The organism is Stenotrophomonas sp. FR010, from assembly GCF_047520755.2.
Lineage (GTDB): Bacteria > Pseudomonadota > Gammaproteobacteria > Xanthomonadales > Xanthomonadaceae > Stenotrophomonas > Stenotrophomonas sepilia.
The window spans coordinates 57672-171312 of sequence record NZ_JAXBQT020000009.1 but is presented as its reverse complement, the minus strand read 5'-3'; the positions used below and the strand labels follow the sequence as shown (position 1 = coordinate 171312).

At 67.3% G+C, this 113641-nt stretch carries 93 protein-coding genes, 1 other RNA gene, 1 pseudogene and 2 riboswitches (1 of these 97 running past the window's edge); of the genes and pseudogenes, 33 read left to right on the top strand and 62 right to left on the bottom strand.

Annotated elements, in window-relative coordinates; translation table 11 throughout:
- Window positions 1-211 precede the first annotated feature (211 nt).
- From ACM0PK_RS10695 to ACM0PK_RS10685, 3 genes are all read right to left on the bottom strand, one after another.
- Entirely contained in the window at window positions 212-1483 is a 1272-nt protein-coding gene (locus tag ACM0PK_RS10695; protein ID WP_005415333.1) for a sensor histidine kinase, read from the bottom strand.
- Window positions 1484-1636: 153 nt separating this feature from the next.
- Window positions 1637-2350, bottom strand: a complete 714-nt coding sequence (locus ACM0PK_RS10690; protein ID WP_002811889.1) for a response regulator transcription factor — start codon at window positions 2348-2350, stop codon at window positions 1637-1639.
- Window positions 2351-2437: 87 nt separating this feature from the next.
- On the bottom strand, window positions 2438-3082 hold the full coding sequence (locus ACM0PK_RS10685) for an arylesterase (protein ID WP_134972583.1): 645 nt from the start codon (window positions 3080-3082) through the stop codon (window positions 2438-2440).
- Window positions 3083-3157: 75 nt separating this feature from the next.
- Here ACM0PK_RS10685 and ACM0PK_RS10680 point away from each other — a divergent pair, with 75 nt between their 5' ends.
- Both ACM0PK_RS10680 and ACM0PK_RS10675 read left to right on the top strand, forming a co-directional pair.
- Window positions 3158-3805, top strand: a complete 648-nt coding sequence (locus ACM0PK_RS10680) for an ABC transporter ATP-binding protein (RefSeq protein ID WP_005415330.1) — start codon at window positions 3158-3160, stop codon at window positions 3803-3805.
- The gene (locus ACM0PK_RS10675) at window positions 3802-6315 is read left to right on the top strand and encodes an ABC transporter permease (protein WP_414608011.1); all 2514 of its coding nucleotides are present in this window, start codon (window positions 3802-3804) and stop codon (window positions 6313-6315) included. The genes ACM0PK_RS10680 and ACM0PK_RS10675 overlap by 4 nt, the downstream gene beginning before the upstream one ends.
- Window positions 6316-6393: 78 nt before the next feature.
- On the opposite strand, the gene ACM0PK_RS10670 is transcribed toward ACM0PK_RS10675, so the two are convergent.
- From ACM0PK_RS10670 to ACM0PK_RS10640, 7 genes are all read right to left on the bottom strand, one after another.
- Window positions 6394-6810 carry a hypothetical protein gene (locus tag ACM0PK_RS10670; protein ID WP_141239400.1) on the bottom strand — a complete coding sequence of 139 codons (417 nt, stop codon included), beginning with the start codon at window positions 6808-6810 and terminating at the stop codon, window positions 6394-6396.
- Window positions 6804-7334, bottom strand: coding sequence for a hypothetical protein (locus ACM0PK_RS10665; protein WP_021203454.1), 531 nt, complete (start codon window positions 7332-7334; stop codon window positions 6804-6806). The genes ACM0PK_RS10670 and ACM0PK_RS10665 overlap by 7 nt, the downstream gene beginning before the upstream one ends.
- Window positions 7335-7608: 274 nt before the next feature.
- Window positions 7609-8538 carry a DUF6607 family protein gene (locus tag ACM0PK_RS10660; protein ID WP_005415326.1) on the bottom strand — a complete coding sequence of 310 codons (930 nt, stop codon included), beginning with the start codon at window positions 8536-8538 and terminating at the stop codon, window positions 7609-7611.
- A 72-nt stretch (window positions 8539-8610) separates the two neighbouring features.
- Window positions 8611-9210 carry a ChuX/HutX family heme-like substrate-binding protein gene (locus ACM0PK_RS10655; RefSeq protein WP_065178741.1) on the bottom strand — a complete coding sequence of 200 codons (600 nt, stop codon included), beginning with the start codon at window positions 9208-9210 and terminating at the stop codon, window positions 8611-8613.
- A 4-nt stretch (window positions 9211-9214) separates the two neighbouring features.
- Window positions 9215-11407 carry a TonB-dependent hemoglobin/transferrin/lactoferrin family receptor gene (locus ACM0PK_RS10650; RefSeq protein ID WP_414608012.1) on the bottom strand — a complete coding sequence of 731 codons (2193 nt, stop codon included), beginning with the start codon at window positions 11405-11407 and terminating at the stop codon, window positions 9215-9217.
- A 153-nt stretch (window positions 11408-11560) separates the two neighbouring features.
- Entirely contained in the window at window positions 11561-11755 is a 195-nt protein-coding gene (gene hemP, locus ACM0PK_RS10645; protein WP_134972417.1) for a hemin uptake protein HemP, read from the bottom strand.
- Window positions 11756-12042: 287 nt separating this feature from the next.
- Window positions 12043-13014: an aldo/keto reductase gene (locus ACM0PK_RS10640; RefSeq protein ID WP_414608013.1), complete on the bottom strand. Its 972-nt coding sequence runs from the start codon at window positions 13012-13014 to the stop codon at window positions 12043-12045.
- A gap of 193 nt (window positions 13015-13207) precedes the next feature.
- On the opposite strand from ACM0PK_RS10640, the gene ACM0PK_RS10635 reads away from it, so the two are divergent.
- From ACM0PK_RS10635 to ACM0PK_RS10615, 5 genes are all read left to right on the top strand, one after another.
- Window positions 13208-14506, top strand: a complete 1299-nt coding sequence (locus ACM0PK_RS10635; RefSeq protein WP_072167869.1) for a NupC/NupG family nucleoside CNT transporter — start codon at window positions 13208-13210, stop codon at window positions 14504-14506.
- A gap of 25 nt (window positions 14507-14531) precedes the next feature.
- Window positions 14532-15497 carry a ribokinase gene (locus tag ACM0PK_RS10630; protein WP_010481872.1) on the top strand — a complete coding sequence of 322 codons (966 nt, stop codon included), beginning with the start codon at window positions 14532-14534 and terminating at the stop codon, window positions 15495-15497.
- A 149-nt stretch (window positions 15498-15646) separates the two neighbouring features.
- Entirely contained in the window at window positions 15647-16078 is a 432-nt protein-coding gene (locus ACM0PK_RS10625) for a hypothetical protein (RefSeq protein WP_134972418.1), read from the top strand.
- Between the two features lie 147 nt (window positions 16079-16225).
- The gene (gene dusB / locus ACM0PK_RS10620) at window positions 16226-17221 is read left to right on the top strand and encodes a tRNA dihydrouridine synthase DusB (RefSeq protein ID WP_111200860.1); all 996 of its coding nucleotides are present in this window, start codon (window positions 16226-16228) and stop codon (window positions 17219-17221) included.
- Window positions 17222-17284: 63 nt separating this feature from the next.
- Window positions 17285-18112 (top strand): class I SAM-dependent methyltransferase, encoded by an 828-nt coding sequence (locus tag ACM0PK_RS10615; protein ID WP_005408109.1) that lies wholly within the window; start codon window positions 17285-17287, stop codon window positions 18110-18112.
- A 444-nt stretch (window positions 18113-18556) separates the two neighbouring features.
- On the opposite strand, the gene ACM0PK_RS10610 is transcribed toward ACM0PK_RS10615, so the two are convergent.
- From ACM0PK_RS10610 to olsF, 3 genes are all read right to left on the bottom strand, one after another.
- Window positions 18557-19603, bottom strand: coding sequence for a metal-dependent hydrolase (locus ACM0PK_RS10610; protein ID WP_111200849.1), 1047 nt, complete (start codon window positions 19601-19603; stop codon window positions 18557-18559).
- Window positions 19604-19722: 119 nt separating this feature from the next.
- Window positions 19723-20523: a UDP-2,3-diacylglucosamine diphosphatase gene (locus tag ACM0PK_RS10605; RefSeq protein WP_134972419.1), complete on the bottom strand. Its 801-nt coding sequence runs from the start codon at window positions 20521-20523 to the stop codon at window positions 19723-19725.
- Window positions 20520-22235, bottom strand: coding sequence for a bifunctional ornithine lipid synthase OlsF (gene olsF / locus ACM0PK_RS10600; RefSeq protein WP_414607656.1), 1716 nt, complete (start codon window positions 22233-22235; stop codon window positions 20520-20522). The genes ACM0PK_RS10605 and olsF overlap by 4 nt, the downstream gene beginning before the upstream one ends.
- Before the next feature lie 335 nt (window positions 22236-22570).
- Between olsF and metK the strand changes: the two genes are divergently transcribed.
- Both metK and ACM0PK_RS10590 read left to right on the top strand, forming a co-directional pair.
- Window positions 22571-23782 carry a methionine adenosyltransferase gene (gene metK / locus ACM0PK_RS10595; RefSeq protein WP_005408103.1) on the top strand — a complete coding sequence of 404 codons (1212 nt, stop codon included), beginning with the start codon at window positions 22571-22573 and terminating at the stop codon, window positions 23780-23782.
- Window positions 23783-23970: 188 nt separating this feature from the next.
- Window positions 23971-24477: an acyl-CoA thioesterase gene (locus ACM0PK_RS10590; protein ID WP_005415314.1), complete on the top strand. Its 507-nt coding sequence runs from the start codon at window positions 23971-23973 to the stop codon at window positions 24475-24477.
- Between the two features lie 119 nt (window positions 24478-24596).
- Here ACM0PK_RS10590 and ppc read toward each other — a convergent pair whose 3' ends face one another.
- Together ppc and ACM0PK_RS10580 are read right to left on the bottom strand one after the other, a co-directional pair.
- Entirely contained in the window at window positions 24597-27308 is a 2712-nt protein-coding gene (ppc, locus tag ACM0PK_RS10585; protein ID WP_414607657.1) for a phosphoenolpyruvate carboxylase, read from the bottom strand.
- Window positions 27309-27545: 237 nt separating this feature from the next.
- Window positions 27546-30062 carry a S9 family peptidase gene (locus ACM0PK_RS10580; RefSeq protein WP_414607658.1) on the bottom strand — a complete coding sequence of 839 codons (2517 nt, stop codon included), beginning with the start codon at window positions 30060-30062 and terminating at the stop codon, window positions 27546-27548.
- Window positions 30063-30182: 120 nt separating this feature from the next.
- A riboswitch (S-adenosyl-L-homocysteine riboswitch) is annotated at window positions 30183-30266 on the top strand.
- A gap of 36 nt (window positions 30267-30302) precedes the next feature.
- Between ACM0PK_RS10580 and ahcY the strand changes: the two genes are divergently transcribed.
- From ahcY to ACM0PK_RS10565, 3 genes are all read left to right on the top strand, one after another.
- On the top strand, window positions 30303-31748 hold the full coding sequence (ahcY, locus tag ACM0PK_RS10575; protein WP_072167863.1) for an adenosylhomocysteinase: 1446 nt from the start codon (window positions 30303-30305) through the stop codon (window positions 31746-31748).
- A gap of 292 nt (window positions 31749-32040) precedes the next feature.
- Window positions 32041-32796, top strand: coding sequence for a lysozyme inhibitor LprI family protein (locus ACM0PK_RS10570; RefSeq protein ID WP_271162497.1), 756 nt, complete (start codon window positions 32041-32043; stop codon window positions 32794-32796).
- A gap of 49 nt (window positions 32797-32845) precedes the next feature.
- A complete protein-coding gene (locus ACM0PK_RS10565) occupies window positions 32846-34207 on the top strand; it encodes a peptidoglycan-binding domain-containing protein (protein WP_271162496.1) in 1362 nt (453 codons plus the stop codon).
- Window positions 34208-34268: 61 nt separating this feature from the next.
- On the opposite strand, the gene ACM0PK_RS10560 is transcribed toward ACM0PK_RS10565, so the two are convergent.
- The gene (locus ACM0PK_RS10560) at window positions 34269-35111 is read right to left on the bottom strand and encodes a tetratricopeptide repeat protein (RefSeq protein ID WP_414607659.1); all 843 of its coding nucleotides are present in this window, start codon (window positions 35109-35111) and stop codon (window positions 34269-34271) included.
- Window positions 35112-35207: 96 nt separating this feature from the next.
- Here ACM0PK_RS10560 and ybaK point away from each other — a divergent pair, with 96 nt between their 5' ends.
- Both ybaK and ACM0PK_RS10550 read left to right on the top strand, forming a co-directional pair.
- A complete protein-coding gene (gene ybaK, locus ACM0PK_RS10555; protein ID WP_134971300.1) occupies window positions 35208-35681 on the top strand; it encodes a Cys-tRNA(Pro) deacylase in 474 nt (157 codons plus the stop codon).
- Entirely contained in the window at window positions 35681-36172 is a 492-nt protein-coding gene (locus ACM0PK_RS10550; RefSeq protein WP_072167859.1) for a hypothetical protein, read from the top strand. Before ybaK ends, ACM0PK_RS10550 begins: the two co-directional genes overlap by 1 nt.
- Before the next feature lie 41 nt (window positions 36173-36213).
- Here the strand turns inward: ACM0PK_RS10550 and ACM0PK_RS10545 are convergent, their stop codons facing one another.
- Window positions 36214-36771 carry a DUF3228 family protein gene (locus ACM0PK_RS10545; protein WP_414607660.1) on the bottom strand — a complete coding sequence of 186 codons (558 nt, stop codon included), beginning with the start codon at window positions 36769-36771 and terminating at the stop codon, window positions 36214-36216.
- Window positions 36772-36921: 150 nt separating this feature from the next.
- On the opposite strand from ACM0PK_RS10545, the gene metF reads away from it, so the two are divergent.
- The gene (gene metF / locus ACM0PK_RS10540; RefSeq protein WP_180885310.1) at window positions 36922-37749 is read left to right on the top strand and encodes a methylenetetrahydrofolate reductase [NAD(P)H]; all 828 of its coding nucleotides are present in this window, start codon (window positions 36922-36924) and stop codon (window positions 37747-37749) included.
- A 40-nt stretch (window positions 37750-37789) separates the two neighbouring features.
- The gene (locus tag ACM0PK_RS10535; RefSeq protein WP_134971296.1) at window positions 37790-38374 is read left to right on the top strand and encodes a DUF4124 domain-containing protein; all 585 of its coding nucleotides are present in this window, start codon (window positions 37790-37792) and stop codon (window positions 38372-38374) included.
- A gap of 102 nt (window positions 38375-38476) precedes the next feature.
- Here the strand turns inward: ACM0PK_RS10535 and ACM0PK_RS10530 are convergent, their stop codons facing one another.
- From ACM0PK_RS10530 to ACM0PK_RS10520, 3 genes are all read right to left on the bottom strand, one after another.
- Window positions 38477-39430, bottom strand: a complete 954-nt coding sequence (locus tag ACM0PK_RS10530) for a Nudix family hydrolase (RefSeq protein ID WP_134971294.1) — start codon at window positions 39428-39430, stop codon at window positions 38477-38479.
- Between the two features lie 101 nt (window positions 39431-39531).
- On the bottom strand, window positions 39532-42264 hold the full coding sequence (gene secA / locus ACM0PK_RS10525) for a preprotein translocase subunit SecA (RefSeq protein WP_414607661.1): 2733 nt from the start codon (window positions 42262-42264) through the stop codon (window positions 39532-39534).
- 317 nt (window positions 42265-42581) lie between these two features.
- Complete coding sequence (locus tag ACM0PK_RS10520) at window positions 42582-43538, bottom strand: M23 family metallopeptidase (RefSeq protein WP_033834438.1); 957 nt, start codon at window positions 43536-43538, stop codon at window positions 42582-42584.
- A 12-nt stretch (window positions 43539-43550) separates the two neighbouring features.
- Between ACM0PK_RS10520 and ACM0PK_RS10515 the strand changes: the two genes are divergently transcribed.
- Window positions 43551-44000, top strand: a complete 450-nt coding sequence (locus tag ACM0PK_RS10515) for a DciA family protein (protein ID WP_049413132.1) — start codon at window positions 43551-43553, stop codon at window positions 43998-44000.
- 281 nt (window positions 44001-44281) lie between these two features.
- Here the strand turns inward: ACM0PK_RS10515 and lpxC are convergent, their stop codons facing one another.
- From lpxC to mraZ, 15 genes and pseudogenes are all read right to left on the bottom strand, one after another.
- Window positions 44282-45193, bottom strand: coding sequence for a UDP-3-O-acyl-N-acetylglucosamine deacetylase (gene lpxC / locus ACM0PK_RS10510; RefSeq protein ID WP_008267619.1), 912 nt, complete (start codon window positions 45191-45193; stop codon window positions 44282-44284).
- Between the two features lie 205 nt (window positions 45194-45398).
- Complete coding sequence (ftsZ, locus tag ACM0PK_RS10505) at window positions 45399-46634, bottom strand: cell division protein FtsZ (RefSeq protein WP_414607662.1); 1236 nt, start codon at window positions 46632-46634, stop codon at window positions 45399-45401.
- A gap of 169 nt (window positions 46635-46803) precedes the next feature.
- A complete protein-coding gene (gene ftsA, locus ACM0PK_RS10500; protein ID WP_005408083.1) occupies window positions 46804-48039 on the bottom strand; it encodes a cell division protein FtsA in 1236 nt (411 codons plus the stop codon).
- 68 nt (window positions 48040-48107) lie between these two features.
- Window positions 48108-48785: pseudogene (locus tag ACM0PK_RS10495) on the bottom strand (cell division protein FtsQ/DivIB); the annotation flags it as partial.
- Entirely contained in the window at window positions 48782-49744 is a 963-nt protein-coding gene (locus tag ACM0PK_RS10490) for a D-alanine--D-alanine ligase (RefSeq protein WP_414607663.1), read from the bottom strand. The pseudogene ACM0PK_RS10495 and the gene ACM0PK_RS10490, both read right to left, overlap by 4 nt.
- Window positions 49741-51177, bottom strand: a complete 1437-nt coding sequence (gene murC / locus ACM0PK_RS10485) for a UDP-N-acetylmuramate--L-alanine ligase (RefSeq protein WP_061478391.1) — start codon at window positions 51175-51177, stop codon at window positions 49741-49743. The genes ACM0PK_RS10490 and murC overlap by 4 nt, the downstream gene beginning before the upstream one ends.
- A gap of 40 nt (window positions 51178-51217) precedes the next feature.
- Window positions 51218-52306, bottom strand: a complete 1089-nt coding sequence (murG, locus tag ACM0PK_RS10480; RefSeq protein ID WP_005415293.1) for an undecaprenyldiphospho-muramoylpentapeptide beta-N-acetylglucosaminyltransferase — start codon at window positions 52304-52306, stop codon at window positions 51218-51220.
- Window positions 52303-53622 carry a putative lipid II flippase FtsW gene (gene ftsW / locus ACM0PK_RS10475; RefSeq protein ID WP_188218676.1) on the bottom strand — a complete coding sequence of 440 codons (1320 nt, stop codon included), beginning with the start codon at window positions 53620-53622 and terminating at the stop codon, window positions 52303-52305. Before ftsW ends, murG begins: the two co-directional genes overlap by 4 nt.
- Before the next feature lies 1 nt (window position 53623).
- On the bottom strand, window positions 53624-54709 hold the full coding sequence (mraY, locus tag ACM0PK_RS10470) for a phospho-N-acetylmuramoyl-pentapeptide-transferase (RefSeq protein ID WP_061478394.1): 1086 nt from the start codon (window positions 54707-54709) through the stop codon (window positions 53624-53626).
- Window positions 54699-56093 carry a UDP-N-acetylmuramoyl-tripeptide--D-alanyl-D-alanine ligase gene (locus tag ACM0PK_RS10465; protein WP_134972539.1) on the bottom strand — a complete coding sequence of 465 codons (1395 nt, stop codon included), beginning with the start codon at window positions 56091-56093 and terminating at the stop codon, window positions 54699-54701. Before ACM0PK_RS10465 ends, mraY begins: the two co-directional genes overlap by 11 nt.
- Window positions 56090-57598 (bottom strand): UDP-N-acetylmuramoyl-L-alanyl-D-glutamate--2,6-diaminopimelate ligase, encoded by a 1509-nt coding sequence (locus ACM0PK_RS10460; RefSeq protein WP_180885318.1) that lies wholly within the window; start codon window positions 57596-57598, stop codon window positions 56090-56092. The genes ACM0PK_RS10465 and ACM0PK_RS10460 overlap by 4 nt, the downstream gene beginning before the upstream one ends.
- Entirely contained in the window at window positions 57595-59439 is a 1845-nt protein-coding gene (locus ACM0PK_RS10455) for a peptidoglycan D,D-transpeptidase FtsI family protein (protein ID WP_069139504.1), read from the bottom strand. Before ACM0PK_RS10455 ends, ACM0PK_RS10460 begins: the two co-directional genes overlap by 4 nt.
- Window positions 59436-59699 (bottom strand): cell division protein FtsL, encoded by a 264-nt coding sequence (gene ftsL / locus ACM0PK_RS10450; protein ID WP_005415286.1) that lies wholly within the window; start codon window positions 59697-59699, stop codon window positions 59436-59438. Before ftsL ends, ACM0PK_RS10455 begins: the two co-directional genes overlap by 4 nt.
- Entirely contained in the window at window positions 59696-60664 is a 969-nt protein-coding gene (gene rsmH / locus ACM0PK_RS10445; RefSeq protein ID WP_049468237.1) for a 16S rRNA (cytosine(1402)-N(4))-methyltransferase RsmH, read from the bottom strand. Before rsmH ends, ftsL begins: the two co-directional genes overlap by 4 nt.
- Before the next feature lie 14 nt (window positions 60665-60678).
- Entirely contained in the window at window positions 60679-61125 is a 447-nt protein-coding gene (gene mraZ, locus ACM0PK_RS10440) for a division/cell wall cluster transcriptional repressor MraZ (RefSeq protein WP_004143635.1), read from the bottom strand.
- Between the two features lie 324 nt (window positions 61126-61449).
- On the opposite strand from mraZ, the gene ACM0PK_RS10435 reads away from it, so the two are divergent.
- Together ACM0PK_RS10435 and ACM0PK_RS10430 are read left to right on the top strand one after the other, a co-directional pair.
- Window positions 61450-62238, top strand: a complete 789-nt coding sequence (locus ACM0PK_RS10435; protein ID WP_423170904.1) for an NRDE family protein — start codon at window positions 61450-61452, stop codon at window positions 62236-62238.
- A 354-nt stretch (window positions 62239-62592) separates the two neighbouring features.
- Complete coding sequence (locus ACM0PK_RS10430; RefSeq protein WP_134972848.1) at window positions 62593-63072, top strand: DM13 domain-containing protein; 480 nt, start codon at window positions 62593-62595, stop codon at window positions 63070-63072.
- 127 nt (window positions 63073-63199) lie between these two features.
- On the opposite strand, the gene rnpB is transcribed toward ACM0PK_RS10430, so the two are convergent.
- Window positions 63200-63551, bottom strand: an RNA gene (gene rnpB / locus ACM0PK_RS10425) — RNase P RNA component class A.
- 155 nt (window positions 63552-63706) lie between these two features.
- Window positions 63707-64525, bottom strand: a complete 819-nt coding sequence (gene rsmI, locus ACM0PK_RS10420; protein ID WP_134972847.1) for a 16S rRNA (cytidine(1402)-2'-O)-methyltransferase — start codon at window positions 64523-64525, stop codon at window positions 63707-63709.
- An 81-nt stretch (window positions 64526-64606) separates the two neighbouring features.
- Here rsmI and ACM0PK_RS10415 point away from each other — a divergent pair, with 81 nt between their 5' ends.
- From ACM0PK_RS10415 to ACM0PK_RS10400, 4 genes are all read left to right on the top strand, one after another.
- Window positions 64607-66328: a penicillin-binding protein activator gene (locus ACM0PK_RS10415; RefSeq protein ID WP_188218669.1), complete on the top strand. Its 1722-nt coding sequence runs from the start codon at window positions 64607-64609 to the stop codon at window positions 66326-66328.
- A complete protein-coding gene (locus tag ACM0PK_RS10410; protein ID WP_180885329.1) occupies window positions 66318-66686 on the top strand; it encodes a YraN family protein in 369 nt (122 codons plus the stop codon). Before ACM0PK_RS10415 ends, ACM0PK_RS10410 begins: the two co-directional genes overlap by 11 nt.
- A gap of 85 nt (window positions 66687-66771) precedes the next feature.
- A complete protein-coding gene (locus ACM0PK_RS10405; protein ID WP_134972523.1) occupies window positions 66772-67353 on the top strand; it encodes a metal-dependent hydrolase in 582 nt (193 codons plus the stop codon).
- Entirely contained in the window at window positions 67350-68735 is a 1386-nt protein-coding gene (locus tag ACM0PK_RS10400) for an FAD-binding oxidoreductase (RefSeq protein ID WP_134972522.1), read from the top strand. The genes ACM0PK_RS10405 and ACM0PK_RS10400 overlap by 4 nt, the downstream gene beginning before the upstream one ends.
- Window positions 68736-68963: 228 nt before the next feature.
- Here ACM0PK_RS10400 and ACM0PK_RS10395 read toward each other — a convergent pair whose 3' ends face one another.
- The gene (locus tag ACM0PK_RS10395) at window positions 68964-70985 is read right to left on the bottom strand and encodes an acyltransferase family protein (protein ID WP_414607664.1); all 2022 of its coding nucleotides are present in this window, start codon (window positions 70983-70985) and stop codon (window positions 68964-68966) included.
- 194 nt (window positions 70986-71179) lie between these two features.
- Complete coding sequence (locus ACM0PK_RS10390; protein WP_180885337.1) at window positions 71180-74416, bottom strand: autotransporter family protein; 3237 nt, start codon at window positions 74414-74416, stop codon at window positions 71180-71182.
- A gap of 350 nt (window positions 74417-74766) precedes the next feature.
- Here ACM0PK_RS10390 and ACM0PK_RS10385 point away from each other — a divergent pair, with 350 nt between their 5' ends.
- The 3 genes from ACM0PK_RS10385 to ACM0PK_RS10375 all read left to right on the top strand — a co-directional run bounded on the left by ACM0PK_RS10385 (window position 74767) and on the right by ACM0PK_RS10375 (window position 78544).
- Window positions 74767-77151, top strand: coding sequence for an autotransporter family protein (locus ACM0PK_RS10385; RefSeq protein ID WP_414607665.1), 2385 nt, complete (start codon window positions 74767-74769; stop codon window positions 77149-77151).
- Between the two features lie 482 nt (window positions 77152-77633).
- On the top strand, window positions 77634-78044 hold the full coding sequence (locus ACM0PK_RS10380; RefSeq protein WP_134972013.1) for a hypothetical protein: 411 nt from the start codon (window positions 77634-77636) through the stop codon (window positions 78042-78044).
- Window positions 78045-78172: 128 nt separating this feature from the next.
- Window positions 78173-78544 (top strand): DUF805 domain-containing protein, encoded by a 372-nt coding sequence (locus ACM0PK_RS10375; RefSeq protein ID WP_134972011.1) that lies wholly within the window; start codon window positions 78173-78175, stop codon window positions 78542-78544.
- 192 nt (window positions 78545-78736) lie between these two features.
- Here ACM0PK_RS10375 and thiL read toward each other — a convergent pair whose 3' ends face one another.
- From thiL to ACM0PK_RS10350, 5 genes are all read right to left on the bottom strand, one after another.
- Entirely contained in the window at window positions 78737-79699 is a 963-nt protein-coding gene (thiL, locus tag ACM0PK_RS10370; protein ID WP_414607666.1) for a thiamine-phosphate kinase, read from the bottom strand.
- A 120-nt stretch (window positions 79700-79819) separates the two neighbouring features.
- Window positions 79820-80299 carry a transcription antitermination factor NusB gene (nusB, locus tag ACM0PK_RS10365; RefSeq protein WP_005415268.1) on the bottom strand — a complete coding sequence of 160 codons (480 nt, stop codon included), beginning with the start codon at window positions 80297-80299 and terminating at the stop codon, window positions 79820-79822.
- Complete coding sequence (gene ribH / locus ACM0PK_RS10360; RefSeq protein ID WP_005415267.1) at window positions 80296-80763, bottom strand: 6,7-dimethyl-8-ribityllumazine synthase; 468 nt, start codon at window positions 80761-80763, stop codon at window positions 80296-80298. Before ribH ends, nusB begins: the two co-directional genes overlap by 4 nt.
- A 136-nt stretch (window positions 80764-80899) precedes the next feature.
- On the bottom strand, window positions 80900-82000 hold the full coding sequence (gene ribB / locus ACM0PK_RS10355) for a 3,4-dihydroxy-2-butanone-4-phosphate synthase (protein WP_414607514.1): 1101 nt from the start codon (window positions 81998-82000) through the stop codon (window positions 80900-80902).
- Entirely contained in the window at window positions 81997-82623 is a 627-nt protein-coding gene (locus ACM0PK_RS10350) for a riboflavin synthase (RefSeq protein ID WP_414607515.1), read from the bottom strand. The genes ribB and ACM0PK_RS10350 overlap by 4 nt, the downstream gene beginning before the upstream one ends.
- A gap of 74 nt (window positions 82624-82697) precedes the next feature.
- Window positions 82698-82843: riboswitch (FMN riboswitch) on the bottom strand.
- Window positions 82844-83144: 301 nt separating this feature from the next.
- Here ACM0PK_RS10350 and ACM0PK_RS10345 point away from each other — a divergent pair.
- The 3 genes from ACM0PK_RS10345 (at window position 83145) to ACM0PK_RS10335 (ending at window position 85289) form a co-directional block, all read left to right on the top strand.
- Window positions 83145-83765, top strand: a complete 621-nt coding sequence (locus ACM0PK_RS10345) for a hypothetical protein (protein ID WP_134972006.1) — start codon at window positions 83145-83147, stop codon at window positions 83763-83765.
- A gap of 150 nt (window positions 83766-83915) precedes the next feature.
- Entirely contained in the window at window positions 83916-84800 is an 885-nt protein-coding gene (locus tag ACM0PK_RS10340) for a hypothetical protein (RefSeq protein ID WP_134972004.1), read from the top strand.
- A 114-nt stretch (window positions 84801-84914) separates the two neighbouring features.
- On the top strand, window positions 84915-85289 hold the full coding sequence (locus ACM0PK_RS10335) for a hypothetical protein (RefSeq protein ID WP_180885646.1): 375 nt from the start codon (window positions 84915-84917) through the stop codon (window positions 85287-85289).
- Window positions 85290-85323: 34 nt separating this feature from the next.
- On the opposite strand, the gene ribD is transcribed toward ACM0PK_RS10335, so the two are convergent.
- The 6 genes from ribD to ACM0PK_RS10305 all read right to left on the bottom strand — a co-directional run bounded on the left by ribD (window position 85324) and on the right by ACM0PK_RS10305 (window position 90093).
- On the bottom strand, window positions 85324-86409 hold the full coding sequence (gene ribD / locus ACM0PK_RS10330) for a bifunctional diaminohydroxyphosphoribosylaminopyrimidine deaminase/5-amino-6-(5-phosphoribosylamino)uracil reductase RibD (RefSeq protein ID WP_134972002.1): 1086 nt from the start codon (window positions 86407-86409) through the stop codon (window positions 85324-85326).
- A 136-nt stretch (window positions 86410-86545) separates the two neighbouring features.
- Window positions 86546-87067, bottom strand: a complete 522-nt coding sequence (nrdR, locus tag ACM0PK_RS10325; protein WP_005415256.1) for a transcriptional regulator NrdR — start codon at window positions 87065-87067, stop codon at window positions 86546-86548.
- A gap of 144 nt (window positions 87068-87211) precedes the next feature.
- Window positions 87212-87661, bottom strand: a complete 450-nt coding sequence (locus tag ACM0PK_RS10320; RefSeq protein WP_414607516.1) for a hypothetical protein — start codon at window positions 87659-87661, stop codon at window positions 87212-87214.
- Window positions 87662-87688: 27 nt separating this feature from the next.
- Window positions 87689-88108, bottom strand: coding sequence for a hypothetical protein (locus ACM0PK_RS10315; RefSeq protein ID WP_072167831.1), 420 nt, complete (start codon window positions 88106-88108; stop codon window positions 87689-87691).
- A 66-nt stretch (window positions 88109-88174) separates the two neighbouring features.
- Window positions 88175-89428 (bottom strand): serine hydroxymethyltransferase, encoded by a 1254-nt coding sequence (gene glyA, locus ACM0PK_RS10310; RefSeq protein WP_057494411.1) that lies wholly within the window; start codon window positions 89426-89428, stop codon window positions 88175-88177.
- Window positions 89429-89613: 185 nt separating this feature from the next.
- Window positions 89614-90093 (bottom strand): RcnB family protein, encoded by a 480-nt coding sequence (locus ACM0PK_RS10305; RefSeq protein ID WP_414607517.1) that lies wholly within the window; start codon window positions 90091-90093, stop codon window positions 89614-89616.
- A gap of 252 nt (window positions 90094-90345) precedes the next feature.
- Here ACM0PK_RS10305 and ettA point away from each other — a divergent pair, with 252 nt between their 5' ends.
- From ettA to ACM0PK_RS10290, 3 genes are all read left to right on the top strand, one after another.
- On the top strand, window positions 90346-92010 hold the full coding sequence (gene ettA / locus ACM0PK_RS10300) for an energy-dependent translational throttle protein EttA (RefSeq protein ID WP_005415249.1): 1665 nt from the start codon (window positions 90346-90348) through the stop codon (window positions 92008-92010).
- A 183-nt stretch (window positions 92011-92193) separates the two neighbouring features.
- Window positions 92194-93510: an NCS2 family permease gene (locus ACM0PK_RS10295; RefSeq protein ID WP_070488733.1), complete on the top strand. Its 1317-nt coding sequence runs from the start codon at window positions 92194-92196 to the stop codon at window positions 93508-93510.
- Window positions 93511-93593: 83 nt separating this feature from the next.
- The gene (locus ACM0PK_RS10290; RefSeq protein ID WP_180885650.1) at window positions 93594-94598 is read left to right on the top strand and encodes a DUF4434 domain-containing protein; all 1005 of its coding nucleotides are present in this window, start codon (window positions 93594-93596) and stop codon (window positions 94596-94598) included.
- Here ACM0PK_RS10290 and ACM0PK_RS10285 read toward each other — a convergent pair.
- From ACM0PK_RS10285 to ACM0PK_RS10250, 8 genes are all read right to left on the bottom strand, one after another.
- Complete coding sequence (locus ACM0PK_RS10285; protein ID WP_414607518.1) at window positions 94592-97426, bottom strand: NfrA family protein; 2835 nt, start codon at window positions 97424-97426, stop codon at window positions 94592-94594. The genes ACM0PK_RS10290 and ACM0PK_RS10285 overlap by 7 nt on opposite strands.
- On the bottom strand, window positions 97423-99570 hold the full coding sequence (locus ACM0PK_RS10280; RefSeq protein ID WP_111177889.1) for a glycosyl transferase family protein: 2148 nt from the start codon (window positions 99568-99570) through the stop codon (window positions 97423-97425). Before ACM0PK_RS10280 ends, ACM0PK_RS10285 begins: the two co-directional genes overlap by 4 nt.
- A gap of 6 nt (window positions 99571-99576) precedes the next feature.
- Entirely contained in the window at window positions 99577-101778 is a 2202-nt protein-coding gene (locus ACM0PK_RS10275) for a hypothetical protein (RefSeq protein WP_414607519.1), read from the bottom strand.
- A complete protein-coding gene (wecB, locus tag ACM0PK_RS10270; RefSeq protein ID WP_134972085.1) occupies window positions 101775-102959 on the bottom strand; it encodes a non-hydrolyzing UDP-N-acetylglucosamine 2-epimerase in 1185 nt (394 codons plus the stop codon). Before wecB ends, ACM0PK_RS10275 begins: the two co-directional genes overlap by 4 nt.
- Before the next feature lie 266 nt (window positions 102960-103225).
- Window positions 103226-104260, bottom strand: a complete 1035-nt coding sequence (locus tag ACM0PK_RS10265) for a fimbrial protein (RefSeq protein ID WP_061478426.1) — start codon at window positions 104258-104260, stop codon at window positions 103226-103228.
- A complete protein-coding gene (locus tag ACM0PK_RS10260; protein WP_134972089.1) occupies window positions 104251-106815 on the bottom strand; it encodes a fimbria/pilus outer membrane usher protein in 2565 nt (854 codons plus the stop codon). Before ACM0PK_RS10260 ends, ACM0PK_RS10265 begins: the two co-directional genes overlap by 10 nt.
- A 92-nt stretch (window positions 106816-106907) precedes the next feature.
- Window positions 106908-107636 (bottom strand): fimbrial biogenesis chaperone, encoded by a 729-nt coding sequence (locus ACM0PK_RS10255; protein WP_005415239.1) that lies wholly within the window; start codon window positions 107634-107636, stop codon window positions 106908-106910.
- A gap of 85 nt (window positions 107637-107721) precedes the next feature.
- Complete coding sequence (locus ACM0PK_RS10250; RefSeq protein ID WP_005415238.1) at window positions 107722-108261, bottom strand: fimbrial protein; 540 nt, start codon at window positions 108259-108261, stop codon at window positions 107722-107724.
- 459 nt (window positions 108262-108720) lie between these two features.
- Between ACM0PK_RS10250 and ACM0PK_RS10245 the strand changes: the two genes are divergently transcribed.
- Complete coding sequence (locus ACM0PK_RS10245; protein ID WP_134972086.1) at window positions 108721-109086, top strand: fimbrial protein; 366 nt, start codon at window positions 108721-108723, stop codon at window positions 109084-109086.
- Between the two features lie 10 nt (window positions 109087-109096).
- Here ACM0PK_RS10245 and pncB read toward each other — a convergent pair whose 3' ends face one another.
- From pncB to gspD, 4 genes are all read right to left on the bottom strand, one after another.
- Window positions 109097-110275, bottom strand: a complete 1179-nt coding sequence (pncB, locus tag ACM0PK_RS10240) for a nicotinate phosphoribosyltransferase (protein ID WP_005415236.1) — start codon at window positions 110273-110275, stop codon at window positions 109097-109099.
- Between the two features lie 108 nt (window positions 110276-110383).
- Window positions 110384-111223, bottom strand: a complete 840-nt coding sequence (locus tag ACM0PK_RS10235; protein ID WP_134972087.1) for a glycosyltransferase family 2 protein — start codon at window positions 111221-111223, stop codon at window positions 110384-110386.
- Window positions 111220-112071: a glycosyltransferase family 2 protein gene (locus ACM0PK_RS10230; protein WP_065179817.1), complete on the bottom strand. Its 852-nt coding sequence runs from the start codon at window positions 112069-112071 to the stop codon at window positions 111220-111222. The genes ACM0PK_RS10235 and ACM0PK_RS10230 overlap by 4 nt, the downstream gene beginning before the upstream one ends.
- A gap of 682 nt (window positions 112072-112753) precedes the next feature.
- A protein-coding gene (gene gspD / locus ACM0PK_RS10225) for a type II secretion system secretin GspD (protein ID WP_414607520.1) crosses the window boundary here: on the bottom strand, window positions 112754-113641 show its end. The gene runs 1314 nt beyond the window's last position; 888 of the gene's 2202 nt are visible here — the last part of the coding sequence; the start codon falls outside the window, past its right edge; its stop codon occupies window positions 112754-112756.

Genomic DNA, 113641 nt, shown 5'->3' with positions numbered 1-113641 from the left:
GATGGCGCCATCGAGCCCCCAGGGGTGAGGGCGCTTTGCTTGCGAAGCACTGCTTCGCAAGCGCCCGAACGCACAGCCGCCAGCGGCTGGGCCGGTCTGGGGGTTTACGGCGTGTCCTGCAAACCCACACCGCCCCGCCATTCCACGGAATGCCCGCTTTTGATGTTGATGTTGCCTCGGCGGGTGCCGGGCGCAGCCCGGCAAAATCCCTCTACCGGAAGATCACCGTGGCCTCGGTGCCCTTGCCCGGCTCGCTGGCCAGGCTGACCTTCCAGCCGAAGCGGTCGCACAGCCGGCGCACGATCGACAGGCCCAGGCCGGTGCCCTGCGGACGGCTCGGCTCGGCGCGGTAGAACGGTTCAAACGCGCGCGACAGCGCCTCGGCGGACATGCCGATGCCGGTATCGCGCACCACCACCCGGTCATTGAGCACGTGCACGTCGATACGCCCTTCGTCGGTGTAGCTGCAGGCATTGCGCACCAGGTTGCTGACCACCACCTGCAGCACCCGCGGCGGTGCGTGCAGCTGTACCGGGCCTTCGCCGTGCAGGTGCACCGATACGGGCCGGTTGCCCAGCAGCTCGTTGGCGTTGTCCACCTCGTAGCGGACGATGTCGTTGACGTCGAACAGCTCGATCTGCGGTTCGACATCGGCCTCGCGGGCCAGGATCAGGAACGCATCGATCACCGCCTCCATGTCACGGCCTGCACGCTGGATGCGCTGCAGGCTGCGGCGCAGGCGCGGCTGCAGGGTTTCATCGCCAAGGGCCATGTCGCTGGCCACGCGGATGACGGTCAACGGCGTGCGCAGCTCATGGCTGGCATCACGGGTGAAGTTGCGCTCGCGCGCCACGTGCGCGCTGACCCGGTTGGCCAGCGAATGCAGTGCGGCCGCCAGCTGGCGGGTCTCGCCCTGCATGTCCGCCGGCAGCTTGTTCGGCTCCAGATCGGCCGCTTCGGGGTGGCCCGGGTCCCAGCGCGAGACGCGCCGCGCCAGCCAGTTCACCGGCGACACCAGTCGCTTGGAGGCACGGTAGGTGACCCAGCTGGCGCCATACACCGCCAACAGGGTCAGCAGCACCGGCACGATGCCGAACCAGAACGCCAGCATCTCCGCGCGCGAGCGCAGGAACACCAGGTACAGGCGACCGGCAGGGCGCACGTCGACCAGCACCAGCTGGTCGTCCTGGGGCAGCTCGTGGAAGCCAGGCTCCAGGGTGCGCAGGTTGGCCGGCAATGACAGTGCCGACTGCCCGCTTTCCAGCAGGTAGCCGCGGATGTTGTGGGTGTTGGGCGGCGGCTGCACCGGCGACGCCTCGTGCAGCGTCCAGTAATAGGCCGCTTCCTCGCGCAGGGCGGCGCCGACCAGGCTGTGCTTGATCACCAGCGAGACCAGCCAGGCACCGAGCAGGATGCCCAGGCTGGCCAGGACTGCCTGCAGGATGAAGGCGATACGGATCTTGCGCGGCAGGCCGTGCGGCATTGCGGGGTCCCGGTCAGAGCGCTGCGATTATAGGCAGCGCGCTGCGCCGTAGTCGTGCACGGACGCTGACCGGCGGCAGCGCCGGCCGGTCATCCGTGCCCGGTGCGGGGTCGTTGCCCGGCCGGGCCTGATGCTGCACAGGCCGGGCCCCGATCAGGCCATCGGCTGGGCAATATCGGCAATGCGATAGCCGGCGCTCTGCACGGTGTGCAGCAGCGGACGGTCGAACGGCTTGTCGATGATCTTGCGCAGGTTGTACAGATGGCTGCGCAGGGTGTCCGAATCCGGCAGGCCATTGCCCCAGATCTCGCGTTCGATCTCCTGGCGGGTGACCACGCGCGGCGATTCGCGCATCAGGATGGTCAGCAGGCGCAGGCCGATCGGCGACAGCTGCAGCTCGGTACCGGCACGGGTAGCCCGCATGCTGACCGGATCGAGCACCAGGTCGGCGACCTTCAGCACCTCCGAACCGACCTGGCGGCGTTCGCGACGGATCAGCGCGCGCAGGCGGGCTTCCAGCTCCTGGATCGCGAACGGCTTGGTCAGGTAGTCATCGGCACCGAACCCGAGGCCGGTGAGCTTGTCGTCCAGCGTGTCGCGTGCCGTGAGCATCAGCACCGGCGTGGACTTGCGCGCATCGTTGCGCAGGCGACGGCACACTTCGATGCCATCCAGGCGCGGCAACATGAGATCGAGCACCACGACGTCATAGCTGTTCTCCGCCGCGAGGCGGTAGCCATCCAGGCCGTCCTGTGCATAGTCGACTTCGAAGCCGCGACCTTCCAGGTATTCCCCGATCATCTCGGAGATGTTGCGGTTGTCTTCGACCACCAGCACCAAGCCGGAGGTCTCCTTCGTCTGACGCATGTGATTCCCTCTAACTTCAGCTTTGTGAAACATGCCGGATCGACGGTGGACGCGATGTGAAGTTCCGTCAAGAGGTACACAAACGGTTCAGAGCAGCGGCCTGAGCAGCGGCCAGACGTTGTCCAGCACCTTCGGCTGCGCCTGCGCAGTGGGGTGCAGGCCGTCGCCCTGCATCATGCCCGGCTGCAGGGCCACGCCCTCCAGCAGGAACGGCAGCAGCGGCACCTTGTACTGCGTGGCCAGCGCCTTGTAGGCCGCGGCCAAGCGCTGGCGGTAGGCCGGTCCGTAGTTGGGCGGCACGTCGATGCCCAGCAGCAGCACCTTGGCACCGGCCTTCTGGCTGGCCTGCACCATTTTTTCCAGGTTGCCCTGCACCTGCGCCGGGGTCAGCCCGCGCAGCGCGTCATTGCCGCCCAGCGCGATCACCACCACGGTCGGCTTCTCCCTGGCCAGCAGGCCCGGCAGGCGGGTCAGCGCGCCGGCGGTGGTTTCCCCGCTCATGCTGGCGTTGACGATGCGCGCCGGGGTTTTCGACTGCTGCCTGACCCGCTGTTGCAGCAAGCTGACCCAGCCGGCGTCGGCAGGGATATTGTGGGCGGCACTGAGGCTGTCGCCGAGCACCAGCACGGTGCCGGCCGGACCTTTGGCACAGGCCAGCCCCGGCAACAGCAGGAACCCTAGCAGCAGCACCATCATCGCGCCGGCTCGCCGGCTCCATCCCGTCTTGCACATTGGAGTCTCCTCATCGACAGCCTGTCCCCCCGCAGCGCGCCCGTCGCCATCGCCGTCGACCAGGTCGGCAAATCCGTGCAGGGCCCGGAGGGTGAAGTCCACATACTGGACAACATCACCCTGACCGTCCATGAAGGCACCAGCGCGGCCATCGTCGGCGCATCCGGTTCGGGCAAGACCACCCTGCTCGGCCTGCTGGCCGGGCTGGACCTGCCCAGTCGGGGCCGCATTGCGCTGTCGGGCCAGGACCTGGGCGACCTCGATGAAGAGGCGCGGGCCCAGCTGCGCGCGCGCGAGGTTGGCTTCGTGTTCCAGAGCTTCCACCTGCTGCCGGCGCTGACCGCCGCCGAGAACGTCGCGTTGCCACTGGAACTCGCCGGGCGCGAGGATCGCACGCGGGTCGATGAAGTGCTGGCGCAGGTCGGCCTCTCCCATCGCGCCCGCCACTACCCGCGCCAGCTGTCCGGTGGCGAGCAGCAGCGCGTGGCACTGGCGCGTGCCTTCGTCACCCGGCCGCGCATCCTGTTCGCCGACGAACCGACGGGATCGCTGGACCATGCCACCGGCCAGCACGTCAGCGATCTGCTGTTCGAACTCAACGCCGGCAGCGGCACTACCCTGGTACTGGTCACCCACGACATGCGCCTGGCGCAGCGTTGCCAGTACATCCATCGTATCGACGACGGCCGCCTGCTGCCGGTTGAGCGCGGAGCCCAGGCATGAACCTGCTGCGGCACGCGTGGCGCGCGCTGCGTCGCGAGGCGCTGGCCGGCGACCTGCTCACCGTGTTCGCCGCACTGGTGCTGGGCGTGGCGGTGATGACCGCGGTGGGCACGCTGGTGAACCGGGTCAACCTGGCGCTGACCGGCAGCGCGGCGGAAATGCTCGGTGGCGATCTCGGCATCGCCGGGCGTGATGACCCGCCGCAGGCATTCGCCGACGAGGCACAACGGCGTGGACTGGCCTACACCCGCATCGCCAGCTTCGGCAGCGTGCTGTTCCATGGCGAGGCCAGCCAGATGGCGAGCATCAAGGCGGTGCAGGCGGGCTATCCACTGCGCGGCACGCTGCGGGTACGGGCCACGCCCGGCGGTACGTTGATCACCGATGCCGGCATGCCGCCCAAGGGCCAGGCCTATGCCGACCCACGCCTGCTGCAGGGGCTCGGGCTGAAGGCCGGCGATGATCTCGAGTTCGGCGCCGGCACGCTGCGCATCGCCGGCATCATCGAGGCCGAGCCGGACACCGGTGGCGACCTGCTGACGCTGTCCCCCACCCTGCTGGTCAACCGCGCCGATGTGGAAGGCACGGGACTGCTTGGCCCCGGCAGCCGCATCAACTACCGGCTGATGTTTGCAGGACCGCCCGGGCTGGTCGCGTCCCTGCGTGAGTGGCTGCTGCCACAGGTGAAGGGCCTGCGCCTGCTGAGCGTGGATGACACCCAGCGCGGCGTGCGCCAGGCCTTCGACCTGGCCGGGCGCTTCCTCGGCCTGAGCGCGCTGCTGGCGGTACTGCTGGCCGGCGTGGCCACGGCGCTGGCGGCCAACCGCTTCGCCCTGCGCCGCATCGACCAGGTGGCGATCCTGCGCTGCCTGGGTGCGCGCCAGCGCGACATCCTGCTGGGCCTGGCACTGCAACTGCTGATGCTGGCGGTGCCGGCCTGTGCGCTCGGCATCGGCCTGGGCATGGCCGCGCAGGAAGGCCTGGTGCAGGTACTGGGCAGCCTGGTGCCGCAGCGCCTGCCGTTGCCCGAGGCGATGCCTGCGCTGACCGGCGCCGGCATCGGCCTGCTGCTGCTGTTCGGCTTCGGCCTGCCGCCACTGCTGCGCCTGCGTGGGGTGCCGCCGATGCGGGTGCTCAACCGTTCCTTCGCTGCCCTGCCGCCGGCGTCACTGCTGGCCTATGTGGCGGCGCTGGCGGCCAGCCTGCTGCTGGCGGTACAAGTCACCGGCGACCTGAAGCTGGCGTTGTGGGTGCTGGGCGGCCTGGCCACGCTGGCACTGGCCGCCGGCGTGGTCGGCTTCGTGCTGCTGCAGCTGCTGCGCGGCCTGCAGCATCGCCTGCATGGCCACTGGCGACTGGGCCTGGCCGCACTGACCCGGCGCCGCCTGCTGGCGGTGATGCAGCTGGTCGGGCTGTCGCTGTCGCTGTGCGCGTTGCTGCTGCTGGCAGTCACCGGCCCCGGCCTGCTGCAGCAGTGGCGCGAACGCCTGCCTGCGGATACGCCGAACTACTTCCTGATCAACATCCAGCCAGAACAGCGCGACAGTGTGCTGGCCGCATTGCGTGGACTGGGCGCCGGCGACGCCAGCATCGAACCGATGGCGACCGGCCGCCTGATCGCGATCAACGGCAAGCCGCCGCTGCGCGTAGACCGCGAGCCAGGACAGGACGGGCAACCGGCCCAGGGCGGCCAGCGCGATGACGATGACGAGAACCGGCCACTGAATTTCAGCTGGCGCAGCACCTTCCCGCCGGCCAATACGCTGGTCAATGGCACCTTCTGGAAAGCCGACAGCACCGCGCCGGAAGCTTCGGTGGAAATCGGCTGGGCCAAGCGTTACGGCGTGTACCCGGGCGATCGCATCACCATTGCAGTGGGCGAGCAGGAACGCGAGTTCACCGTCACCAGCGTGCGCAAGGCCGACTGGAACACCTTCCGGCCGAACTTCTTCGTGTTGCTGAACCCGAATGCGGTGGGCGACACCCCGCACAACCTGCTGTCGGCCTTCCATCTGCCGGCCGGCAAAGCGGCGGGCCTGGGCGAACTGGTACGCGCGCAGCCGAACCTGTCGCTGCTGGACGTGGATGCGGTGATTTCGCAGGTGCGCGATGTGATGGAGCGCGTGGCGCAGGCGGTGCAGCTGGTGATGGTGTTCAGCCTGCTGGCTGGTGTGCTGGTGCTGCTGGCCGCGCTGCAGGCCACCGCCGGCGAGCGTCGCTACGACAGCGCGGTACTACGCACCCTGGGTGCGACCCGGCGCCAACTGCGCGGCGCGGTACTGGTGGAGTTCGGCGCGCTGGGCACGCTGGCGGCGATGCTGGCAGTGGGCGCGGCCGCTGCGATCGGCGTGGCGGTCTCGCAGAAGGTGTTCGAGCTGCCATTGCTGCCGCCGTGGCCAGGGCTGCTGATCGGCGGCGTAGTCGGCATCGGTTTGAGCCTGCTGGCGGGCTGGTGGGGCACGCGGGCGATCCTGCATACGCCGCCGGCATTGGCGCTGCGCGAGGCCTGAGGCGACCGTGACACGCTGCGGGTGGGGCCGGCTGTACGCTGCGCGCCCCACCTAAGCGCATCCACACATGGCGTGGGTCTACTGACGAGTGGCCGGGATGACGGACGCCTGTTGCTGCGCCCAGGCCACGGTCGCGCTCATCGCGCGCTGCACGCCCAGAAGCGTTATGAACAGGCAGAGCTCGTCCTTCTCCTCATTATCCCCTACCCGCTTACGGACTTCGCTGTATTCAGGCGGGCTGTCGAAAATGACGACCCGGATGATGTTGCCGCTGGGCAGGTGCTTGGCGGAGAAGATCGGGTTGGCACCGCGATCCTTAGTGCCATCGACGAAGAACGTGTTGTAGTGCGGGCTGCGGAAGTCTTCAATGCGCAGGCTTGCCGCGTTGATTCCCGTCATGAAGTGGTCGTGGATATGCTGTTCAAGACGATCGTAGACCTGCGGATCAGACAGATAGGTATCGAACATCTGGCGTTCTGGAACGACCATCAGCAAGCCTCATTTCCATGCATTGGAATCGCAAAGACACGAACAACTTCGTAACCGGGAGGGCCATCAGTGCGGCTTTCGCAGAAGCGAAAACCCGCGAGCAGGCCAGCATCTTCGACAACGGAGCGCACGGCGTCGATTTCCGTCGAGGTGTTGCTGCCACTTTCGTGCCAGCGCCGGGCTCCAAATGCGACCCCCTCCGAACCTGGATAGTAGAAAACGTTGGGGAGCAGCACGCCCTCTTCCGCATACAGCTCGAAATCCGTGAAGCTCAATGCCAGAAACATCTTCGCTCCGGCTGGATCGCGTGCGCTGCCGGCAATACGAACGGTCGCCAGAACATGCATGCAGAGACTGAACAGATAAGCCGATGTCCATCGAGGCCCAAGACGCGCGAGCAGCCCGTCTATCCGCTGGGTTCGCGAAACAAGTGCGGCTTCCTCGAAGTCATCGATTTCGAGAAAGAAGCTGTCGATATCATCGCAGGCTTCGCCGGACAACATTTGACTGCACAAGGCGGAAAGCTTCATCTGCGGCGACGTTCAATGACTGCGTGGGCGGCCACCCTACCCCATGCGCAGAAGCCGGAAAGCGGACTCGGACAAAATCCAGCGAAATGCGTCATGTTTATGCGCACAAGGCACCAATCCGTTCGGCGACGCGCGCAGACACCGAATCGCATCACCACCGAAAGCGTGCCGAGCAAGCTCGGCACCTACCAAGAGCACATGGACGGCCCGACAGAGCCACGCCGTGAGTGGATGCGGTTGTGGAGTCGAGCACAGCTCGACTCCACACGTGGCCTCAGTTCGGCGCCTTTTCCACGTACTTGGCGAAGACCTCGTCGATCTGCGCGTCCTTCACCTGTTTGCCGGACTGGATCTCTTCGGCCTGGGTGAACAGCGGGATGATCATCGCCATGCCATCGAGCTTGGTCTTCAGGTGCACGCCCGGGGCCTGGCCGAGGAAGCCGTCCCAGCGCTGGCGCACTTTGGCCCAGTAGCCGGCGGTGGCCTTCCAGTAGGCGCGGGCCGGGGTGAAGTCGACCTCGGTTGTCTTGACGTAGTCGTTGAAGCCGAACTCGCGGGCGATCTCCACCTGGCTGCCGTCGGCGTTGCGCTGCACCTTGGTGTTGAACTGCTCGTGGGTCCAGCCATTGGGCGTGAGCGTGTGGCGGTTGACCACGGCCAGCGCGTTGTAGTCGCTGCGCTTTGTGTATTCACGACGCGGCAGCGGGCGCCAGCTCAGGTCGCTGGTCCAGCTCGGCACATTGTTGGTGTACGTCCATTTGCCGGTGCCACAGTAGCGCGGTGCATCGCTCACTTCATACACGCACTGGGTCCAGGCGCCCTGGTTCACCGCTGCGGGTATGCGGCGTACCTGCCAGGTCTGGTCGGCGCTGAACTCGAAACGGCTGGGCGCTTCGTAGACCCAGTCCTGGCGCCAGTGCTTGGTGATGTGGCCGCTCTTCTCATCGAGCAACAGGTGCTGCAGCACGATGCGCTGCGGGGTGTCCTCGACCACGATGACCACTTCGCTGCCGCCGCTGCGCATCGCCGGCGCACGCTCGTAGCCGGGCTTGAGCAGCACGGTCTCGTCGAACGCGAAGTCGACGGTGTACTCGCCCTGCATGGCGAGGATGCTGTCGTGGTCGCGGGCGATGTCGGAGGGCTGCGCGCTGGCCACGCCGCTGGCAGCGAGCAACAGCATGACGCTGGCTGTCTGGAACTTCATCGGGTCTTCCTTCGGGGTTGCAGGTTCGTTGAGAGGCCTTCCAGGGCCGGCGGGCGTTCCATCAGGAAAGGATCACAGGCGGATCAGCGGCAGGTCGCCGGGAATACGGGGTGTCGGCCGGCGCGCGGCGTCGGCGCAGCAGCAATCGTCGATCGCCAGCTCGCCTTCGGCACCTTCCAACCGAGCGATGCGACGCGCGGTGGCCGCGCCCAGCGAGGACAGGGTCGACAGGCTGGCTGCCAGCGTGCGGCCCTCGTCCGCGGCATGCAGGCGCAGCGTGCACAGGCGCCAGCGCTGGCCACCAAGATGGCCGGCCAGGCGCCGCCACAGGCGTTCGCCGACACTGCCATCTCTGTCGTGCTCCGGGCCCGGCGGCAGCGCCGCGACCAGCCGGTCCCAGGCCAGGAAATCGCTGTCGGGCAGCAGGTACAGGCGCCACACGCAGCGGCCGCGGGTATCAAGGAAACACAGGCTTTCGCGTATGCCCTCGCTGTCCACGCCCTGGCAGGCGTGCACGCGCACCGCCTGGCGCCAGCCACCCAGCTCGTTGCCGTCGGCGTGGTACAGGCACAACACGGTGCCGAGCGTGGCCAGCTGTGCCGGGGTCGGCCAGGCCGCGCTGCCCTGCACGGCGATAGCGTCATTCCTGCGTGCGGACAAGGCGCGGCTCATGAGGTCACCAGGAAACGGCAAGGCTGGCGGAAAGGGTGCGGCCCGGGCTGGTGTAGCGATCCAGCACGCGGCTGGTCGCAGACAGCGTCGAACCCACGTTGGACCAATCGATGTAGCGCTTGTCGCCTAGGTTGAACACGCCGACGTTGAAGGTCGCGCCCGGGGCGAAGTTCCAGTGCGCCATCAGGTCGGCCACGCCGTAGCCGGCCGGGCGGTACACCGTCGCTGCAGTGACGCGGTCCTTGCGCTTGACGAAGGTACCGGCCAGTTCGACGCCCCAGGCGTCGGTGTCGTACATCAGGCCGACGGTGCCGCGCAGCGGGTCGACCGAATCCAGCGGAGTGTCCTCGGTCTTGTTGTCGCCGCGCGACCAGGCCACCGAGCTGCGCAGCGCCCAGCCCTGCAGCGCCGGGTTGATCTGGCCGAAGTCAACGCCAGCCTTCAGTTCGGCACCGTAGATGCGCGCATCGGCGATGTTGCGCGACTGGAACACCATCAGGCCCTGGGCGTTGGTGCCGACCAGCGACTGCGACTCGATGAAATCCTTGTACTCGTTGTAGTAGCCGCTGACGCTGACGTAGGCGGCCGGTGACAGGAAGCGCAGGCCCAGCTCCATGCCATCACTGGTTTCCGGCTTCAGGTCCGGATTGGGGATGGCGGTGTAACCGAAGGCGAAGTTGGTGAAGCCCAGGTTGACGTCGTTGTACGGCGGCGAGCGGAAACCATGCGAGTAGCCGGCGAACAGCGACCATTCGTCGGTGAAGCGATAGACCACGCCCAGCTTCGGCGAGACGCTGGTCTTGGTCAGCCTGGCCACCGCAACGCCGGGATTGTCGTCGGCGAAGATGCTGTCCACTTCCGGCTTCAGCTCGTAGCGATCCACGCGCACGCCCGGCACCAGCGACAGCTTGCCGCCGGCCATGCGCATTTCGTCCTGCGCGTACAGGCCCAGCTCGGTGGTCTTGCTGATCGGGAAATCGCGTACCGGGAAGGCGTCGGGCAGGATGGTGGTGCTGGTCTGGCCATTGGCCAGAACCTGATAGCCGTCGCGCTTCTGGCGGATCTCGGTACGCGCACCTTCGAAGCCGTAGGTCAGCGCGTGTTCGACACTGCCGGTGCTGAACGCCTTGTTGAATTGTGCCTGCAGGCCGTACACGCGCTGGTCGAAGTTGAACTCGCGGTGGCGGCGGCTGCGGTTGGCGCGGTCTTCGTCGGTGATCTGGTGGGTCTCGCTGTGCTGGGTATACAGCTGCCAATGCAGGTTGTCGGCGAAGCCCTTGTCCAGCGCATCCATTTCATGGGCGAACGACACGCGGGTGCGGTTCTGCGTGTCGCGCGCCTTCATGCCGGTGGTGGTGGTGCGGTCGATCGAGGACAGCACGTTGGTATCGGTGTTGTCTTCGTTGCCTTCCACGGTCAGGCGGAAGCGCTGGTCCTCGCTCGGTGCATAGACCAGCTTGGCCAGGCCACTGCGACCGTCGCGGTCCTGCGGGTTGGGCGCGGTACGGGTGTTGTCGAGGCTGCGCACATCGCCCTTGTTGCCGGTTTCCTGGCCCTGGCGATGGTTGATGTTGATCATGCCGCTCCAGTGTTCGCCGCCGAACGCGCCGGTCACGCCGCCGAGCAGGCCCTTCCACTCACCGTCGTAGCCGAACTTCAGGCCGACGTAGCTGTCCTTGCCATCCTTCAGGTAGTCGGCCGGATCCTTGGTGACGAAGGCCACTACACCCCCGAGCGCGTCGGAACCGTACAGCGAACTGGCCGGGCCACGCACGATCTCCACGCGCTTGAGCGTGTCCAGATCGGTGAAGTTGCGGTTGGCGTTGGAGAACGAGCCGATGTTGAAGCTGGTGGGCATGGCGATGCCATCGGTCTGCACGCGCACGCGGTTGCCGTCCAGGCCACGGATGCGGATGCTGCCAAGGCCGAAGCGCGCGGCGCTGCGGCTGACCGACAGGCCCGGCTCGTAGCGCAGCAGATCCTTGATGTCCTGCACCAGGTGCCGGTCCATCTGCTCGCGGTCGATGACATCGACGGTGGCCGCCACGTCACTCACTGCCCGCTCGGTGCGGGTGGCGGTGACCTGCACGCGGTCGAAGTCGCGCGCATCGGGCGCGGCGGTGGCCGCGGCGGCAGCATGGGCGGACAGCGGGAGGGCCATCCAGACGGCGAGGCAAAGGGCGGTAGGGCGGGTCATCGGGTTCGTTCGGTCAGGCAGGGGAACCCCCGGTTACCGGCACACCCGGGAGGTGCACGCGGTAGACCGAGGGGGAGAGAGCGGGCGCGGACGGGTCGCCCACCCCGCCGGCGCTGCCGGCAGGAGGGAGGGAGGCGGGCGACCAGGCCGCGGTTACTTGGTCAGGATCAGCTTGTCGTTGCTGGTGTGCCGCAGGCGGTAGAAGCGGTCGCCGTGCTGGATCAGGATTTCACGACGGCCCTTGAGCAGGGCTTCGCTGTCGATCACCTCTTCCGGCGGAACGACACGGACCGGGCGATCGCGGAGGGTCAGCGTTTCGGCGCGCAGCAGTACAGGTTGAGCATTCATGAGCATCTGGACTCGTGCGAGGGACGATTCAAATGATAATGATTCTCAGTTGACAATCAACAACCATTCTCAATTTGATTGATGGGATTAATGATCGAATTCGAAAATTCAATAGGTGTCATCAATCAAAAGATGGCGCGGCGCTTTTGTAGAGTCGAGCCATGCTCGACTGCTCCTGGTACCGTCGCCTGGAAACGCACGCGCTGCGCGCGGAGTCGAGCATGGCTCGACTCTACAAAGACCTGGTCAATCTGAAGTCCAGCATGGCTCGACTCTACAAAGGGCTGTCAGCCGAAGGCGGCTTCGATCTCGGCCCAGCCGGCCGCATCCACCTGCTCCAGCACGTCCAGTGCCTGCAGGTTCTGCAGCAGCTGCTCCACCCGGCTGGCGCCGAGGATCACGCTGGAGACGTTCGGATTGCGCAGGCACCAGGCAATCGCCAGCGTGGCCGGGGCGTGGCCCAGCTCACGCGCTGCTTCGCTGAAGCGGCGCACCTGGGCCAGGCGGGCCTCGGAGTCGTCACCCAGCACCAGCGCCTGCAGCCATTCCATGCCCTCGCGGCCCAGCCGCGCATCGGCCGGAATGCCCTGGTCGTACTTGCCGGTCAGCAGGCCCGAGGCCAGCGGCGAGAAGATGGTGGTGCCCAGGCCGGCACCGGCATACAGCGGCGCATACTCGACCTCGACGCGTTCGCGGTGCAGCAGGTTGTACTGCGGCTGCTCCATCGACGGGCCCTGCAGGTTGCGTGCTTCGGCGATGTCCAGCGCCTGCTGGATCTGCACCGCCGACCACTCCGAGGTCCCCCAGTAGAGGATCTTGCCCTGCCGCACCAGGGTATCCATGGCATGCACGGTCTCGGCGATCGGCGCGTCCGGATCCGGGCGATGGCAGTAATAAAGGTCCAGGTAGTCCACCCGCAGGCGCTTGAGCGCGGCATGGCAGGCGTCGGTCACATGCTTGCGCGACAGGCCGCGCTGGGTCGGCCGTGGGTCCCTGGCGCTGCCGAAGAACACCTTGCTGGAGACACAGATGCCGTCGCGCGGCAGGCGCAGGTCGGCGATCACATCGCCCATCACCTGTTCGGCGCGGCCGTTGGCATAGCCCTCGGCGTTGTCGAAGAAGTTGACGCCGTGGTCCCAGGCGGCAGCCACCAGGTTGCGGGCCTCGTCGCGTGGGATCTGGTCACCGAAGGTCACCCAGGCGCCGAAGGACAGGGCGGAAATCGGCAGGCCGGTGGAGCCCAGGCGGCGGTATTGCATGCGAATCTCCTGCTGCGGGCCCGCATCCGGGCCGGGATCGAGCCCCATTCTACCTGCCGCCGCCGGCCGCAAGCCCTTGCCGTTGCTGGCCTGATCGGTACCGATGGGCGCGCGCACGCTGCTTTTTCTTGCCCCGGCCCCTGCCCTGCACTAGGCTTCCCGTTTTTCGCGACGCCCCAGGGGAGTCACTCACATGGTCGAAGGTTTGGGCAGGATCGGCTTCGGCCTGTTCGGGTTGGCGGTGCTGATCGGCATCACCTGGTTGTTTTCCAACAACAAGCGTGCGGTTGACTGGAAGCTGGTTGCCACCGGTATCACCCTGCAGATCGCCTTCGCGGCGCTGGTGATCCTGGTGCCGGGCGGGCGCGACGTGTTCGATGCGCTGGGCAAGGGCTTCGTCAAGGTCCTGAGCTTCGTCAACGAGGGTTCGGGCTTCATCTTCGGCTCGTTGATGGACACCAAGAACTACGGTTTCATTTTCGCCTTCCAGGTGCTGCCGACCATCATCTTCTTCTCGGCGCTGATGGGGGTCATGTACCACCTCAACGTCATGCAGGCGATCGTGCGCGTGATGGCCTGGTCGATCACCAAGGTGATGCGCGTGTCCGGCGCGGAAACCACCAGCGTCTGCGCCAGCGTCTTCATCGGCCAGACCGAGGCGCCGCTGACCGTGCGCCCGTACATCGCCAGGATGACCCAGTCCGAGCTGCTGACCATGATGATCGGCGGCATGGCCCACATCGCCGGCGGCGTGCTGGCGGCCTACGTGGGCATGCTCGGCGGTGGCGACCCGGTGCAGCAGGCCTTCTACGCCAAGCACCTGCTGGCGGCGAGCATCATGGCCGCACCGGCCACCCTGGTCGTGGCCAAGCTGCTGATTCCGGAAACCGGCACCCCGCTGACCCGCGGCACGGTGAAGATGGAAGTCGAGAAGACCTCCAGCAACATCATCGACGCGGCCGCTGCCGGTGCCGGTGACGGCCTGAAGCTGGCGCTGAACATCGGCGCGATGCTGCTGGCCTTCATCGCCCTGATCGCGCTGCTGAATGCCCCGCTGACCTGGATCGGCGATGTGACCGGCCTGGCCGCTGCCATCGGCAAGCCGACCAACCTGTCGACCATCTTCGGTTACGTGCTGGCCCCGATTGCCTGGGTGATCGGTACCCCGTGGGCTGATGCCACCACCGTCGGTTCGCTGATCGGCCAGAAGGTCGTGATCAACGAGTTCGTGGCCTACACCGAGCTGTCGCAGATCGTGAACGGCCAGGTGGCGGGCGTGAGCCTGTCCGACGAAGGTCGCCTGATCGCCACCTACGCGCTGTGCGGCTTTGCCAACTTCAGCTCGATCGCGATCCAGATTGGCGGCATCGGCGGCCTGGCGCCGGAACGTCGCCACGATCTGGCCAAGTTCGGCCTGCGCGCGGTGTTGGGCGGTACCATTGCCACCTTCATGACGGCGACCATCGCCGGCGTGCTGACGCACTTCAGTTGAACCCCTGGTTGAGAAAAGATTTCCTATGAGCAGCAGTGTCGTTGTCGTCGGTTCCTTCAATGTCGATCACGTGTGGCGGTGCGAGTCGCTGCCGGCACCGGGTGCGACCATTGCCGGCCGCTACAGCACCGGCCCCGGTGGCAAGGGCTTCAACCAGGCGGTCGCGGCCTGCCGCGCCGGCGCCGACACGCACTTCGTGTGCGCGCTGGGCGATGACGCCGGTGGCGCCACCGCGCGCGAACTGGCCGCGCAGGATGGCTTCGGCCTGATTGCCGAAGCCAGCAGCGAGCCGACCGGCACTGCGGGCATCTATGTGGACGCGCGCGGCCGTAACACCATCGTGATCGGCCCGGGCGCCAACGCCGCGCTCAGCACCGACTTCCTGCAACAGCAGCAGGCATTGCTGACCGGCGCCAAGGTGGTGCTGGTACAGCTGGAATCGCCGGTGCAGACCATCGAAGCGGCACTGGCCACGGCCCGCGAAGCCGGTGTCACCACCGTGCTCAACACCGCACCGGCCGACGCGCCCTCGACCATCGGCCTGCTCAAGCTGGCCGATGTGATCACCCCGAACGAGACCGAGTTCGCCGCCCTGCTCGGCCGCCATGTCGGTGAGCGCGTGGATGCCAACGATGTCGCCGCGCTGGATGGCGCCAGCCTGCATGCGCTGTGCCGCAAGCTGGTCGGCAACGGTACCGTGGTGGTGACCCTGGGTTCGGTGGGCGTGTTCGTCTCGCATGCCGACGAGAACCTGCGCGGCGATACCCAGCCGTACTACCGCGTCGGCGCCGAGCAGGTGCAGGCCATCGACACCACCGGTGCCGGTGATGCCTTCAACGGTGCGCTGGCCGCGTCGCTGGCGCAGGTGGCCGACGCCCCGTTCGCCCGCCACGTGCGCTTTGCCAACCAGTTCGCCGGTCGCTCGACCGAGAAGGAAGGCGCTGCAGCGGCGATGCCGCGCTTCACCCCGGCCGACGCCGAAGCCAAGTAATTCCACGCCACGCGTGGATGACGAGGTCCGGGTGCACAGGCACCTGGGCCCTTCTTTTGCCCATTACCCGGTCCCTGCGACTGCCTGTCGCATTGTCCACATCCTGCCCCTCGCCCACCATCCGCGCAGCTTCCTTGCACGGGCAGGACATGGACGGATTCCCCTGGTTGCTGGTCGCGGCCGCAGGCAGTGCCGCCGCGGCGCTGCTGCATATCGGCTGCATCGCCTTCGGCGCCGCGTGGTACAGATACTTCGGTGCCGGCCAGCGCGTGGTCCGGCTCGCGCATGCGGGGCACTGGTGGCCACCGCTGATGACCGCCGGCATCACTGCCGTGCTGGTGGCCTGGACCCTGTACGCACTGGCCGCCGCGGGCTGGCATTCGCCACTGCCGGCCAGTCGCCTGGTCCTGCCCGCCATCGCTGCCTTGCTGCTGCTGCGCGCCGCAATGGGCTTCGGCCTGGCGCTGTTCCGGCCGGGGTACAACGGCCGGCGCTTCTGGGTGGTCAGTTCGCTGGTCTGCCTGGGCCTGGGGCTGGCCTTCGCCCTGGGTACCCGCCAGGCCTGGCAAAGCCTGGGTTAGCCGCCCACCATCGCCCGCCCCTGGGGGCGACGGAAGCAACCGTCAAGCATCTGCTGATGCCGGTACGGCATGAGGTCGGTGCCGATCGGCCTGAACCCGGGGCCGGCCGACACCGCCCAGGCCGCGCCCGCGCTCTACAATGGGCGCATGCAGATCGGCCCGTACACCATTGCCCCCAACGTCGTGCTGGCGCCCATGGCCGGCGTCACCGACAAGCCCTTCCGCCTGCTGTGCAAACGGCTGGGCGCGGGACTGGCCGCCTCGGAAATGACCATCAGCGACCCGCGCTTCTGGAACACGCGCAAGTCGATCCATCGCATGGACCATGACGGCGAACCGGCACCGATCAGCGTACAGATCGCCGGCACCGAGCCGCAGCAGCTGGCCGAAGCCGCTCGCTACAACGTCGACCACGGCGCGCAGATCATCGACATCAACATGGGCTGCCCGGCCAAGAAGGTGTGCAACGCCTGGGCCGGCTCGGCGCTGATGCGCGACGAGCAGCTGGTGGCGCGCATCCTCGAAGCCGTGGTCAACGCGGTGGACGTGCCGGTCACGCTGAAGATCCGTACTGGCTGGGATTGCGACCACCGCAATGGCCCGGTCATTGCCCGCATTGCCGAAAACAGCGGCATCGCCGCGCTGGCCGTGCACGGCCGCACCCGCGACCAGCATTACACCGGCCAGGCCGAATACAGCACCATTGCCGAGATCAAGGCCGCGCTGCGCATTCCGGTGATCGCCAATGGCGATATCGATTCGCCGCAGAAGGCCGCCTACGTGCTGCAGCAGACCGGCGTGGATGCGGTGATGATCGGCCGCTCGGCGCAGGGCCGGCCGTGGATCTTCCGCGAAGTGGCGCATTACCTGGCCACCGGCGAGGAACTTCCGCCGCCATCGCTGGCGGAAGTGCGCGACATCCTGCTCGGCCACCTGCATGCGCTGCACGCGTTCTACGGCGAACCGCAGGGCGTGCGCATAGCGCGCAAGCACCTGGGGTGGTATGCCAGGGACCGGCCGGAGAATGCCGCTTTCCGTGCGGTGGTCAACCGTGCCGAAGACCCCCAGAGCCAGATCGCGCTGACCACCGAGTACTTCGACCGCCTGATCGCCGGGGAACCGGCGCTGCCTTCGGCCGCCTGACCGCACTGCCGCGTCACAACGTCGAGCCTGCTCGACCGACTTGAACTCCCAGAGCCCGCCTCCATGACCCCGCCGATCTCCTCTCCGACCTACCTGCACGGGTTTTCCGGCACCGAACAGCAGCGCCTGATGACCCAGGCGCGCCTGCTGGAATCGAGCATCTTCGGCCAGATCGACTACAGCGGTGCACGGCGCCTGCTGGAAGTCGGCAGCGGCGTCGGTGCGCAGACCGAGATCCTGCTGCGCCGCTTCCCCGAGCTGCACGTGACCGGCGTGGACCTGAGCGAGACCCAGCTGGCCACCGCGCGCGAGAACCTGGCGCGCACGCCGTGGTGCAGCGACCGCTACACCCTGCAGCAGGCCGATGCCGGCGAACTGCCGTTCGAGGCCCGCAGCTTCGATGCGGCCTTCCTGTGCTGGGTGCTGGAACACGTCCCCTCCCCTGCCCGCGTGCTGAGCGAAGTGCGCCGCGTGCTGGCACCGGGTTCGCCGGTCTACATCACCGAAGTGATGAATGCCTCGTTCCTGCTCGACCCGTACTCGCCGCACATCTGGCGCTACTGGATGGCCTTCAACGACTTCCAGTACGACCACGGCGGCGATCCGTTCGTCGGCGCCAAGCTGGGCAACCTGTTGCTGGCCGGCGGCTTCCGCGATGTGCATACCGAGATCAAGACCATCCACCTGGACAACCGCGAACCAGCGCGTCGCAAGACCATGATCGCGTTCTGGGAGCAGCTGCTGCTGTCGGCGGCCGACCAGCTGCTGCAGGCCGGCTCGGTGGACGAGGAAACCGTGGAAGGCATGCGCCGTGAGTTCCGCCTGGTGCAGAACGACCCGAATGCGGTGTTCTTCTACTCGTTCGTGCAGGGCCGCGCCACGGTGTATTGAGCCGACGCGGCACTAATGCTCCCGCATCCACGCATGGCGTGGATCTACTCAACGGCGCCGGCTGCGGGTGCTGATCGACGCAGTAGAGCCACGCCATGCGTGGCTGCCAACGCCGATGTCCCTTCATCCACGCATGGCGTGGATCTACTCAACGGCACCGGCTGCGGGCGCTGATCGACGTAGTAGAGCCACGCCATGCGTGGCTGCCACCGCCGATGTCCCTTCATCCACGCATAGCGTGGATCTACTCAACGGCACCGGCTGCGGGCGCTGATCGACGCAGTAGAGCTACGCCATGCGTGGCTGCCACCGCCGATGTCCCTTCATCCACGCATGGCGTGGATCTACTCAACGGCACCGGCTGCGGGCGCTGATCGACGCAGTAGAGCCACGCCATGCGTGGCTGCCACCGCCGATGTCCCTTCATCCACGCATGGCGTGGATCTACTCGGCGGCACCGGCTACGGGCGCATGCCAGATCCGCTGCCACATCGCGGCCAGCCGGCGACCTGCGTCGGCGCGCGCGGCCGGGCTGCGGTAATCCACTCGCACCTGCTCGGGTGTTATCGGCCGCCACTGCCCGTCGGCCTGCTCAGCCACCACGAAGTTGAAGGTGTAGTCCGGCTCCAGCCCCATGCGCAGGTCACTCAGCACCAGCCGGCCGTCCACCACCTGCGCACGCATGAAACCTCGGTTGAACCACTGCAGCCGCTGCACGGCGGGAATTGCAGACGCTTCGCGCAGTGCCTGCACGTTGGACGGACGGCCCTCGAACTGCATCGGCCCATGGTCGGCCAGCAGCGAGCGGTCAGCCACCACGTAGCCGCTGGGTGTCATCGCCACCACCCGCCACAGCAGGGTGTTGAACGGCATCGGCACCGAGAAGCGCGGCGCATCGCCCAGGCCCATCGCGGCCAGGCTCTGCTGCGCGGCCCGATCGACCTGCGCCTTGGCGATCAGCCCCCAGCCCAGGTAGCCACTGCTGAGCAGCAACGCCGCGCCCAGCACCTTGCCCGCCCAGGGCCGCGCACGACCGAACCAGGCCAGCACGCAGCCCAGCAGCAGCCACACCGTGTAGCCGGGGTCAATGATGAAGACGCTCGAGCCCATGGTTGGGTGTGGCCGCAGCGGCCACCACAACTGGGTACCGTAGACGGTGAACGCATCCAGCACGGGATGGGTAACCAGCGCCAGCTGGATCGCCCAGAACCAGCGCAGCGGTGACTGCGCGACGCGGCCGTTGCCGAAGCGCTTGAACAACCACCAGATCAGTGCGGCCACCCAGGGCAGCACCAGCAGCGAATGGCTGAAGCTGCGGTGTTCAGTCATGTTCGCCACCGGGTCGGCCGCAGTGAAGCCAAGCCACAGGGCGTCGAGGTCCGGCAAGGTGCCGAGCGCGGCACCGGCCAGCAGGGCCGCGCGGCGATGGCCGGGCGGAGCGATGGCAGCAGCGACGGCGCCACCGAGCACGATCTGGGTCAATGAATCCATGGGCCGATGCTAGCGGCTTGCGCGCGGTGTATGTAGAGCCGAGCCCATGCTCGGCTGCTCTTCGTTCGGCGCCACGTCAGCCGAGCATGGGCTCGGCTCTACAGTAGGACAGACGCGCGTTATGCCGCTTGCGACAACCGCGCGCCGGGTAGTTCCAGCAGGGTCTGGCCGCTGTGGTCGAGCAGGCGCAGCGCGCCGTCGTGGTCTTCGACCAGCGCGGTCAGGCTTTCCACCCAGTCACCATCGTTGGCATAGACCAGGCCATCGCGTTCGACCAGCGCGGCGCGGTGGATATGCCCGCAGACGATGCCGTCCAGGCCGCGTCGGCGCACGTCGTCCAGCCCGGCCTGCACGAAACGCTCGATGTAGCGTTCAGCGGCGCCGCTGCGCTTCTTCAGGAACTCCGACAGCGACCAGTAGCGCATGCCCAGCCGCCGCCGCACTGCATTCAAGGCCTGGTTGCCGGTGAGGATGCGGTAATACAGCCAGTCACCGAATTTTTCCTGCAGGCCGCCGAAGTGGGTCACGCCGTCATACTCGTCGCCGTGCGCGACCAGCAGCCGGCGGCCATCGGCGGTCACGTGGATGGCGCGGCGGCGCACCTGCATCGCCGGCAGCATCAGACCGCAGACCTGGCGCAGCGAAGCATCGTGGTTGCCCGGAATGTAGATGATCTCGGTGCCGGCACGGCGCAGCGCGTGCAGCGCCTGGATGACCTCGCTGTGCGACTGCCGCCAGGTGGCACGGCGGTGCGCCATCCACCACAGGTCGATGATGTCGCCGACCAGGTACAGCCGTTCACAGCGCAGCTGCGAGAGGAATCGCGCCAGCTCGGTGGCATGGCAATGGCGCGAGCCCAGGTGCACGTCGGAGACGAACACTGCGCGCCGATGCGGCGACAGGTTCGCCAGCGTGCTCATGCCGGCGTCCCCGTGTCGCGCAGGTAGCGTTTGCGCTTGTTTGGCCGGATCGCGCACAGGTCCACTTCGATCAGGCCGTCGATCGAATCGCTGAAGTCCGGGTCGACGCCGAACGCAAGGAAACGTGCGCCGCCGGGTTCGCACAGATCGGTGTACTGGCGGTACAGCGTCGGCACGCCGGTGCCGAGCGCGGCCAGGTTGGCCTTCAGCACGTCGAACGCAGCGCCTGCATCCAGCTCGCCGAAACTCGGCGGCGCAGCGAAGTACTGGAAGGGGCGGTTCGATTCGACCAGGCCCGCGCTACCGCTGTAATAGCGCTGGTAGTACGCCACCAGCTGCTCGCGCGCATCACGCGGCAGCGCCGCACTGATCGATACCGCGCCGAACAGGTAGCGGATCCCCGGCCGGCACTGCAGATAGGCACCAATGCCCTGCCACAGGTAGTCCAGGCTGCGGCTGCCCCAGTAATCGGGCACCACGAAGCTGCGGCCCAGTTCCAGGCCCTCGGCGATGTGGGTGATGGCATCGTCGGAATAGCGGAACAGCGACGCGCTGTAGAGCCCGGACAGGCCGTGCCGGGCCAACGCGTGGGCACCACGCATGATCCGGTACGCGCCAGCGATGCGCTGCGCGGCGGCGTCCCAGATCACGATGTGCTCGTACTGCGGGTCGTAGTTGTCGACGTCACGGCTGCGGCCGGTGCCCTCACCCACCTGGCGGAAGGTCAGTTCGCGCAGGCGGCCCAGTTCCAGCAGCAGTGGCGAATCGGCAGTGCAGGTGGCCAGCAGGATCTGCTTGCCGTCGGCGGTCTGGCCCAGCCGGGTGGCGGCAGCGATGCCAGCGGCGACCTGCGAAGGTGGCACCGGGGCGGCCAGCGGCTCAGGGCCCGCGCAGGCAGCGGCATTGCCGGCCGCGCCATTGCGGCCCAGCGCATAGAGTGCGCGGCGTACCGCCAGCAGTTGGGCACCCGGGTCACCGCCATCGCCCAGCCGCATCGGCTCGCCGATGCTCAGCCGCAGCGGGCGGCCACGACGGGTGAACATCTCGCGCGCCAGCAGCGCGGTACCGGCCGGCTTGAACAGCGTCGAGGCGCCATAGAACAGTGCCGAGTTGCGCGCTTCCACCCGCACCGGCAGCACCGGTGCACCGGCGGCGCGGGCAAAACGGACAAATCCCCGCTGCCAGCGGCCATCGCGGATGCCGCGCAGCGAGAGGCGCGATACCTCGCCAGCCGGGAACACGATCACGCACTGCTCGGCGGCCAACGCCTGCTCCACCGCATGCAGACTGCCGCGCTGCGCCTTGCCGCCCAGGATGCGCACCGGCAACAGCAGATCCTGCAGCGGAGCGATCGCCCCCAGCAGGTCGTTGGCCACGATCCGCACATCGCGGCGGATACGGCCGACTGCGTCCAGCAAGGCCAATGCGTCCAGCGCCCCGGAAGGGTGGTTGGCGACAATCAGCAGGCGGCCGGTGGCCGGAATCTTCGCCAGCGCAGCCGGATCCACCTGGTACTGGCCGCCGATGAACTCCAGGCCGGCGGCGACGAAGCCGAATCCGCGCAACCCTGCACTGCGCTTCAGGAAGGCCTCGATCTGGTCCAACCGCGACCAGCGACCGACGCTGCGCAGCAGCGGCCGTGCCAGCTGGCCACGACGGCCATGGAACCAATCGGGGAAGCGTTGCTGGAGACTCTGTTCGAGTTCCTGCATGGCGGATCCACTCATGCCCGGCGGCCGGATTGGCCGACAGCCTGCGCCCGGCAGGCGGCAGCCAGATGGCGGTTTCGGGGCAGAACGATGACGGCCGGCCCGCCTTGACGGCCGGTTCGCGGCCTGCGCGGTCGGGGGTTGGGCAGGCCCGTCTGTTGTCACGCTGGTGGAACACTGGGCCTCGAGGCCGGCCCCCAATCCCGTCATGACGGCCCCTGCCGGGCCTACGCGGGCTTAACCACCGGCAACCGGTACGGGTTCACAATGCACAGGCGGCGTACCCCGTGTATCATGCGCGCCCATCTTTCCATCCGAATCAAGGGATATTACGCCTGATGTCCAGCTATCTCTTCACCTCCGAGTCGGTCTCCGAAGGCCATCCGGACAAGGTTGCCGACCAGATCTCCGATGCGGTGCTGGACGCGATCCTGACCCAGGACCAGCGCGCCCGCGTGGCCTGCGAGACCATGGTCAAGACCGGCGTTGCCATCGTGGCCGGTGAAATCACCACCAGCGCCTGGATCGACCTGGAAGCGCTGACCCGCAAGGTCATCACGGACATCGGCTACGACAGCTCCGACGTCGGCTTCGACGGCGCCACCTGCGGCGTGCTGAACCTGATCGGCAAGCAGTCGCCGCACATCGCCCAGGGCGTGGACCGCAAGAAGCCGGAAGAAATGGGCGCTGGCGACCAGGGCCTGATGTTCGGCTATGCCACCAACGAGACCGACAGCTACATGCCGGCCGCGATCCACCTGTCGCACCGCCTGGTCGAGCAGCAGGCCAAGATCCGCAAGAAGAAGAACTCGCCGCTGTCGTGGCTGCGCCCGGACGCCAAGAGCCAGGTCACCCTGCGCTATGAAAACGGCGTGGTCTCGGCCATCGACGCCGTGGTCCTGTCGACCCAGCACGCCCCGGGCATCAAGCAGAAGGACCTCATCGAGGCCGTCCGCGAAGAGATCATCAAGCCGGTGCTGCCGGCCAAGTGGCTGCACAAGGGCACCAAGTTCCACATCAACCCGACCGGCAAGTTCGAGATCGGCGGCCCGGTGGGCGACTGCGGCCTGACCGGCCGCAAGATCATCGTCGACACCTACGGCGGCTGGGCCCGTCACGGTGGTGGTGCTTTCTCCGGCAAGGACCCGTCCAAGGTCGACCGCTCGGCCGCCTACGCGGCCCGCTACGTCGCCAAGAACGTGGTTGCCGCCGGCCTGGCCGACCGTTGCGAAGTGCAGGTCTCCTACGCCATCGGCGTGGCTGAGCCGACCTCGATCTCGGTCACCACCTTCGGCACCGGCAAGATCAGCGACGACAAGATCGAGAAGCTGATCCGCAAGCACTTCGACCTGCGCCCGTACGGCATCATCAAGATGCTGGACCTGATCCACCCGATGTACCAGCAGACTGCGGCCTACGGCCACTTCGGCCGCAAGCCGAAGGAGTTCAGCTACCTCAACGGCGAAGGCGAGACCGTCAACGCCACGGCCTTCTCCTGGGAGAAGACCGACCGCGCCGCCGCCCTGCGCGCCGATGCGAAGCTGAAGTAAGCAACACGAAGGGCCGCTCACGCGGCCCTTCTGCTTCTGGTAGAGCCGGCCGCTGGCCGGCTTTTTCATGGCCTCCGGAAACAACCGCGTGGTTGCCGGCCAGCGGCCGGCTTTTTCATGGCCTCCGGAAACAACCGCGTGGTTGCCGGCCAGCGGCCGGCACGACCGGTTGCCGATACAATCGCCGCATGTCGACCGAACTGAAAACCCACCAGCTGTCCATGACCGTGCTGATGTCGCCGGAAATGGCCAATTTCTCCGGCAAGGTCCATGGTGGCGCCATCCTGCGCCTGCTTGACCAGGTGGCCTACGCCTGCGCCAGCCGCTATGCCGGCAGCTACGTGGTCACCCTGTCGGTGGACCAGGTGATGTTCCGCCAGCCCATCGCGGTGGGCGAGCTGGTCACCTTCCTGGCCTCGGTGAACTACACCGGCACCTCATCGATGGAGATCGGCATCAAGGTGGTGGCCGAGGACATCCTCAAGCGCAGCGTGCGCCACGCCAACAGCTGCTTCTTCACGATGGTCGCAGTGGATGAAGAAGGCCGGCCGACACCTGTCCCGCCCTTGCAGCCGGCAACGTCCGACGAAAAGCGCCGCCAGGCCGCAGCACAGATCCGCCGCCAGTTGCGCCAGGAAATGGAGCAGCGCCACCTGGAACTGCTGGCGTCGAACCCGCCGTCGCCGGAGGAATGAGGTAGTGCCGGCCGCTGGCCGGCAACCTCGCGCGTGCTGCCAAACATCATGAGGTTGCCAGCCAGCGGCTGGCACTACCCTTTCGAATTCGCCGGGCCACGCCGGGCGGATGCGGAAGGTCAGCCGGTGTTCTGCACACCCTGCGAAACGCCGTTCACGCACGCCACCAGCGCGCGCAGCAGATCGTCATCCTCGCGCCCGCTGGCCCGCCAGCGCTGCAGCAGATCCACCTGCAGCACGCTGATCGGATCGACGTAGGGATTGCGCAGGCGGATCGACAGCGCCAGCCGCGCGTCGTGGTCCAGCAGCGTCTTCTGGTCCATCAACGCCAGCAGCCAGCGCCGGGTGAGTTCCAGTTCGCGCTGCACCTGCGGGAAGAAGCGCCCATGCAGGTCGCCCGACAACAGCGAGAACTGCTCGGCGATGGTGATATCGCCCTTGGACAGCACCATCGCGATGTCGTCCAGGAAGGTACGGAAGAACGGCCAGTCCCGCGCCATATCGCGCAGGGTCTGTTCGTGGCCGGCATCGACCGCGGCCTGCAGGCCACTGCCCACGCCGTACCAGCCGGGAATCACCGCACGCGCCTGGCTCCAGGCGAACACCCAGGGAATCGCACGCAGGTTGCCCAGCGCTGCGTCCTGGCCGAGCCGGCGCGACGGCCGCGAGCCCAGCGTCATCCGCTCGATCACGTCGATCGGCGTGGCGGTACGGAAGTAATCCATGAAACCGGGCTGGCCAACGAACCCGCGATACACCTCGCTGCTGGCCGCAGCCACCGCATCCATCACCGGCCGCCAGTCATCCTCGCGCGGCTCGGCGGCGCGCGGGCGCAGGCTGGTGCGCAGCACTGCACCGGTGGCCTGCTCCAGCGAGCGCAGGGCCAGCGCACGGATGCCGTACTTGCGATGGATCACCTCGCCCTGCTCGGTCACCCGCAGGCGGCCATCGATGCTGCCACGCGGCGACGCATCCACCGCATGGGTGGTCTTGCCACCACCACGGCTGATCGAGCCGCCCCGGCCATGGAAGAAGGTCAGTCGGATGCCCGCCTCGGCCGCCACCTCCAGCAGTTCCACCTGCGCGCGCTGCAGGCCCCAGCGCGAAGCAGCAATGCCACCATCCTTGCTGCTGTCCGAATAGCCCAGCATCACCATCTGAACATCATCGCGTGCACGCAGGTGCGCGCGGTACACCGGATCCTCCAGCAGGTCGCGCAGCGTGGCGGTGCCGCGCTTGAGGTCGTCCACAGTTTCAAACAGCGGCGCGATATCGAGCGGCACGCCGCCATCGGCATCGACCAGGCCACCACGCCGCGCCAGCGCCAGCACCGCCAGCACGTCGCTGCGGTCGTGCGCCATCGAAATGATGTAACTGCCCAGTGCATCGCCGCCATGCCGCGCACGGGCATCGGCCAATGCAGCGAACACGGCGTCGAGCCGCCGGTTACCGTCGTCGTCGCCTTCCGGCAACGGCACCTCACCGCTGGCATGCGGTGCCAGCAGGCGCGCGCGGCCCAATGCATCCAGGCCGTCCCACGCTGCGTCGCCGCCCAGCACCGCCGCCAGCGCGCGCGCATGCACGCTCGATTCCTGACGCACGTCCAACCGCGCCAGATGGAAGCCGAACGTCTTCACCCGCCACAACAGCCGCTGCACGGCGAAGCCACCGGCATGCTCGCCGCGGTTCGCGCGCAGGCTGTCGAGGATCAGCTGCAGGTCGTCGATCAGTTCATCCGGGCCGGCGTAAGCGCCCTCGCCGTCTTCCAGCGTGGCCTGCAGGCGCGCGCGCATGCGATCGTTGAGCAGGCGGTAGGGCATGTCGGCATGGCGCGGGCGCGACTGTACCTGCGGCAGCAGCTGCTGGTAGTGCGCCACGCGCGCCTGCAGCGCATCGCTCACGCCCACCCGCTCGGTGGACTGGCTGAGCAGGCTGGCCAGCTGCAGCAGTTCCTTCTGGTAGCGCGCCAGTACCGCCTGCCGCTGCGCATCCAGCGTACTGCGGATGGTGTGGGCATCCACGTTCGGGTTGCCGTCCATGTCCCCGCCCACCCACGTACCGAAGCGCAGCAGCCGCGGCAGTGGCAGCTCTTCACCATAGGTATCGCGCAGCGCCTGCTGCAGCGATTCGTACAGCACCGGAATCACGCGGTACAGCACCTGCACCAGATAGAAGCCGACGTGCTCGCGCTCGTCATCGACAGTGGGCCGCACCGGCGAGGAATCAGTGGTCTGCCACGACGCGGTCAGCGCCATGCGGAAGCGCGCAGCATCGGCGGCCGCTTCCCCCGGCGTGCGCTGACCGTCGAGGTTGTCGACCAGGCTGGCCACCATCAGCTGCTCTTTCTCCAGCAGCGCACGGCGCACCGCTTCGGTCGGGTGCGCGGTAAACACCGGTTCGATGTCGATGCGCGGCAGCCACTGCGCCAGCTCGTCCAGGCCCACGCCCTGCGCCTTCAGGTGCTGCAGCGCATCCTGCAGGCCGTCGGGCTGCGCCCCTGCGGTACCGGCACGCTGGTAGTCACGGCGGCGGCGGATGCGATGCACGCGCTCGGCAATGTTGACCACCTGGAAGTAGGTGCTGAACGCCCGCACCATGGTCTCGGCCTGCTGCGGCGTGCGCCCGGCCAGCCCTTCGGCCAGCTCCGACAGCGGTGCCTGGTTCTCGCGGCGGGCGATGGCGCGGGTGCGCACGTCCTCGACCTCGTCGAGGAAAGCCGCTGATACCTGCTCGACCAGCAGATCACCGACCAGTGCGCCGAGCCGGCGCACGTCATCGCGAAGCGGAAGATCGGGGGAAGCAAACTCGATGCTGCTGCGGTACTCGTTCATCGGCGACGCACAGGCCTCGGTCAACGGATCCAGACCCCAAGCCTAAACCAGAACGGGCAGCGTGCTGCGACGCAAAAATGGTTTCATCTGCACGCATCCCTGGCGGACGCAGCCGAGCATGGGCTCGGCTCTACAAGCGTCGTGGCGCGTGACACCGTGTAGCGCCCGAGCCCATGCTCGGGCGGCGGCGCAGCCGCACAGGCGGCCCCTGTTGCAGGGGCCGCCCTCATGCAGGTATCAGCGCTTCTTCTTCACCTTGCCCTGCTCGGCCGGGCCGATGGTCTGCTCCAGCCAGCGCTCGCTCTCGGCCAGCATGGTCATGATCGATTCGCGTGCGCGGTAGGCATGCGATTCGTTCGGCAGCATCACCAGCCGCGCGGTGCCACCCAGGCCCTTCACCGCGGCGAACATGCGCTCGCTCTGGATCGGGAACGTGCCGGAGTTGTTGTCGTCCACGCCGTGGATGAACAGGATCGGATCCTTGATCCTGTCGGCATAATTGAACGGCGCCATCTTCTGGTAGACGTCCTGCGCCTGCCAGTAGTTGCGTTCCTCGGCCTGGAAACCGAACGGGGTGAGCGTGCGGTTGTAGGCACCGCTGCGCGCGATGCCGGCCTTGAACAGGCGGGTGTGCGCCAGCAGGTTGGCGGTCATGAACGCACCGTAGGAATGGCCGCCGATGGCGATGTGCTCGCGATCGGTCACACCACGCCGCACCACTTCATCCACCGCCGCCTGCGCATTGGCCACCAGCTGTTCGATGTAGGTGTCGTTGGGTTCCTTGTCGCCCTCGCCAATGATCGGCATCGACGGGCTGGCCAGCACCACATAGCCCTTGGCCAGGAACGCCTGCGGGCCCCAGTAGCTGACCGCATTGAAGCGATACGGCGAATCGGTCACCTGGCTGGCCGCGGCCGCGCTCTTGAACTCGCCCGGGTAGGCCCACATCAGCAGCGGGCGCGGGCCGTCGCGCTTGGGGTCGTAGCCCGGCGGCAGCAGCAGTGTCGCGGTCAGGTCGACCCCATCCTTGCGCTTGTAGCGGATCTGCTCCTTCTGCACGCCCTTCAGCTGCGGCAGCGGATGGGCGAAACGGGTCAGAGCGCGCGGTGCGGCACCGGCATCGGCCAGCGACTGCACGTAGAAGTTGGCCGGTTCGTCCGGGCTCTCGCGGCTCAGCAGCAGCGAACTGCCCTGGTTGTCCAGCAATGCCACCGGCAGCGAATAGCTCGGCGCCTGCGAATGGAACAGACGCGTCGCCTTGCCCGTGGCGATGTCGAAGCGGTCCACGAACGGGCGGTCGCCCTCCGGCGAAGCACCGGCGCCGGCCAGGTACAGGCTGCTGCCATCCGGGCTGGTCTGCAGCAGCGAGCGACCACGTTCATCGCTGGCCAGCAGCGGCCGCCCCGGATCGGCATAACGGTCCTGCGCGTCACGATCCCACAGCAGGCGCGGCTCGGCACCGGCGTTGTCCGGGGCGATCAGCCAAGTCTTGGTGCTGCGGGTCTTCCACCACGACTCGGTCAGCAGGGCCAGGTCGCCACGGCCCCAGTTGATGCCGCTCAGGCGGCTGCCAAGCTGGGCCAGGGTCACCGGCGGCTTGTCGAACGGCGCGGCCTGCATCAGCACCGCATCGCGCACCTTGGCTTCCCGGTTCGGATCACCACCGTCCTGCGCTTCGGCCCAGACCAGGGTGGCATCGGCATCACCGCGCCAGCTGATGTCGCGCACGCCGGTCACTTCGGCATCGTTGCCGGTCGGCAGGCCTTCCACCAGCGGGCGCACCGCCACGGTATGCACCAGCTTGCCGGTGGCACGGTCGATCACTTCAATGCGGCGCGGAAAACTGCTTACCGGCACCACGTAGGAGTACGGACGCTGCACCGGCTGGCGCAGCACGAAGCGGCCGTCAGGCGACACCGAGAAGCCCATGAAGATGCCGGCCGCACCGATCGCGCGGGTACTGCCATCCAGGCCGACTTCCATCGGCTGGGTGGTGGCGTAGTAATCGAACTGGCGAGCGTCGGCTTCGTTCTTCAGCAGGTCCTGGTAGGTGCGGATCGACACCACGCCGCCGCCCTGGCTGGTCTGCTGCACGGCAGGGCCGGTCGGGACGCCGTCGGCGGCCGGGGCTGGCCCCAGGTTGGCCGGGCGGGTGAACACCACCAGCCCGCGGCTGTCCGGCAGCCACTGGTAGCCGCTGCCGATCACCGTGTTCAGGCCTGCAACCAGGCGACGGGCACTGCCACCGGCCACATCCACCAGCCACAGTTCATTGGCGCCGCTGGCGGCGTCGACCTGGTTGAACGCCAGCCACTTCTGGTCCGGCGACCACATCACACTGGCGATCGACAGCGTGGCCGGCAGGCCACTGATCTGCCGGTCCTTGCCATCGGCCACGTTCATCAGCCACAGCTTCTCGCCGAAGCTGAAGCGGCTGTCGGAGAACGTGCGCGGGTTGATGCGCAGGCCGGCCAGCTTCAGTTCCGGCTGCGCCACCACCTGGATCGACGGCAGCGACGGCATCTGCATCATCGCAGCCACGTCGCGGCGCGGCGACAGGAACAGCGACGGCGCGCGCGGGGCATCGACCACTGCCTGCAGTGCGGCCGATGGCAGTTCGTAGCCGTTGACACCCTGCGCCTGCGCGGCAACGGGCTGCGAAGCTGCCGCCCAGGCCAGCGGGGCCACCGCCAGCAGCCCCATCGACAGGACCAGGCCGGTCCAGCGCCGTGTGCGGCGCGCGTGCATGCTCATCGTTCCACCTGTGTGATGCGTGAAAACACCGACCTTAACAGGCCGTGCACGTGGCCCCATCTGCCGATGGTTGGGTCATGCCGATGTCACGCTGGGGCCGCGATATAATGGGGGTCCTCCCCTGCCGAGGGGCGCTGCGACCGGATCCCACGAGGCCCGGCCAGGCTCGGTAAGGTGGCTTTGTAACAACGGCGCCCGGCTAGATGCGAGCATCCGCTCGCCCACAACCGGAGCACACGAATGAACGCTGTTGCCAAGACCTTCTCCACCGAAGGTGATTACAAGATCCGCGATATCACGCTGGCCGACTGGGGCCGCAAGGAACTGGACATCGCCGAGCACGAAATGCCGGGCCTGATGTCGATCCGCCGCAAGTACCAGGCCGAGCTGCCGCTGAAGGGCGTGCGCGTGACCGGCTCGCTGCACATGACCATCCAGACCGCGGTGCTGATCGAGACCCTGAAGGACATCGGCGCCGATGTGCGCTGGGCCTCGTGCAACATCTTCTCGACCCAGGACCACGCGGCTGCCGCCATCGCCGCCACCGGCACCCCGGTGTTCGCCTGGAAGGGCGAGACCCTGGAAGAGTACTGGGACTGCACCCTGGATGCGCTGACCTTCACCCTGGCCGACGGCACCCTGACCGGCCCGGAACTGGTGGTCGACGACGGCGGTGACGTGACCCTGCTGATCCACAAGGGCTACGAGCTGGAAAACGGCAGCGACTGGGTCAACACCCCCTCTGCCTCGCACGAAGAACAGGTCATCAAGAACCTGCTCAAGCGCGTGGCCAAGGAGCGCCCGGGTTACTGGGGCCGCGTGGTGAAGGACTGGAAGGGCGTCTCCGAAGAGACCACCACCGGTGTGCACCGCCTGTACCAGCTGGCCCAGGCTGGCACCCTGCTGATCCCGGCGATCAACGTCAACGACTCGGTCACCAAGAGCAAGTTCGACAACCTGTACGGCTGCCGCGAGTCGCTGGCCGACGGCCTGAAGCGCGCGATGGACGTGATGCTGGCCGGCAAGGTGGCCGTGGTCTGCGGCTACGGCGACGTCGGCAAGGGCTGCGCGGCCTCGCTGCGTGCCTACGGCGCGCGCGTGATCGTCACCGAGATCGACCCGATCTGCGCGCTGCAGGCGGCGATGGAAGGCTATGAAGTCAACACCATCGAGTCGACCCTGGGCCGTGCCGACCTGTATGTCACCACCACCGGCAACCGCGACATCATCCGCATCGAGCACCTGAGCGCGATGAAGGACCAGGCCATCGTCTGCAACATCGGCCACTTCGACAACGAGATCCAGGTCGACGCACTGGTGTCCTACCCGGGCATCAAGCATGTCAACATCAAGCCGCAGGTGGACAAGTACATCTTCCCGAACGGCAACGCGATCTTCCTGCTGGCCGAAGGCCGCCTGGTGAACCTGGGCTGCGCCACCGGCCACCCGAGCTTCGTGATGTCCAACAGCTTCGCCAACCAGACCCTGGCACAGATCGACCTGTGGGCGAACAAGGACAGCTACGAGAAGAAGGTCTACCTGCTGCCGAAGAAGCTGGACGAAGAAGTGGCCCGCCTGCACCTGGAAAAGATCGGCGTGAAGCTGACCACCCTGAGCCAGGAACAGGCCGACTACATCGGCGTGCCGGTGGAAGGCCCGTTCAAGCCGGACCACTACCGCTACTGATGCCTGCGGGGTACCGGCCAGCGGCCGGCACTACCGGCGTACGCGGGGTCGGATCCCTTTCCGCATGAAAGGGCTCTGACCCCGGCAACGGATGCAGACAGGACGGGCGCCTCCGGGCGCCCGTTCTGCGTTGCGGCACCCGGCAACCGATCCGCGCACCCTGTCACGGAGCACTAAGAAGCCGCTTGCTAGGCTTTACGCCCGCGTGGGCTGCCAACCGCAGGCCATGCGCCGGGACGCAGACACCAAAGGACAGGACATGCCGCGCAACCGTGAACGACTGAACCGGGCCATGAAGCCCCTGATGCCCCTGTGCTGGGTGGCCCTGCTGGCCGCCTGCACCCCACCTGCCGGCGAAGCCGGCGCTACGGCTCCGGCTGCGGCCAGCGGACAGGCCAGCCCCGCAGGCAACGCCGCCGACGCGCCCGCCACGGTCGCCGACACGAGCGCTGGCTGCGCCGATGCAGCGTCGCCGGCACAGACCCTGGTCTGCAAGGACCCGACCCTGACCGGCCTGGATGCGGACGTGGGCAAGGCGGTCACTGCCGCACAGGCCACGCTCGATGCAGCAGGGCAGAGCAAGCTGCACGCCGAACAGCAGCGCTGGCAGGAGCACACCCGCGACCTGTGCACTGATGCACAGTGCCTGCAGCAGGTGTACGCCGATCGCCTCAAGGTGCTGTCCGCCACGCGTGACGGCCTGGTCGACCAGGATGCATGCGAAGCCCCTGACGGCCAGCAGCAATGCGTGGACCTGCTGGTGCTGCGCGATCCCAACAGCCAGCTGGCGAACTTCAACACGCTGCTGGGTGAGAACGGCCAGGAAGGCCGCCTGCTGGGCTGCACGGCCGCCACGAACATGGGCGGCGGCCCCAACGCCCTGCTCGCAGCCAACTGCACCCAGGAAACCTCCGCTGGCAGGCGCAACGTGCAGCTGTGCAGCAACCAGATGGTCGGCCAGTTCGCCCTCGAACCGGCGCCGGCTGCTTACGGCACCCAGGCCATCCGCCAGCTGCTCGGCTTCACCCAGCAGCACTGCGCCGGCTGACAATCGCCGGGCACGCCCGGCGCTTTACCCTCATTGAAGGACGATGACCATGGCAACGGATTCCACCCTTACGCGCGAACAGCTGTCCACGCTGTTCCTCAACACCGAGCTGGGCGGCAACACCCGCCACCTGGACCACTTCTCATACGCACAGAAAGGCGCAAGCACCTATTCGTTCGGGCTGGTGCAGTTCGATGTCGGCGGCAATCCGCAGGCCAGGCGCTTCCTGCGCGACAACGGCTTCACCGATGGTGACATCGCACTGTTGTCCCAGCAGGGCGGATTGAGCACCCAGCAGCTGGCGGCGCTCGACGCCAAGTTGCAGGCCATTCCGCAGGCCAGGATGGACGAGCTCACCAACGCCAAGCTGGACAGCGCCATCGAGCGTGTCGATCAGGCCATCGCCAAGGTACGTGCAACCAATCCGGCCGCGGCCGATGCCATCGCCGCCAACCCGGAGTTGCAGCTGGCCATGGCGGACTATGACAACCAGTTCGGCAGCATGGGCCCGCAGTTCATCAGCTATCTGGCCGGCAATGCGGAAACGCTGCAGGGCGGCACCGTCCAGGCCGGCAATCCGCCGACGCGCGGCGACGTGCAGAACTTCGTCGATGCCACCAAGTACGGCATCCAGTCGCAGGCCGCCGTAGCCAGCCGCGATGAGCGCTTCGACCGGGCCATGGTCCAGATCGGCATTACCCCCACCCATGCTCCCCCGCACGGGTCACCGGGTACGCCTGCGGGCAACGGCGTGCTGGTCAGCGGCAGCAAGGGCGATGAGGTACAGGCCATGCAGCAGAAGCTGTCCGACCTGGGCTACCTGGGCAAGGACGGCAAGCCGCTGGTGGCCGATGGCGATTTCGGCCCCGGCACCGTGGAAGCGGTCAAGCAGTTCCAGCGTGACCACCAGCTCACCGTTGACGGCAAGGCCGGCGGCGCAACCCTGGGGGCGCTGGAGGCGGCCACCCAGCAGCATGCACAGGCGGCCGAGCAGGAGCGCACGGCGGCCGAGCCGACCATGGCCACCCCGGGCCACGCCGACCACCCCCGCTACCAGCAGGTCGTGGAAAAGCTGGAGGCACTGGAAGAACAGCGTCGCCAGGGCGGCCTGTCGCCGCTGTTCAATGACCGCAGCCAGCTCGAGAACGCCGCAGGCCAGGTGGCTTACGAGTCAAAGTTGGCCGGCATGAGCCAGGTCGATACCGTGCTGGCGCGGCCGGACAACCAGGGCGTGTTCGCGGTGCAGGGCCAGCTCGGCGATCCCGCCATGCACCGCACCTACGTCGATCTGTCGCAGGCGGTGAACCAGAACCTGCAGGACAGCACGCGGCAGAGCCAGGCGCTGGACAACGAGCTGTCACAGCGGCAGACCCAGGAACAGATACAGACGCAGCAATCGATGTCGCGCTGATCCCGCGTCGCGGGGCTGGATCCCTTTCCACGGGAAAGGGCTCCGGCCCCATGGCCTGGATCTACATGCGCTGCCGGTCGTCGTGCAGCGCACGCTGGCACCGTGCGGCGAAGTCGCGCCGCCAGGCCTCCAGATCGAAGCCTTCGCGCTGCTGGAAGGAAACCGTCTCGCTGCTCAACAGGTAGCAGTGGTTCTGGCTCACGCGCAGTGCCGCCAGCGTATCTCCCGCATCCCAGCACTGATCGATGCACGCCTGCATCAGCGCATAGTCCGGGTTGGTCTTGGCGCCGCCGAAGGCGAACCCCATCTGCTGCGCCATTGCCAGCACAGGATCGCCGGCGGCATCGGTGGCCCGCAGCATGCGCAGCACGCCGGGCTCGGGAATGCCGAAAGCCCAGTTGGCCAGGATCGCCGCACGTGCTGCCGCCACGGCCACCGCGTGCTGGTCCAGGCGCATCTGCTGCCCTGCCAGCATGGCCCACGCGCGCGGCAGTTCCGGAAAGCGCCTGCAGGCATCCTCCAGCAACGCGATTGCCTGGGCCGGTTCGGCGGCCTGTACATGCCGCTGCGCACACTCGATCAAGGGCAACGGCGATCCCGCATCCGGTACCGCGTGCTCACGCGGCTCGCAGCCGTCATCGTCGTCCTGTTCCGCGCCACCGGCATCCAGCCACTGCGCGAAGACATCCAACGAGGAATGGCGGAAGACCATCCGCCCCTCGTCATGGAACATTTCGCAGACCACGGGCGGCTCAGCTTCCCGACCCAGCGGCCAGTACAGACCGAACTGATCACCGTTGCCCAGTGCACCTTCGGCGATCGGCCAGAAGCCCTGCGGTGGGTACGGGCCCGCGCACGGTTCGCTATCCAGAGTCAGGCCATGAAGCAGGGCCGGTGCGCGCATGATGAGAGTCCAGACGGTGTACAGCGCCCATTATCGCAGGGGCCCACCAGTAGCCCCGGTCAAGGCAGGTTATTCCCTGCGCGCTACGATGCGCGCATGACCCCCGCCATCAATCTGCTCAAGCGCGAGAACATCGCCCACAGCGTGCGCAGCTACGTGCACGATGCCCATGCCGCCTCCTATGGTGACGAAGCCGTGGAAAAGCTCGGCCTAGACCCGGCACAGGTGTTCAAGACCCTGCTGGCCAGTACCGACACCCACGAACTGCTGGTGGCCATCGTGCCGGTCGCCGGCCAGCTGGACCTGAAGGCGCTGGCCGAAGCTGCCCGCTGCAGGAAATGCGAGATGGCCGCCGCTGACGCCGCACAGCGTGCGACCGGCTATCTGGTCGGTGGCATCAGCCCGCTGGGCCAGAAAAAGCGCCTTCGCACCTTTCTTGATTCCAGTGCGGAATCCCTGCACACGCTGCATGTCAGCGCCGGCCGTCGTGGCCTGGAAGTGGAACTGGCACCGGGCGATCTGCTGCAGCTCACCGGCGGACACTTCGCCGCCATCGGCAAGGCGCGCTGATGCGCTGGCCCTGGTCTGCGGCGCCAGCCCCCATGCTCAACAATGCCCACGCCCAGGCGCTGCTGCAGGACCTGCTGTCAGGCGACGGCGGGCGCATCACCGACGCCGCGCGTACGCTCGCCCGGCTGTTCGATGCGGCGCCGCTGGACGCGCTGGCACCGCACGTGACGTTGATCGAGCAGCGCAGCGCAGGCATAGCGCTGGGCGGCATGCTGGTCAGCAACCAGGCGCACCTGAAGGCGGCGCTGCAGCGGCTGCGTTTCTGGCGCGCGGGCACCGGCTGCCTGTGTGCGCTCAACCCCGGCTACCCGTTCTTCGACCCCCGTCGGCTGATCGAACACGGGCAGATGCAGCTGCTGTCGCTCGACGCAGCGGAGGATGGCTGGGGCAACTGCCATAGCGTCGCCTGCACCCGCTGCGGCCAACACTGGCAGGCGATCGACCGCGAGTATCACTACCCCTGGTGGGAGTGGAAAACCGTCGAACGATGAAGCAGCCACGCATGGCGTGGCTCTACTGGCCTGTCCTTCCCCTACGGCCGCCAATTGGCGTTGTTCTCCCAGAATTCCACCGCACGCCGGTACGCCTCGCGGTCCAGCGGCACGCCGGAGCCGCCCTCTTCCACGCCCAGCGCATTGCGCATCATCGTGATCGGGGCCATCGGCACCTCGTCCGGCTCAGCGGTGTAGATGCAGCCGACGATGCCCCAATCAGCCTCGATCGGCGAGCCTTCCTTCGCAAGCTGCTCCGCGCTGTACAGGATGACGACCAGATAGTTGGCGCGCGGCGATTCCACGCCTTCGAACCAGCGCACCAGTACCGGCAGTTCCTCCCGGTTGCGCGCCTCGTAACCACTGCGCAGCAGATGGCGGTTGGCCTCGGTGATCGGCACCGTCAGGCACCGGGTGCTGGTCCAGTTCTCATAGACGAACAGTTTGCAGAAGGGGGCATAACCTTGCAGGACCTTCATCGGTTCATGGGCATTGAGGTACCCCTCGAACTGTTCGGCAGTGCAGTCCTGGATGGTGTTGCCGCGCGGCATGCGCGGGAACAGGCGGGGACGGGCGAAATCGGTAAGAACGATGGACATGGTGCGGCGCGATCTAGGAATCCGCCGCACAGGGTAACCGCTGGCAGCACCTGCACGGCCTTACGCTCGCGGCGCCTGCACACAGAATCACTGAACATCCATCTTGATGAAGCGATATACTGACCCGCACCTGCCGCCGCCGACCACGCCATGACTGCCATCAGCTTCGAGTTCTATCCGCCCAAGACCGACGAACAGCGCAGCCAGCTGGATCGTGCCGCGGCCAGGCTGAAGGACTACAGCCCCGAGTACGTGTCCTGTACCTTCGGCGCTGGTGGCTCGACCCTGAGCTATACCTCCGAGACCGTGCGCCATCTCAACCAGCACCATGGCTTCGAGGCGGCGCCGCATCTGTCCTGCGTCGGCGGCACCCGCCAGGAGATCCGCGAACTGCTCAAGCTGTACCGCGCCATCGGTTGCCGTCGCCTGGTCGCGCTGCGCGGCGACCTGCCCTCCGGCATGGGGTTTCCCGGCGACATGCGCTACGCCGCCGAGCTGATCGAGTTCATCCGCGCCGAACATGGCGATGCGTTCCGCATCGAAGTGGGCGCCTACCCTGAGACCCATCCGCAGGCCTCCGATGCACTGGCCGACCTCAAGCACTTCAAGGCCAAGATCGATGCCGGCGCCGACGCGGCGATCACCCAGTATTTCTACAACCCGGATGCGTACTTCCACTTCGTCGATGCCGTGCGCCGGCTCGGCGTGCAGGTACCCATCACGCCAGGCATCATGCCGATCGCCAACTTCAGCCAGCTGCGCCGTTTCTCCGAGCAGTGCGGTGCGGAAATCCCGCGCTGGATCAGCCGCAAGATGCAGGCCTATGGCGATGACGCCGAATCGGTGCGGGCGTTCGGTACCGAAGTGGTGGCCAGGCTGTGCCAGCGCCTGCTCGAGGGCGGCGCGCCGGGCCTGCACTTCTACACCCTGAACCTGGCCAGGCCGACCACGTCGGTGCTGAAGCTGCTGCACGGCTGAAAGCACGCCATGCCACCACGATCGGCGCTACCCTGCGTCGATGAACCGGCTTTCCTTCCTGCTGTTGCTGCTGTCATTGTGCTCGGCGTCGAGCGTGGTCCATGCGCAGTCCCCACGCTTGAACCGCTGCACTGATGCGCGGGGGCAGAGCGTGTACACCGACCGCCCCTGCGACAGTGTCGGCGCCCGATCGCGATTGCCACCGCCCGCGCCCATCGGCAGCACCCTTTCGCGCGACACCCTGGGGGCGCGCTGCCCACGTCGCCTGAGCGAGCTGGTGGACGCACTGCGCGTCGGCATCCTCAGCAACGATGTGAACCGGTTGTCGTCGCTGTACCTGTGGGGCGCAGTCTCCGATGCCGGTGCGCAGCGCATCCTCGGTCAACTGGAATCGCTGGCGCGGCGGCCGCTGGTAGACGTGGTACCGGTGTATCCCTCGCAGGCGCTGCCGCAATCGCAGGATGAGGATCAGGGCCCTGCGGCGCAGGGATCCGACCCGGAGCCGCCGGCCGTGCGGCATCCGGTCGGCCTGCGCCTGGAGCAGACGCTGCCCGGCAGCGTGTCGCGCGCTTCGACGGTGCTGGGGTTGCGGCGGCAATACGGGTGTTTCTGGATCACGTTGTGACCGGACGGGTCGGATCCCTTTCCAGCGGAAAGGGCTCCGACCCCGGATTGCCGCGATGGGGTCAGAGGCCTGCTGTGCAGGGATCGGACCCCGCATGCCGGCTCACGCCGGCCACAGCCCACCAATCGCAGCGATACCCTGCCCACCATGGCGACGGGCTTCGGCGATATGGCCGGCGGCCATCCCACCCAACGCGTAGATCGGCAGCGACACCTGCGCGCGCAGCGCGGCGAAGGCTTCCCAGCCCAGCGGCACCGCATCGGGATGGCTGGCCGTGGCCTGCACCGGGCCGAGCACCGCGAAGTCGCAGCCCAGCCGCTGCGCCGCCTGCAGCTGCTCCAGGTCGTGGCAGGACGCGGCGACAAGCTGCCCTTCCGGCAAGGGCCGTTCCTGCAGGTCCTGCAGCTGCTCGCTGCCCAGGTGCACCCCCACGCCCAGTGCACGTGCCAGCGCCACGTCGCGATTGAGCAGCCACTGCACGCCGCGACGATGCGCGCGCACGGCCTGTTCGATCATCGCTTGCCGTTGCGGGTGTTCCGGTGGCAGGCGCAGCTGGATGCGCTGCTGGCCCGCCGCGACCGCGCGCTGCAGGCAGTCATGCCAGTGCTGCACGCCGCTGGCATCGTCAGCCGGCGCCGGCGTGATCAGGTAGCGGTCCGGTTGGCGCAGTGCGGCCACCACCGGCAGGTCGGCCGGCGGCATCGAATAGCGGCCCAGCTTGTCCTGCGCCACCCAGGTGATCGCCTGGCCTTCGCGGCCACGCGGGGTGCCTTTCCAGCTGCGCACATGGCGCACCTCCAGGGTCAGGTGCTTGTCCGGATAGCGCTGCGGCACATCCATCAGCCAGGGCCCGACATCGGCCTCGATGCCCAGCTCTTCGCGCAGTTCACGCGCCAGCGCCTGTTCGGAGGTCTCGCCGGATTCGCGCTTGCCGCCGGGGAACTCCCACAGGCCGGCCATGTCGCGGTTCTCGGTACGGCGGTTGAGCAGCACGCGGCCACGGGCGTCGGTGATGACGGCGGCCACGACGTGGATCGATCGGGTGGGGGAAGGCATGGAGGAAGCATGCCCAGAACAGGCCGGCCGGCGCAATCACGGATCCGGTGCAGCTCCCCCGCCACAAACGAAAAGCCCCGCTTTCGCGGGGCTCTTCTGGATCAGCTCAGCTGGCCGTGGCAGTGCTTGTACTTCTTGCCGCTGCCGCACGGGCACGGATCATTGCGGCCGATCTTCGGCTCGTCGCGCTGCATCTGCGCGACGCCCTGCTGCGCAGCCTGCACCTGCGCGGCTTCCTCGTCGGCACTGTAGCCGCCCGCATCCTGGTGCTGGAACTGCGACTGGCTCAGGCGAGCCTGCGCCTGCTGGCGCTCGGCGGCCTCCAGGGCCTGCACTTCCTCGTCGCTGCGGATACGCACGCGGGCCAGCAGGGTCACCACTTCGCGCTTGACGTTCTCCAGCATGTCCGAGAACAGCTCGAAGGCTTCCTTCTTGTATTCCTGCTTGGGCTGCTTCTGCGCGTAACCACGCAGGTAGATGCCCTGGCGCAGGTAATCCATGCGCGCCAGGTGCTCCTTCCAGCTTTGGTCCAGCACGGTCAGCATCACGTGCTTCTCCAGCGCGCGCATGGTCTCTTCGCCCAGGCTGGCTTCCTTCTCGGCGAAGTGCTGGCTGACGCGCTCCTGGACCTTGCTGGCGATGGCCTCAGCGTCCAGTTCCTCATGCTGCTTGACCAGATCGGTCAGCGACATCTGCAGGCCGAAGTCCGACTCCAGCGTCGCTTCCAGGCCACGCAGGTCCCACTGCTCGTCGATCGAGTTCGGCGGCACGAAGCGCGCAACGATGTCGAAGATCACGTCGTCACGGATGCCGTCGACGTTCGCCTTCACCGATTCGGCGTCCAGCAGCTCGTCGCGCTGGGCGTAGATCACCTTGCGCTGATCGTTGTTGACGTCGTCGAAGTCCAGCAGGTTCTTGCGGATGTCGAAGTTGTGGGCTTCGACCTTGCGCTGCGCCTTTTCGATCTGGCGGCTGACCAGGCGGTCCTCGATGACGTCGTCTTCCTTCATGCCCATCATGCGCATGGCCTTCTGCACCCAGTCGGAGGCGAAGATGCGCATCAGGTTGTCTTCCAGCGACAGGTAGAAGCGGGACGAACCCGGGTCACCCTGGCGGCCCGAACGGCCACGCAGCTGGTTGTCGATACGACGCGATTCGTGGCGCTCGGTGCCGACGATATGCAGGCCGCCGGCCGCCTTTACTGCCTCGTGGCGCTTCTGCCATTCGGCCTTGACCGCCGCCTTCTGCTCGTCGGTCGCGTCCTCGCCCAGAGCGTGGATCTCGGCTTCCAGCGAGCCGCCCAGCACGATGTCGGTACCACGGCCGGCCATGTTGGTGGCGATGGTCACCGCGCCCGGACGGCCGGCGTTGGCGACGATGGTGGCTTCGCGGTCATGCTGCTTGGCGTTGAGCACTTCGTGCTTCACGCCGGCCTTGCTCAGGTGCTCGGACAGCATTTCCGAGGTTTCGATCGAGGTGGTACCCACCAGCACCGGCTGGCCGCGCTTGGCGCACTCTTCGATGTCGGCCAGCACCGCATTGAACTTGCCCTTGCGGTTGAGGAACACCTGGTCCGGGCTGTCCTTGCGGATGGTCGGGCGGTTGGTCGGGATCACCACCACTTCCAGGCCATAGATGCTCTGGAACTCGAACGCTTCGGTATCGGCCGTACCGGTCATGCCGGACAGCTTCTTGTACATGCGGAACAGGTTCTGGAAGGTGATGCTCGCCAGCGTCTGGTTCTCGCGCTGCACCGGCACGCCTTCCTTCGCTTCCACCGCCTGGTGCAGGCCATCGGACCAGCGGCGGCCGGCCAGGGTACGGCCGGTGAACTCGTCGACGATGACCACTTCGCCATCGCGCACGATGTAGTCCACGTCGCGCTGGTAGATCGCGTGCGCGCGCAGGGCGGCGTTGAGGTGGTGCACCACGGTCAGGTTCTGCGCCGCGTACAGGCCTTCGGTTTCGCCATCGAGGATGCCGGCCTCGACCAGCAGCTGCTCGGCGTGCTCCATGCCCGCTTCGGACAGGTGCACCTGCTTGCCCTTCTCGTCGACCCAGAAATCGCCTTCGCCGTCTTCCGCCTCCTGCTTGACCAGGTGCGGCACGACACGGTTGACGCGGATGTACAGCTCCGGGGAATCATCGGCCGGACCGGAGATGATCAGCGGGGTGCGCGCTTCGTCGATCAGGATGGAGTCGACTTCGTCGACGATGGCGTAGTGCAGGCCGCGCTGGTAGCGGTCGGCCTTGGACAGCGCCATGTTGTCGCGCAGGTAGTCGAAGCCGAATTCGTTGTTGGTGCCGTAGGTGATGTCCGCAGCGTATGCTTCGCGCTTGTCGCTGTGCGGCATGCCCGGGTACACCACGCCCACGCTCAGGCCCAGCCAGTTGTACAGCTTGCCCATCTGCGCGGCGTCGCGGCGGGCCAGGTAGTCGTTCACGGTGACCACGTGAACGCCCTTGCCTTCCAGCGCGTTGAGGTACACCGGCAGGGTCGCCACCAGGGTCTTGCCTTCACCGGTGCGCATTTCTGCGATCTTGCCCAGGTGAAGCACCATGCCGCCGATCAACTGCACGTCGTAGTGGCGCATGCCCAGCACGCGGCGACCGGCTTCGCGGCAGACCGCGAACGCTTCCGGCAGCACCTTGTCCAGGGCTTCACCGCCAGCGATGCGCTGCTTGAACTCCGGCGTCTTGGCCTGAAGCTGCTCGTCGGACAGCTTCTCGATCTCCGGCTCCAGCGCATTGATCTTGGCGACGATGCGGTTGAGCTGGCGCAGCTGTCGTTCGTTACGACTGCCAAATACGCGGGTAAGCAGGCTGTTGATCATTGAAGGAACCGGGTTGGATGGACACGACGCCCGGCCTCCCCCTGGGGATCCGTCCGCCGCAAACGAAACAGGGCGCCTGGCGCCCTGTCGATGGCAACACCCATTGTAGCTTGGGACGGGCGCGAGGGGTTTCAACCCCGAGGGGTAGTGCCGGCCGCTGGCCGGGTACGCGTCAGCGCATACGCGCTGGCGCTCCCACGCTTCGCTGCGCGAACCGCGGGCCCCGCTCACCTCGCCTCCACACCCCCGCGCCTACGGCGCTGCCCCCGTACTCCGGGGGCGGTAGTGCCGACGGCAGCCGGCCCCCCAATGTGGCGTCAGCCGCGGCTGACGCGGCCGACCGGCGTGTTGCCGCCGTCGCCGAGGAACTTGCGCGGGTTGACCACGTTGCCGTTCTCCCACACCTCGAAGTGCACGTGGGCACCGGTCGAACGGCCGGTGGAACCGGCCTTGGCCACTTCCTGGCCGGCACGGACCAGGTCGCCGGCCTTCACCACCAGGCGCGAATTGTGCGCGTAGCGGGTGACATAGCCATTGCCATGGTCGACATCGACGACATTGCCGTAGCCGCCCTTCACGCCGGCGAAGCTGACCACGCCCTCGGCCACGGCCATCACCGGGTCACCGACCTTTGCGTGGAAGTCCATGCCCTTGTGGGTGGCGGCGCCGCGGCCGAACGGGTCGGCACGGGTGCCGAAGCCGGACGTCACATAGCTGTTGCGGATCGGCATGCGCGACGGCACCGCGTTCTGCTGCAGCTGGTGGTCGAACATCAGCGATTCCATCACCGACAACTGGCGGCCTGAAGCAGCGAAGCGCTGCTCCAGCACCTGTAAGTCGGCGTTGACGTCCTTGACCGGGATGTCGCTGGTCGGGCCGCCTGCGTCACCGTCACCGAGGCCGGGGGTCTCGTTGAAGTCGAACTCGCCGTCCTCCAGCTTGCCCATCTGGGTCAGCCGTTCGCCGAGGGCGTTGAGGCGGGTCGCCTGGGCCTGCAGCTCGCCGAGGCGGGCCGCCAGCGCATTGACCTGGGTCTGCGCATCGCGCTTGACCTTGGCCAGTTCCGCATCCTGGCGCTCGACCTTGGCCTGCAGCCGGGAATCATTCAGCGCGCTGGCGCCAATGCCGCCCGCAAGGCCGATAATGCAGCCTACCCCGAGCACGCTGCCCAGCAGGGCACGGGGGCGGTCCTCGAAATAGAACCGCAAACGCGCGATCGGCGACGACTTGGCCTGTCCTTCACGCGTTTTGATTACGATCTTCTTGAATGCCATCAGTGAGTTTTCATGTCTGAGCCGAAATCCAGCGTTCGCCCCGCGTCGGCACCGAAACCGGCGCTGGATGCGGTAATGGCGGACAAAAGCGGGAACCCGCTGCGGCGTGCCTTGTGGCTCGACGCGCTGGACCGTCAGTTGCGCCCCCAGTTGCCGCCACCTCTGCGCAGCCGTTGCCGGCTGGCCAATGTGGACGGGGAACACCTCGTTTTTCTCGTCGAGTCCCCGGTCTGGCATGCCAAGTTGCGGCTTGCCGAAGCCCAGCTGCTCGACGCGGCCCGTTCCATCGGGCTGAAGGCCACCAGGGTGACCATCAAGACTGCGTCTCCCACTCCCACGCGCTCCCCAGCGCTCGACAACCGGAATGGACCCCACGCAGTTTCAGCCGCCACGCACAAAGGGCTACGCGACGCCTTGGCTTGCCTGCAGGACGTTCCTTCGAAGCCGAAGAAACGGTCCTGATGGCAACGGAGCATCCGGCTCCGCTCCCCGTCGCGCGTGTCACCACGGCGTGAAACATTTCGGGGGCCGGGTCGCATCCTAGCGGCCATCCGGGGGCCTGTCGTTAGATTGTTGTTAAAACTGCGTTAAATTCAGGCTTCTGATCCAACAGGTTCACAAAACCGTGACCTTGAACCAGCCTTGACGTCTTTCAAGCACGCTGAATGCGTCGGCGACGGCGGAAACAAGAACGCCGCCCAGGAAGGCGGCGTTTTTATCTTTAAATTCAACAATCTATGGAATCAGGCGTACGCCGGGGTGGCGTATTCCACCGGATCCGGGGTGGCCGGCGAGTCGAAGCTGACCCATTCCCAGGCGCTGGCGTCGGCCATCAAGGCCCGCACCAGCTTGTTGTTGAGCGCGTGGCCGGACTTGAAGCCTTCGTAGGCACCCAGCACCTGGCCACCGGCCAGATAGAGGTCGCCGATGGCGTCCAGGATCTTGTGGCGCACGAATTCGTCGGCGTAGCGCAAGCCGTCTTCGTTGAGCACGCGGAACTCGTCCAGCACGATGGCGTTGTCCATCGAACCGCCCAGGCCCAGGTTGCGCTCGCGCATGTACTCCAGGTCGCGCATGAAACCAAAGGTGCGCGCGCGGGAGATTTCCTTGGTGTAGGCCAGCGTCGAGAACTCGATTTCCTGGCGCGACTGCTTGGCCGGAATCATCGGGTGGTCGAACTGGATGGTGAAGCCCAGCTTGTAACCCTCGTACGGGGTGAAGCGGGCCACCTTGTCGCCCTCGGTCACTTCCACGGTCTTCAGCACGCGGATGAAGCGCTTGGGCGCATCCTGTTCCACGATGCCTGCCGACTGCAGCAGGAACACGAACGGGCCGGCCGAACCGTCCATGATCGGCAGCTCGGCCGAGGACAGCTCGACGATGATGTTGTCCACACCCAGGCCGGCCAGCGCCGACATCAGGTGTTCGACGGTCTGGATCTTGGCGTCGTTGCAGGTCAGGCCGGTGCACAGGGTCACTTCGGTGACCAGTTCGGCCTTGGCCGGCACTTCCACCACCGGGTCCAGGTCCACGCGGCGGAACACGATGCCATGGTTGACCGGTGCCGGGCGCAGGGTCATGTAGACCTTGTCACCACTATGCAGGCCAACGCCGGTGGCGCGGATCGTGTTCTTGAGGGTGCGTTGCTGGATCATGGGGATGGACCGGAAGTGACACATTAGATTAACACGCGCACTCCCCTACCCTGGCTGAAACGCCAGTGACAGCCACCGGCAGGACACACCGGCACGCCGCTGGGAAAGCGCGTGAAGCAGGGCGGCCGGGCCCATCCTGGCCCGGCGCCCGCGTTTTCAGGACATGGTGGCGCAACCCGGGGAGGACAACCCCGGGCCGGCCCGCTTAGTCCGCCTGGCGGCGCAGGAACGCCGGGATGTCCAGGTAATCGTTCGGCAGTTCTGCCGCGGCCGGGGCCGAAGAGGACGGCGCCGACGGGGCCGAAGCCGCTGCGGTATCGCTGCTGGCGCGACGCAGGCCCAGGCCCATGCCGCCGACGGCCTTGGACACGGCGTCGCCGCCGTTGTCGAAGTCGCCGAACTCCGGCTGGCCGGTGGTGGCGTTGCGGACCAGCTTGATCGGTGCACGCTCGCCCGGACGCTGGGTCTTGCTGGCCGAGACGCGGTTCAGGCCAGTGGCCACCACGGTCACGCGCACTTCGTCCTGCATGTCCGGGTCCAGCACGGTACCGACCACGACGGTGGCGTCTTCCGAAGCGAAGCCGTCGATGGTACGGCCGATCTCGTCGAACTCGGCCATGGTGAAGTCCGCGCCGGCGGTGATGTTGACCAGGATGCCGTTGGCACCGGCCAGGTTCACATCGTCCAGCAGCGGGTTCTGGATCGCCGATTCGGCAGCGGCCTGGGCGCGGTCATCGCCCCGTGCGGTGCCGGTACCCATCATCGCCAGGCCCATTTCGGACATGACGGTGCGCACGTCGGCGAAGTCGACGTTGATCAGGCCCGGACGCACGATCAGGTCGGCGATGCCCTGCACGGCGCCCTGCAGCACGTCGTTGGCGGCGCGGAAGGCCTGGATCATGGTCGCGTTGCGACCCAGCACGGTGATCAGCTTCTCGTTCGGGATCGTGATCAGCGAGTCGCAGTGCTGGCTCAGTTCCTCGATGCCCTTCAGCGCCACCTGCATGCGGCGACGGCCTTCGAACGGGAACGGCTTGGTGACCACGGCCACGGTCAGGATGCCCATTTCCTTGGCCAGCTGCGCCACCACCGGCGCAGCGCCGGTGCCGGTGCCGCCGCCCATGCCGGCGGTGATGAACACCATGTCCGCGCCCTGCAGCGCGTCCATGATGCGCTCGCGGTCTTCCAGCGCGGCCTGGCGGCCGACTTCCGGGTTCGCGCCTGCGCCCAGGCCCTTGGTCACGTTGGTACCCAGCTGCAGCTGCAACTTGGCACCACAATTCTTGATGGCCTGCGAGTCGGTGTTGGCGGTGATGAACTCCACGCCGTCCACCGCCGAGTTGACCATGTGCGCCACGGCATTGCCGCCGCCGCCGCCCACGCCAACCACCTTGATCACCGCATTGGGTGCCATCTTTTCGATCAGTTCAAAATGCGCCATGTCCGTGTCCTCGTTGTATCCGCTTGTCGGTGGCATGGACGGTCGGGCCTCCTGCCTTCGCGTGTCATGTTGCCGTTGCGGCTGTGTGGGTTGTGTAGTGCGTTGTTGCGTTGTGATGCGGGTACTGCGGGTGTTGCGCCGGGCCGGGCCCGGAGTTACGGGTTCCGCGTCAGAACTCGCCGCGGAACCAGGTCTTGAGCTTCTTGAACATGCTTCCAGCGCGCCCGGTCGGCAGCGACGGCCGCCGCGGGTGCTCGATCTGGCTGCCCATCAGCAGCAGGCCCACGCCGGTGGCGTGCACCGGGTTGCCGACCACTTCGCCCAGGCCGGTGACGTGCTGCGGGATGCCCACGCGCACCGGCATCTGCAGCATTTCCTCGGCCAGTTCGACCACGCCCTCCATCTTCGAAGCGCCACCGGTCAGCACCATGCCGGCGCGCACCAGTTCCTCGAAGCCGGAGCGGCGCAGTTCGGCCTGCACCATCTCGAAGATCTCCTCGTAGCGACCCTGCACGGCCTGCGCCAGCGAATGGCGCGGCATGCGGCGCGGCGGGCGGTCGCCGACCGACGGCACCTGGATGCTCTCCTCGGCCGTGGCCAGCTGGGCCAGGGCGCAGGCATAGCGCACCTTGATCTGCTCGGCTTCCGGGGTCGGCGTGCGCAGCATGTGCGCGATATCGTTGGTCACGTGGTCGCCGGCGATCGGCAGCGAGGCGGTGTGGCAAATTGCGCCCTGCACGAACACCGCGATGTCGGTGGTACCGGCGCCCATGTCGACCAGCACCACGCCCAGCTCGCGCTCGTCGGCGGTCAGCACCGCCACGCTGGAGGCCAGCGAGGACAGCACCAGGTCGTCCACCTGCAGGCCGCAGCGCTGCACGCACTTGCTGATGTTGGCCGCCGCCGACTGCGCGCACACCACCAGGTGCGCATGCACTTCCAGGCGCACGCCGGTCATGCCGACCGGGTTGCGGATGCCTTCCTGCGAATCGTCCAGCACGTACTCGCGCGGAATCGCGTGCAGGATCTTCTGATCGGCCGGGATCGCCACCGCCTTGGCTGCGTCGAGCACGCGATCCAGGTCGCCCCAGGTCACTTCACCGTCGCGGATCGGCACGATGCCCGGCGAGTTCTTGCACTGCACGTGGTTGCCGGAGATCGAGGCGTACACCGAACGGATCTCGCAGCCGGCCATCAGCTCGGCTTCTTCCACCGCACGCTGGATCGACTGCACGGTCGATTCGATGTCCACCACCACGCCACGTTTCAACCCGCGCGATTCGTGCGAGCCGATGCCGATCACTTCGATCGGGTTGCCCGGCGAATACTCGCCCACCAGCGCCACCACCTTGGAGGTGCCGATGTCCAGGCCAACGATCAGCGATTTGTCACCCTTGCGATTCATGTCCTTTCCTGCGTGCTTCTGGCCGGGGTCGCCGGCGTTTTCGCCGGCGTGGCCGGGGTACCCCAGCTCAGCGTGAAACCATTGGTGTAACGGAGATCTGCGCGCTCGATCGGCGCGTCCTGGCGGTTGAGCTGCGGCAGCACCTTGACGAAGCGCTGCATGCGAGAGCGCGCGTCGTCACGGCCGACCACCACTTCGGTGCCGTTGCTCAGCACCAGCGACCAGCTGCCGCGCGCATCCATCGTCACCCGGCGCACGTCGACGCCGGCCGGTGCGAACAAGGCACGCGAGTCGCTGTACAGCTTCATCACTTCCTGGGTCTGGCTGTCCGGGCCATCCAGCTCCGGCAGTTCCAGGTCTGACAGTTTCTTCGGCGTGGGGAACAGCTTGCCCTGCTCGGAGACCAGGCGGTTGTTGCCCCAGCGTGCGAACGGCTTGTGCTCGACCAGGGTCACTTCCAGCACATCCGGCCACTGTTTGCGTACCTGCGCGCTTTCCACCCACGGCAGCTTTTCCAGCGCGTCCTGCGCATCCTGCAGCTTGACCGCAAAGAAGCCGGCGCGCGCGTATGGCAGCAGCACCTGCTGCAGCTGTTCGGCAGGCACCCGCTTGAACTCACCATGCACGCGCAGCTTCGCCAGCGGCCAGCGCTCGGCGCCGACCCAGCCATTGACCACGGCCACCACCGGCAGTGCAACCACCGACAGCGCCAACAGCCAGACGAAGATGCGCAGCAGCGCGTTCATGCGTGCGCGGCCTCCAGGGTCTGTTCCAGCACGCGCCACACCAGTTCCTCGAAACCGATGCCGGCCTGGCGGGCCGCCTTGGGCACCAGCGAATGGCTGGTCATGCCCGGCGCGGTGTTCACTTCCAGCAGGAAGAAACGGCCGCTGGCCCGGTCACGCATCACGTCCACGCGGCCCCAGCCACGGCAGCCAGCGGCGCGGAATGCGGCCAGCGCGATGCGGCGGATCTCGTCTTCGTCGCCACCGTCCAGGCCCGGGCACAGGTACTGGGTGTCCTCGGCGATGTACTTGGCGTTGTAGTCATACCACTGGCCCTTGGGCACGATGCGGATCGACGGCAGGGCAACGTCGCCAAGGATGGCCACGGTCAGCTCATCGCCCACCACCATCTGTTCCATCAGCAACTGGCCGTCGTAGCGCGCGGCCAGGGCCACGGCCTCGTCCAGGCCGACCTCGTCGGTGACCCGGCTGATGCCCACGCTGGAGCCTTCGTTGGCCGGCTTCACCACCACCGGCAGGCCCAGCTCGGCGGCCAGCGCATGCACGTTCGACGCGTCGACCTTGCGGTACTGCGGGGTCGGCAGGCCCAGCGACAGCCACACCTGCTTGGTGCGGATCTTGTCCATGCTCAGCGCCGAACCCAGCACGTCCGAGCCGGTGTACGGCACGCCGAAGGCGTCCATCAGGCCCTGCACGATGCCGTCCTCACCGCCACCGTTGTGGCCATGCAGGATGTTGAACACGCGGTCGATGCCACCGGCGGCGAGCGCGCTGGCCAGCGCCGGAATGCCATCGACGGCGAACGCATCGACGCCGCGCGACTGCAGGGCTTCGAGCACGTTGCGGCCCGAGTCCAGCGACACCTCGCGTTCGCTGGAACTGCCGCCGAGCAGCACGGCGACGCTGCCGAACACGGCCGGGTCGGTCACGCGCAGCGGCGGGAAAGTCAGCGCGCTCACGCCTGGCCCTCCGCCTGGAAGCCTTCCACCGCGATATGGGTGGCCACGGCACCGATGTCGCCGGCACCCATCATCAGCAGCAGGTCACCGTCCTGCAGCACGTCCGGCAGCACGCTGGCCAGCTCGGCGGCCTTGCCCACCACCACCGGCTCGCTGCGGCCGCGCGCGCGGATGGCGCGGGCCAGCGCATGCGAGTCGGCACCGGCAATGGGTTCCTCACCGGCCGGATAGACCTCGCTCAGCACCAGCGCGTCGACGCTGGACAGCACCGCGGCGAACTTGTCGAACTGGTCACGGGTGCGGCTGTAGCGGTGCGGCTGGAAGGCCACCACCAGGCGCTTGTCAGCCCAGCCGCCGCGGGCGGCGGCGAATACCGCCTCCAGCTCGCTCGGGTGATGGCCGTAGTCGTCGATGATGCGCACCTTGGCACCGCTGGCGGTGGTCACTTCGCCGAGATCATTGAAGCGGCGACCGACACCTGCGAAGCCTTCCAGCGCGCGCGCGATGGCGTCCGGTGCCACGCCGAGCTGCCAGCCCACCGCGGCGGCGGCCAGCGCGTTGAGTACGTTGTGCCTGCCCGGCAGCGCCAGCACCACTTCCTGGCTGGTGCCCTGCGGCAGGCGCAGGGTGAAGCGCATGCGCGATCCTTCCTGCACCACGTTCTCGGCGCGCACGTCGGCCTGCGGGCTCATGCCGTAGCTCATCACGTGGCGCGGGGTCCTGGCGGCCAGCGCGGCCACTTCCGGATCGTCGATGCACAGCACCGCCAGGCCGTAGAACGGCAGGCGCTGCAGGAATTCGGCGAACGCCGCCTGCACGCGGGCAAAGTCGTTGCCGTAGTTTTCCAGGTGGTCGGCGTCAATGTTCGTGATGATCGACATCAGCGGGTTCAGGCGCAGGAAGCTGCCATCGCTTTCGTCGGCCTCGGCCACCAGCCACTGCCCACCGCCCAGCTTGGCGTTGGCACCGGCAGCCAGCAGCTGGCCACCGATCACGAACGTCGGGTCCAGGCCACCTTCGCTCAGCACCGCCGCAGTCAGGCTGGTGGTGGTGGTCTTGCCATGGGTACCGGCCACGGCGATGCCGCGGCGGAAGCGCATCAGCTCGGCCAGCATCGCCGCGCGCGGCATGATCGGAATGCGCTGGCTGCGCGCTTCCATCAGTTCCGGGTTGTCTTCGCGGATGGCACTGGAGACCACCACGCAGTCGGTGCCCAGCACGTTGGCTGCCGAGTGGCCGCGCATGATGCGCGCTCCCAGGCTGGCCAAGCGGCGGGTTGCCACGTTGTCGGCGTTGTCCGAGCCGGACACTTCGTAGCCCAGCGTCAGCATCACTTCGGCGATACCGCTCATGCCGGTGCCGCCGATGCCGACGAAATGCACGCGCGGGAACGCGCGCACCAGGTCGTTGGTGTCGTGCAGGCGACGGATCATGCGCGGCCTCGCGCAGGGCAGGCGCGGTGGCATGCCTTCTTCATACAGCTTCCTCGAGAATGATATCGGCGATGCGCTCGGCGGCATCGACCTTGGCCAGGGCACGCGCGGCTTGCGCCATCTGCATGCGGCGGGCGGGATTTTCGGACAGATCGCGCAGCAGTGCGGCAATGCCGTCGGCCAGCGTTCCGTCCTGCTTCAGCAACACCGCCGCGCCGCGCTCGACCAGGTACTCCGCATTGCGGGTCTGGTGATCGTCGACGGCAGCGGGGAATGGCACCAGCACGCTGCCGACGCCGGCCGCGCACAGCTCGGCTAGGGTCGACGCACCGGAGCGGCACACGACCAGATCGGCCCAGGCGAAGGCCTCGGCCATGTCGGCGATGAACGGGGTGATTTCCGCCTGCACGCCGGCCTTGGCATACGCCTCGACCGCCTCGGCATGCATCTTCTCGCCACTCTGGTGGCGCACCTGCACCGGCACGCCGGCACCCAGCGCGGCGATCGCCTGCGGCACGCCGGCATTGAGTGCGCGCGCACCCTGGCTGCCACCCACCACCAGCACGCGCAGCGGGCCGTTGCGGTCGGCGAAGCGCTGTTCCGGCGGAGCGATGGCGGCGATCTCCGCACGCACCGGGTTGCCGACGAATTCCTCGCGCTGGGCGAAAGTGCCCGGGAAACCGGTCAGCAGCCGGCGCGCATAACGCGACAGGATGCGGTTGGTCAGGCCGGGCGCACGGTTCTGCTCATGCACGATCAGCGGCAGGCCATGCAGGCGCGTGGCCATGCCACCCGGGCCGGAGGCGAAGCCACCGAAGGCCACCACCGCACGCGGCTGGCGTTTGCGGATGATCATGCCGGCCGCGCGCAGCGCACGCATCAGCCGCCATGGCGCCGCCAGCAGCGCCAGCTTGCCCTTGCCGCGCAGGCCGGTGATCGCCAGCGTGTCGATGGCGATGTCGTGCTGCGGCACCAGGCGGGTTTCCATCGCGCCTTCGGCGCCCATCCAGGTGACCGGCACGCCACGCTCGCGCAGCACGCGGGCCACGGCCAGGCCGGGGAAGATGTGACCGCCGGTACCACCGGCCAGGATCATCACCGGGCGCACCTTCTCGTTGGCTGCACTCATGACAGCCTCCCGAAGGTCGGTTCGATGCGCGACTGCAGGCGGCTGGTGCCGCGCGCGGCGTTCGCCGCAGCGGCAGCCGTCGGCTCGGCGCTCACCGGCACGCTGGCGGCCGCCGGCGTGGCGGCGGGTTCCATCGACTCGGCAGCGGTTTCTTCGGCGCCACCGATGCGCACGGCCTGGCGACGCTCGGCGCGCTTGAGCTCGTAGGACACGCGCAGCAGCAGGCCCATCGCCACGCAGGTCATCAGCACCGACGAGCCGCCGGAGGAGATCAGCGGCAGAGTCAGGCCCTTGGTCGGCAGGATGCCCAGGTTCACGCCGATCGAAACGAAGGTCTGCATGCTGATCCACAGGCCGATGCCGAAGGCGATGTAGCCGGAGAAGTGGCGCTTCATTTCCACGCAGCGCATGCCCAGCCAGAAGGTACGGCCGACCAGCAGCGCGTACAGGGCCACGATCACGCAGGTACCGAGGAAACCGAATTCCTCGGCGGTGACCGAGAAGATGAAGTCGGTATGCGCTTCCGGCAGGTAGTACAGCTTCTGCACCGAATTGCCCAGGCCGACGCCGGTCCACTCGCCACGGCCCACCGCCATCAGCGCGTTGGACAGCTGGTAGCCGTCGCCCTGCTGGTCGGCCCACGGGTCCAGGAACGAGGTGATGCGGCGCATGCGGTACGGCTCGATGATCGCCAGCGCGCTCATGCCGACCAGGCCGATGACCACCGGCATCGACATGCGCGGCATGTTCACCCCGCCCAGCACCAGCATGCCGGCGGTGATCGCCAGCAGCAGGGTCGAAGAACCGAAGTCCGGCTGCAGCAGCAGCAGCACCACCAGCGCACCGGCCACGCCCAGCGGCTTGAGCATCGCCGGCCAGGTCGCATTGACCTCGTCGCGGAAGCGCACCAGGTAGCTGGACAGCCAGACGATGTACAGCACCTTCACCGCCTCGACCGTCTGGAACTTGGAGATGCCCAGGTTGATCCAGCGGCGTGCGCCGTTGACCGTGCTGCCCAGGCCCGGCGCGAACACCGCCAGCAGCAGCACGAAGCAGCCCAGCAGCAGCATCTGGTTGTACTGCTCGATGGATTTCAGCTCGGTGCGGGCGGCGATGACCGCCAGCACGATACCCACCGCCAGGAAGATCAGGTGGCGGTTGAGGTAGTAGAACGGGCTGCTCATCAAGGCGATCGAGCTGGACGCCACCATCACCACGCCCACGCCGGTGAGCGCGATGATCGCGCCCAGCAGCCACTTGTCGTAGCTGCCTTCGATGGCTTCAAGGCGTGTTGCCTGGCGGGACAGGTCGTTCATCTCAGCGCACCTTCAACGTGGCCAGGCCGATCAGCACGAGCACGACGGAGATGATCCAGAAGCGCACGATCACGCGCGGCTCCGGCCAGCCCTTCAGTTCGAAATGGTGGTGGATTGGCGCCATGCGGAACACGCGCTTGCCGGTCAGCTTGAACGAGGCGACCTGGATCATCACCGACAGCGTTTCGATGACGAACACGCCGCCCATGATCACCAGCACCAGTTCCTGGCGGGTGATCACCGCGATCGTGCCCAGCACCGCACCCAGCGCCAGCGCGCCGATGTCGCCCATGAAGACCATGGCCGGATAGGTGTTGAACCACAGGAAGCCCAGGCCGGCACCGGCGATGGCCGCGCAGATGATGACCAGCTCGCCCGCGCCCGGGATCTGCGGGATCTGCAGGTAGTTGGCGAACACCACGTTGCCCGAGGCATAGGCGAACACGCCCAGCGCGCAGGCCACCAGCACGGTCGGCATGATTGCCAGACCGTCCAGGCCGTCGGTCAGGTTCACCGCGTTGGAGAAGCCGACGATCCAGAAGTAGGCGATGGCCACGAAGCCGATGCCGGCCAGCGGCAGCGCGACCGACTTGAACATCGGGATGTAGAAGGTCAGCGCTGCCGGCACGTCGGCCGTGTAGAACAGGAACAGGCCCGCGGCAAGGCCGAAGATCGACTGCAGCAGATACTTCCAGCGCGACTTCAGGCCGTTCGGGTCACGGCGGACGATCTTGATCCAGTCGTCATACCAGCCGATGGCGCCGAAGCACAGCATCACCGCCAGCACCAGCCACACGTAGCGGTTGCGCAGGTCCGCCCACATCAGCACCGACAGGGTGATGGTGAGCAGGATCAGCGAACCGCCCATGGTCGGCGTGCCGGCCTTGGAGAAATGGGTTTGCGGACCGTCCTGGCGGATCGGCTGGCCGCCCTTGAACTGGGCGAGCTTGCGGATCATCGCCGGGCCGAACCACAGCGACAGGAACAGGGCCGTCAGCGCGGCAAGGATGGCGCGGAACGTCTGGTAGTTGAACAGCCCGAACAGGCTCTCCAACTGCTGCAACCATCGAGCCAGTTCATACAACATGCGGGGATTCCTCTCCTTGCGCCAGCAGCGCTTTGACAATCGTGTCCATGGCGCTGCCACGGGAACCCTTGACCAGGCAGCGCACGCCGGCGTGCAGCTCGTCCTTCAGCGCCTGCGACAGCGCGTCATGGGTGGCGAAATGACGGCCGCCGTCGCCGAAGGCGGTGGCGGCGGCGGCACTGAGCGGGCCCAGCGCATACAGGCGCTTGAGGCCGGCGGCGCGTGCGCGGATGCCGGCCTGCGCATGCAGCGCTTCGGCATCCGGGCCCAGCTCGCGCATGTCACCCAGCACCAGCCAGCCCTCTTCCGGGGCAGTGGCCAGGGCATCGATGGCCGCAGCGAGCGAGCCGGGATTGGCGTTGTAGCTGTCGTCCACCAGCACCGCGCCGTTGCGCAGCTGATGGGCGATCTGGCGTCCCGGTACCGGCTGCGCCTCGGCCAGCCCGGCCGCAATCAGCGCCAGATCGACACCGGCCGCCAGCGCCAGGCTGGCGGCGGCCAGCGCATTGCTGACGTTGTGGCGACCCGGCAGGCCCAGCACCACGCGGGCTTCGCCGGTCGGTGCGACCAGGGTGAACTGGCTGCCCTGTGCACCGGCGCGGATGTCGCGCGCGGTCACGTCCGCCGAGTGTTCCAGGCCATAGCGCAGCACGCGGCAACGCGCCGGAGTGCCGACGAAGTGCTGTTCGAACCAGCGGCCGTAGGCATCGTCGGCGTTGATCACCGCCACGCCATCGGCCGGCAGCGCGGCATAGATCGCGCCCTTGGTCACCGCCACGCCGAGCAGGCTGCCCATCCGCTCCAGGTGGGCGGGGGCGATGTTGTTGACCAGCGCATAGCGCGGGCGGGCGATGTCGGTCAGGTAGGCGATATCGCCAGGCTTGCCAGCGCCCATCTCGTAGACGGCGTAGTCGGCATCTTCCGGCGCATCGATCACCGCCAGCGGCAGGCCGATCTCGTTGTTGCGGTTACCCGGGTTGGCGTAGACCACCTTGTGCGCGTGCTGGGCCACCTGCTGCAGGATCGACAGCAGCAGGCTCTTCACGCTGGTCTTGCCATTGCTGCCGGTGATCGCGAACACCTCGGTGCCACGGTCACGCTGCATGCCGGTAGCGATCTTCGCCAGTGCCAGCTCGCTGTCGGCCACCAGTACCTGCGGCAGCTCGATCGGCAGCAGCCGCTCGACCAGCAGCGCACTGGCACCGCGCGCCTGCGCGTCGGCAGCGAAGTCATGCCCGTCGAAACGCTCACCGCGCAGCGCCACATACAGGCTGCCCGGGCCCAGGTTGCGGGTGTCATTGCTGACTGCATCGATGGCCACGTCGTCGCCGTGGATCTCGCCACCGGCCCAGTGTGCGATCAGCGAAAGCAGGGTGCGCTTCATGCGGCGCCCTCCCCGGCCTGTGCCTGCAGAACACCGGCCTTGGCCGCCAGTGCAGCCGCAGCCACTTCGGTGTCGTCGAAGTCATGACGCACGCCATTCACTTCCTGGTACGGCTCATGGCCCTTGCCGGCAATCAGGATGATGTCGCCGGCACCGGCACGCTTCACCGCCAGGCCGATCGCACGCGCGCGGTTGCGCTGCACGGTCACGGCATCGGCGTGCTGGAAGCCGGCCAGGATGTCGGCCACGATCACGTCGCCATTCTCGCCACGCGGGTTGTCGTCGGTGACAATGACCTGGTTGGCCAGGCGCTCGGCAATCGCCGCCATCTGCGGACGCTTGCCGGTATCGCGCTCGCCACCGCAGCCGAACACGCAGAACAGCGTGCCCTGCAGATGGCCGTGCAGGCTGTCCAGCGCCTGCTCCAGCGCGTCCGGGGTATGTGCGTAGTCGACCACCACGGTCGGCAGGCCGTCTTCGCCGCCGAGGCGGTTCATGCGGCCACGGATCGGCTGCAGCGCCGACAGCACCTCGGCGATGCGCGGCAGCGGCTGGCCCTGCGCCTGCAGGGTGCCGGCCACGGCCAGCAGGTTGTCCACGTTGAAGCGGCCCAGCAGCGGCGACTGCACCGCGGCGCGCTGGCCGTCGATGACCAGCTCGAAGGCAATACCGCGCCCATCCAGCTGCAGCGCTTCAGCGCGCACGCTGGCGTCAGCGGCATCGCGCGAGCTCAGGCCGATCGGTTGCACGCCGGCAGGCAGGCCAGCGAACAGCTGGCGACCGAAGGCGTCGTCCAGGTTGACCACCGCCGCCTTCAGGCCCGGGCGATGGAACAGCCGCGCCTTGGCCGCGCCGTAGCTGGCCATGTCACCGTGGTAGTCCAGATGGTCGCGGGTGAGGTTGGTGAACACCGCCACGTCGTAGTGCACGGCATCCACGCGGCCCTGGTCCAGCGCGTGCGAGCTGACTTCCATCGCCACCGCGCGCGCACCGGCGTCGCGCAGCTGTGCCAGCAGCGCATGCATCTGCAGTACCAGCGGCGTGGTGAATCCGGTCGGCTCGACCGCACCATAAAGTCCGGCGCCCAACGTGCCGATACTGCCACTGGGCGTTCCGAGCAGGTGCCAGGCCTGGGCCAGCAGCTGCACGGTGGAGGTCTTGCCGTTGGTACCGGTCACGCCGACCATCGCCATCGCCCGCGACGGCGCGCCGTGGAACTGGTCGGCCATCGCCCCCATGCGCGCCCGCAGGCCCGGCACGGCGATCGCATCGGCCGGCGCCGGCAGCTCGGCCGGTGCCGGTGGCTCGAACAGGATGGCGCTGGCACCGGCCGCACGGGCCTGCTCGACAAAACCCAGCCCATGCGCGCCGAAACCGGCGATGGCGACGAAGGCATTGCCGGGGCGCACGGCGCGGCTGTCCAGCACCAGGCCGGTCAGAACGGGATCATGGCCCGCCAGGGCCACGTCCGGAAGCAACTGCGAAAGCAACATCGAAGGACTCATTGCGTGCCTCCCGTAGCGGGCGGCGTCTGGGCTTGCGCGCTCGGCAGCGCAGCATCGAATTCAGCGGCGGCATCGACCGGCAGCGCGGTCTCGGCCGGCGGTGCGGGCAGGATCGAGGCCGAATGGCCGACCTTGCCCGACTGCTGTGCGGCCAGCCACGACTGCAGGTCGTCCAGCGGCACGTCCATCAGGCGCAGGGTGCCTTCCATCACGTTGTGATAGACCGGCGCCGACACCAGGCCGCCGTAGAACTTGCCGGCCTGCGGATCGTTGATGACGATGACGGTGGCGAAGCGCGGGTTGGTGGCCGGCACCACGCCGGCAAACAGCGCGTTGTAATGGCCGCGCTCGTAACCACCCGGACCGGCCTTGCGCGCGGTGCCGGTCTTGCCGGCCACGCGGTAGCCCAGCACCGCCGCCTGCTTGGCGCCGCCCTGGGTGACCACCGTCTCCATCATCGCCACCACCTGCCTGGCGACGTTCTCGTCGATGATCTGCTGGCCTTCGTTGCGCTGGCCCTTGACGAAGGTCGGCGCGATCAGGCGCCCGCCGTTGGCCAGCGCCGAGTAGGCGGTGGCAATCTGCAGCGGCGTGACCGACAGGCCGTAGCCGTAGGACATGGTGGTCTTGGTGGTCCCCGACCAGCGCGCCGGACGCATTACCACACCGGCCGATTCACCCGGGAACCCGCTGTGCGGCGCCGAGCCATAGCCGAAGCGGCGCACGCCGTCGTAGAAGGTCTGGTCCGGCATCTTCGCCGCAACCTTGGCTGCACCCACGTTCGAACTGCGGGTGATCACGCCGGTCACGTTCAGCACGCCGTTGTTGCGTGGCACGTCGCGGATGGTGAAGCGACCCAGCGTCATGTAGCCCGGGTTGGTGTCGATGATGGTGTCCTTGGTCACCACACCGGCCTGCAGCGCGGTGGCGATGGTCAGCGGCTTCATCGTCGAACCCGGCTCGACCAGGTCGGTCACCGCGCGGTTGCGGCGCGTATCAGGGATCGCGCCGGTCAACGAATTCGGGTTGTAGGTCGGCAGGTTGACCATGGCCAGGATCTCGCCGGTGGTCACGTCCATGATCACCATTGAACCGCCGGCCGCCTTGTTGGCCACCAGCGCGTTGCGCAGTTCCTTGAAGGCCAGGTACTGGATGCGGCGGTCGATGCTGAGGGTCAGGTCCTTGCCCGGCTCAGCGGCACGCAGCAGATCGCTTTCGACGGTCTCGCCCTTGCGGTTGCGGATCACCCGCTTCGCACCGGGCTTGCCGCGCAGCCATTCGTCGAAGGCCAGTTCCAGGCCTTCCTGGCCGCGATCATCGATGTTGGTGAAGCCCAGCACGTGCGCCATCGCCTCACCCTGCGGGTAGAAGCGGCGGAACTCGCGCTGCGCGGCCACGCCCGGAATCTTCAGCGCGACCACCTTCTCTGCCTCGTCCGGATTGATCCGGCGACGCAGGTACATGAATTCCTTGTCCGACTTCTGCGACAGGCGGCTGCTCAGCTCATCCACCGACATGCCGACCGCCTGGGCCAGCTCGGGGATGCGTTCGGGCGAACGCAGCAGGTCCTGCGGGTTGACCCAGATCGAGGCAACCGGCGTGGACACCGCCAGCGGCTCGCCGTTGCGGTCGGTGATCATGCCGCGCGAAGTCTTGATCGGCAGCTCGCGCAGGTAGCGGGCCTCACCCTGGCGCTGGTAGAAGTCGCTGTTGATGATCTGTACGTAGGCCGCGCGGCCGACCAGCGACACCGAGCACAGGCCAAGCGCCAACGCCACCCAGCGCAGGCGCTGGCGCAGGTTGAAGGCATTGCGTGGACGGTTGCGACCGGCCTTGCTCATGGGCGCACCACCACGATGTCGGCGGCCTCGGGGAACTTCATGCCGAGCTTTTCGCGGGCGATGCGATCGACACGGTTGGCTTCGGCCAGCGTGGCCTGCTCCAGCTGCAGGCGGCCGAATTCCAGGTTGATGTCATCGCGCTTGCGCTCGGCGCGCGACAGCTCGATGAACGTCTGCCGATGACGGTGACGCACGAACACGACGCCGATCGCCGAGGCCACGGTGCAGGCCAACAGGATGATCAGCAGCAGCCGGCTCATGCGTCGGCCTCCCGCTTCTGGGCCACGCGCAGCACGGCGCTGCGGGCGCGCGGGTTGGCGGCCAGCTCTTCGTCGGTGGCCTTGATGGCCCCGCCGATCAGGTCCAGCGTCGGCACGAACGCAACGGCCTCGGGCAGGCGGCGGTTGGCCGGCGGCGCCTTGGCCAGGCGGTTCATGTACTGCTTGACGATGCGGTCTTCCAGCGAGTGGAAGCTGATCACCGCCAGACGGCCACCGGGCTTGAGCCGTTCCACCGCCGCATCGAGCCCTGCTTCCAGATCGGCCAGCTCGCGGTTGATGTGGATGCGGATGGCCTGGAAGCTGCGCGTGGCGGGATGGATCTTGTCCTTTCCACGCGGCATCACCGAGGCGATCAGCTCGGCCAGTTCGGCGGTGCGGGAGAACGGCTGCTTCTCGCGGCGGGCCACGATGGCGCGGGCGATGCGCCGGCTCTGACGCTCTTCGCCGTAGGTCCACAGCACATCGGCGATCTCGCGCTCTTCCACGCGGTTGATCCACTGCGCAGCGCTTTCACCGCTGTCCGGGTCCATGCGCATGTCCAGCGGGCCGTCCTTGCCGAAGCTGAAGCCACGTTCGGCCACATCCAGCTGCGGCGACGACACGCCCAGGTCGAACAGCACGCCGTCCAGGCCTTCGGCCGTCGCATCCCACTGCAGCAGCTGGGCGAAGCTGCCACGGAAGATGGACACGCGCGGGTCCGGCGCGAAATCGCGCTCGGCAACGGCGATGGCTTCCGGATCCTTGTCCATGACCAGCAGGCGCCCCTCGGGACCGAGCTGGGTGAGCACGCCACGTGCATGACCGCCACGACCGAACGTGCCATCCAGATAACGTCCGTTTTCGATCACCCTCAGGCCTTCAAGGACCTGGGTGTACAGGACCGGCAGGTGCACCGCCGGCGACTGCGACACCGGAAGGTGACCGGCCTGCGCTTCTGGGCGCATCCGGGCACCCCGGCTCACAACTTCAGGTCGAGCAACCCATCACCCAGATCCTCGTCAGACAACGTCTGCTGGATCAGGGCCCGATGCGCCTGCTCGCTCCACAATTCGAACTTGTCGCCCATGCCGAGCAATACCGCCTTCTTCTCAATGCCCACCGCACCGCGGTGGCTGGCGGGGATGCTGATGCGACCGTTGCCGTCCAGCTCCAGATGGGCGGCCGAGCCGACCAGCTTCTGCTGCAACAGGCGCACGACGCGCTGGGTGTTGGGCTTGGACATCACATCGTCGCGGACCCGTTCCCATTCCGACTCTGCGTACAGCCACAGGCAGCCGGCTTCGAACGGGTTGTAGGTCAGCACGAGACGGTTGTTGCTGGCGCGCGCGACGAGGTCGCGGTAAGCGGTGGGAACCGCCATGCGCCCCTTGTCGTCAACTGTGATGGCCGTCTCGCCCTGGAACACGACGCCTGCACCTTGTCCTTCGCCCGGTGAAACATTGAACCACGAAAACCCACAAAACACCCGGATTTCCCTCTGATGCCCACCTTAGCAGCGGGCCGAGGGTTGTCAACAACTTTTCAGCAGGGAAATCGCCAGCCGCATCAATGGCTTGCAACAACCTTTAGAGAATTGTTCAAGGCTTATCCACAAGTTGCTGATCCGTCTCAATTTTTGAGATTGAACGGAAGTTCAGGGGCGTGGACGGGGCGTGAAACATCGGCCGCGCATTCATCCGAGCCGGGCCGGAAACGGCGCCGGACTGCGCAAACGGTGCACAATGAGGCCATGTGCCTGCTCGCTCTTGGCTGGATGCACCACCCGCGCTGGCGGCTGGTGATGACCGGCAACCGTGATGAGTTCCACGCCCGCCCCACCGCGGCGCTGGCCCCCTGGCAGGATGAGACCTCCGTCATCGGGGGACGCGACCTGCGCTCCGGCGGTGGCTGGGCCGGGGTCGGCGCCTCGGGCCGGATGGCGGTGGTCACCAACGTCCGCGACCCGCTGGCGGCCCAGACCGGACCGTCGCGGGGCGCGCTGGTGGCCGACTTCCTGCGCGGCCGCGACCCGGCCGCCGTGCATATCGAGCGGTTGGCAACCGTGGCGGGTGCCTACGCCCCATTCAATCTGTTGCTGGCCGATGGCGACAGCCTGGAGTACCTGGGCAACCATCCCGCCGAACGGCAGATGCTTGGCCCGGGCGTTCACGGCATGTCCAACGGCGCGCTGGACGCGCCCTGGCCGAAGACCCGACGGCTGATGGCCGCGCTGTCGGCATGGCTGGAAGCAGACGGGGTCAGATCCCTTTCGCAACGCGAAAGGGATCTGACCCCGGACCTGACCCCGCTCTGGAATGCCTTGGCCGATGAACACCGCCCCGCCGACAGCGACCTGCCCGACACCGGCATCGGCCTGGAACGCGAGCGCTGGTTGAGCCCGGCCTTCATCCGCGGCGACGACTACGGCACCCGCGCCAGCACCGTGCTGCTGATCGACGCCGACGGCCACGGCGAGATCCACGAACGCCGCTTCGGCCCGCAGGGTGTACCGAGCGGACAAAGCCACGTCATTTTCTGACCTGGTCATGACCGCCCTTGGCCAGATGCTCCTGGTGGGGGTAGTGCCGGCCGCTGGCCGGCAGCCTTTGGATGCTCTGATTCGCCATGAAGCTGCCGGCCAGCGGCCGGCACTACCCGCAGCTTGCTGTCGCGATCCACGTGACGGCGGTCGCCATCGCAGCGGGCTTGAAACGTCATTCAGCTTTCAGCCGCGACCGCAATGTGCCCGTACCACAGGGGTTCCGGCATTCCAGCCCACCCACTGTGTCCTTTTCGCATTCGGCACTGTGTCTATAAATGTCGGCCCTGACCTCCCAGGGTGGTCGCGCCCGGCACCACGCCGCGCGATCGACCGCAACCACAAGGAGGCCCCATGCGCCGCATCCTCATCCTGCTCGCCACCCACCTGCTCACCCTCGGCCTGGGCTTCGGCCTGGGCGTCTACTTCCTGCCGATCCTGATCGCCCCCGATGACCCGCCGGCCGCCCAGGTACAGGCCGCGATGAAGGACGCCACCTACCGCACCACTTTCCGCCGCGACCTGAAAGGCAGCGACGCGGTGCACTGGGCCGAAGGCAAGGTCAGCGTCAGTGCCACCCAGGTCGCCTTCGACGGGAAGATGGGACCGGGCCCGGATTACAAGGTGTACCTGGTTCGCGATTTCGTCGACAACAAGGCCGACTTCCTGAAGATCAAGGCGCAGGCCCAGCGCATCGGCGAGGTAAAGACCTTCAACCGCTTCCTGGTGGAGGTGCCCGCGAACGTGGATGTGAACGACTACACCACCGTCGTGGTGTGGTGCGAACGCTTCTCGCAGTTCATTTCCGCCGGGCAGTACCGCATGCCGGGCTGAGGATCGCGCGACGTCGAGGTAGTGCCGGCCGCTGGCCGGCAGCACTCTGTCCGCCACTGCTGGCATCGTGAAGCTGCCGGCCAGCGGCCGGCACTACAGATGCGCGGTTCATGCATATCGAAGAAAGAGGCGGAGCCGGCCGATAAGCCGGGTTCTGTCGTGGACAGTCATTCCTCTAGGCGTTACGTCACCGCAACGCTCAAGCAACCTACCCGGATCCAACGCGGGCCGCGCCAAAGGATCCCTATTTGGTCTTGCTCCAGGTGGGGTTTGCCGTGCCGGTCTGTTACCAGACTCGCGGTGCGCTCTTACCGCACCATTTCACCCTTACCGGCCTTCCGAAGAAGACGTAGGCGGTATCTTTCTGTTGCACTTTCCGTCGGCTTGCGCCGCCCAGGCGTTACCTGGCACCTTGCCCTATGGAGCCCGGACTTTCCTCGGCACCCCCGAAGGGATGACGCGACTGTCTGGCCGACTCCGCCAGCGCGCATTCTAGCGTACGCACGCCCTTCCTGCCGTGCCGATCGCGGCGTCCGGTTCATCCATCCACGCGTGGCGTGGATCTACCGATGCCGCTGCCTTGGTGGGTGCGGATTCCGATCTGGTGGGTGCGGACCTTGGTCCGCACGATCCATCAACTACCGTACAGCGCCTTGCGCGGCGCACCGGTCAGTTCCGCAGCCAGCTTGGCGGCGGTCGACGGCGGCAGGTGCTCGCTCAGCTTCGCGTAGACGCGGCGGCCGCGTGCCAGCTGCGCTTCCTCGTCATCGCCGGCGCCCTGCACCATCACCACGAACTCGCCCTTGCGCTGGTTCTCGTCAGCTTCCACCTTCACCAGCAGGCCCGCCAGGTCGCCATCAAGCACGGTCTCGAACAGCTTGGTCAGCTCGCGGGCCAGCACCGCCGGGCGCTCGCCGCCGAAGATCGCCGCCATGTCGGCCAGCGACTCGGCGATGCGGTGCGAGGATTCGTAGAACACCATCGTGCGCACTTCGCCGGCCAGCGCCTGCAGGCGGTCGCGGCGGCCGCTGGCCTTGGCCGGCAGGAAACCCTCGAAGCTGAAACGGTCGCTGGGCAGGCCGGCCACGCTCAGCGCGGCAATGGCGGCGCAGGCGCCGGGCACCGGGCTGACCTTGATGCCCGCCGCGCGCGCGGCACGCACCAGGCGGAAACCGGGGTCACTGACCAGCGGGGTACCGGCATCGCTGACCAGCGCCAGCGACTCGCCGGCCTGTAATCGCGAAACCAGGCGTTGCGCCAAGGCCTCTTCATTGTGTTCGTGCAGGGCCACCAGCGGTTGCTGGATGCCGAAATGGGACAGCAGCTGGCCGCTGCGGCGGGTGTCCTCGGCACAGATGGCCGCCACCGAACGCAGCACCTCCTGCGCGCGCGGGCTCAGATCGGCCAGGTTGCCGATCGGGGTGGCGACGACGTACAGGGTTGGCACACTCATTTCAGCGGTACTCACGGGGCAAGGGTAGAATCGTAGCGTGTACCCGGCCAAGGCCGCTGCCCTCATCGCATGGACCCGATCATGAACAAGCCCGCCGCACGGATCTCCGCCCTGTCGTTGTCGCTGATGCTGCTGGCCGGTTGTGCCACCACCAGCCTGACCAGCACCCCCGATTCGCCGGCCCAGAGCCAGGCGCTGGCGCTGATCGAACAGGGCAAGCCGCGCGACGCCGCACTGCAGCTGGAAGGCCTGGCCGCCACGCTGCGCGGCGGCGCCCGCAGCAACGCCCTGGCCGATGCCGCTTGGGCCTGGCACCTGGCCGGCGACAGTGCCCGCGCGCGCAGCCTGCTCGGCCAGCTCACCGCACGCCAGCTGTCCGGCGCCAGCCTGCAGCGCTACCAGCTGACCGGTGCCGAGCTCGCCTTGGCCGACAAGCAGCCGGCGCAGGCACTGGCCCTGCTGAAGGACCACGGCGATAACGTGCTGCCGGCGCTGCGTACGCGCTGGTACCTGGCCCGCGCCAGTGCCCTGCAGGGCACCGGCGATGCCTTCGGCGCCGCCACCGAGCGCGCCCGCGCCCATTCCAGCCTGACCGGCAGCGCGCGCAGCGAGAACCAGGCCGCCATTGCCGGCCTGCTCGGCACCCTCGACGACGCCACCCTGCGCAGCCGTGCCGCCGCCCTGCCGGCCAACGACCCGCTCTACAACTTCGCCGGCCGTGCGCTGATCGCGCGCGGCCTGCCGCTGCCGCGCCCGTTCGACCGCGATGGCGCGGCCCAGTTCGACACCAGCAAGCGCCCGCCGGCGATGAGCGACGGTTACCGCCCGCCGGCCAAGCTGGCCGTGCTGCTGCCGCTCAGCGGCCGCCTGGCCACCGCCGCACAGCCGGTGCGCGATGGCCTGTTGAGCGCTTATTACGGTGAAAGCCGCCGCCGCCCGGACATCAACTTCTTCGACACCGCCGGCACCCCGGCCGGTGCCCTGGCCGCCTATGACAAGGCCGTCGCCTCCGGCGCCGACTTCGTGGTCGGCCCGCTGGGCCGCGACGAAGTGGACGCGGTGTACGGCCGGCAGCAGCTGCAGGTGCCGGTGCTGGCCCTGAACCGCGGCAAGGACGCACCGCCGGCCGGCAGTGCCGGCTTCTCGCTGGCACCGGAAGACGACGGCATCGTCGCCGCCGAGTACCTGCGTGGCCGCGAGCGCGGCAAGGCGCTGGTGATCAACAGCGCTGACGACACCGGCCGCCGTGCCGCCGCCGCCTTTGCCCAGCGCTTCGCGCAGCGCGGTGGCCAGGTGGTGGCCACGATCGGCGTCACCGATGCCGTCGGCGATGTCGGCGCGCAGGTGCGCAACGCCGGCCAGGTCGATGCCGTATTCCTCGCCGTGCGTGCGCCGCAGGCGCGCCTGCTGGCGCCGCAGCTGGCGCTGGCCGGTGCAGGCGGCGCGACCCGCGTTGGCACCTCGCAGCTGACCGTTGGCAGCGGCAAGGTGGAAGAAGACGTGGCGCTGGACGGCATCGTCTATCCGAACGAAGCCTGGAACGTGCGCAGTGTGTCCGGCCTGCCGTCGGCCAGCCAGGTGGCCAGCACCCTGCCGAGCGCACGCGGTGCGGCCGGCCGCCTGTTCGCCTTCGGTGCCGACGCCTGGAAGATCACCGCCTACCTGGACAAGCTGTCTAACGAAGGCGGCCTGGACGGCGCCACCGGCACCCTGTTCCTGGACAGCAACGGCAACATCCTGCGCCAGCCGGCCTGGTCGACCTTCAACGGCGGCCGGCCGATGCCGATCATCGGTGGTCGCTGAGCGCAGCCAACGTGGCTCGGCGGTGGAAGCCGCCGCCGAGCAGCACCTGCAACAGGCCGGACTGCGGCCGCGTGCGCGCAACGTCCGATATCGCGGCGGTGAACTGGACCTGGTGATGGACGATGCCGGCACCGTGGTGTTCGTCGAAGTGCGCTACCGCGCGCGATCCGATTTCGGTGGCGGCGCCGCCTCAGTGGATGCGCGCAAATGCCGGCGCCTGGCCCACGCCGCGCAGCTGTACCTGCAGGACCACCCGGCGCTGGCCAATGCGCCCTGCCGTTTCGATGTGGTCGAAGCCACCGGCGAACCGCCGCAGCTGCATTGGCTGCGGGATGCGTTCCGATTGGATGACTGCTGATGGCTACTCTTTGCCGGCCAGCGGCCGGCACTACCCGTCGGACCTGCAGCCGGCCCGCGGCCGGTACGACCATGGTGCGTGACTGATGCCGTCGATCATCACCCATGCCGCTGTGCCGCTGGCGCTGTGGTGCGCCGCTGATCGTGGCCGCATCCCGCCGCGCCTGCTGGCCGCCGGCGTGATCGCCGCCATGCTGCCCGATGCCGATGTACTGGCCTTTGCCCTGCACATTCCCTATGCCGATGCCTTCGGCCATCGCGGCGCCAGCCACTCACTGCTGTTCGCCGGCGTGCTGGCAGCATTGGCCGCGGCGTTGGCGTTCTTGGGCAGTCGCCGACCTTGGTCGGCGGATGTGTGCCAACCAAGGTTGGCATCTACCGTACAAGCCGCTGTATTCGTCTTCGCCTGCGCCGCCAGCCATCCGCTGCTCGATGCGATGACCTCCGGTGGTCTGGGCGTCGCGCTGGCCTGGCCGTGGAGCGAACAGCGCTTCTTCGCGCCGTGGCGCCCCATCCGCGTGTCACCGTTCGCGCCACAGTTCTTCAGCGCACGCGGCGTGGCTACCCTGCTCTCCGAACTGCGTTGGGTGTGGCTGCCACTGGCCGGCGCCGTTGTCGCCTGGAAACTGATCCAACCCGCTCCTGCTGCCCCACGAGATCCGTCATGAGTCCTGCCCTGCCTGCTGCCCTGGTTGCCGAACTGTCCACCCTGCTGGGCACGGAGGGCTGGCGCATGGATGACGGCGCGCTGGAGGCGAATGCGCAGGACAACTCATGGCGCCATCAGCGGCCGGCCGCAGTGGCGTTTCCGGCGGACATCGAGCAGGTGCAGGCGCTGGTGCGTGCATGCCGCGCGCATGGCGTGGCGCTGGTCGCGCGCGGTGCCGGCACCGGTACCACCGGTGCCGCGGTCCCGCAGCCGGGCAGCATCGTACTCTCGTTCACCCGCATGGACCGCATCGTCGAGATCCGCGCCGGTGATCGCTGCGCGGTCGTGCAGCCGGGCGTGTTGAACGGCACGCTGCAGCAGGCGCTGGCGTCGCACGGCCTGTTCTGGGCGCCGGACCCGTCCAGCGCCGAAATCTGCAGCATCGGCGGCAACCTGGCCTGCAATGCGGGCGGCCCGCGCGCGGTGAAGTACGGCACCAGCCGCGACAACGTGCTGGGCCTGGTGGCGGTGACCGGAACCGGCGACGTGATCCGTTGCGGTGGCGCCTACACCAAGGATGCCACCGGCTACGACCTCACCCACCTGCTGGTAGGCAGCGAAGGCACGCTGGCACTGATCGTGGAAGCCACGCTGAAACTGACCCCGCTGCCGGTCAGCCAGGCCGGCCTGCGCGTGCTGTACCGCGATGCTGATGCTGCTGCGGCCGCCGTGTCGCGGTTGATGTCGCAGCCGGTGGTACCCACCCGCCTGGAATTCATGGATGCGCGCAGCCTGGAACTGCTGCGGCTGAATGGTGCCGATGTGCCGGAAGCAGGGGCGATGCTGCTGGTCGAGGCCGATGGTGACCACGACACCCTGCCCTATCTGTTGCAGGCATTGGCCGGCGCCGCCGAAGGCGACGGCATGATCGAGCTGGACGTGGCGATGGAAGGCCTTGCGCGCGACCAGCTGTGGGCGGCGCGCAAGGCGCTGTCGCCTGCGCTGCGCAGCGTCGCGCCGGGCAAGATCAATGAAGACGTGGTGGTGCCGGTGTCGCGCATTCCGGAACTGGTGGCCGGCGTGCAGGCCTTGGCACGGGACTACGCGCTCACCATCGTCACCTTCGGCCACGCCGGCAACGGCAACCTGCACGTCAACATTCTTTACCACCCGGACGACGCCGACGAAAACGCACGCGCGCATGCCGCACTGCCGAAGATCTTCGAACTGACGCTGTCACTGGGCGGCACGCTGTCCGGCGAGCATGGCATTGGGTTGGCCAAGCGCGATTTCATGGCGCAGGCGTTCAGCCCGGAAACGCTGACGGCGATGCGCGCGATCAAGGCCGCACTGGACCCGGACGGCATCCTCAACCCGGGCAAGGTGCTGCCGCCGGCATAGACCGCGCACATTCCTTCGCACTCCTGTAGAGCCGAGCCCATGCTCGGCTGCTCTTCGACCAGATCGCGATGAAGCCCGCGCTGCGCGCGCAAGCCGAGCGTGGGCTCGGCTCTACAACCACGTGTCGTTCACCCTCACACTCCTGTGGAGCCGAGCCATGCTCGGCCCCTCTTCGGCCACATCGCGATGAAGCCGGCACCGCGTGGCAAGCCGAGCGTGGGCTCGGTTCTACACCGGCGTGTCGCCTGCAATATCGATCAGGGTCTGCCGGAAGCTGGGCAGCAGCACGCGGTTGCCATGCCCGCTCAGGTGATCGTTGTCGAAGAACAGCGGCTCCCCGTCTTTCACCGCCGAACAGGTCGTTGGCCCGCACAGCAGCTGCAGCGGATCCCATACCGTCAAAGATGGATAGCGCACCGCCAGTTCGGACAGCAACGCCATCTGCGGCGCGCGCAGCCTTTCCAGGTCGGCGCGCGGCATGCTCAGGCCACCGGCACAGGCCGGGTTGCGGCGGTTGAACCAGTCCGAACAGCGGTACGCACCGGCCTTGAACAACGGCAGCGGCGCATCCACAACCACGTGCACACTCAGCTTCTGCAAACGCCCCAGCACTCGATCGGCTTCATCGCGTGCAGCTTGTGCATGCGCGGGCGTGCGCTCGGCCAGCAGTTGACGATAGATTTCCTGTGCATCCTGCCGCCGCCAGTCGAATCCGCGCAGCTCCGGCATGCGCAAGGCCGCCAGCAGCACGATGTCACCCGGGCGCGCCTCGCGTTCGATGGTCGACAGCGTGTGCTCAATGAAGTCCCGGCAATCGGCTGGACTGGCCCGCAGCAGATTGACGAAGCTGCAGCCGCCGCGATCCTGCTGGCGCACCTCCATGCCGGTCTGCCGCGCGACCATGCTGGTCATGGTGCGATACGCCGCTGCATGCGAGTCGCCGGCCACGAACAGGCGCCGTCCTTCAAGCGCCGGCGCACTCACCGGCTCCAATGGGCGCCACGCGGGGTAGCGACGCGCCTGCCATGCATAGCCGTCACGGGTAACGCTCAGCGAGACCTGCTCGTGGTACTCCACGGTGGCCCAGGCACCCGCACCACACAGCGCCACCACCGGCAACGCCATCGCCAGCACCTTGGCCGGTGCCAGGCGCAGCAGCGGCGCCGCACTGCGCAGCGGACGCTCGATGAAGTGATACGACGCAGCTGATACCGCCAGCAGCAACACCGGGTACAGCCACAGCGCGGCACCGTGCAGGCCGTAGGTCCAGCGCAGCAGCACCAGCAGCGGCCAATGCCACAGGTACAGCGAATAGGACAACCGGCCCACGTAGGCCAGCGGTGCGCAGCCCAGCGCGCGGGCGAGGCGCGATGTCCCCGGCGCCGACACGCTTGCCAACAGCAGCAGGGTACCGGCCACGGTGGCCAGCACACCCGGCACCGGCATCGCCAGCTGCGGGGCGATCACCACGCCTGCGGCCAGCAGCGTCAGGCCGGCCGCTGCAACCGCACCACCGTTCTGGCCCGGCGTACGAGTACGCATCCACTGGTACAGCAGCGCGCCCGCAGCCAGCTCCCAGAACCGCGCCGGCAGCAGATAGAACGCTGCCGCTGGTGCCGTCTGCGCCTGCCAGCCCGCCCACGCCAGCGACAGCACGGTGAGCCCCGGCAACAGCCAACGCGACCACGGCCAGCGCTCACGCCCGCGCAGCCAGACGAAGAACAGCAGCGGGAAGACCAGGTAGAACTGCTCCTCCACCCCCAGCGTCCACGTGTGCAGGAACGGGTTCAGTTCCGCGCCGGGTGAGAAGTAATCGTCCTGCTGGCCAGCCAGCACGATGTTGCTGAAGCCGACCAGCGCGGCCCAGCCGGTCTGGTCGAACTGTTCATTGCGCCACGCGCGGGGAATGAACAGCGCCGACAGCACGAAGGTGGCCATCAACATCACCAGCAGCGCGGGAAGCAGGCGCAGCACGCGACGCCGGTAGAAATCGAGTAACAGCGCGCCCAGCGACGCATGAGTGCGCGAGGCCAACGACTGGCTGATCACGAAGCCGGACACCACGAAGAACAGGTCCACGCCGGTGAAGCCACCGGGCAACCATGCCGCATTGGTGTGGAACAGGATGACGGCCAGCACCGCCAATGCACGCAGGCCGTCGATGGCAGCGTTGTGGGAACGTTCGGGAGCAGACATGCGGGTGACCGGCAGCGAGCGATCCGGCAGCATCGCCACCGTTTGCGCAGTCATTCAATGGACGATCGCGACAGACATGGACATCGTTCAGGTCCGGTCCCGGAGTGACGCGATTGTAGAGCCGAGCCATGCTCGGCTGCTCTTCGTTCAGATCGCGATGAGCCGAGCATAGGCTCGGCTCTACGGCAGCAGCCAGGGGTCAGAGTCCATTGCCGTGGCAATGGGATCCGACCCCGCTGCACGCCCGCTTACCAGGCCATGCGCAGGCCCAGCTGGCCACCCACATTGCGGTAGCCATAATCACCACGCTGCACGCTCACGCCGCCCCACGCGCCCCAGCGCTGGCCCAGCTTCAGCTCGGCACCGGCCTGCACCTCGTAGCGGTTGCGCGGCACGTCTGCGCCCAGCGTGTCGCCGTTGAACTGCAACGTGCTGGTACCGCTGCCACGCAGCCAGTTGACGCCCAGGTACGGCTGCACCGTGTTGCCGGCGGCAGTGCCGTGACCGAACACGCGCACGCCCACGCGCCCGCTCAGGCCACCGGCATCGGCACGGTCGACCACCGTGCCATTGCGCTCCACGTGCCGATCAGCGCGGAAGTCGACATGGCTCAGTTGCAGCTGCGGCTGCACGTACAGCGCGCTGGTGGGGCCCTGCCACACGGTGAAGGTGTAGCCGGTCTCCAGCGACGCACTGGCCATGCGTGAGTCGTAGCGCTCCGGTTCCAGGCTGATGCCCTGCACCCGATTGTCGAAGCGGCCGTACTGCAGCGCTGCGTCCACGTAGGCACCTTGCGCGCCTCCGGTATCCTGCAGCCAGGTGCCGTACACACCCACTGCGTTGCCACGCACCCGGCCGGTGGCGCTGTAGCCGGTCAGCCGCGAGACGGCACGATTGTCGGCGCGGCCGCTGCCGAGCATGACGCCGAACGCGGCATTGCCCCGCTGCAGCAGATCGCTGCCGATCTGCAGCACCGAGGTGGTGCCGTCCACCGACAGCTGACTGCCGACCGCGCTGAAATCGGCCTGCTGCCGGCCCACCCGTGCCCAGGCCTGGCGCTCAGTGCCCCGCGAACGGGTGCCGCTGCGCTCATGCATGCGGTGTGCAAACAGGTTGATCGCTGCAGACTGGTTGGCCAGGTAGGCACCGGCCTCCGGGCGCAGTACCGGCGGCGGCAGGATCGGATCGACTGGATCCACCGGGTCCACAGGGTCGGTCGGATCGATCGGATCCGGGCCCGGATCGACCACGCATCCTGGCCCGGCCGGATTGTCCTTGCAGGCATCAAACCACTGCGAACGCAGGTACCAGTTGCCATCGGAAGGATCGGCCACACCACCCTTGAACAGGAAGTACTCGTACGACCCACCGACCGCACGCCCGGCCAGCGTGTAGCTCGCCAGGGAAGCACCGTCGATCTCGATCAACCGGATGCCATCCACCGTGGGCGCCCCCACACCGCCCATGTTCTTCACCAGGATGCTTGCATCGCCCGAGCTGTCGCCGCGCACATGCAGGCGGTCGATCGCGCTGTCATCGCCTGCCAGCGCGCCCTGGAACAGGAAGATGGCGTTCTCGCTGTGCAGGTCGCCGTCCACGGTGAGCGTGTTGAAGCGACCGGTGCCATCGGACAATGCCAGCCCGCTGCCAAGCACCTGCAGTCCACCAACCGTGGCATCGCCGGTGAGCGTCCACTGGCTGCCACCCTCGATCGCCAGCGTCTGCACCAGATCGGATGAACCCTGCCACAGCGAACCGTCGGCCAGGCGCACATGCACTTCGGATTGCGGCACCAGCCCGGCGTCTTCATCTTCGGGGGTGATGACGATGTCACCCACCAGCTGCGAGCGACCGTCCAGCACCAGATCGAAGCGCCCGGCCACAGCGGCGTCCAACGCCAACCCGATGCCGTTGCTACCCGACACCAAGGCACCGTTGGACAACGTCAGGCCCGGGTCGCGGCTGCTGCGCAGCCACACGCCGCCGTGCCGCGCACTCACCAGCGAGCCGCCGTCGATGCGCATCCGACCGTTGTCGTTGATCACTGCCGCCCATGCGCCCTCGCCTTCGGTGCGTACATGGGTATTGGTCAGGGCCATCTCGCCAACACCCCCGGACAGCACGCCGTGGGCGCCATCTCCGGTGGTCAACACGGCACTGTCCGCCAGATGGATGCTGCCACCCTTCCGTGCAACGGCGCCAATGGCGCTGTCGCCGGTCGTGCTGAGCAACGTTTCATTGGCATCAATGCGAGGGCGCACAAGACCACTGGCTTCCGCGTACAGCGCATGGCTGGAAACGCCGGTGGTATGGACCTGCACATCCTCCAGCGTCACCGCACCGCCACGATTGTCCATGCCAACGCGATTGTCACCTTCGCTGCGGACAACACTGCGCAGGAGTTCCAGTACCGCCGAGTCGTGGACAGCAATCGTGGCCGCTCCTCCATCACCCAGCAGTTCGGATTCCCGGATATATGCAGTCGTTCCCATTCCTGAGATCTGTAGCGCCTCGTTCACCGAACGCACGCGACTGTCAACCAGCTCCAAACGTGCACCGCCATTTGCGCTGATGCCGGAGTCGCCGCGAACGTCCACTGATTCCAGCTGCATGCTCCCACCGCGGGCAACGATCGCCATGCTCCCTGCTGCATCTGCAACAACGGAACCGCCCAGCATCACGACGTCACCACCACCGGCCAGCCCGGTTCCCATTCCCTGCATCCTTATGTGCACATTGCGCAAATCACCAGTACTTCCCGTGTGGATGGCGACGCCAAACCCGGTCGCGCCCTCATGGGTAACTTGTGCGTCCTGCAGACGCAGGGATGCGCCCGTATTGGCCAAGGCGACATAGGTGCCGGCAGCGCGGCTGATCAGGTTTGCCGTCTCCAGATGCACTGTGCTGCCCGCCCCACTCGCCAGGACTGCATAGGCATTGGATCCTTCGGCAACCACGCTTCCTCCCAGGAAGTTGATGAAGCCACCTGCACTGGCGACCAATCCATGCGCCCCCTGACCACGGGTGGTGATCTGGCCCACACTCACGCCTGCCGAGGCGGCGTCCACTTCGATGCCATGACTGTTCACGCCTTGCGTATCGATGCGCACGTTTTCGGCACGCAGTTGTGCGCGATCCTGCACCGACATGCCGGCAGCACCGTCGCCCGACGTCGCGATCTCCGTATCTTTCGTCAGATCGATGGTGGTGCCGCTGCCCTCCAGCCGGACAGCAGCCGCGCCCGCACCTGCTGAGCGCAACACAATCCCACCCGTGGTTTCAATGCGGCCGCCGTTAAGCGCGTAGAACACGTAACCTGCGGGGTCACCGGGCAGCACCGGCTCGGTGGTGTGGTATTCGCCCGCCGGAGGTTCTTGCAGATCACCGTCGGCCACGACCTGCTGGGCACGGGCCGGGGGAGCGAGGACAAGTGCAGCAGCCAGGGCAGCGGCCAAGGGATGGCGAAGAGGGAGCGCGATAGGCATGGGGGTATCTCCAGACGGGCGCACAGCCTCCCGTCATGCCCCCTCCACTTCCATCGAAAAGCTTGCAATGGCGATTGCGTCAGAATGTCGCACCTGACCGCGATGTCGGCACAGCCGCCTTAACGCCCCCTATCCCGGGCTGATATGGCAAGCCGCCTTTGCAACAAATTGCATGGGATCGACGCCGGCGCGATCGGACACTGGCAGCCGTTCCCGACACGCTTGTTCGCATCCTCCGGATCACCTCACAAAACCTTCACAAGTCGAAGGCGTATACGTCACCTCGCTGAACAGGGGTTTCCGGCTGTCATGCAGTGTCCCGCTCACCTCTCCATGCAAAGGACCACATCATGAACCTTCAACCTGCCCACGCCCCGTCGCTTCGGCCGCTCGCACGTGGCCTGCTGCTGGCACTTTCCGCAATGTCTGCCAGTGCCGCATTGGCCGGCGATCTGGATGGGCAGACTGCCGAGGTTGTTGCAGGCGATGCGGTGGAAGCCTGGACCCTGGAAAATGGCTCGAAACTGACTGTCACCGGTGCGCAGACCGATTCGATCACCAGCACCGACTCCAGCGTTTTCCTGAGCAAAGCAACCATCGCGTCAGCGACAGCTGGCAGCCGCGCGCATGTAACACTGCACGGGAACTCGACACTGAACATGACCGGCTCGATCGTCCGCGATGGTACGGTCCACGTCTACGACAACTCCTCCGCGCACATCGTGGGCAGCAGGATCAACAGTTCAAGCTTCATCGGCGTCGATCTGACCCACGCCCCTTTCAGCAGCAGCTTCAACCCGTCGGCCGTCATCGATTCCAGCTTCGTCCGCGCCGAGCTGTCCGCTGGCGCCTCTGAACTGAACAATGGTCATGGCGTGCGCATGTTCTTCGGCGACATGACCATCCAGAACGGATCCCGCATCGAGGGTGGCAACACGGCGGCCTACCTTACAGGTCGAAGCGATCTGCCCGGTTCCACCGGCGTTCTTTCGTTCCGGGTCGACAACTCGGTGCTGAAGTCCGATAGCGGAGCAGCCATACGCGTAGCTCCGTTCGCGCTGCTTCCGAGTACTCAGTACGATATCACCGTGGCCAACGGCGCGCAGCTGATTTCTGGTGATGGCAACCTGCTGTTGTTCCGCACCGACCAACCTGCTGTGGGTCCGGGCCAAGGCACGGTCAACTTTACCGTGGATGACGCGCGGTTGATCGGCAACGTCAACTTCGATACCGCCACCACGCTCGGGGCACTGAACGTCTCCCTGCGCAACAAGGCACAGATCGACGGCCGCTTCCTCAACGTCACCACCGCCAGCATCGACAGCGACAGCACCTGGCTGATGACCGGCGACAGCAACGTCGGCCACCTGGCGCTGGGTAGCACCGGCACGGTGGCGCTGGGCAATGGCAGCACCTTCAACACGCTGACCGTGGATACCTTCGATGGCGCCGGCGGCACCCTGCTGTTCAACACCCAGCTGGGTGACGACAACTCGGCCACCGACAAGCTGATCATCAAGGGCGACTCGAACGGTCAGGCCAACGTGCGCGTGCTTAACGCTGGCGGTGCCGGTGCGAAGACCGACAAGGGCATCGAGCTGATCCGCGTGGGCGGTGCGTCCAATGCACAGTTCGACCTGCAGGGCCGCGCGGTGGGTGGGCAGTACGAGTACTTCCTGTTCAAGGATGCCACCAACGGCGGCTGGTACCTGCGCTCGGAGCTTGCCGGTGTGCCAGATCCGTGCGTGGCGGATCCCACGTTGCCGGAATGCAAGCCGGTCGATCCGGTCGATCCCATTGACCCAGTCGACCCGACGCCCGTACTGCGCCCGGAAGCCGGCGCGTACCTGGCCAACCAGTTCGCGATGGACCAGCTGCTGCGCCATGGCTGGCGCGACCGCCAGGGCGGCACCACCTCCGCCGTTGATGGCGTGCGTGGCTGGGCCCGTGTCGATGCCACGCAGAGCAAGCTGTCGGCGGTGGAAGACCAGCTGGACCTGCGCGTGGACCGCTCGCGCCTGCAGTTGGGTGCGGACGTCGGCGTGTTCGACAACGGGCAGGGCCGCGTAGGCCTGATGGGCACGCTGGCCAAGTCCGATGCCACCTCGCGTTCGCAGCTGACCGGCTACAGTGCACGCGGCAAGGTCGACGGCGGTGCGCTGGGCGTATACGGCAACTGGAGCAACGATGCACTGTATGTGGATGCCAGCGTGCAGCGCGGCCAGTTCCGTAACCGCGTGCAGGGCGAAGGCCTGGCCGAGGAACGCTACGACTCGGACATCTGGCAGTCGTCGCTGGAAGCGGGCTATCGATTCGGCATCGGCCAGATCGGCAGCACCGCGCTGAGCCTGCAACCGGAACTGCAGCTGGTCTATACCGATGCCAACACCGATCGCCACCAGGAAGCGAACGGCACGGTGGTGCGCAGCCTGGGCGACAGCGGCCTGTCCGGCCGCGTGGGCCTGCGTCTGCAGGGCGAATCTCGCTCGGCAGCGGGTGCCTCGGTCAGCCCGTATGTGGTGGCCAACTGGTACCGCGATGGTGTGAGCAACGGCATGGCGTTCGACGATGAAGCGCTGAAGGCCGGCGTGCCGCGCAACCGCTATGAGCTCAATGCCGGTGCGCGCGTGGACTTCCGTTCCGGGCTGAGTGCGTGGGGTGGCTTCGGCGTGATGCGCGGCGACCACGGATACCGCGAAGCCACTGCCAACCTGAGCATGTCGTACAAGTGGTGATGTAGAAACACGCGCGGCGCCGGATGATTCCGGCGCCGCTCTGCGCTCTGTAGAGCCGAGCCATGCTCGGCTGCTCTTCGCTCAGAACGCGGTGAGCCGAGCGTAGGCTCGGCTCTACAGGAATGTCGCGATTGCCACGCTGTGGCGTGCGCCGCACGATTGCAACGTTTTCGAACTTTCCAACAATTCTCATTGGCAGCATTGGCGCTTCATGCAAATCATGTAGCGCCACCAACAACGGGTGGCACGGGCTTGCAATCCCGTTTGGTTAATGTCGTTTACGCTTGCCTGCCGGCGTCGCCCTTTCCTTGTTGGGTGGCGTCGGCAGGCATTCTGTCCGCGCTTACATGGCGGGCGGTGCGTGGGGGCCTCGCGCCCGCCGGCGTTTGACGACGTTAGCCACCGGTATTGCAACCACGCACCGTCCGCCACCCTCGCTGTTAAGCAGGGTGGTCCCTTGCCGCTTGCACAAGGACGCCGCCATGACCGCTTCCCCCTACCCGCACCTGTTCGCCACCCTGGGCGAGGCCGCCACGCGCCTGCCCGATGACCTGGCCCGCACGCTGGAAGATACCTTCGTTGCGCTGCAGACCGGCAACAGTGCCGGGGCCATTACCCTGCAGGCCTGCCTGCAGCGCATCCGCCAGGGCGATGCCGCCGATGGCCAACCATGGCCCAGCAACAACCGCACGCCCGGGCAACGTCTGGCCCTGGCGCGCATCGACCGCGCCAATGCGGGGCTGAGTTTCCTGCTGGAACTGCTGCACGCCACCGAACGCGTACGCGTGGACGGTGATATCGATCAGCAGATGGGTGATGGCGCGCGCGAGGGCCTGCTGCTGGCGTGTCGTGGGCTGGCCGAGTATGTGGATGTGCAGTTGCGGGCAGCGTAAGCAGCTCGCGTCCTGAACTGCGGAGGAGCGCTCAGTTCAGTTGCACGCTGCGCGCAATTGCAACGATTCCGATGGCTCATCATCACAGGAGCACCAATAGTGCGCACTTCTTTTCAGGGAGTGTTTCGATGCACAAGATGATGGTTCCGCTCACCCGCTATGCGCAGTTCACTGGCCGCGCAAGCCGCAGCGAATTCTGGTGGTTCCAGTTGTTCATCATGATCGTTTCGATCCCGCTGTATCTGCTGAGCTTCTATGCCGGCTACAGCGGTTCGCGGGGCCTGGCCATGGTATCGACTGGACTGAGCGTGGTGATGTGGCTGGTGTTCGCCTTGCCGTGCATTGCCGCCACCATCCGCCGCCTGCACGATACCGATCGTTCGGGCTGGTGGTTGTTGCTGGGGTTCGTGCCGTTCGTCAGCCTGGTGCTGCTGGTGTTTCTGCTGCTGCCCGGCACGCCGGGTGGCAACCGCTTCGGTACGCCGGTACCGCACGTGTAACCAGCCCGCGTTGGTAGGTGTCGACCTTGGTCGGCACGGTGTTGCCACCGGCTGCTGACACATCCGTGCCAACCCAGGTTGGCACCTACCAGAGCAACATCGATGTGCTTCACTTGGGGTCAGATCCCTTTGCGGCGCAAAGGGATCTGACCCCACCCCGAAGGTTGACCCAGCAGGGCAGTACCGCTGCTGCTACGCGAAGTGCTGGTAACCGCCGCCGGCGGCTTCGCCGTCCACGTGCACGCCCTGCCCTTCGGCAATACGGCCGATGCGGGTGAGCGGCATGTCCAGCGATTCGGCCAGGTAGTGCAGCGCGTCGCGCTGGTCGGCGGCGGCGGTGAAGCACAGTTCGTAGTCGTCGCCACCGCGCAGTGCGCAATCGCGTGCACCGTCGCGGCCGAGCAGTTCCCGCAGTGCGTGCGAGATCGGCAGCAAATCGGCATCCACGTGCGCGGCCAGGTTGCTGCGCGTGGCGATATGACCGAGGTCGGCCAGCAGGCCGTCGGACACATCCACCGCCGCGTGCGCGAAGGCCCGCAGGCGCAGGCCCAGGGTCACGCGCGGCGTCGGCCGCATCAGGCGCAGGCGCAGGCTTTCGTAGTCGGCCAGCAGCGTGGCGGTGGCGATGCTCAAAGCACCTTGTTGCCACAGGCGCAGCGCGCCGGCGGCATCGCCCAGCGTGCCACTGACCCAGATGTCATCGCCTGCCTGTGCGCGGTCGCGCCGCAGGGCCTGGCCACGCCCGACCTGGCCCATCGCGGTCACCGACAGCGACAGCGGACCGCGCGTGGTGTCGCCACCGATCAGCGCGATGTCGTGCTGGTCGGCCAGGGCGAAGAAGCCATCGGCGAAGGCCTCGATCCAGTCTTCAGACGCTTCCGGCAGTGACAGTGCCAGCGTGCACCACGCCGGGCGCGCGCCCATCGCGGCCAAGTCCGACAGGTTGACCGCCAGGGTCTTCCAGCCGATGTCGAAGGCCGGGGTTTCCACCGGGAAGTGCACGCCGCTGTTGAGCGTGTCGGCGGTAACCACCAGTTGTTCATTGGCACGCGGCTGCAGCAGCGCGGCGTCATCGCCGATGCCGAGCAGGATGTCGTCGCGCTCGAGGGTGCGGGCGCGGATGCGGTCGATGAGGGCGAATTCGGCCAGGGACATGGGGCGTTCCCGCTGTTGTACGTGCCGCGCAGGGCGCGGTGGGCGGTAGTGCCGGCCGCTGGCCGGCAACCTCAGGATCCCTGCAGCTGCCGGCCAGCGGCCGGCACTACCACAGGTGGGTCAGTGACCCGATTCGACCTTGCGCCATTCCACGGCCGCACGATCCAGCACGCCGTTGACGTAGGTATGGCCATGTTCGGAACCGAAACGCTTGGCCGATTCGATCGCTTCGTTGATCACCACGCGGTACGGCACGTCCAGGCGATAGCGCAGCTCGTAGGCGGCCAGGCGCAGCACTGCGCGTTCGATCGCGTCCACTTCCTCGATGCCACGGTCCAGGTACGGGCCGAGCGCTTCGTCGATGTCGCGACGGTTGTCGAGCACGCCGTGCACCAGCGCCTCGAAGTACGCCAGGTCGGCGATTTCGCGGGCCTGCTCGTGGGCGAACTGGGCGATCAGCGACTGGGCGTTGCCGCCGGAGATCTGCCAGGCGTAGATGGCCTGCACGGCACGACGGCGGGCGCGCGAGCGCAGCACCGGGTCGACGCCATCGCGGCGGACGGGTTTACCGGAGGGCTTGCCCTGGGTGTTCTTGTTCATGGCAGTTGCTCCAGCAGATTGACCATTTCCAGTGCGGCGAGTGCGACTTCCTCGCCCTTGTTGCCGTGGCTGCCGCCTGCGCGGGCCTCGGCGTCTTCAACGCGTTCCACCGCCAGCACGCCGTTCAGTACCGGCACGCCGAAATCCAGCTGCACACGCATCAGGCCTTCGGCGCAGCGGTCGGCGACGTGTTCGTAGTGGCGGGTGTCGCCACGGATCACGCAGCCCAGGGTGAGGATGGCGGCGTGTTCATGGGCGGCGGCCAGGCGTGCGGCCACCAGCGGCAGTTCCCAGGCACCCGGCACGCGGATCACGTCGATGTTGGCTTCGGTGATGCCGTTGCCGGCCAGGCTCAGGCGGGCGCCTGCGACCAACGCGTCGGTGATGCGGGCGTTCCAGCGGCTGGCCAGGATGGCGAAGCGCGCCGACTCGGGAGTGCGAAGATCGCCTTCGTAGTGGCTCATATGCGGCTTGGGGGACTCGATAAGGGGGTAATTCTAGCGTGGATGGGCCCCGGCCGTGGCTGGCGGGGGCCTGCAGGGTGTGCCGACCAACGGTCGGTCCCCACCGGTAGTGCCGGCCGCTGGCCGGCACTACTCATTACAGGGTGACCGTCTCCACCACTTCCAGGCCGTAACCGGCCAGGCCGATCTGGCGGCGCGGGGTGCCCAGCACGCGCAGCTTGCCCAGCCCCAGGTCGGACAGGATCTGCGCGCCGGCACCGTTGCGGCGCCACTGGCCCACGTCCTTGTCCTTGCCCGGCACCACCGGCGCCGGCTGCTGGCGCAGGCGGGCCAGCAGGGCTTCGCCATCGCGCGGGGCCGACAGCACCACCATCACGCCACTGCCTTCAGCATCGATCGCGCGCAGGGCATCGGTGGCAGCCACGCCAAAGTCGTCACGGCGCCAGTGCAGCAGGTCAGCCAGCGGATTTTCCACCTGCACGCGTACCAGGGTCGGGGTGTCCGCATCCGGGGTCCCGCGCACCAGGGCGAAATGCAGGTCGTGGGCGATGCGGTCGCGGTAGGTCACCAGCTTGAACGGGCCGAACTCGGTGTCGATGTCGCGCTCGTCCACACGTTCAACAGTCTTTTCGGTGGCCAGGCGGTAGGCGATCAGGTCGGCGATGGAGCCCATCTTCAGGCCGTGCTCGCGCGCGAACACTTCCAGCTCCGGGCGGCGCGCCATGCTGCCATCCGGGTTCAGGATTTCCACCAGCACGCCGGCCGGTTCCAGCCCGGCCAGCATGGCCAGGTCGACGCCGGCTTCGGTATGGCCGGCGCGGGTCAGCACGCCGCCCGGCTGGGCGATCAGCGGGAAGATGTGGCCCGGCTGATGCAGGTCCGACGGCTTGGCATTGGGCTTCACCGCGGTGCGGATGGTGTGTGCGCGGTCGTGGGCCGAGATGCCGGTGGTAACGCCCTCGGCGGCCTCGATGCTGACCGTGAAGTTGGTCTGGAACTGCGCGGTATTGGCCTGCACCATCGGCGCCAGGCCGAGGTCGGCGGCGCGGGTGCGGGTCAGGGGCAGGCACACCAGGCCACGGCCGTGGGTGACCATGAAGTTGATGTCCGACGGCTTGACCAGTTCGGCGGCCATGATCAGGTCGCCTTCGTTCTCGCGGTCTTCGTCATCGACGATGACCACCATGCGGCCCTGGCGGATGTCTTCCAGGATTTCCGGAATCGGGGCGAAATTCATGGGGCATCTCCGTGTGGGTGCTGACCGTTGGTCGGCACACTGATCAGGCGCTCCACATAACGGGCGACCAGATCGATTTCCAGATTGACTGCACTGCCCACGCCGGTGGCGGAGAAGGCGGTGTTGGCCACGGTGTGCGGAATGAGGGCGACTTCAAAGCCTTCACCGTCCACTTCGTTGACGGTGAGGCTGACGCCGTCCACGCAGATCGAACCCTTCCTGGCGATGTAGCGGCGCAGCGAGGCCGGCGCGGCGAAGCGCCAGCGCTGGGCACGTGCATCTTCGTGGATGGACAGCACCTGGCCGAGGCCGTCGACGTGGCCGCTGACCAGATGGCCGCCGAGGCGGTCGGTCGGGCGCATGGCGCGCTCCAGGTTGATGACCGCACCCTCGCCCAGCTGGCCCAGCGTGGTCAGGCCCAGAGTCTCGGTGGACGCGTCGGCCTGGAAGCTGCGGGCGTCGAATCCGATGACGGTGAGGCAGACGCCGTTGATGGCAATGCTCTCGCCCATCTGCACGTTGTCGAACGGCAGATTCCCGACATTGAAGGTGAAGCGGACATCGCCGCCGATGGATTCACGTGCGGCCAGACGGCCGACGCCTTCGATGATTCCAGTAAACAAGTAACGTTCTCCGCGAAAAGTGAGCGAAAAACGCCGCAAGGCAAACAGGTGCACGCAGGGCAAGAGCCCTGTGGCACCGTCTTCTTTCATCCGGACTATGACCGTCGGCTCCGGCATTGGACCGGATCTGCTGACCCCCGGCCGTGGGCCGGGGCGCTCGCGGGCTCGTGCTTGCGCACCTACCGCCGGTGGGGAATTGCACCCCGCCCTGAAGACGTTTGTGTACCGGCGAACCGGCCTGGTCAGTGTACCAGCCCGGCCTGAACGGGGTGGGATGCTCAAGGTCGGGTCCCTTTCCGCAGGAAAGGGCTCCGACCCCATGGACCGCAGCAGCACTGGGGTCAGGGCCGTTTCCCGATGGGAAACGGATCCGACCCCCAACCCCGGTCCGCCCCAGCCTGTGACGGCCGTCTCTCGCATTTTGTAAAACTTTCATTAAAATCCGCAGCGGACGACATGAGGTCGCCACGGGCAGCCGCGAGGGCAGGCCCGCCAATGGACTGAAACTCACAGGAATTCCCATGCGCAAGATCCTGATCGTGGCCGCGCTGCTGGCCACCGCCCCGTTCTCGGCTTCGGCCGAGGCCCTGAGCTACACCTACGTTGAAGGCGGCTGGACCCAGGTCCAGGTTGACGACAACCTGCTGGACGACCCGAAGGTCGACGGTGGCTACCTGCGCGGTTCGGTCGCGCTGGCCGAGCAGGTCTACGTGTTCGGTGGCTGGTCGCGCACCAGCAAGACCCGCCACTACGGCGAAGATTCGCTGAAGCTGGAACTGAACCAGCCGGAGCTGGGTATCGGCTACCACATGCCGTGGACCGACCGCCTGGACTTCACCGCCGATGCCGCCTGGGTGCGCCAGAACGCCGAATCGACCCTGCGTTATGACGGCGTGCGTTACCACGGCAAGGACCACACCAACCTCGGCCGCGTCACCATGGGCATCCGCGGCAAGCCGTCGCGCATGACCGAAGCCTGGGCCAAGGCCGGCTACATGGATGGCGGCAACAACTACAAGGGCACCTGGGTCGGCACTGTTGGCGGCCAGATCAACTTCACCAAGACCTGGGGCCTGGTGGGCGAGATCTCCGGCTACCGCGACGTCACCCAGTACTCGGCCGGCGTCCGCGCCAGCTTCTGATCCAACGGTCGCTCCTCGTCGTGCGATCGAACGGGCCCCGCAAGGGGCCCGTTTTTTTTGCCCCGCGCGTCGGCACGTGATCACAGGGCGCCGTCGGGCCTGCGCAAAGATGCGCTAGGCTTGCGCGCCTCTGGAACAGGAAACACCGTCATGAAGACCCCCTTGCGTACCCTGCTGGCCAGCGCCCTGCTGGCTGCCCCGCTGCTGGCCAGCGCCGCCCCGGCCACACTGACGCCCGAACAGGCCTTCGATCTGTATGCCCGCGTCCTGCTGGAAGACGACGCCGCCGCGACCCGCACCCTCAACGATGCGCTGAAGCCCGCCTTCGACGGCCAGGACGCGGTAACCCCGAACCCGGGCGCATTGGCCAAGGCGCTGGCCGAACCGTGGCAGGTCGTGCTTGCCAGCACCGGCGCCAAGGCCGACGCGGCCGCCAGCGAGGCGATGTATGCCAAGGCCCTGCGTGATTCGAGGTGCCGCGCCAGCAAGAGCGTGATTGAAGACAACGAGTACGTGGACGACCAGAAGCTGGCGCGCATCACCTTCAGCTGCCAGGTGCCCGACCTGGGCAAGGTACGTCCGCTGTTCGCCGCCAGCCTTGCCGCCGACGCCAGCCCGGCCTCGCGCAAGCAGTTCACCGACGCCTACACCCAGGCGCTGCAGAGCGGCGCGCGCGTGCCGGTCAGCGGCACCTTCACCCTGTACCCGGCCAAGGACAACGGCTACTGGTACAGCGGCAACTTCGATGATCTGGTGGGCACCGTGACCGGGGCGCTGGCACCGTTCGAGGAATGGATGCAGGACGTGCAGGCGGCCAGCGCACCGAAGGTGACCGGCGTACCCGGCTGCGACCTGCTGCTGCAGCAGCACCGCAGCTGCGTGGCGAAGGTCGCACCCGACCAGATCAGCGGCGTGGATGCGATGGCCGAGGAGCTGAAGGCCAAGGCACAGGTCAATTCAGCCGATGAGATGACGCAGGAGTGCAAGGCGCTGCGCCCGATCGCCGAGATGATGTGGACCGACGAGTGCACATAAGCACGATGTAGCGCCGTTGCCTGCAGCAGGATCAATGGCACTTTCAGAACCGTTGCATGGCCGTGCGCACACTGCGTGATCAATGCTGTTGCCCTCTTCCACGAGGGCAACAGCATGAAGCACCGCATAACCTCGACCACGGTCCTGCTTGTCGCGCTGATGGCGTGCTGGCAGGCCGAAGCGTCCAGACCCAGGACCTTCTTCGTGCAACCTTCGGTTGCGTTCGAGTCGACCCAGCTGCGCGACCGCGACATCGACGCGCAACTGAGCGAGAACGACGATTGCCGCGCGTTCCTGCAGTACCACGATCAGTGCGCACCGTCGGTACTGCCGGACGAGTACGACCAGGGCATCAGCCGGCGCAGGCTGCGGTGGAAGTCAACGCAACTGACGGGAGAAGCACTCGGTGCCTACTGCCGTGACCTGCATGTGCTGTGGAAGCAGCAATGGAAAGAGCAGTGCCCCGCCCACGAGGACGAGGGCACCTGAGGCACCGGAACGGGGCCAGTGCCCCGCCATTGCCTCACGGGCGCAACAGCAGCCGGATGTCCTCGCCGACCTGGCACTGGTCAACCACGTGCAGGCGGCGCTGCTGCTCCATGGCATCGATGCCGAGGCCGGCCAGCAGCGGGCGTCCGTTGTCGCCCAGCAACGTGGGGGCCTGGTAGAGCAGCAGTTCGTCCACCCAGCCACCGCGCAGCAGCGCACCGGCCAGCGTCGCGCCGGCTTCGGTATGCACTTCGTTGATGCCGCGCTCGGCCAGCAGCGCCAGCACCGCGCCCAGGTCCAGCCGCCCTTCAACGCAGGGCACGCTGGCAAATTCGGCGTCGGCCGCATCCGGTGCACTCACCGCTGCATCGTGCAGGTACAGCGTCGGCGCACCGCCCTCGCGCACACGGCTGCATTCGAGCGAGCGCAGGCGCGAATCGAGCACCACGCGCAGTGGTGGCATCACTTCGGTACCGGCCAGGCGCACGGTCAACATCGGGTCGTCGGCCAGCACGGTATCGGCGCCAGTCAGGATCGCACCGGCGCGAGCGCGCCAGTGCTGCACGTCCTCGCGCGCGGCCGGCCCGGTGATCCACTTGGAGCTGCCGTCGGCCATCGCGGTGCGGCCATCGAGGCTGGCGGCCAGCTTCACCCGCAGCCACGGGCGGTTGCGCTCCACGCGCGACAGGAAGCCCTTGTTGAGCTCGCGCGCCGGCGCCGCCATCAGTCCTTCGGCAACCTCGATACCCGCATTGCGCAGCAGTTCGAAGCCACCGCCATCAACCTTCGGGAACGGATCGCGCATCGCGGCCACCACGCGCGTCACGCCCGCTTCAATCAGCGCCAGTGCGCACGGCGGCGTGCGCCCGTAGTGGGCGCAGGGCTCCAGGGTGACGTAAGCGGTCGCACCGCGGGCCTCGCTGCCGGCTTCGCGCAGCGCGAACACCTCGGCATGCGGGCCGCCTGCGCGCTGGTGCCAGCCCTGCCCTACTACGCGTTCGCCGTGGGCGATCACGCAGCCGACCATCGGGTTGGGCCGGGTGGTATAGGCAGCGCGCTCGGCCAGGCGCAGCGCGTTGGCCATGTGCAGGTGGTCGAGGACGGAGAACGAAGGTGTCATGCGGCCATGGTAACGCCGCCGGTGTGGATGCACGCCATCGGTAGATCCACGCCATGCGTGGATGGACACCTCCGTGCCAACCAAGGTTGGCACCCACCAGATCATGGGCGCCTCCGTGCCACCACAGCGGTGTCGGTCAGCCCTTCTTCTTCTTGGTCAGGGCGATCACATCGCCCAGCAGCTGGAGCTGTTCGGTGCTGGACGGCAGGTCGCGCTCGAGCTTCTCGATCTCCTCGCGGAAATCGGCCACGTCCTCGAAGCTGCGGTAGACCGAAGCGAAGCGCACATAGCCCACGTGGTCGAGCTTGCGCAGTTCGTTCATGACGAACTCGCCGACCTTGATCGAGGGCACTTCGCGCTCGCCGCTGATGCGCAGCTGGTGCACCACCGCACGTACCGCCGCTTCGATCTTGTCTTCGGGAACCGCACGCTTCTGCAGCGCGCGGTCGAACCCCGCGCGGACCTTGCGCTGGTCGAACGCTTCGCGGGTGCCATCGCTCTTGACGATGGCCGGCAGCTTCAGCTCGACCGTTTCCAGGGTGCTGAAGCGCTCGCCGCAGGCTTCGCATTCCCGCCGACGGCGAATCGTCGCGCCGTCTTCAGAGACGCGCGAGTCGATGACCCGGGTATCGGCATGTTGGCAGAAGGGGCAATGCATGGAACGCCTGGCTCAGGGAGCAATTGCCACCATCATGGCAGCGTCGCAAAGGTACCTGAGAAGGGGCGCCGCAGCAAATGCTGCCTGCGCGGAAGCGCCTGCATTCTGGCCACCCAGCGTGTCCGACGAGTTGGAGAGCCCGGCTCAACCCGGTGCGGGCGGCGGCGATGCCACGCGTGCCCACCGCAGCCAGGCCAGGTGCCCGGCCATCACCAGCAGCGGCGGGCCAAACCCGAGAAAGCCCAATGTCGAGATCTCGCCATTGCTGATCGTGGAGTACAGCGTGGCGACGACCACGCCCGACGCGGCCAAGCCACCCAACGCCAAGCCGACCCAGGCCATAACCGGTGATTGGCGCAGGCCGGCAACACCGCGCCACAGGAACAGCCCGCTCAGCCACAACCACGACAGCAGGCCGATGATGCCGGCCGACGACCACAGCAGCAACAGCGTGTACTCGTCGCCCGTCAGGTACTTGCCGTCCCATACGGCCATCAGCCCCAGCACGGCACCCGTGCCGCCTGCCGCCACGGTGGGCAGGCCTACCAGCAGGCCGGCAATCGCCATCGCGCGTTTGTGCAGGCGCGCATCCATGCGTTCGACGTCCTTCCATGGGCCACGTCATGCGCGGCGCTTGATCCACACCAGCATCGCCGCCGGCACCAGCATCGACGGGCCCAACAGCAACAGGGCGATGCCTTCGGCGTGGACGGTGATGCTCCACCACAGCGCCAGCCCCAGCGGGGGTACGGCGGCAAGACCGCCGGCCAGCAGCAGCCACCACCAGAGGCGATGCACCTGCAGCCCGGCACGCCCCTGCAGCAGATACCCGGCGCTGAGCCACAACCAGGCCAGGCAGCCGGCAATGCCGGCGAGGCCCCACAGCGGCATCACCGTCACCGCGGCCAGCGTGCCATGGCCGAACTGGCCCAGCCCCGTCAGCAGCAGCATCGTCGCCGCGGCACCGCCCACCACCAGGCTGGGCAGGCCGAATGCCACCGCCAGGGTGGCGTACAGATACTTGAGGCGGCGCTCATCCATGCGCGGGATTCCTGGTGACGGGGTCAGAGCCCTTCCCTGCGGGAAGGGATCCGACCCCTGCTTCGATCAGCCGTAGACCGGGTACTTACGGCACTGCGCGCTGACGGCGTCGCGCACGCGGGCGATGACGGCATCATCGTTCGGCGCGTCCAGCACGTCGGCGATCCAGTTGGCCAGGTCCACGCAGTCCTGCTCGACGTAGCCACGGGTGGTCACGGCCGGGGTGCCCAGGCGCAGGCCCGAGGTCACGAACGGAGAACGCGGGTCGTTCGGCACCGAGTTCTTGTTGACGGTGATGTGAGCCTTGCCCAGCGCAGCTTCCGCATCCTTGCCGGACACGTCCTTGCCGATCATGTCGACCAGCATCAGGTGGTTCTGGGTGCCGCCGGAAACGATCTTGTAGCCCCGCGCGATCAGCGTGTTGGCCATCGCCTGGGCGTTCTTCACCACCTGCTGCTGGTAGGCCTTGAAGCCCGGCTCCAGCGCTTCCTTGAAGGCCACGGCCTTGCCGGCGATGACGTGCATCAGCGGACCGCCCTGGATGCCCGGGAACACGATCGACTGCAGCTTCTTGACCAGGTCTTCGTCGGCGCCCTTGGCGATGATGATGCCGCCACGCGGGCCGCGCAGGGTCTTGTGGGTGGTCGAGGTGACGACGTGGGCGTGGTCCAGCGGGCTCGGGTAGACGCCGGCGGCGACCAGGCCCGCGACATGGGCCATGTCCACGAACAGGTAGGCACCGACCTTGTCGGCGATGGCGCGGAAGCGCGCCCAGTCGATCACCTGCGAGTAGGCCGAGAAGCCGGCCACGACCATCTTCGGCTTGTGCTCCAGGGCCAGGCGCTCGACCTCGTCGTAATCGATCAGGCCCTGGTCGTTGACGCCGTACTGCACGGCGTTGAACAGCTTGCCCGAGGCATTGACCTTGGCACCGTGGGTGAGGTGGCCGCCGTGGGCCAGGCTCATGCCGAGGATGGTGTCACCCGGCTGCAGCAGGGCGAAGTACACGGCCTGGTTGGCCTGCGAGCCGCTGTGCGGCTGCACGTTGGCGTAGTCGGCGCCGAACAGCTGCTTGAGGCGGTCGATCGCCAGCTGCTCGGCGATGTCCACGTATTCGCAGCCACCGTAGTAGCGCTTGCCCGGATAGCCTTCGGCGTACTTGTTGGTCAGCTGGCTGCCCTGGGCTTCCATTACGGCCGGGCTGGTGTAGTTCTCGCTGGCGATCAGCTCGACGTGGTCTTCCTGGCGCTGGGTCTCAGCGGCGATGGCCTTGGCCAGTTCGGGATCGTAGGTTTCGATGCGGACGTCACGCGGGAACATCGGGTACTCCAGCAGGCAGGGAAAGGGGTACGGCTCAGCCCCTGATTGTAGCCCCGCACCGGCCTGCCGGGGCCGGAAAGGCCGGGGCCGGCACTCCCGAAGGAATCCGGCCCCGTATGGTTTCGAGGGACGTTGTGGGATCACAGACCTTTCCGTGGAAAGGGATCCGACCCCAGCCGCGATCCTCAGCGACTGTTGATGATGTAGTCGGCGATGATGCCGGTCGCCACCGCCACCAGCAGCATGTTGCCGCGGTCGTCGCGGATCCAGTGGTGCCCATACGGCGGGCGGCGCAGGTGGTAGCGCGGGTAGTCGTTCACCACATAGATCGGGCCGCGGTAGTAATCGCGGTAGCGGTGGCCGACCTTCCAGCCGTAGCCCGGGCCGTAGGCCGGGCGGTAGACCACGCGCGGCGGCGGCGGGGTCGGGCGGTAGTAGCGGTCGTGGTCGCGGTGCCAGTCGCGGCGGTCGCGCTCCCAGTCGCGGCGTGCCTCGCGGCGGTCGCGTTCCCAGTCACGGCGGTCCTGTCGCCATTCGCGGCGGTCCTCGCGCCACTCGCGGCGGTCATGGCCGCGACGGTGGTCGTTGTCGGCAAAGGCCGGGGCCACCGCGCCGAACGCCAGCACAGAGGGCACGGCGCCGGCCATTACTCGATTGATGCGCATGTCAGACCTCTGCTTGGGTGGTGGTGAGCCCATATTGCGCAACCGATCTGAACCGTTTCCGGCTGGAAACGCTTCCCGCTGCAGGACTGTGACGGAGTATTCAGGCCACGGCCAGCCAGCGCCCCTGCCACGGGCGCGGCCCGGAACCGGTTCCGGCTATAATTGGCGGTATTCCTTTCCAGTCTGTGCCCGCTGCCACAACGGGATGTTCCCGTGATGGGCCGGGCGCAGGGCCGCGCCTACGGAGACCTCATGTCCTCGCAATACATCTACACCATGAACCGCGTGTCCAAGGTGGTCCCGCCCAAGCGGCAGATCATCAAGGACATCTCGCTGTCCTTCTTCCCGGGCGCGAAGATCGGCCTGCTGGGCCTGAACGGCGCCGGCAAGTCCACCGTGCTGAAGATCATGGCCGGCGTGGACACCGATTTCGAGGGCGAGGCCCGCCCGCAGCCGGGCATCAAGGTCGGCTACCTGGCACAGGAACCGGAACTGGACCCGAACAAGACCGTGCGCGAGTCGGTCGAGGAAGGCGTGGGCGAAGTGCTGCAGGCCCAGGCGGCGCTGGAAGCGGTGTACGCCGCCTACGCCGAAGAAGGTGCCGACTTCGACGCGCTGGCCAAGGAGCAGGAGCGCCTGGAGGCGATCCTGGCCGCCGGTGATGCCCACACCCTGGAAAACCAGCTGGACGTGGCCGCCGATGCGCTGCGCCTGCCGCCGTGGGACGCCAAGATCGCCAACCTGTCCGGTGGTGAAAAGCGCCGCGTGGCACTGTGCCGCCTGCTGCTGCAGAAGCCGGACATGCTGCTGCTGGACGAACCGACCAACCACCTCGACGCCGAGTCGGTTGAATGGCTGGAGCAGTTCCTGGCGCGTTACACCGGCACCGTGGTGGCCGTCACCCACGATCGCTACTTCCTGGACAACGCCGCCGAGTGGATCCTGGAACTGGACCGCGGCCGCGGCATTCCGTGGAAGGGCAACTACACCGAATGGCTGGTGCAGAAGGATGAACGCCTGAAGCAGGAAGAAAACCAGGAAAAGGCCCGCCAGAAGGCGATCCAGAAGGAACTGGAGTGGTCGCGCCAGAACGCCAAGGGCGGCCGTTCCAAGGGCAAGGCCCGTCTGGCCCGCCTGGAAGAACTGCAGTCGCAGGACTACCAGAAGCGCAACGAGACCAACGAAATCTTCATCCCGCCGGGCGAGCGCCTGGGCAACATGGTGATGGAGTTCAAGAACGTCTCCAAGAAGTTCGGCGACCGCCTGCTGATCGACAACCTGTCGATGCTGATTCCGCCGGGCGCGATCGTCGGCATCATCGGCCCGAACGGCGCCGGCAAGTCGACCCTGTTCAAGATGATCACCGGCCAGGAAAAGCCGGATTCGGGCGAGATCGTGATCGGCCCGACCGTGCAGCTGTCCTACGTGGACCAGAGCCGCGACAAGCTGGAAGGCAACCACAACGTCTTCCAGGAAATCGCCGGCGGCCTGGACATCCTCAACATCAACGGCATCGAGATCCAGTCGCGCGCCTACATCGGCCGCTTCAACTTCAAGGGCCAGGACCAGCAGAAGATGGTCGGTTCGCTGTCCGGTGGTGAGCGTGGCCGCCTGCACATGGCCAAGACCCTGCTGCAGGGTGGCAACGTGCTGCTGCTCGACGAACCGTCCAACGACCTGGACATCGAAACCCTGCGTGCACTGGAAGACGCGCTGCTGGAGTTCCCGGGCAACACCTTCGTGATCTCGCACGACCGCTGGTTCCTGGACCGCATCGCCACGCACATCATCGCTTTCGAAGGCGACTCGCACGTGGAGTTCTTCCAGGGCAACTACCGCGAGTACGAGGAAGACAAGAAGCGCCGGATGGGCGATGACGCTGCGCCCAAGCGCCTGCGCTTCAAGGCGCTGAAGTAAGGCAACCGGAAAGGCCGCGCTCGCGCGGCCTTTCTCCTTTCGGCAGGTCACCACCGTTGGTGGTGACGCTTTGAAGCGTACCGACCAACGGTCGGTACCCACCACCAACGGTCGGTACCCACGTTCTGCATTCGGGTAGGTCACGACCGTTGGTCGTGACACCTTATCGTCGCGAGAATCCCCATGTCCCTGTTCGAGCGCATGTTCCAGCTGCAGCAGCACGGCACCACCGTGCGTACCGAGCTGCTGGCCGGCATCACCACCTTCCTGACGATGTCCTACATCGTCTTCGTCAACCCGGAGATCCTCGGCACCACCGGCATGGATGCGGGTGCGGTGTTCGTGGCCACCTGCCTGGCCGCCGCGCTGGGTTCGGCGGTAATGGCGCTGGCGGCCAACTTCCCGGTCGGCATGGCACCGGGCATGGGCCTGAACGCGTTCTTCGCGTTCACCGTGGTCGGCGCTGCCGGCCTGCCGTGGCAGCAGGCGCTAGGGGCGGTGTTCATCTCCGGCCTGGTGTTCCTGGTGCTGTCGCTGACCGGTGTGCGGGCATGGCTGGTGTCGGGCATTCCTTCGTCGCTGCGCTCGGCGATCGTGGCCGGCATCGGCCTGTTCCTGGCGATCATCGCACTGCAGAAATCCGGTGTGATCGTCGGCAACGAAGACACGCTGGTGGCGCTGGGCCCGTTGAACACGGCGCCGCCACTGCTGGCGCTGGCCGGTTTCCTGTTGATCGCAGTGCTGGAAGCACGCCGGATCCGCGGCGCGATCCTGATCGGCATCCTGGCGGTGACCGGTGCGGGCTGGGCATTGGGCGACGTGCAGTACCAGGGCCTGGTCTCGCTGCCGCCGAGCCTGGCCCCCACCTTCCTGCAGCTGGACCTGCCGGGCCTGCTGCACCATGACGGCGGTGCGCCGATCGCGGTGTTGCTGCAGGTAGTGCTGGTGTTCGTGCTGGTGGAAGTGTTCGATGCCACCGGCACCCTGTATGGCGTGGTCGGTCGCGCCGGACTGCTGAAGCTGCCGGGCGCGCAGAAGCGCTTCGGCCGCGCGTTGCTGGCCGACAGCACCGCCATCGTGGCCGGTTCGGTGCTCGGCACCAGCAGCACCACCGCTTTCGCTGAAAGTGCTTCGGGCGTGCAGGTGGGCGGGCGCACCGGCCTGACCGCGCTGGTCGTGTCGGCGCTGTTCCTGGCCGCGCTGCTGTTCTCGCCGCTGGCGGCGATGGTGCCCAGCTATGCCACCGCACCGGCGCTGCTGTTCGTGGCCGGCCTGATGCTGCGCGAACTGGTGGAAGTGGACTGGAGCGACCTGACTGAATCGGTGCCGGCCGCGCTGTGTGCGCTGGCGATGCCGTTCACCTACTCCATCGCGAATGGCCTGGCGTTTGGCTTCATCGCGTATGCGGCGCTGAAGGCCGGCACCGGCCGCTGGCGCGAAGTGCATCCGGCGGTATGGCTGGTGGCGGTGCTGTTCACCCTGCGCTACGCGTTGGAGTAAGCACGCGGTGGTGCCGGCCAGCGGCCGGCACTACCCGTTGCTGGGTTCACCTGCTGCGCACGGTGCTCTGGGATGATGCGGGCATGGTTGCGCCCGTCCTTCCCGCAGATCCGTCTTCGCCATTGCGCCGCCGCCTGCTGCGAGCGGCCGTGCTGGCGCCGTTGGCCGGTACGCTCGCCACCCTGCCCGGCTGCTCGGTGCCGGTGCAGGTCGACGGCACCTTCCTGCAGCCCTGGCGCAGCCACCTGCAGTGGGGACCGGCCGACTGGCAGCGCTCGTTGAAGCTTGCACATACGCTGGGCTGCCGTCAGCTGGTGCTGCAATGGACCGGCATCGTCGGCGGCAGTGACGGCGACTGGTCACTGCCCGACGGCAGCCTGCATCAGCTGTTCACCGCCGCCAGCCAGAACAACCTGCGCATCCGTGTCGGCCTACCCTTCCAGCAGCGCTGGTGGCAGGCGATCGGCGCCGACGACGCCGCGCTGCAGGCGTTCCTGGCCGACAGCCTGGCGCACGCACGCAGCTGGTTGGCACAGGCGCCGTGGGCCGAGCAGCCGGCCTTCGGGGGCTGGTACCTGCCCTACGAACTGGAGCAGTACCACTGGGCCGATCCGGCCCGCCAGCAATGGCTGGCGCAATGGCTGCACGGGCTGGCAGACGCCACCGGCGCGCGCGGCGGTGACTGCGCGATCTCCTGCTACTTCAGCCGCCTGCAGTCCGATGGCGACCTGGTCACGCTATGGCAGGCGGTACTGGCCCAGGCCACGCTGCGACCGATGGTGCAGGACGGCGTGGGCGTTGCCGGCGCCGGCAACGTACAGCAGCTTCAGCCGTTGCTCGATCATTTCCACGCGCACGACATCGGCTTCGATGTGATCGTCGAGCTGTTCCGCGAACTGCCCGGCAGCGCCGCTGATGGCAGCGGGTTCAAGGGCGAGACTGCCGATGCCGCACGGATCCAACGGCAGCTGGCGTGGGCGCGCGACAGCGGCGCACAGCACGTGCTGGTCTATGCGCTGGAGCCGTGGCTGACCCAGGACACGCCGCAGGCGGCGGCGCTGCGGCGGCGGTGGGGGCTGCCTCAGTAATAGAGGATGGCGGTGGCGAACAGGCCCTTGGCGCGCTGCGTATCACCGCCACCGATCGCAAAGCGGTACTGCACGGTCAGGTCGAGGTAGGAACGCGGCGTGTTGTAGTGGTCCTCGCGGAACCAGTAGCGCACGCCCAGGCCCGGCCCCGCGCCCAGTGACCAGCTGCGCTGAGTATCGTTGAGCGCGAACGACTGTACCGGAAACAGCGGGTAGCGGATGTCGCGCACGCGCGAGCGCTGGTCCAGCCAGTCCGCCCCCACCACCGCATACGGCGTGACCACCCAGTGGGTCTGCCCGGCACCGAAACGGAAGCTGCGTCCGGCGCGCAGTTCAGCGGCAGCGAACCACTGTTCGCGATGCAGGCGCCCATTGGCATCACCGATCCGCCGCACCGGTATGCCGTTGGCATCGAGTGCATCCAGGGTGAAATGCGCGGTGTTGTCATCCCATGTGTAACCGCCCTGCGCGTAGCCGCTGACCATCCACCACTGGTTCACGTCGGTGCGCAGGTCGGTACCGTGGTAATAGCCGTAGGTCAGGTAGGACATCCAGCCACCGGAACCGCTGGCCAGGCGGTAGCGGGCCAGGGTGCTGGATTCCAGTGGCGGGTTCAGGGCCAGCTGCAGGCGGCACTGCACGGCCGCGGAGGCGGGATAGACATCGCCCGTGCGCGTGGCACTACCGAGGAACTGGCGGCGCTCGATGCCGGCGCTCAGGCCGGTCTGGCCGAAGGCGTAGCGCATGCCGAACGAGGCGATGGTGGACGGCCAGCCGGTGGTGGAACGCGAACGGCTGAGACGGTCGGCGCGTGCACGTGCGTCGGGTGTCGATTCGCCGGTGCACGGGTCCACTGCGCGGATCGATTCGTAGGTGCCGCCCTCGTCGTACAGCGTGTTGAGCAGCCGCGTGTAGAGCTCCAGCGTGCCGTGCTGGTCGTTGAACGCCGGGGGCCGCCAGAACGCTTCCAGCGTGCTGAACACCGAATCGCCCGGCGTACTGATCGCCGCGCCGCCGACATTGGTCGCGGCCTGGCGCGCGCCGCGGAAGCCGGCCGAGGCGATCACGCCCCACTCGCGCGAATAGTTGGCGATGGCATTGCGCACGTTGTAGCGCTGATGCGCATCCAGAGGCAGCTCACCGGCGTCGGCGCGATCGATGGCACTGCGCAGCAGCGACACCGCCTGCGGATGATCGCCGTTGGCCGCACTCGCGTACGCCTGGTCGATCACCACGCTCTTGGGTGCCTTGCCGGTGGCCTCGGCGGCACGGAAGTCGGCCAGTGCGCGCGCCGGTTCACGGGCCTTCTGGTTGAGGTAGCCGCGTTGCATCAGCGCCACCGCGTCATCAGGGTGTTGTGCCAGCGTCGCATCCAGGCGCAGCCGTGCTTCGTCCTGCTGGCTGCGGTTGCCTGCCGCCAGCGTGGTGGTCAGCAGGCCTTGCAGGTCTGCATCGTCCGGTGCGAGTTGCACGGCCTGCCGAGCTTCACCTATGGCCTCGGCAAAGTCCTGGCGCGCGTAGGCTGCATATGCGCGCTGTGCAGCGCCACCGTCGCCCTGCAGATCAGCCGGCATCAGCTCGCAGATATTGGCGGCGTCATCCGATTGGCAATGCTGGAACGGCGCTGGATAGGCCTGCGCACTCATGCGCGGAAGCTCGCGACTGGATGCGGTCGCCCTGGCGCGCTGCTCGATGCCCTGCTGCAGCAACTGCTGCGCGCGTGCATCGCCTGCATCGGCTGGCAATACCGACCGCAGCGGCGCCAGCAGTGCAGCCGCACGTGCGCGATCCCCAGCGGCCAGGGCCGCATCCACGGCCAGCAGGCGCACGTTGCGCTGTTGCGTTGTGGACCCCGGCATGGCGAGCGCGGTGTCGAAGTCCTCATTGGCAAGCACGGTCTTGCCCTGGCGCTGGCGCAGATAGCCGCGCATCACCCGGGCATTGAGATCCCTGCCGTCGGCCTGCAGTGCCTGGTCGGCGCTGCGCTCGGCGTCGGCCAGCCGCCCCTGCTGCAGCTGCGCGGTGATCAACAGCAACCGGTACGAAGCAACATCCGGCGCAAGCTCGACGGCGGCGCGCGCCTGCGCGACGGCCGCCGCATCGTTCTGCGTGGACAGCGACTGGTAGGCCTGCTGGGCCTGCAGCAGCGCGCGCTGGCGGGCCAGCGCCACGCGCCGCGCGCGCAGTTCCTCGACGTTCGGTGCGCCCAGCTGCAGCGCCGTGCCGATGGCCGCGTCGGCCAGTTCGGCCTGTTGCTGTGCTTCCAGCGCCGCCACCCACAGCATCGCCCAGGCACCCTGCTTCGGCTGCTGGCGGAAGGCCTGCTCGGCCTTGCTGGCCGCTTCCCGCATGCGCCCGGCGTCATAGGCAGCATAGGCCTCGGTGGCCAGCGTGTAGGCCTGCTGCCTGGCGCGGTCTGCGCCGCTGCCGGCCGCGCGCGGTGGAGAGGGTGCGCGCCCGCCCCGGGCATCCGGGGGCGTGCTGCGCGCAGCGGTGGCAGCGGCCAATGCCGGCAAGGCCGGATCCTTCAACCCGGCATCCAGTGCACGGCGCGCCTGCTGCTGCGCCTCCGCCGGCCGGCCCAGTTTCTGCAACGCATAGATCTGCAGCAGGCGCAGCCGCACCACGTCCGGGCGCAACCGGATCGCTTCGCTGGACTGCTGGTAGGCCGCAGCGTAATCACCGCGCTCGTAGGCGGCGAAGGCCTGCTCGGCGACGCGGTAGGCCGCACCGGACAACGGCAGCGGCGCATCGGCCTGCGCCTGTGCCGGCGCGGTAGCCGTTGCCAGGGCGACAGCGATGACGGTGGACAGCAGCGTGGTCTTCATGCCGGCAAGGCTCCGGGAGGCGGCGACTGCAGCGCGGCCGCACGCCGGCGCTGCTCCTGCATGGCCTGGGCGACGGCGTCCTCGGTGGTGATGCCCTGCTTGACCAGGTAATCGCCAATGCGGCCATCGCGCTGCGGCTTGTACGCATCCAGTGCAATCTCGAAGCGCGCGTGGTCGATCAGGCGCATCTCCACCAGCAGGTCGCCCAGCAAGGGCACGTTGTCCAGCTGCCAGTGCTGGTCGCCGCCGATCAGGCGCAGGCCTGCGTTGATTTCGCTTTCGCGGGCGATGCTCTGTTCGATGTGTGCGCTGCGGGTTTCCTGCTTCAGTAGCGCCAGCGCGTCTTCGGGCAATGGGCTGGCCACGGCCAGCCGCAGTGTCTGCTGCTGCCGCGGCGGTAGCGGCAGCATGCGCCACTGCACGCAGGCATCGGCGCTGACCGGGAATGAGCCCGCGCGCAGGTAATCGATGTCGATGACCGCACGCGGCAGGTCGCCCTGGAAGGCGATGGCTTCGGCCAGGGTTTCATCATCCAGCCAGCCCTGGGTGAGCAGGATGCGGCCCAGCGGCTGCCGCCGGCCGGCATGCTGCTGCGCCAGCGCCTGCTGCAGCCGCTCCGGTTCCACCGCCTGCCAGGTGGTCAACAGCTCACCGAGCTGCTTGCGGGTCTGCACCAGCTGTGCCGCATCGGGAAAGTCGTGCATGGTCTTGTCCCAGACCATGCGCTTGCCGAACAGCAGGTAGGCCAGGAACACCTTCCATGCGCGGGCGGTGGCCATGAAGTTGATCATGTTGCCGACCACCATGCGCGGGATCGACATCAGCGCATGCTCCCAGCCGTACAGGCGGTTGACGAAGTAGAAGCGCTGCACGACGCGGGTCGCCAGTGCCGCCGTGGTCAGCAGCGCGACATTCATCTGCCAGGTACCGGCCTGGAACACGCTGGGGAACTGCATCGTCCACACCCCGGTCGCCTTCAACAGCCAGAACAGCAGCAACTGCAGGAAAATGAGGTAGGCGATGATGCTGACGAACGAGGTGATGATGCCCTTGCGATCGCGCGCCAACAGGTACTTGGTAGCCAGCGAACCGCGCCAGCCCAGCGACTCCCAGCTCTGCAGGCCGATGCCCAGCACCCAGCGCGCCTTCTGCCGGTACGAGGCGCGGAAGTTGTCGGGGAAGTACTCACGCACGCACAGCGCCATCTGCTGGGTGCGCTCGCGCACCGGCCCCCAGCCGAACCATGACGGCCGACGCACGCGGAACTGCACCGGGAAGCGGGCGAAGATCGACTGCATGCCCATGGCCGCCAGCCGCGCACCGACGTCGTAATCTTCGGTGAGGCTGTCGGTGTTGAAGGGCTGGTTGTCGGTCTGCGCGCTCAGCGCCAGCAGCGCACGCCGCGAAAAGCAGGTGCCGACGCCGGCCGACGGCACCATGCCGGACACGCTCTCGCGCACCACCAGGTCCTTGGCGTGCCATTCGGCGAACTCGTCCATGTAGACACCGGCCACCAGTTCGTACCATTCGCGGTCCAGTGAGGTGACCGGCAGCTGGATCATGTCCTTGCGCGGCAGCAGGTAGTTGTAGAAGCGCAGTTCCATCGGGTGCAGCACGTCTTCGCTGTCGTGCAGGATCACCCCGGCGAACTCGATGTCGTGGCGCTTCTCGTAGTCGAAGATCGCCAGGATCAGCCAGTTCAGGCAGTCGGCCTTGCTGGTCGGTCCGTCATGCGGCACCTCCACGCGGCGCAGGCGCTTGTAGCGACGGCGCATGCGCTCGACTTCGTCGATGGTCTGCTGGTCGTTGGGATAGGTGCCGACGAACACGACGTACTCGCGGTAGTCGAGCACGTTGATCATGTTCTCGACCATCTGCGCGATGACGTCGTACTCCATCCACGCCGGCACCATGATCGCCAGCGGCTGTTCCGGCCGCTGCAGCAGGTCTTCCTGGGTCAGCGGCCGGTACGCGTCGCGGCGCTTGACGGTCAGCGCGCGCCAGCTCTCGCGCACCCAGTACCAGACATCGATGAACAGGTCATCGAGGCTGGAGATCAGGATCAGCACGGCCACCGCCGCCGCCGTGGTTTCCAGGGCGGCGTAGTAGTTGGCCAGCTGGATGTTCCAGAACAGACCGTCCACGGTGGATCAATGTCCTGCGTTGGCGGACTTGCGGCGGCGCACCTGGGTGACGCGGGCGGCCAGCAGCGCGAATACGATCACGCCGACCAGCAGCAGCAACCAGACCATGTGCCGTTCCCACTTCGATTGCGGATTGCCGTCGTGCGCGAGGCGAGTGCCATAAGGATCCTGGCGGTCGAATTCGCGCACGACATCAGTGCCGTCAAGCACGGCCAGATCGCCGCGCAGCAACCGGAACGGTGCGCTGAACGACGGTGCCTGTGCGCCGAGGTCGCTGTAGAGAACGCCCAGCTGGCCGCCGGACGAACCCACCTGCACCACCGCGGCGTGATCCAGGCCGCTGACATCCAGCAGCGGTTGCGACGTGCCACCGACGCGCAGGTGGCCATCCTTCAGGCCGGCCACATCGACACCGGCCGGTGCAACGCCGAAGGCCAGCCATGGCGCGCCCGGGCTGACCGCGGCACCGGCGTCGACCACCTTCAGTTCCGACACCTCCGGCGAAGCGCCCACTGCACTGGCCACCGCGATGACCTTGCCCAGCGACGCCGGTGCATCCTGCAGCCAGGCGCCGGGCACGAACACCTGGTTGCCGCGTGACAGCTGGCTGCTGGCACCGACGAAATCACTGCCCAGCGAGCGCCTGGCCAGGGTCAGGTGGCTGCTGGGCAGGATCGAGACTGGATAGCCGGTCGCCGGATCGTGGCAGTAGGGGCGTGCCGGTTGGCGCAGGAAGCTGACACGGATCTCGTTGCGCGCCGACAGCGCGTAGGCCGGTACCTTGGCCACCAGCCGTTGCGGTTGGCCGTTGGCCGACAGCACCTTGCCGCCCAGCAGGTAGTCGTTGAGGTAGATCGTGGCCACCGCGCCCTGACCCGCCGCATTGGGGGCCGCCGAGACATCGATCACCACTTGCCCGGGCAGGCGGCCATCGGCCGACAGCGTGCCCAGATCGAAGCTGGCGCTGCGGTCGGCGCGGGTCACCACATCCATGGTTCCGGCGATGTTTCCGAGCCGGCTCAGCAGTACCTGGTCACCGTCCAGTTTGGGCGTTCCTGCTGCGCTGACCTGCAGGCTGCGGCCCAGCGCATAGCTGCGCCACTGTTCGGCGAACAGTCCGGCCACCTTGCCCGCTGCCGCCGGGTCGACCACCAGCGTCGGACGGCCGGCAACGGCCACCACGCTGACCGACGCGTTGGCGGCGGGCTTCTCCAGGCCGCCCATGTCAGTACCGCGCCACGTGGCAAACGCTGCGCCCGCATCGGTGCCCGCCGCGCCGACCTGTGCGGCCAGCGCATCCAGCGCCGCGCGTACGCCGACGCGCAATGCATCGCTGCCGATCATCACATCGGCGGCCAACGGCCCGCTGTCACGCAACGACAGCAGCGCTCCCACTTCGGCCAGGTCCTTGATCGCGTGCACGCGCTCGCCCGCGGCCAGCGCGGCGTACGCCGGCACGCCCTGCAGGCTGGCCGGGATGCTGATGCCGGCCAGGTCGACGCTGTCGCCGACCTTGGGCAGCGCCACCACCTGCACCTGTTTGCCTCCGGCCTGCAACGCGGTACCAATGCGCCAGGCGGCATCATAGGTGGGCGCCTGCAGCGCCTTGCCCTCCACCAGCAGGCGCACCCGCGGTGGCAGCGCGCCCCAGGCCTTGGCCACGGTATCCACGGCACGCCCATCGAAGCGGTAGCTGAAGCGCGAGTCCGGCGACAGCCGCAGCACATTCGCCGGCGCGCTCTGGTCGGCACATTGGTAGTCGGACACGATCGACCACCAGCCAACACCGACCCGCACGAAGCCGTTCTGGCGGGGTTCGCCATCGATGGCCAGCAGCTGGCTGGCATCGCCCTGGGCATCGGTGATCGAACGCGCGGCGATCGGATCGCCATCCACCGACCACAGGCCTGAAGTTCGCCCGGCGTGGCCACGCACATAGCGGCCATCGAGCTGCAGCTGCGCATCGCGAGTGGCAACACCGGCCGGCACCGGCAGGTAGACCTCGCGCTGGCTCTCCTGCCCACTGAGTACCAGCGGCTGGCGGAAGCCGAGTTCGCGCAGGGTCATCTGCCGGCTCACCGTGCTGTCGCCGCTCCATTCTGCGAACTGGCCGGCGACGCTGTCGGCGGCGTGGGCACTGCCAACCGCGCACGACAGGACGAACGCGGCGGCGGAAACAAACAGGGGACAGCGGCCGGTCTGGCTCATGGCGTCACTTCATGGAGAGGGTGGTGGGCGGCACCGCCGCTGCGGAGACCGGGCGAGAACTCGGGAAGAGGAGCGCCACGCAGGGCGGCGACGATGCGGGCGCTGGCGCGGCCGTCGCCATAGGGACTGCCATCGGGGTCGAAACGGGTCGGCCGCGGTGGCTGCGCCAAGGCCGCATTGACCCCCTCGACGATGCGCGAGGGCGTGGTCCCGACCAGCGTCACCACACCGGCCTCGACCGCCTCCGGGCGCTCGGTGACGTCGCGCATCACCAGCACCGGCTTGGCCAATGCCGGCGCTTCTTCCTGCACGCCACCGGAGTCGGTGAGGATGACGTCGGCGCGCTGCATCAGGCGCACGAAGCGCAGGTAGTCCTGCGGCGGCACCAGGTGCACGTTGTCGAGGTTGCCCAGGTGTGCGTTGACCGGTGCCTGCACGTTCGGATTGAGGTGCACCGGGTACAGCACCTGCAGGTCCGGCCGCTGGGCCAGTTCGGCCAGCGCACGGCAGATGTCCTCGAAGCCCTGGCCGAAGCTCTCGCGGCGATGGCCGGTGACCAGCAGCAGGCGGCGCCCGGGGTCGAGCATGTGGAAGGGTTCGTCGGCCTGGGCACGCAGTGCCGGATCGGCATCCAGGCGCTGCACGGTCTGCTGCAGGGCATCGATGACGGTGTTGCCGGTGACCAGGATCTGCCCGCCCAGATGCTCACGGGCCAGATTGGCGCGCGAGCCGGGAGTGGGTGCATACAGCTGATGACCGACCACGTCGATCACCCGCCGGTTCATCTCCTCCGGCCATGGCCGGTTGATGTCGCCGGTGCGCAGGCCGGCCTCGACATGGCCGATCGGAATGCGGTGGTGGAACGCGGCCAGGGCAGCGGTCATCGCCGTGGTGGTATCGCCGTGCACCAGCACGCGATCCGGGCGGACCTGCGTGTAGAGCGCGTCAAGCCGCTCGAACAGCCTGGAACACAGGCCATTGAGGGTCTGGTTGGGCACCATGACCTCCAGGTCATGGTCGGCGGTGATCTCGAACAGCGACATCACCTGGTCGAGCATCGCCCGGTGCTGGCCGGTGATGCAGACCACCGATTCGACATCCGCAGCCTGAGCCAGGGCGCGCACCAGCGGCCCCATCTTGATCGCTTCCGGCCGGGTGCCGAACACCGACAGGACCTTCACCGGGGTGCTCCGGAAGGCCGGTGCTGGAAAATGCCAGGAGCTGTAGCCACGTCTGGATCCTTTCGGCGTTACCGTCCAATGCCCGCAGGCAGGAGACGGTCACCTCATGAGGAAACTCCAAATTCGCGACGTCCATCACATTCGATTGATGGCACGTGCGTCGTGGCAGTGATCTTCATCGTTGGAAGATCAAGACGCAGTCAACGCCGCCCGTGGGACGGGCGACGTTGCGGCGGAACGCAGCAGGGGCAGCCGCCCGGGCGGCCTTACTCGTACTGGATGGTGAACGTGGCCTGGCCGTTCGCGACACCCGCACCCACCGTGCCAGCCTGGGTCTGCACATAGCGCGCGCGCAGCGGCAGCGCCATGACGCTGGTCCCCGGCGCGGTGGTGCCGACGTTGATGGTCTGGCCGAAGCGCACTTCGCGCTCGGTGGTGCCAACGCGCTGGACCATCTGGATGCCGATGCGGGTGGCGCTGTTGGTGGCCGCGCTGAGCTTCAGCACGCCCGGCATGTTCGAGCTGTCCTGGTCGGCATCGAGACGGATGCCGATCTTGCTCTGGTAGGCGGCAACATTGCTGCCCTGGCAGTTCAGGCGGATCTCGAAATCACGATCGACCGCGCGCGAACCGACACCGGTGAAGGTGGTGTTGGGCACGCTGCCGAAGTCGACGGCGATGTTGCGGCTGCCGGCCTGCACTTCGCAGGTCGGGCTGACCACGGTGGTACCGGAGCCCTTGAAGGTCGAGGTCAGCACCGGGCGACCGGGGCCATCGCCGTCGAAGTAGTACGTGGTGAAGCGGCCGTTCGGCGCGATCACGCCCGAGCCGGTCTGGGCAGCGGTCTTGATCAGCTGGATGCGGAACGTGCCTCCCACCAGCGAGATGGTGCTGCTGCTGCCGAAATTGATGGTGTGCGGATAGTAGGTCTGGATCGCACCGGAGTCCCGGTACAGGCGGATACCCACGCCCGCCACATCGGTTTCATAGACGTTCGAGAAGCCGGCCACCGGACGCTTCTGCGCGGCGTTGACGTACTCGCCAATGGAACGGCCACCGGACCAGTCGCAACGTGCCACGCTGTTCTGCTGGTTGATCGGCTCGCTGATCTCCTTGATCACGCCACCGACCGGCGTGCTGGGCAGGATCACGATCTGGCCCATGTCCATGGTCACGTCCTGCGCGGTGAACCAGCTGGACTGGATGCGGCACGACGCGCTGGCCTGCTGTGCCAGCAGTGCGCCACCCAGCAGTACAAGGGCCGTCAGCGCCTTGCGGCCACGGGAAGAAATCATCGGCATGCTGCCTCCAGCGGGATGAAGCCGGTCTTGGACGCATCGGCGTCCGCCGGAACCTGGTAATCGATGGTGCAGCGCTGGTCGGCACCGGCGCCCCACTCCACCAGCAGGCGACCCTGGTTCTTTTCACTTCGCACGTACAGGCGGCCGCCCTGGCTGACCATGCCGACCGGCTGGCCCTGCTCATCCTTGACCTGCGCACCGAACGGCATGCTGCGGCCATCCGGGTTGCGTACCTGGATCAGCAACGCGTTGCCCTTGCGGGTATCGAAGCGCAGGTAGCTGATGGCACCGGCGAACGGTGCGATCGACTGGCTGGTGCTTTCCAGCTCGACGTCGTGGGCCATGCCCTGCGGATCGAGGGTGACGGTGTTGAGGCGGTACGGCGACACGTACGGCACCACGGCGTAGCCGCGGCCATCGACGCGCAGGCCCGGGGCGTTGCTGACGATCGCATCGCGCGCGCCCGGGGCCTCGACCAGCACCATGGTGTCGCCACGCTGCGGGGTGAACGTGAAGCCGCCCGGATGCACCACCACGCTGCCGTTGGCACCGACCGAGGCCTGGCGGAAATCACGCGAGTGGCTGTAGGTGGCATTCAACGCGGAGTAGCGGCTGCGGTATTCGGCATTGCCGACCGCCGTGGTGCCACCCTCGCGGGAATCGGACAGGGCCACGCCGTAGCTGAAGTTGTTGTCGACGCCGGCCGAACCGGTGATGCCGACGCGGCTGTTGTCGTAGCCACCGCGGTCGCGCACGCCGAGATCGGCACTGAACGACACCGGGTGGGTACCACGGCCCAGCGGCACGCTCATCGACAGCAGGTACTGGGTGTCGGAACGGCCGAGCACGCCTTCTTCGGTGCGCAGCGCCGAGAATCCGTAGTTCATCGAACGCCAGGCGTTGTTGTAGCCCACCTGGTACTGCTTGGAGGTGCCGGAGCGGTCATAGAAGTCACGCACCGAACCGGTCACGTACAGCGCACCGCCACGACGGCCCAGTGGCTGGTTCAAGGTCACCTGGAACTGGCTGCGCTGGCGGCCACGGGTGGTCGGATCGATACCGCGCGCGTCCGAGTCACGGCCATACAGCGCGTCCTGCAGGCTGTAGAAGCCTTCGGTCGAGTAGCGGTAGGCGGCCAGGGTCAGGTTGGTGCCGGTCTCGCCGATCATGTTGCTGTAGCTCAAGCGCACGCTGGCGCCAGTGTGGCTGCCGTAGTGGTCGAACGAGGTGCGTGCATGGGTGACGTCTGCCGCGAAGGCACCGACCCGCGTGGACAGGCCGACACCGTACAGCAGCGACAGGTAGCCATCGCTCAGCGCGCTGCCGCCGTACAGGGTCAGCTGGTTGCCGATGCCGCGCTGGTAGGTGCCCTGCACCAGCCAGGGTTCGTCGGCCAGCAGCTTGTTGCGCACCTGGCCGGCGGTCAGCGAGTAACGCGACACGCCTTCGCGCAGCATCTGCGGCACCGAGCCGAACGGCACCTTGAATTCGCGGCGGCGGCCATCGGCCTCGATCACGCTCACTTCCAGGTCGCCGCCGTAGCCGGTCGGGTACAGGTCATCGATGACGAAGTTGCCCGGCGAAACGGTGGAGGAGTAGATCAGCTGCTGGTTCTGGCGCACTTCGATGCGTGCGTTGGTCTCGGCGATGCCGCGCACCACCGGCGCGTAACCGCGCAGCGAATCGGGCAGCATGCGATCGTCGCTGGCCAGGCTGGCACCGCGGTAGCCGATCGAGTCGAACAGCTCGCCGGTGGTGTAGGCCTCACCGATGGTGAGCATGCCGCGCACCTGCGGGATGCCGCGCTGTGCGTAGGTGGCGATGCTCTGCCAATGGCGGCCGTCACCCTCGGACCAGGTCAGGTTGGAGTCGTGGCGGAACTGCCAGCCACCCAGGTTCAGGCCGGCATTGAGGCCGAGATAGGCACTGCGGTTGCGCTGGCCACCTTCGACACGGCTGTTGCTGTCGATGGCATTGAAGCTGTAGCCGACGAAACCGGCATTGATGCCGCGGTCCCACAGCGCCGGGTTGACGTAGCCGCGTGCCTCACGGCGCAGGAACACCTGCGGGATGCTGAGGTCGTAGCGCAGGTTGCCGCTGTCGTAGACACCGTAGGCGTTGGCCATGCGCTGCTGCACCGGCACGCAGCTGGTCGTGTCGGTCGGCAGCGTCGGGTCCTGCTGCAGCAGCACGGCCTCGCTGTCCACGCCCATTTCCTCCAGCATCGGCAGCGGCAGGCAGGCGTCGACACGGCCCTGTGCATCGGCCTTGAACTGCAGGTCACGACGGCCCTGCCAGGCACCGTTGACGTAGACGTCGACACGGTAGTTGCCGGCAACCATCGGGTTGCCATTGCTGAAGGCCGCCAGGTCGACCTGCTTGGCCTGGCCGGACAGGAAGCTGGAATTGAACTGGGCCGATTCCGGTGCACGCGCATTGGCCGCACCACTCTGCGCCATCAGCGCCTGTTCACCGAGATTGGCCGGCGCAGCCAGCGCCCATCCTGGGCAGGCCGCGCCAACAACCAGCAGGCAAAGCGCCTGATGGATCGACAATGTCAATCTGTTTCCGATCACACTGACATTCCTTCAATTCGCCGCGCGGCGGCGGTGGCGGGATGCGCAGGCCCTTGGCCGGCGCGGCGCGTTCAGCTCCCGGTGCTGTCGAGGCGGACGGTGTGCTCGACCCGGCCGCCGTAATCGTTAATGGTGATGAAGCGCACCTGGTTGGTGCCCGCCGGCGCGGCGAACTCCAGGCTCTGCTTCGGCGCGACCATCGCGCCCTTGTCCTCGACGGCCTTTTCGCTGCTGCCGGTCACGGCATGCACTTCGGCCAGAGTGACGTGGAAGGGGCTCGGGTTTTCCACCCGCAGGCGGTCGCCATTGCGGGTCCAGCGCAGCGCTGCCGGTGCGTCGTTGGCGACGCCCTTCAGGCCCTGCGGCCGGTAGAAAAGCTTCAGGCGCGAACGGAACGCCACCTGCAGGTAATTCTGGTCACCGCTGTCGGCGTTGTCCGGCGACGGCGGTACATCCAGCACGTTGAGCCAGAACACCGTCTCGCGATCGGTCGGCAGCTGTGCGCCGGAGAAGATCAGGCGCAGCGCCTGGCTGCGGCCCGGCTCGACGCGCGCGATCGGCGGCGTCAGCACGAACGGAGCATCGCTGGTATCGGCGGTCTGGTTGGCGTCGCCACTGTCGATCCAGGCCTGGACCAGTGCGGGCGAGTCGCCCACGTTGTCGACCTGCACGGTGACTTCGCGCGCCTGTGCCGGGTAGATCACCCGCGTGCCATTGACCACCACGCCGGCCAGTGCGTTCTGGCAGAGGGGCAGCGTGAACGCTGCCAGCAGCAGCGCCCGGGGAAAGAGTGCTTTCATCGGAAGTACTACGCTCGAGGGGTGTGGCCAGGGGCCGCGGAGCACTGGCCGGCGCGTACGCCGGCCAATGCGGGTACAGCTACGATCAGTTGTAGATGATCGTGTACTTGACGCTGCTGGTGACGTCGCCCGGGGTGGCGGCGGCAGTGGCGTAGTACTCAGCGTAGTAGTTCAGGTCGGCCGAGCCGTCGGTGCCGACGGTGACCCACTGCGAGTTGGTCTGGGCCAGGCCAGCGCCGGCAGCCTTGATCGGCAGGAACTGGTTGTTCGAGCCCAGCAGCTGCAGCTGCACGTTGGTGGCAGCGTTGGCCGAGGCCTGGTTGACCAGGCGGCCGCTGTTGAAGTCGACGGTCGAACCCGGCTCGAAGTAGGTGGCGACGTTGCCGGCGCTGCACTTGGTCAGGTTGATGGCGAACGGGGTACGGCCCGCAACGGCACCGGCGGTAGCCAGGGTGTTCTTCGACACGGTCGGCAGGGTCACGGCGAAGTCCTTGCCGCCCGGGGTCGAGATGGTGCAGGTCTTGTCGGTCACCTTGCCATTGAAGGTGATGGTGCCGTCGGCGGCGTTGGCGGCCAGCGGAGCGGCGGCCAGCATCAGAGCGGCAATGAGGTTGATCTTGTGCATTCGCTTTTACCTAACCCTACTGAAGAGATGAGAAGTAGAGGAGGAAGCAAGGAGCACTGCCGGGCTAACAAGACCCATCCTTGCGTCTCACCTGTGGCCGGACTCGGACATACCTTCCCCTGAATCCGTGACGCAAGTATATGCACAACTGTGATGAAAGTCTCATTATTTTTCTGAACGCCAATTCATTGACGCCCTAAATGTGACGTGATAGGCGGAATCAGCGCCTGGGACGCGTGGAAGATTTGACGACGGGGCCGCCAGGTCGCGGCCGACCGTGGATGACGCGTCGAGAGGCGCGTTCGGCAGGCGCGGAAACAGGCATTTTTCAGGCGGAAATCACCTTATTTGATGCGCATCACTCTTTCTTGGTGATGGCCCTAGCAGATTCGGATTTGTCCTATTAAAGGCGGATAGAACCTGTCGCTAACTAGGACACACCGAACCAGAGAACGTGTCATGAGGAATTCCATTCTGCTGTGTGTGGCCCTGATGTCCGTCAGTGCGCTGGCCCAGGCCAGCAGCGGCAGCATCCGTTTCAGCGGCCGCATCGCCGAGCCGGGCTGCACGACGAACCTGTCCCAGGGTGAGCTGAGCCTGGCGGCCTGCCCGCCGTCGGCCAAGGGCTCGACGGTGGAAGTGACGGCACTGGGCGATGGCCAGGCCGCGACGCTGCGCGATGGCAAGCGCCAGGGCCAGAAGCTGTCGGTGTCGGCCAGCGCGATGCGCGCCGGCGATATCGCCTTCTCCGAGCGTTACAGCGTGCAGGCTTCGAAGCAGCAGCCGCTGCAGGGCGCCTACCTGGTGGTGGTCGACTACCTGTAAGCCGACGTATTTACGCCGGCGGCAGCTCGAAGACCTGGCGCAGGTAGGCCAGGTAACCCGGGTCGTCGCACATGCTCTTGCCCGGCGAATCGCTGAGCTTGGCCACCGGCTGGCCGTTGCAGCGGACCATCTTGATGACGATGTTGAGCGGTGTCGGGCCCAGGTCATTGGTCAGGTGGGTGCCGACACCGAACGCGACCTGGCAGCGACCGCGGAAGTAGTCGTACAGGCGCATGACCTTGGCGATGTCGAGCCCATCGCTGAACACCAGCACCTTGCTGCGCGGATCGACCCGGCGCTGCTGGAAGTGCGCCAGCATGCGGTCACCCCAGTCGAACGGATCGCCTGAGTCATGGCGCACACCGTCGAACAGCTTGCAGAAATACATGTCGAAGTCGCGCAGGAACGCATCCAGGCCGACCACATCGGACAACGCGATGCCGAGGTCGCCGCGGTACTCGCGCGCCCAGGATTCCAGTGCCGCCACCTGCGAATCACGCAGGCGCGGGCCGAGCGCCTGGAACGCCTGCAGATACTCGTGGGCCATGGTGCCGTGCGGGGTCATGCCGTACAGGCGCGCGAAGTGGACGTTGCTGGTGCCGACCAGCTGCGGGCCGAGCGCGTCGCGCAGCAGCGGCAGCAGCCGCGCGTGCCAGTCACGCGAGTAGCGGCGACGGCTGCCATAGTCGGCGATGCGGCATTGTTCGAAGCCGGGGGTATCGCGCAGCAGCGCGGCCTTGGCCTGCAGGCGGCGCTCGCCTTCGGCGAAGTCGGCCGTGGTGGTGTTGCGGAACCAGACTTCGTTGATGATCGCCAGCAGCGGCACTTCAAACAGGATGGTGTGCAGCCACGGGCCGGTAATGTCCAGTTCGATCTCGCCGGGCACGGCCGTCGACGCGCGCAGCTGGATGTACTTGCGGTCGAGGTGGAACAGGCCGAGGAAATCGGCGAAATCCGGCTTCACGAAGCGCAGGCCACGCATGTAGTCCAGCTCCGCGTCGCTGAAGCGCAGGCTGCACAGGTGGTCGATTTCTTCGTCGATCTGGTCGATGTAGCGGGCCAGGTCAATGCCGGGCGTACGGCACTTGAACCGGTACTGCACCTGGGCGCCGGGGTGCTGGTGCAGCACCGCCTGCATCATGGTGAACTTGTACAGGTCGGTGTCGAGCAGGGACTGGATGATAGGCATGGAGCGGATTATGCGCCCGGCAGGGTGAACCGGGGTGCCTGCGGCCACGCTCGGCTCACGGGGAACAGCATTGGTAGATCCACGCCATGCGTGGATGCTCCTGCGGCGCTACAGCGACCTGCGCAGCAGCCTCGGCACCAGCATCAGCGCATGCGCCCAGATCGCGGCCCACACCGCAACGCGTACCGGCAGCGTGCGCTGCCTGGCCTCGAACTTCTGGAAGTAACGCCACAGCCCCCTGTGCTTGTGCCATTCCACGAAGAATGGCCGCGAGCGGCTGGAGACGCCGCGCACATGGGTAACCTGCAGGTCGTTGGCGATCGCCACCACCGCGCCGGCCTCGCGTGCGCGGCGGCACAGATCCAGGTCTTCGGCATGCAGGCGGTAACCCGCATCCCAGCCACCGATGCGCTCGAACAGGGCACGCGGCATCATCAGCAGCGCACCGGACAACGCCGGCACGGGCTGCACGGCCTGGTGTGGATCGCGCGGAACCGCCAGCTTCGAGCCCTTGCCCGGCGAGCGCAGCATCAGCAGGAAATCCGGATCGCGACGGCGCACCGCTTCATCGGCGTGGCCGTGCTCGTCCACCTGCTCCACGCCCAGCAGGCAATCGCCCAGCACCTCGCCACGGCTGCGCAGTTCGGTCAGGGTGTCCGGCTCAATCATCAGGTCCGGGTTGATGAAGGCCAGCCACGGGCTGTGCGAGTCGGCCACGCCCTGGTTGTTGGCGGCGGCAAAGCCGGGATTGTCCGGATTGCCGACGAAGCGCACGCGCGGGTCATGGCTGGCATGCCGCTGCACGATGTCCAGCGTGCCATCCAGCGAACCATTGTCGATCACCCGGATCTCGGCGATGTCCTGCGCCTGGCGCAGGCGCGACAGGCAGGCATCGATGGTGCTGCCACTCTGGTAGGTGACGACGATGGCGGCAATGGTTGCATTCAAACGGGAGGCTCCGGCGCGGGCGGGACAAACAGGTCGCCCTGTTCCTTCGGCATTATCGCCTGCCGCATGCGCTGCTGCAGGTCGGCACGCAGACCGTGCAGTGGATCGTGCATCAGGAAATCGGCCAGCCGCGGCACCCAGGCCGGCCAGCGTGCCGCCAGGGCCTCCAGGTCGCCATCGCGGCTGACCGCCTCCCCTGCCCGGCTGACGAACGCGGTCTCGCACAACACATTGCGCCACCCCAGGCCCGCCATGCGCAGGCTGAGATCGATCAGCGCGGCATTCCAGCCGGCATAGCTGTCCACGTCCAGGCCACCGGCACGGCGGCGCGCGTTGCCACGTACCAGCACCGCGTGGGTGACCGCCGATGGCAACTCCGGGTGCAGCGTCGGCAATGTAGCGCAGGTATGCGCCAGCAAGGCCGGGTCATGGGGTTCGGGATTGATCTCGCCCAGCCGTGGCCACGCCGCGGTCTCGCCGGCATTGCACCAGGGGGTCGCGGTGGCGATGGCGGCATCGCGGGCGAAGGCATCCTGCAACTGCTGCAACCAACCGGGCGACGGCACGCTGTCCGGCGCCAGCACGGCCACGTCCAGGCCATCGCAGGCGCGCAGCATCTCATCCAGATGGGCAACCTCGCCCAGTGGCCGCGCGCGCCGGGTGTACTCGGCCTGCAGCGGCGTATGCGCCAACCAGTGCTCGACCACGGCCTGCGCACGCGGCCCTGCCTGCGCGTCATCGGCCAGCCAGACCGCGGTGCCCGGCGCGGTGCCGGCATCCAGTGCGGCCAGGCAGCGGTCCAGCGCGGCATCGTCCACGCACAGCGGCAACAACACGATCGCCCCCATCCCGCCTCCGTGGTTGTCGGTGGTCACAGCGTAGCACCGGGAGGGTATCGGCCGGGTTGCACCCGGCACCTGCAGAGACCGGAGCCGAAGCAAGAGCCAGAGCGGGTTCCTGGGGAATGGTGGGGTGGGTCCGGTTGCGGGGGACGCCGTAAATACGTCCCTGTAGGCTCGGTCGCGCCATCCATGGCGCTCACGCCCCCGCAACCGGACCCACCCCACCTTCGACAGATTTCTGCGATCTGTCGGGCCTTGCTTTCTGTAGAGCCGAGCCATGCTCGGCTCAGATCTCACAGATGTAGAAATATTCGATTTCGATGAAGAGTCATCCACGCATGGCGTGGATCTACCGTATCGACCAAGGTCGACACCTACCAACAGCCGCGGAAATCTGTCAGAGGTGGGTCGGCGTGGGGTGGCAGGACCGTTGGCGCCATGGATGGCGCCATCGAGCCCCCAAGGGTGAGGGCGCTTTGCTTGCGAAGCACTGCTTCGCAAGCGCCCGAACGCCCGGCCTCTCGCGGCTGGGCCGGGCCGCGGAGCGGGGTTTACGGCGTGTCCTGCCACCCCACGCCGACGCGCCCCCCTCAGTAAACCCGCTGTTGCTTTGGCTTTGGCTTTGGCTTTGGCTGTTGCCGTTGCTCCGGCCTCGGCGGGTGCCGGGCGCAGCCCGGCCGTAAACCCCCTACTTCTTCGCGCGCGGCTGGTTCAGCGGCTCCATCGCGCGGAAGCGCTTGCTGTACTCATCGGTCAGGTTGCGCGATTCCTGGTTGTTGCGGACGATGGTCGGGGTCAGCAGCACGATCACCTCCGAACGACGGCTGGTGCGGGTCTTCTGCCCGAACAACGCACCGACCACCGGGATCCTGCTCAGGCCCGGAATGCCGCTGCTGCCATCGGTGGCCGACTCGGTGATCAGGCCCGCCAGCATGATGGTGTCGCCGCTCTGTACCGCCGCTTCGGTGGACAGCTTCTTGGTCGAGATGCGCGGATTGCAGTTGCGCTCGTTCGGGTTGCAGGCGTCCGGCACGTCGGAGGCGCTGCTGACCTCCTGCACGATATCCAGGAACACCGTGCCATCGCGGGTCACGCGCGGGCGCACCTTGAGGATCACGCCCGTGTCGATGTACTGCACCGAGCTGTAGGTGCTGGTGCCCACGCCGGTATTCACCGTGGTGGTGTTGATCGGCACCTTGTCGCCAACGTTGAGCGTGGCCTCGGCGTTGTTGCGCACGAACACCGACGGTGTCTGCAGCAGGCGCAGGTCGGTGACCTTGTCCAGCGCGCTGACCACGGCGGCCGCGTTGTGGCCGGTGAATGCCCAGCCCACGCCGTCGTTGCCGGTGACACCGCCGGCGAAGGTATTCCACGAACCGCCCGCTGCCGGCGGCAGGGTCAGGCCTGCCAGTGCGCCGGTCAGCGCGCGACCAGCCACAGCGTTGTCGAAGAACCAGTTCACGCCGTACTTCAGGTCACCGGTCAGCGCGACTTCGGCCACCTGTGCCTCGATGTGCACCTGCAGCGGCATCACGTCCAGCTTCTCGATCACCTCGCGGATCGAGCGCCAGGCCTG

Excerpts from the sequence above, each read along its gene's own strand:
- ACM0PK_RS10695 (WP_005415333.1), bottom strand. The coding sequence starts at position 1,483 with ATGCCGCACGGCCTGCCGCGCAAGATCCGTATCGCCTTCATCCTGCAG.
- ACM0PK_RS10690 (WP_002811889.1), bottom strand. The coding sequence starts at position 2,350 with ATGCGTCAGACGAAGGAGACCTCCGGCTTGGTGCTGGTGGTCGAAGAC.
- ACM0PK_RS10685 (WP_134972583.1), bottom strand. The coding sequence starts at position 3,082 with ATGTGCAAGACGGGATGGAGCCGGCGAGCCGGCGCGATGATGGTGCTG.
- ACM0PK_RS10675 (WP_414608011.1), top strand. The coding sequence starts at position 3,802 with ATGAACCTGCTGCGGCACGCGTGGCGCGCGCTGCGTCGCGAGGCGCTG.
- ACM0PK_RS10665 (WP_021203454.1), bottom strand. The coding sequence starts at position 7,334 with ATGAAGCTTTCCGCCTTGTGCAGTCAAATGTTGTCCGGCGAAGCCTGC.
- ACM0PK_RS10660 (WP_005415326.1), bottom strand. The coding sequence starts at position 8,538 with ATGAAGTTCCAGACAGCCAGCGTCATGCTGTTGCTCGCTGCCAGCGGC.
- ACM0PK_RS10655 (WP_065178741.1), bottom strand. The coding sequence starts at position 9,210 with ATGAGCCGCGCCTTGTCCGCACGCAGGAATGACGCTATCGCCGTGCAG.
- ACM0PK_RS10650 (WP_414608012.1), bottom strand. The coding sequence starts at position 11,407 with ATGACCCGCCCTACCGCCCTTTGCCTCGCCGTCTGGATGGCCCTCCCG.
- hemP (WP_134972417.1), bottom strand. The coding sequence starts at position 11,755 with ATGAATGCTCAACCTGTACTGCTGCGCGCCGAAACGCTGACCCTCCGC.
- ACM0PK_RS10640 (WP_414608013.1), bottom strand. The coding sequence starts at position 13,014 with ATGCAATACCGCCGCCTGGGCTCCACCGGCCTGCCGATTTCCGCCCTG.
- ACM0PK_RS10635 (WP_072167869.1), top strand. The coding sequence starts at position 13,208 with ATGGTCGAAGGTTTGGGCAGGATCGGCTTCGGCCTGTTCGGGTTGGCG.
- ACM0PK_RS10630 (WP_010481872.1), top strand. The coding sequence starts at position 14,532 with ATGAGCAGCAGTGTCGTTGTCGTCGGTTCCTTCAATGTCGATCACGTG.
- ACM0PK_RS10625 (WP_134972418.1), top strand. The coding sequence starts at position 15,647 with ATGGACGGATTCCCCTGGTTGCTGGTCGCGGCCGCAGGCAGTGCCGCC.
- dusB (WP_111200860.1), top strand. The coding sequence starts at position 16,226 with ATGCAGATCGGCCCGTACACCATTGCCCCCAACGTCGTGCTGGCGCCC.
- ACM0PK_RS10615 (WP_005408109.1), top strand. The coding sequence starts at position 17,285 with ATGACCCCGCCGATCTCCTCTCCGACCTACCTGCACGGGTTTTCCGGC.
- ACM0PK_RS10610 (WP_111200849.1), bottom strand. The coding sequence starts at position 19,603 with ATGGATTCATTGACCCAGATCGTGCTCGGTGGCGCCGTCGCTGCTGCC.
- ACM0PK_RS10605 (WP_134972419.1), bottom strand. The coding sequence starts at position 20,523 with ATGAGCACGCTGGCGAACCTGTCGCCGCATCGGCGCGCAGTGTTCGTC.
- olsF (WP_414607656.1), bottom strand. The coding sequence starts at position 22,235 with ATGCAGGAACTCGAACAGAGTCTCCAGCAACGCTTCCCCGATTGGTTC.
- metK (WP_005408103.1), top strand. The coding sequence starts at position 22,571 with ATGTCCAGCTATCTCTTCACCTCCGAGTCGGTCTCCGAAGGCCATCCG.
- ACM0PK_RS10590 (WP_005415314.1), top strand. The coding sequence starts at position 23,971 with ATGTCGACCGAACTGAAAACCCACCAGCTGTCCATGACCGTGCTGATG.
- ppc (WP_414607657.1), bottom strand. The coding sequence starts at position 27,308 with ATGAACGAGTACCGCAGCAGCATCGAGTTTGCTTCCCCCGATCTTCCG.
- ACM0PK_RS10580 (WP_414607658.1), bottom strand. The coding sequence starts at position 30,062 with ATGAGCATGCACGCGCGCCGCACACGGCGCTGGACCGGCCTGGTCCTG.
- ahcY (WP_072167863.1), top strand. The coding sequence starts at position 30,303 with ATGAACGCTGTTGCCAAGACCTTCTCCACCGAAGGTGATTACAAGATC.
- ACM0PK_RS10570 (WP_271162497.1), top strand. The coding sequence starts at position 32,041 with ATGAAGCCCCTGATGCCCCTGTGCTGGGTGGCCCTGCTGGCCGCCTGC.
- ACM0PK_RS10565 (WP_271162496.1), top strand. The coding sequence starts at position 32,846 with ATGGCAACGGATTCCACCCTTACGCGCGAACAGCTGTCCACGCTGTTC.
- ACM0PK_RS10560 (WP_414607659.1), bottom strand. The coding sequence starts at position 35,111 with ATGCGCGCACCGGCCCTGCTTCATGGCCTGACTCTGGATAGCGAACCG.
- ybaK (WP_134971300.1), top strand. The coding sequence starts at position 35,208 with ATGACCCCCGCCATCAATCTGCTCAAGCGCGAGAACATCGCCCACAGC.
- ACM0PK_RS10550 (WP_072167859.1), top strand. The coding sequence starts at position 35,681 with ATGCGCTGGCCCTGGTCTGCGGCGCCAGCCCCCATGCTCAACAATGCC.
- ACM0PK_RS10545 (WP_414607660.1), bottom strand. The coding sequence starts at position 36,771 with ATGTCCATCGTTCTTACCGATTTCGCCCGTCCCCGCCTGTTCCCGCGC.
- metF (WP_180885310.1), top strand. The coding sequence starts at position 36,922 with ATGACTGCCATCAGCTTCGAGTTCTATCCGCCCAAGACCGACGAACAG.
- ACM0PK_RS10535 (WP_134971296.1), top strand. The coding sequence starts at position 37,790 with ATGAACCGGCTTTCCTTCCTGCTGTTGCTGCTGTCATTGTGCTCGGCG.
- ACM0PK_RS10530 (WP_134971294.1), bottom strand. The coding sequence starts at position 39,430 with ATGCCTTCCCCCACCCGATCGATCCACGTCGTGGCCGCCGTCATCACC.
- secA (WP_414607661.1), bottom strand. The coding sequence starts at position 42,264 with ATGATCAACAGCCTGCTTACCCGCGTATTTGGCAGTCGTAACGAACGA.
- ACM0PK_RS10520 (WP_033834438.1), bottom strand. The coding sequence starts at position 43,538 with ATGGCATTCAAGAAGATCGTAATCAAAACGCGTGAAGGACAGGCCAAG.
- ACM0PK_RS10515 (WP_049413132.1), top strand. The coding sequence starts at position 43,551 with ATGTCTGAGCCGAAATCCAGCGTTCGCCCCGCGTCGGCACCGAAACCG.
- lpxC (WP_008267619.1), bottom strand. The coding sequence starts at position 45,193 with ATGATCCAGCAACGCACCCTCAAGAACACGATCCGCGCCACCGGCGTT.
- ftsZ (WP_414607662.1), bottom strand. The coding sequence starts at position 46,634 with ATGGCGCATTTTGAACTGATCGAAAAGATGGCACCCAATGCGGTGATC.
- ftsA (WP_005408083.1), bottom strand. The coding sequence starts at position 48,039 with ATGAATCGCAAGGGTGACAAATCGCTGATCGTTGGCCTGGACATCGGC.
- murC (WP_061478391.1), bottom strand. The coding sequence starts at position 51,177 with ATGATCCGTCGCCTGCACGACACCAACGACCTGGTGCGCGCGTTCCCG.
- murG (WP_005415293.1), bottom strand. The coding sequence starts at position 52,306 with ATGAGTGCAGCCAACGAGAAGGTGCGCCCGGTGATGATCCTGGCCGGT.
- ftsW (WP_188218676.1), bottom strand. The coding sequence starts at position 53,622 with ATGAACGACCTGTCCCGCCAGGCAACACGCCTTGAAGCCATCGAAGGC.
- mraY (WP_061478394.1), bottom strand. The coding sequence starts at position 54,709 with ATGTTGTATGAACTGGCTCGATGGTTGCAGCAGTTGGAGAGCCTGTTC.
- ACM0PK_RS10465 (WP_134972539.1), bottom strand. The coding sequence starts at position 56,093 with ATGAAGCGCACCCTGCTTTCGCTGATCGCACACTGGGCCGGTGGCGAG.
- ACM0PK_RS10460 (WP_180885318.1), bottom strand. The coding sequence starts at position 57,598 with ATGAGTCCTTCGATGTTGCTTTCGCAGTTGCTTCCGGACGTGGCCCTG.
- ACM0PK_RS10455 (WP_069139504.1), bottom strand. The coding sequence starts at position 59,439 with ATGAGCAAGGCCGGTCGCAACCGTCCACGCAATGCCTTCAACCTGCGC.
- ftsL (WP_005415286.1), bottom strand. The coding sequence starts at position 59,699 with ATGAGCCGGCTGCTGCTGATCATCCTGTTGGCCTGCACCGTGGCCTCG.
- rsmH (WP_049468237.1), bottom strand. The coding sequence starts at position 60,664 with ATGCGCCCAGAAGCGCAGGCCGGTCACCTTCCGGTGTCGCAGTCGCCG.
- ACM0PK_RS10435 (WP_423170904.1), top strand. The coding sequence starts at position 61,450 with ATGTGCCTGCTCGCTCTTGGCTGGATGCACCACCCGCGCTGGCGGCTG.
- ACM0PK_RS10430 (WP_134972848.1), top strand. The coding sequence starts at position 62,593 with ATGCGCCGCATCCTCATCCTGCTCGCCACCCACCTGCTCACCCTCGGC.
- rsmI (WP_134972847.1), bottom strand. The coding sequence starts at position 64,525 with ATGAGTGTGCCAACCCTGTACGTCGTCGCCACCCCGATCGGCAACCTG.
- ACM0PK_RS10415 (WP_188218669.1), top strand. The coding sequence starts at position 64,607 with ATGAACAAGCCCGCCGCACGGATCTCCGCCCTGTCGTTGTCGCTGATG.
- ACM0PK_RS10405 (WP_134972523.1), top strand. The coding sequence starts at position 66,772 with ATGCCGTCGATCATCACCCATGCCGCTGTGCCGCTGGCGCTGTGGTGC.
- ACM0PK_RS10400 (WP_134972522.1), top strand. The coding sequence starts at position 67,350 with ATGAGTCCTGCCCTGCCTGCTGCCCTGGTTGCCGAACTGTCCACCCTG.
- ACM0PK_RS10395 (WP_414607664.1), bottom strand. The coding sequence starts at position 70,985 with ATGACTGCGCAAACGGTGGCGATGCTGCCGGATCGCTCGCTGCCGGTC.
- ACM0PK_RS10390 (WP_180885337.1), bottom strand. The coding sequence starts at position 74,416 with ATGCCTATCGCGCTCCCTCTTCGCCATCCCTTGGCCGCTGCCCTGGCT.
- ACM0PK_RS10385 (WP_414607665.1), top strand. The coding sequence starts at position 74,767 with ATGAACCTTCAACCTGCCCACGCCCCGTCGCTTCGGCCGCTCGCACGT.
- ACM0PK_RS10380 (WP_134972013.1), top strand. The coding sequence starts at position 77,634 with ATGACCGCTTCCCCCTACCCGCACCTGTTCGCCACCCTGGGCGAGGCC.
- ACM0PK_RS10375 (WP_134972011.1), top strand. The coding sequence starts at position 78,173 with ATGCACAAGATGATGGTTCCGCTCACCCGCTATGCGCAGTTCACTGGC.
- thiL (WP_414607666.1), bottom strand. The coding sequence starts at position 79,699 with ATGTCCCTGGCCGAATTCGCCCTCATCGACCGCATCCGCGCCCGCACC.
- nusB (WP_005415268.1), bottom strand. The coding sequence starts at position 80,299 with ATGAACAAGAACACCCAGGGCAAGCCCTCCGGTAAACCCGTCCGCCGC.
- ribH (WP_005415267.1), bottom strand. The coding sequence starts at position 80,763 with ATGAGCCACTACGAAGGCGATCTTCGCACTCCCGAGTCGGCGCGCTTC.
- ribB (WP_414607514.1), bottom strand. The coding sequence starts at position 82,000 with ATGAATTTCGCCCCGATTCCGGAAATCCTGGAAGACATCCGCCAGGGC.
- ACM0PK_RS10345 (WP_134972006.1), top strand. The coding sequence starts at position 83,145 with ATGCGCAAGATCCTGATCGTGGCCGCGCTGCTGGCCACCGCCCCGTTC.
- ACM0PK_RS10340 (WP_134972004.1), top strand. The coding sequence starts at position 83,916 with ATGAAGACCCCCTTGCGTACCCTGCTGGCCAGCGCCCTGCTGGCTGCC.
- ACM0PK_RS10335 (WP_180885646.1), top strand. The coding sequence starts at position 84,915 with ATGAAGCACCGCATAACCTCGACCACGGTCCTGCTTGTCGCGCTGATG.
- ribD (WP_134972002.1), bottom strand. The coding sequence starts at position 86,409 with ATGACACCTTCGTTCTCCGTCCTCGACCACCTGCACATGGCCAACGCG.
- nrdR (WP_005415256.1), bottom strand. The coding sequence starts at position 87,067 with ATGCATTGCCCCTTCTGCCAACATGCCGATACCCGGGTCATCGACTCG.
- ACM0PK_RS10320 (WP_414607516.1), bottom strand. The coding sequence starts at position 87,661 with ATGGATGCGCGCCTGCACAAACGCGCGATGGCGATTGCCGGCCTGCTG.
- ACM0PK_RS10315 (WP_072167831.1), bottom strand. The coding sequence starts at position 88,108 with ATGGATGAGCGCCGCCTCAAGTATCTGTACGCCACCCTGGCGGTGGCA.
- glyA (WP_057494411.1), bottom strand. The coding sequence starts at position 89,428 with ATGTTCCCGCGTGACGTCCGCATCGAAACCTACGATCCCGAACTGGCC.
- ACM0PK_RS10305 (WP_414607517.1), bottom strand. The coding sequence starts at position 90,093 with ATGCGCATCAATCGAGTAATGGCCGGCGCCGTGCCCTCTGTGCTGGCG.
- ettA (WP_005415249.1), top strand. The coding sequence starts at position 90,346 with ATGTCCTCGCAATACATCTACACCATGAACCGCGTGTCCAAGGTGGTC.
- ACM0PK_RS10295 (WP_070488733.1), top strand. The coding sequence starts at position 92,194 with ATGTCCCTGTTCGAGCGCATGTTCCAGCTGCAGCAGCACGGCACCACC.
- ACM0PK_RS10290 (WP_180885650.1), top strand. The coding sequence starts at position 93,594 with ATGGTTGCGCCCGTCCTTCCCGCAGATCCGTCTTCGCCATTGCGCCGC.
- ACM0PK_RS10285 (WP_414607518.1), bottom strand. The coding sequence starts at position 97,426 with ATGAAGACCACGCTGCTGTCCACCGTCATCGCTGTCGCCCTGGCAACG.
- ACM0PK_RS10275 (WP_414607519.1), bottom strand. The coding sequence starts at position 101,778 with ATGAGCCAGACCGGCCGCTGTCCCCTGTTTGTTTCCGCCGCCGCGTTC.
- ACM0PK_RS10265 (WP_061478426.1), bottom strand. The coding sequence starts at position 104,260 with ATGCCGATGATTTCTTCCCGTGGCCGCAAGGCGCTGACGGCCCTTGTA.
- ACM0PK_RS10255 (WP_005415239.1), bottom strand. The coding sequence starts at position 107,636 with ATGAAAGCACTCTTTCCCCGGGCGCTGCTGCTGGCAGCGTTCACGCTG.
- ACM0PK_RS10250 (WP_005415238.1), bottom strand. The coding sequence starts at position 108,261 with ATGCACAAGATCAACCTCATTGCCGCTCTGATGCTGGCCGCCGCTCCG.
- ACM0PK_RS10245 (WP_134972086.1), top strand. The coding sequence starts at position 108,721 with ATGAGGAATTCCATTCTGCTGTGTGTGGCCCTGATGTCCGTCAGTGCG.
- pncB (WP_005415236.1), bottom strand. The coding sequence starts at position 110,275 with ATGCCTATCATCCAGTCCCTGCTCGACACCGACCTGTACAAGTTCACC.
- ACM0PK_RS10230 (WP_065179817.1), bottom strand. The coding sequence starts at position 112,071 with ATGGGGGCGATCGTGTTGTTGCCGCTGTGCGTGGACGATGCCGCGCTG.